This window comes from Nocardia asteroides (assembly GCF_021183625.1).
Classification (GTDB): domain Bacteria; phylum Actinomycetota; class Actinomycetes; order Mycobacteriales; family Mycobacteriaceae; genus Nocardia; species Nocardia asteroides_A.
On the sequence record NZ_CP089214.1, the window covers coordinates 4,063,511 to 4,176,317 of the forward strand.

96 protein-coding genes, 5 tRNA genes, 1 other RNA gene and 1 pseudogene (2 of these 103 cut by a window edge) are annotated in these 112,807 nt (G+C 71.1%); 55 read left to right on the plus strand and 48 right to left on the minus strand.

Annotated elements, in window-relative coordinates:
- Together pks13 and LTT61_RS19255 are read left to right on the plus strand one after the other, a co-directional pair.
- Positions 1-3,066 carry the 3' portion of a polyketide synthase Pks13 gene (gene pks13, locus LTT61_RS19250; RefSeq protein WP_233015481.1) on the plus strand. Its footprint begins 2,355 nt before the window's first position, so the window shows 3,066 of its 5,421 coding nt (coding positions 2,356-5,421); its start codon lies off the left edge, out of view; the stop codon is at positions 3,064-3,066.
- Positions 3,066-4,610: an acyl-CoA carboxylase subunit beta gene (locus LTT61_RS19255; protein WP_233015482.1), complete on the plus strand. Its 1,545-nt coding sequence runs from the start codon at positions 3,066-3,068 to the stop codon at positions 4,608-4,610. Before pks13 ends, LTT61_RS19255 begins: the two co-directional genes overlap by 1 nt.
- A 52-nt stretch (positions 4,611-4,662) precedes the next feature.
- Here the strand turns inward: LTT61_RS19255 and LTT61_RS19260 are convergent, their stop codons facing one another.
- The gene (locus LTT61_RS19260; protein WP_233015483.1) at positions 4,663-5,160 is read right to left on the minus strand and encodes a peptidylprolyl isomerase; all 498 of its coding nucleotides are present in this window, start codon (positions 5,158-5,160) and stop codon (positions 4,663-4,665) included.
- Positions 5,161-5,353: 193 nt separating this feature from the next.
- On the opposite strand from LTT61_RS19260, the gene LTT61_RS19265 reads away from it, so the two are divergent.
- The 5 genes from LTT61_RS19265 to LTT61_RS19285 all read left to right on the plus strand — a co-directional run bounded on the left by LTT61_RS19265 (position 5,354) and on the right by LTT61_RS19285 (position 11,291).
- Entirely contained in the window at positions 5,354-6,652 is a 1,299-nt protein-coding gene (locus tag LTT61_RS19265; protein WP_233015484.1) for a hypothetical protein, read from the plus strand.
- The gene (locus LTT61_RS19270) at positions 6,649-7,098 is read left to right on the plus strand and encodes a hypothetical protein (protein ID WP_233015485.1); all 450 of its coding nucleotides are present in this window, start codon (positions 6,649-6,651) and stop codon (positions 7,096-7,098) included. The genes LTT61_RS19265 and LTT61_RS19270 overlap by 4 nt, the downstream gene beginning before the upstream one ends.
- A 78-nt stretch (positions 7,099-7,176) precedes the next feature.
- Positions 7,177-7,494 (plus strand): WXG100 family type VII secretion target, encoded by a 318-nt coding sequence (locus tag LTT61_RS19275; protein WP_233015486.1) that lies wholly within the window; start codon positions 7,177-7,179, stop codon positions 7,492-7,494.
- Complete coding sequence (locus LTT61_RS19280) at positions 7,494-7,793, plus strand: WXG100 family type VII secretion target (RefSeq protein ID WP_233015487.1); 300 nt, start codon at positions 7,494-7,496, stop codon at positions 7,791-7,793. Before LTT61_RS19275 ends, LTT61_RS19280 begins: the two co-directional genes overlap by 1 nt.
- Positions 7,794-7,988: 195 nt before the next feature.
- Entirely contained in the window at positions 7,989-11,291 is a 3,303-nt protein-coding gene (locus LTT61_RS19285) for an arabinosyltransferase domain-containing protein (protein ID WP_420094667.1), read from the plus strand.
- Positions 11,292-11,439: 148 nt separating this feature from the next.
- Here LTT61_RS19285 and LTT61_RS19290 read toward each other — a convergent pair whose 3' ends face one another.
- The 5 genes from LTT61_RS19290 to LTT61_RS19310 all read right to left on the minus strand — a co-directional run bounded on the left by LTT61_RS19290 (position 11,440) and on the right by LTT61_RS19310 (position 19,410).
- Positions 11,440-11,601, minus strand: coding sequence for a hypothetical protein (locus tag LTT61_RS19290; RefSeq protein WP_169811444.1), 162 nt, complete (start codon positions 11,599-11,601; stop codon positions 11,440-11,442).
- 164 nt (positions 11,602-11,765) lie between these two features.
- Positions 11,766-15,032, minus strand: coding sequence for an arabinosyltransferase domain-containing protein (locus LTT61_RS19295; RefSeq protein ID WP_233015488.1), 3,267 nt, complete (start codon positions 15,030-15,032; stop codon positions 11,766-11,768).
- A 124-nt stretch (positions 15,033-15,156) separates the two neighbouring features.
- Complete coding sequence (locus LTT61_RS19300; RefSeq protein WP_233021087.1) at positions 15,157-17,124, minus strand: galactan 5-O-arabinofuranosyltransferase; 1,968 nt, start codon at positions 17,122-17,124, stop codon at positions 15,157-15,159.
- Between the two features lie 55 nt (positions 17,125-17,179).
- Positions 17,180-17,959, minus strand: coding sequence for a decaprenylphospho-beta-D-erythro-pentofuranosid-2-ulose 2-reductase (locus LTT61_RS19305; protein WP_233015489.1), 780 nt, complete (start codon positions 17,957-17,959; stop codon positions 17,180-17,182).
- On the minus strand, positions 17,956-19,410 hold the full coding sequence (locus tag LTT61_RS19310; protein WP_233015490.1) for an FAD-binding oxidoreductase: 1,455 nt from the start codon (positions 19,408-19,410) through the stop codon (positions 17,956-17,958). Before LTT61_RS19310 ends, LTT61_RS19305 begins: the two co-directional genes overlap by 4 nt.
- Before the next feature lie 80 nt (positions 19,411-19,490).
- Between LTT61_RS19310 and LTT61_RS19315 the strand changes: the two genes are divergently transcribed.
- A complete protein-coding gene (locus LTT61_RS19315; RefSeq protein ID WP_269821763.1) occupies positions 19,491-19,946 on the plus strand; it encodes a GtrA family protein in 456 nt (151 codons plus the stop codon).
- Here LTT61_RS19315 and LTT61_RS19320 read toward each other — a convergent pair.
- From LTT61_RS19320 to LTT61_RS19330, 3 genes are all read right to left on the minus strand, one after another.
- Entirely contained in the window at positions 19,933-20,550 is a 618-nt protein-coding gene (locus LTT61_RS19320) for a pyridoxamine 5'-phosphate oxidase family protein (RefSeq protein ID WP_233015491.1), read from the minus strand. The genes LTT61_RS19315 and LTT61_RS19320 overlap by 14 nt on opposite strands.
- 183 nt (positions 20,551-20,733) lie before the next feature.
- Positions 20,734-22,908 (minus strand): molybdopterin oxidoreductase family protein, encoded by a 2,175-nt coding sequence (locus tag LTT61_RS19325; protein WP_233015492.1) that lies wholly within the window; start codon positions 22,906-22,908, stop codon positions 20,734-20,736.
- A 147-nt stretch (positions 22,909-23,055) separates the two neighbouring features.
- Positions 23,056-23,538, minus strand: coding sequence for a hypothetical protein (locus tag LTT61_RS19330; protein ID WP_233015493.1), 483 nt, complete (start codon positions 23,536-23,538; stop codon positions 23,056-23,058).
- A gap of 207 nt (positions 23,539-23,745) precedes the next feature.
- Between LTT61_RS19330 and LTT61_RS19335 the strand changes: the two genes are divergently transcribed.
- On the plus strand, positions 23,746-24,414 hold the full coding sequence (locus LTT61_RS19335) for a DUF4282 domain-containing protein (protein ID WP_233015494.1): 669 nt from the start codon (positions 23,746-23,748) through the stop codon (positions 24,412-24,414).
- A 222-nt stretch (positions 24,415-24,636) separates the two neighbouring features.
- Positions 24,637-25,539 carry a helix-turn-helix domain-containing protein gene (locus LTT61_RS19340; RefSeq protein WP_233021089.1) on the plus strand — a complete coding sequence of 301 codons (903 nt, stop codon included), beginning with the start codon at positions 24,637-24,639 and terminating at the stop codon, positions 25,537-25,539.
- A gap of 9 nt (positions 25,540-25,548) precedes the next feature.
- Here LTT61_RS19340 and LTT61_RS19345 read toward each other — a convergent pair whose 3' ends face one another.
- Positions 25,549-25,908 carry a MarR family winged helix-turn-helix transcriptional regulator gene (locus LTT61_RS19345; protein ID WP_233015495.1) on the minus strand — a complete coding sequence of 120 codons (360 nt, stop codon included), beginning with the start codon at positions 25,906-25,908 and terminating at the stop codon, positions 25,549-25,551.
- 86 nt (positions 25,909-25,994) lie between these two features.
- On the opposite strand from LTT61_RS19345, the gene LTT61_RS19350 reads away from it, so the two are divergent.
- Positions 25,995-27,446, plus strand: a complete 1,452-nt coding sequence (locus LTT61_RS19350; protein ID WP_233015496.1) for an MFS transporter — start codon at positions 25,995-25,997, stop codon at positions 27,444-27,446.
- Between the two features lie 45 nt (positions 27,447-27,491).
- Here LTT61_RS19350 and LTT61_RS19355 read toward each other — a convergent pair whose 3' ends face one another.
- Both LTT61_RS19355 and rfbA read right to left on the minus strand, forming a co-directional pair.
- Positions 27,492-28,046 (minus strand): dTDP-4-dehydrorhamnose 3,5-epimerase family protein, encoded by a 555-nt coding sequence (locus tag LTT61_RS19355; RefSeq protein ID WP_233021090.1) that lies wholly within the window; start codon positions 28,044-28,046, stop codon positions 27,492-27,494.
- A gap of 2 nt (positions 28,047-28,048) precedes the next feature.
- Complete coding sequence (rfbA, locus tag LTT61_RS19360) at positions 28,049-28,921, minus strand: glucose-1-phosphate thymidylyltransferase RfbA (RefSeq protein WP_233015497.1); 873 nt, start codon at positions 28,919-28,921, stop codon at positions 28,049-28,051.
- A 188-nt stretch (positions 28,922-29,109) separates the two neighbouring features.
- On the opposite strand from rfbA, the gene LTT61_RS19365 reads away from it, so the two are divergent.
- Positions 29,110-30,102, plus strand: coding sequence for an alpha/beta hydrolase (locus LTT61_RS19365; RefSeq protein WP_233015498.1), 993 nt, complete (start codon positions 29,110-29,112; stop codon positions 30,100-30,102).
- A gap of 123 nt (positions 30,103-30,225) precedes the next feature.
- Here LTT61_RS19365 and LTT61_RS19370 read toward each other — a convergent pair whose 3' ends face one another.
- Positions 30,226-30,936 (minus strand): hypothetical protein, encoded by a 711-nt coding sequence (locus LTT61_RS19370; protein WP_233015499.1) that lies wholly within the window; start codon positions 30,934-30,936, stop codon positions 30,226-30,228.
- Between the two features lie 314 nt (positions 30,937-31,250).
- On the opposite strand from LTT61_RS19370, the gene rfbB reads away from it, so the two are divergent.
- Entirely contained in the window at positions 31,251-32,258 is a 1,008-nt protein-coding gene (rfbB, locus tag LTT61_RS19375) for a dTDP-glucose 4,6-dehydratase (protein ID WP_233015500.1), read from the plus strand.
- Position 32,259: 1 nt separating this feature from the next.
- On the opposite strand, the gene LTT61_RS19380 is transcribed toward rfbB, so the two are convergent.
- Positions 32,260-33,888: a DUF2142 domain-containing protein gene (locus LTT61_RS19380; protein WP_233015501.1), complete on the minus strand. Its 1,629-nt coding sequence runs from the start codon at positions 33,886-33,888 to the stop codon at positions 32,260-32,262.
- Positions 33,885-34,835 (minus strand): glycosyltransferase, encoded by a 951-nt coding sequence (locus LTT61_RS19385; protein ID WP_233015502.1) that lies wholly within the window; start codon positions 34,833-34,835, stop codon positions 33,885-33,887. Before LTT61_RS19385 ends, LTT61_RS19380 begins: the two co-directional genes overlap by 4 nt.
- 98 nt (positions 34,836-34,933) lie before the next feature.
- Between LTT61_RS19385 and LTT61_RS19390 the strand changes: the two genes are divergently transcribed.
- Both LTT61_RS19390 and LTT61_RS19395 read left to right on the plus strand, forming a co-directional pair.
- Positions 34,934-35,476 carry a GtrA family protein gene (locus LTT61_RS19390; protein WP_233015503.1) on the plus strand — a complete coding sequence of 181 codons (543 nt, stop codon included), beginning with the start codon at positions 34,934-34,936 and terminating at the stop codon, positions 35,474-35,476.
- Positions 35,477-35,564: 88 nt separating this feature from the next.
- Positions 35,565-37,466, plus strand: a complete 1,902-nt coding sequence (locus LTT61_RS19395) for a glycosyltransferase (protein ID WP_233015504.1) — start codon at positions 35,565-35,567, stop codon at positions 37,464-37,466.
- 46 nt (positions 37,467-37,512) lie between these two features.
- On the opposite strand, the gene LTT61_RS19400 is transcribed toward LTT61_RS19395, so the two are convergent.
- From LTT61_RS19400 to LTT61_RS19430, 7 genes are all read right to left on the minus strand, one after another.
- Positions 37,513-38,364: an SDR family oxidoreductase gene (locus LTT61_RS19400; RefSeq protein ID WP_233015505.1), complete on the minus strand. Its 852-nt coding sequence runs from the start codon at positions 38,362-38,364 to the stop codon at positions 37,513-37,515.
- Positions 38,365-38,482: 118 nt separating this feature from the next.
- Entirely contained in the window at positions 38,483-39,127 is a 645-nt protein-coding gene (locus LTT61_RS19405; protein ID WP_233015506.1) for a hypothetical protein, read from the minus strand.
- A gap of 182 nt (positions 39,128-39,309) precedes the next feature.
- Complete coding sequence (rsgA, locus tag LTT61_RS19410) at positions 39,310-40,356, minus strand: ribosome small subunit-dependent GTPase A (RefSeq protein ID WP_233015507.1); 1,047 nt, start codon at positions 40,354-40,356, stop codon at positions 39,310-39,312.
- A gap of 182 nt (positions 40,357-40,538) precedes the next feature.
- Positions 40,539-41,564, minus strand: coding sequence for a glycosyltransferase (locus LTT61_RS19415; protein ID WP_233015508.1), 1,026 nt, complete (start codon positions 41,562-41,564; stop codon positions 40,539-40,541).
- Between the two features lie 71 nt (positions 41,565-41,635).
- Positions 41,636-42,463, minus strand: a complete 828-nt coding sequence (locus LTT61_RS19420) for an ABC transporter ATP-binding protein (protein ID WP_233015509.1) — start codon at positions 42,461-42,463, stop codon at positions 41,636-41,638.
- 7 nt (positions 42,464-42,470) lie between these two features.
- Positions 42,471-43,298, minus strand: coding sequence for an ABC transporter permease (locus LTT61_RS19425; RefSeq protein ID WP_233021091.1), 828 nt, complete (start codon positions 43,296-43,298; stop codon positions 42,471-42,473).
- Positions 43,299-43,533: 235 nt separating this feature from the next.
- A complete protein-coding gene (locus LTT61_RS19430; protein ID WP_233015510.1) occupies positions 43,534-44,115 on the minus strand; it encodes a bacterial proteasome activator family protein in 582 nt (193 codons plus the stop codon).
- A 229-nt stretch (positions 44,116-44,344) separates the two neighbouring features.
- Between LTT61_RS19430 and LTT61_RS19435 the strand changes: the two genes are divergently transcribed.
- The gene (locus LTT61_RS19435; RefSeq protein ID WP_233015511.1) at positions 44,345-45,547 is read left to right on the plus strand and encodes a cysteine desulfurase-like protein; all 1,203 of its coding nucleotides are present in this window, start codon (positions 44,345-44,347) and stop codon (positions 45,545-45,547) included.
- Here LTT61_RS19435 and LTT61_RS19440 read toward each other — a convergent pair whose 3' ends face one another.
- A complete protein-coding gene (locus LTT61_RS19440) occupies positions 45,548-46,522 on the minus strand; it encodes an NAD(P)H-quinone oxidoreductase (RefSeq protein WP_233015512.1) in 975 nt (324 codons plus the stop codon). It lies immediately after the preceding gene.
- 103 nt (positions 46,523-46,625) lie between these two features.
- On the opposite strand from LTT61_RS19440, the gene LTT61_RS19445 reads away from it, so the two are divergent.
- The 3 genes from LTT61_RS19445 (at position 46,626) to LTT61_RS19455 (ending at position 49,176) form a co-directional block, all read left to right on the plus strand.
- The gene (locus tag LTT61_RS19445; protein ID WP_233015513.1) at positions 46,626-47,801 is read left to right on the plus strand and encodes an alpha-hydroxy-acid oxidizing protein; all 1,176 of its coding nucleotides are present in this window, start codon (positions 46,626-46,628) and stop codon (positions 47,799-47,801) included.
- Between the two features lie 29 nt (positions 47,802-47,830).
- Positions 47,831-47,918: transfer RNA gene (locus tag LTT61_RS19450), tRNA-Ser, on the plus strand.
- An 82-nt stretch (positions 47,919-48,000) separates the two neighbouring features.
- Positions 48,001-49,176, plus strand: a complete 1,176-nt coding sequence (locus LTT61_RS19455) for a Fic family protein (protein WP_233015514.1) — start codon at positions 48,001-48,003, stop codon at positions 49,174-49,176.
- Here the strand turns inward: LTT61_RS19455 and LTT61_RS19460 are convergent, their stop codons facing one another.
- Positions 49,177-50,292 (minus strand): nitric oxide synthase oxygenase, encoded by a 1,116-nt coding sequence (locus LTT61_RS19460; RefSeq protein WP_233015515.1) that lies wholly within the window; start codon positions 50,290-50,292, stop codon positions 49,177-49,179. It abuts the gene before it with no gap.
- A 165-nt stretch (positions 50,293-50,457) separates the two neighbouring features.
- Between LTT61_RS19460 and LTT61_RS19465 the strand changes: the two genes are divergently transcribed.
- A complete protein-coding gene (locus LTT61_RS19465; RefSeq protein ID WP_233015516.1) occupies positions 50,458-51,489 on the plus strand; it encodes an alpha/beta hydrolase in 1,032 nt (343 codons plus the stop codon).
- Here the strand turns inward: LTT61_RS19465 and hisC are convergent.
- A complete protein-coding gene (gene hisC, locus LTT61_RS19470) occupies positions 51,486-52,565 on the minus strand; it encodes a histidinol-phosphate transaminase (RefSeq protein ID WP_233015517.1) in 1,080 nt (359 codons plus the stop codon). The two genes, LTT61_RS19465 and hisC, sit on opposite strands and share 4 nt — an antisense overlap.
- Before the next feature lie 148 nt (positions 52,566-52,713).
- Here hisC and LTT61_RS19475 point away from each other — a divergent pair, with 148 nt between their 5' ends.
- The 3 genes from LTT61_RS19475 (at position 52,714) to LTT61_RS19485 (ending at position 53,720) form a co-directional block, all read left to right on the plus strand.
- On the plus strand, positions 52,714-53,433 hold the full coding sequence (locus LTT61_RS19475) for a dienelactone hydrolase family protein (RefSeq protein WP_233015518.1): 720 nt from the start codon (positions 52,714-52,716) through the stop codon (positions 53,431-53,433).
- 88 nt (positions 53,434-53,521) lie between these two features.
- Positions 53,522-53,611: transfer RNA gene (locus LTT61_RS19480), tRNA-Ser, on the plus strand.
- 36 nt (positions 53,612-53,647) lie between these two features.
- Positions 53,648-53,720: transfer RNA gene (locus LTT61_RS19485), tRNA-Arg, on the plus strand.
- Positions 53,721-53,890: 170 nt separating this feature from the next.
- On the opposite strand, the gene LTT61_RS19490 is transcribed toward LTT61_RS19485, so the two are convergent.
- Entirely contained in the window at positions 53,891-54,202 is a 312-nt protein-coding gene (locus LTT61_RS19490) for a helix-turn-helix transcriptional regulator (protein WP_233015519.1), read from the minus strand.
- A gap of 517 nt (positions 54,203-54,719) precedes the next feature.
- Here LTT61_RS19490 and LTT61_RS19495 point away from each other — a divergent pair.
- The 3 genes from LTT61_RS19495 to LTT61_RS19505 are packed head-to-tail and all read left to right on the plus strand — an operon-like array spanning position 54,720 to position 57,573.
- Entirely contained in the window at positions 54,720-55,373 is a 654-nt protein-coding gene (locus tag LTT61_RS19495) for a response regulator transcription factor (protein ID WP_233015520.1), read from the plus strand.
- Positions 55,370-56,554, plus strand: a complete 1,185-nt coding sequence (locus LTT61_RS19500; protein ID WP_233015521.1) for an ATP-binding protein — start codon at positions 55,370-55,372, stop codon at positions 56,552-56,554. The genes LTT61_RS19495 and LTT61_RS19500 overlap by 4 nt, the downstream gene beginning before the upstream one ends.
- Positions 56,551-57,573, plus strand: coding sequence for a hypothetical protein (locus tag LTT61_RS19505; protein ID WP_233015522.1), 1,023 nt, complete (start codon positions 56,551-56,553; stop codon positions 57,571-57,573). Before LTT61_RS19500 ends, LTT61_RS19505 begins: the two co-directional genes overlap by 4 nt.
- Positions 57,574-57,684: 111 nt before the next feature.
- On the opposite strand, the gene LTT61_RS19510 is transcribed toward LTT61_RS19505, so the two are convergent.
- The 4 genes from LTT61_RS19510 to LTT61_RS19525 form a co-directional block, all read right to left on the minus strand.
- The gene (locus LTT61_RS19510) at positions 57,685-58,407 is read right to left on the minus strand and encodes a maleylpyruvate isomerase family mycothiol-dependent enzyme (RefSeq protein ID WP_233015523.1); all 723 of its coding nucleotides are present in this window, start codon (positions 58,405-58,407) and stop codon (positions 57,685-57,687) included.
- 10 nt (positions 58,408-58,417) lie between these two features.
- The gene (locus LTT61_RS19515; RefSeq protein ID WP_233015524.1) at positions 58,418-59,074 is read right to left on the minus strand and encodes a DUF998 domain-containing protein; all 657 of its coding nucleotides are present in this window, start codon (positions 59,072-59,074) and stop codon (positions 58,418-58,420) included.
- 230 nt (positions 59,075-59,304) lie between these two features.
- A complete protein-coding gene (locus tag LTT61_RS19520) occupies positions 59,305-59,709 on the minus strand; it encodes a very short patch repair endonuclease (protein ID WP_233015525.1) in 405 nt (134 codons plus the stop codon).
- Entirely contained in the window at positions 59,706-60,839 is a 1,134-nt protein-coding gene (locus LTT61_RS19525; protein ID WP_233021092.1) for a DNA cytosine methyltransferase, read from the minus strand. The genes LTT61_RS19520 and LTT61_RS19525 overlap by 4 nt, the downstream gene beginning before the upstream one ends.
- 337 nt (positions 60,840-61,176) lie before the next feature.
- Here LTT61_RS19525 and LTT61_RS19530 point away from each other — a divergent pair, with 337 nt between their 5' ends.
- From LTT61_RS19530 to LTT61_RS19540, 3 genes are read left to right on the plus strand one after another with little or no spacing between them, the layout of a single operon-like run.
- Positions 61,177-62,976: an ABC transporter ATP-binding protein gene (locus LTT61_RS19530; RefSeq protein ID WP_269821764.1), complete on the plus strand. Its 1,800-nt coding sequence runs from the start codon at positions 61,177-61,179 to the stop codon at positions 62,974-62,976.
- On the plus strand, positions 62,976-64,826 hold the full coding sequence (locus LTT61_RS19535) for an ABC transporter ATP-binding protein (protein WP_233015526.1): 1,851 nt from the start codon (positions 62,976-62,978) through the stop codon (positions 64,824-64,826). Before LTT61_RS19530 ends, LTT61_RS19535 begins: the two co-directional genes overlap by 1 nt.
- Before the next feature lie 36 nt (positions 64,827-64,862).
- Positions 64,863-65,468 carry a putative glycolipid-binding domain-containing protein gene (locus tag LTT61_RS19540; protein ID WP_269821765.1) on the plus strand — a complete coding sequence of 202 codons (606 nt, stop codon included), beginning with the start codon at positions 64,863-64,865 and terminating at the stop codon, positions 65,466-65,468.
- Between the two features lie 153 nt (positions 65,469-65,621).
- Here the strand turns inward: LTT61_RS19540 and LTT61_RS19545 are convergent, their stop codons facing one another.
- Positions 65,622-66,548 carry a prephenate dehydrogenase gene (locus LTT61_RS19545; RefSeq protein ID WP_233015528.1) on the minus strand — a complete coding sequence of 309 codons (927 nt, stop codon included), beginning with the start codon at positions 66,546-66,548 and terminating at the stop codon, positions 65,622-65,624.
- 59 nt (positions 66,549-66,607) lie between these two features.
- Here LTT61_RS19545 and LTT61_RS19550 point away from each other — a divergent pair, with 59 nt between their 5' ends.
- The 3 genes from LTT61_RS19550 to LTT61_RS19560 all read left to right on the plus strand — a co-directional run bounded on the left by LTT61_RS19550 (position 66,608) and on the right by LTT61_RS19560 (position 67,743).
- Positions 66,608-67,147, plus strand: a complete 540-nt coding sequence (locus tag LTT61_RS19550; RefSeq protein WP_233015529.1) for a tRNA adenosine deaminase-associated protein — start codon at positions 66,608-66,610, stop codon at positions 67,145-67,147.
- Between the two features lie 28 nt (positions 67,148-67,175).
- Positions 67,176-67,607, plus strand: coding sequence for a nucleoside deaminase (locus LTT61_RS19555; RefSeq protein WP_233021094.1), 432 nt, complete (start codon positions 67,176-67,178; stop codon positions 67,605-67,607).
- A 45-nt stretch (positions 67,608-67,652) separates the two neighbouring features.
- Positions 67,653-67,743, plus strand: a tRNA-Ser gene (locus LTT61_RS19560).
- Between the two features lie 59 nt (positions 67,744-67,802).
- Here the strand turns inward: LTT61_RS19560 and LTT61_RS19565 are convergent.
- Positions 67,803-68,489 (minus strand): hypothetical protein, encoded by a 687-nt coding sequence (locus tag LTT61_RS19565; protein ID WP_233015530.1) that lies wholly within the window; start codon positions 68,487-68,489, stop codon positions 67,803-67,805.
- A gap of 95 nt (positions 68,490-68,584) precedes the next feature.
- Here LTT61_RS19565 and LTT61_RS19570 point away from each other — a divergent pair, with 95 nt between their 5' ends.
- Together LTT61_RS19570 and LTT61_RS19575 are read left to right on the plus strand one after the other, a co-directional pair.
- Positions 68,585-68,965: a hypothetical protein gene (locus tag LTT61_RS19570; RefSeq protein ID WP_233015531.1), complete on the plus strand. Its 381-nt coding sequence runs from the start codon at positions 68,585-68,587 to the stop codon at positions 68,963-68,965.
- A gap of 188 nt (positions 68,966-69,153) precedes the next feature.
- Complete coding sequence (locus LTT61_RS19575) at positions 69,154-69,354, plus strand: hypothetical protein (RefSeq protein ID WP_233015532.1); 201 nt, start codon at positions 69,154-69,156, stop codon at positions 69,352-69,354.
- A 212-nt stretch (positions 69,355-69,566) separates the two neighbouring features.
- Here LTT61_RS19575 and LTT61_RS19580 read toward each other — a convergent pair whose 3' ends face one another.
- Positions 69,567-71,864, minus strand: a complete 2,298-nt coding sequence (locus tag LTT61_RS19580) for an MMPL family transporter (RefSeq protein WP_233015533.1) — start codon at positions 71,862-71,864, stop codon at positions 69,567-69,569.
- Between the two features lie 214 nt (positions 71,865-72,078).
- Between LTT61_RS19580 and LTT61_RS19585 the strand changes: the two genes are divergently transcribed.
- The 5 genes from LTT61_RS19585 (at position 72,079) to tgt (ending at position 78,267) form a co-directional block, all read left to right on the plus strand.
- Positions 72,079-72,672, plus strand: coding sequence for a TetR/AcrR family transcriptional regulator (locus tag LTT61_RS19585; RefSeq protein WP_233015534.1), 594 nt, complete (start codon positions 72,079-72,081; stop codon positions 72,670-72,672).
- 101 nt (positions 72,673-72,773) lie between these two features.
- The gene (locus LTT61_RS19590; protein WP_233015535.1) at positions 72,774-73,232 is read left to right on the plus strand and encodes an RrF2 family transcriptional regulator; all 459 of its coding nucleotides are present in this window, start codon (positions 72,774-72,776) and stop codon (positions 73,230-73,232) included.
- Positions 73,233-73,278: 46 nt separating this feature from the next.
- Positions 73,279-75,012, plus strand: a complete 1,734-nt coding sequence (locus LTT61_RS19595; protein WP_233015536.1) for an ABC transporter ATP-binding protein — start codon at positions 73,279-73,281, stop codon at positions 75,010-75,012.
- 79 nt (positions 75,013-75,091) lie between these two features.
- Positions 75,092-76,999: an ABC transporter ATP-binding protein gene (locus tag LTT61_RS19600; protein ID WP_233021095.1), complete on the plus strand. Its 1,908-nt coding sequence runs from the start codon at positions 75,092-75,094 to the stop codon at positions 76,997-76,999.
- A gap of 26 nt (positions 77,000-77,025) precedes the next feature.
- Positions 77,026-78,267 (plus strand): tRNA guanosine(34) transglycosylase Tgt, encoded by a 1,242-nt coding sequence (gene tgt, locus LTT61_RS19605; protein ID WP_233015537.1) that lies wholly within the window; start codon positions 77,026-77,028, stop codon positions 78,265-78,267.
- 13 nt (positions 78,268-78,280) lie between these two features.
- On the opposite strand, the gene LTT61_RS19610 is transcribed toward tgt, so the two are convergent.
- Positions 78,281-79,060: a queuosine precursor transporter gene (locus LTT61_RS19610; protein ID WP_233015538.1), complete on the minus strand. Its 780-nt coding sequence runs from the start codon at positions 79,058-79,060 to the stop codon at positions 78,281-78,283.
- Positions 79,061-79,089: 29 nt separating this feature from the next.
- Here LTT61_RS19610 and LTT61_RS19615 point away from each other — a divergent pair, with 29 nt between their 5' ends.
- Positions 79,090-79,677, plus strand: coding sequence for a DUF4190 domain-containing protein (locus tag LTT61_RS19615; protein WP_233015539.1), 588 nt, complete (start codon positions 79,090-79,092; stop codon positions 79,675-79,677).
- Between the two features lie 66 nt (positions 79,678-79,743).
- On the opposite strand, the gene LTT61_RS19620 is transcribed toward LTT61_RS19615, so the two are convergent.
- The 3 genes from LTT61_RS19620 to LTT61_RS19630 are packed head-to-tail and all read right to left on the minus strand — an operon-like array spanning position 79,744 to position 81,990.
- Positions 79,744-80,463, minus strand: coding sequence for an RDD family protein (locus tag LTT61_RS19620; protein WP_233015540.1), 720 nt, complete (start codon positions 80,461-80,463; stop codon positions 79,744-79,746).
- A gap of 46 nt (positions 80,464-80,509) precedes the next feature.
- The gene (gene gluQRS / locus LTT61_RS19625) at positions 80,510-81,511 is read right to left on the minus strand and encodes a tRNA glutamyl-Q(34) synthetase GluQRS (protein ID WP_233015541.1); all 1,002 of its coding nucleotides are present in this window, start codon (positions 81,509-81,511) and stop codon (positions 80,510-80,512) included.
- Complete coding sequence (locus tag LTT61_RS19630; RefSeq protein WP_233015542.1) at positions 81,508-81,990, minus strand: DUF309 domain-containing protein; 483 nt, start codon at positions 81,988-81,990, stop codon at positions 81,508-81,510. The genes gluQRS and LTT61_RS19630 overlap by 4 nt, the downstream gene beginning before the upstream one ends.
- 437 nt (positions 81,991-82,427) lie before the next feature.
- On the opposite strand from LTT61_RS19630, the gene LTT61_RS19635 reads away from it, so the two are divergent.
- Both LTT61_RS19635 and LTT61_RS19640 read left to right on the plus strand, forming a co-directional pair.
- Positions 82,428-82,613, plus strand: a complete 186-nt coding sequence (locus LTT61_RS19635; protein ID WP_420094821.1) for a DUF397 domain-containing protein — start codon at positions 82,428-82,430, stop codon at positions 82,611-82,613.
- A 119-nt stretch (positions 82,614-82,732) separates the two neighbouring features.
- Entirely contained in the window at positions 82,733-84,082 is a 1,350-nt protein-coding gene (locus LTT61_RS19640; protein ID WP_233015544.1) for a wax ester/triacylglycerol synthase family O-acyltransferase, read from the plus strand.
- A 182-nt stretch (positions 84,083-84,264) separates the two neighbouring features.
- On the opposite strand, the gene LTT61_RS19645 is transcribed toward LTT61_RS19640, so the two are convergent.
- From LTT61_RS19645 to LTT61_RS19655, 3 genes are all read right to left on the minus strand, one after another.
- Positions 84,265-84,738, minus strand: coding sequence for a GNAT family N-acetyltransferase (locus tag LTT61_RS19645; RefSeq protein WP_233015545.1), 474 nt, complete (start codon positions 84,736-84,738; stop codon positions 84,265-84,267).
- Positions 84,739-84,781: 43 nt separating this feature from the next.
- On the minus strand, positions 84,782-85,096 hold the full coding sequence (locus LTT61_RS19650; RefSeq protein WP_233015546.1) for a hypothetical protein: 315 nt from the start codon (positions 85,094-85,096) through the stop codon (positions 84,782-84,784).
- A 157-nt stretch (positions 85,097-85,253) separates the two neighbouring features.
- Positions 85,254-85,338: transfer RNA gene (locus tag LTT61_RS19655), tRNA-Ser, on the minus strand.
- An 83-nt stretch (positions 85,339-85,421) separates the two neighbouring features.
- Here LTT61_RS19655 and ffs point away from each other — a divergent pair.
- Both ffs and LTT61_RS19665 read left to right on the plus strand, forming a co-directional pair.
- Positions 85,422-85,516, plus strand: an RNA gene (ffs, locus tag LTT61_RS19660) — signal recognition particle sRNA small type.
- A 133-nt stretch (positions 85,517-85,649) separates the two neighbouring features.
- Positions 85,650-86,939: an aminotransferase class I/II-fold pyridoxal phosphate-dependent enzyme gene (locus LTT61_RS19665; RefSeq protein ID WP_233015547.1), complete on the plus strand. Its 1,290-nt coding sequence runs from the start codon at positions 85,650-85,652 to the stop codon at positions 86,937-86,939.
- Between the two features lie 43 nt (positions 86,940-86,982).
- Here the strand turns inward: LTT61_RS19665 and LTT61_RS19670 are convergent, their stop codons facing one another.
- A complete protein-coding gene (locus LTT61_RS19670; RefSeq protein ID WP_233021096.1) occupies positions 86,983-87,795 on the minus strand; it encodes a methyltransferase domain-containing protein in 813 nt (270 codons plus the stop codon).
- Between the two features lie 180 nt (positions 87,796-87,975).
- Between LTT61_RS19670 and LTT61_RS19675 the strand changes: the two are divergent.
- From LTT61_RS19675 to LTT61_RS19685, 3 genes and pseudogenes are all read left to right on the plus strand, one after another.
- Positions 87,976-88,548, plus strand: a pseudogene (locus LTT61_RS19675) (HhH-GPD-type base excision DNA repair protein); the annotation flags it as partial.
- A 359-nt stretch (positions 88,549-88,907) separates the two neighbouring features.
- Positions 88,908-89,621 carry a hypothetical protein gene (locus tag LTT61_RS19680; protein WP_233015548.1) on the plus strand — a complete coding sequence of 238 codons (714 nt, stop codon included), beginning with the start codon at positions 88,908-88,910 and terminating at the stop codon, positions 89,619-89,621.
- Between the two features lie 466 nt (positions 89,622-90,087).
- Positions 90,088-91,389, plus strand: a complete 1,302-nt coding sequence (locus LTT61_RS19685; protein ID WP_233021097.1) for an ROK family transcriptional regulator — start codon at positions 90,088-90,090, stop codon at positions 91,387-91,389.
- A 16-nt stretch (positions 91,390-91,405) separates the two neighbouring features.
- On the opposite strand, the gene LTT61_RS19690 is transcribed toward LTT61_RS19685, so the two are convergent.
- On the minus strand, positions 91,406-93,019 hold the full coding sequence (locus LTT61_RS19690; RefSeq protein ID WP_233015549.1) for a DUF2207 family protein: 1,614 nt from the start codon (positions 93,017-93,019) through the stop codon (positions 91,406-91,408).
- A 104-nt stretch (positions 93,020-93,123) separates the two neighbouring features.
- Here LTT61_RS19690 and LTT61_RS19695 point away from each other — a divergent pair, with 104 nt between their 5' ends.
- Positions 93,124-94,413: a neutral zinc metallopeptidase gene (locus tag LTT61_RS19695; RefSeq protein WP_233015550.1), complete on the plus strand. Its 1,290-nt coding sequence runs from the start codon at positions 93,124-93,126 to the stop codon at positions 94,411-94,413.
- Between the two features lie 6 nt (positions 94,414-94,419).
- Here the strand turns inward: LTT61_RS19695 and LTT61_RS19700 are convergent, their stop codons facing one another.
- Positions 94,420-95,235 (minus strand): hypothetical protein, encoded by an 816-nt coding sequence (locus LTT61_RS19700; protein ID WP_233015551.1) that lies wholly within the window; start codon positions 95,233-95,235, stop codon positions 94,420-94,422.
- 401 nt (positions 95,236-95,636) lie between these two features.
- On the opposite strand from LTT61_RS19700, the gene LTT61_RS19705 reads away from it, so the two are divergent.
- The 5 genes from LTT61_RS19705 to LTT61_RS19725 all read left to right on the plus strand — a co-directional run bounded on the left by LTT61_RS19705 (position 95,637) and on the right by LTT61_RS19725 (position 106,894).
- Complete coding sequence (locus LTT61_RS19705) at positions 95,637-98,387, plus strand: DNA polymerase III subunit gamma and tau (protein WP_269821766.1); 2,751 nt, start codon at positions 95,637-95,639, stop codon at positions 98,385-98,387.
- A 252-nt stretch (positions 98,388-98,639) separates the two neighbouring features.
- A complete protein-coding gene (locus LTT61_RS19710; RefSeq protein WP_233015553.1) occupies positions 98,640-99,851 on the plus strand; it encodes an acetyl-CoA C-acetyltransferase in 1,212 nt (403 codons plus the stop codon).
- A gap of 36 nt (positions 99,852-99,887) precedes the next feature.
- Entirely contained in the window at positions 99,888-102,038 is a 2,151-nt protein-coding gene (locus LTT61_RS19715) for a 3-hydroxyacyl-CoA dehydrogenase NAD-binding domain-containing protein (protein ID WP_269821767.1), read from the plus strand.
- Positions 102,039-102,292: 254 nt separating this feature from the next.
- Entirely contained in the window at positions 102,293-103,303 is a 1,011-nt protein-coding gene (locus LTT61_RS19720; RefSeq protein WP_233015554.1) for an esterase-like activity of phytase family protein, read from the plus strand.
- Positions 103,304-103,420: 117 nt separating this feature from the next.
- Complete coding sequence (locus LTT61_RS19725; protein WP_233015555.1) at positions 103,421-106,894, plus strand: serine/threonine-protein kinase; 3,474 nt, start codon at positions 103,421-103,423, stop codon at positions 106,892-106,894.
- A 178-nt stretch (positions 106,895-107,072) separates the two neighbouring features.
- Here the strand turns inward: LTT61_RS19725 and LTT61_RS19730 are convergent, their stop codons facing one another.
- Both LTT61_RS19730 and LTT61_RS19735 read right to left on the minus strand, forming a co-directional pair.
- Entirely contained in the window at positions 107,073-108,389 is a 1,317-nt protein-coding gene (locus tag LTT61_RS19730) for a class I SAM-dependent methyltransferase (protein WP_233015556.1), read from the minus strand.
- A complete protein-coding gene (locus tag LTT61_RS19735; RefSeq protein WP_233021099.1) occupies positions 108,386-109,819 on the minus strand; it encodes an FAD-binding oxidoreductase in 1,434 nt (477 codons plus the stop codon). The genes LTT61_RS19730 and LTT61_RS19735 overlap by 4 nt, the downstream gene beginning before the upstream one ends.
- Before the next feature lie 259 nt (positions 109,820-110,078).
- On the opposite strand from LTT61_RS19735, the gene LTT61_RS19740 reads away from it, so the two are divergent.
- Entirely contained in the window at positions 110,079-110,513 is a 435-nt protein-coding gene (locus LTT61_RS19740) for an SRPBCC family protein (RefSeq protein WP_233015557.1), read from the plus strand.
- 29 nt (positions 110,514-110,542) lie between these two features.
- On the opposite strand, the gene LTT61_RS19745 is transcribed toward LTT61_RS19740, so the two are convergent.
- The 3 genes from LTT61_RS19745 to LTT61_RS19755 are packed head-to-tail and all read right to left on the minus strand — an operon-like array spanning position 110,543 to position 112,333.
- Positions 110,543-110,884, minus strand: coding sequence for a VOC family protein (locus LTT61_RS19745; protein WP_233015558.1), 342 nt, complete (start codon positions 110,882-110,884; stop codon positions 110,543-110,545).
- A 13-nt stretch (positions 110,885-110,897) separates the two neighbouring features.
- Positions 110,898-111,728, minus strand: a complete 831-nt coding sequence (locus LTT61_RS19750) for a MerR family transcriptional regulator (RefSeq protein WP_233015559.1) — start codon at positions 111,726-111,728, stop codon at positions 110,898-110,900.
- A gap of 41 nt (positions 111,729-111,769) precedes the next feature.
- A complete protein-coding gene (locus tag LTT61_RS19755) occupies positions 111,770-112,333 on the minus strand; it encodes a hypothetical protein (protein WP_233015560.1) in 564 nt (187 codons plus the stop codon).
- Between the two features lie 189 nt (positions 112,334-112,522).
- Between LTT61_RS19755 and LTT61_RS19760 the strand changes: the two genes are divergently transcribed.
- Positions 112,523-112,807, plus strand: the 5' portion of a protein-coding gene (locus LTT61_RS19760; RefSeq protein WP_233015561.1) for a YbaB/EbfC family nucleoid-associated protein. Its footprint extends 48 nt past the window's final position; only the first 285 of its 333 coding nucleotides appear in the window; it begins with the start codon at positions 112,523-112,525; its stop codon lies off the right edge, out of view.

Consider the following 112,807-nt stretch of genomic DNA (forward strand, 5'->3'; position numbering starts at 1 on the left):
GCCATCTTCCGCCGGACCGTCGACGAGGTCGACGAGCTGGTGCAGGACGAGGCGGGGTACTCGATCCGGGAGATGCTCCTCGACGACGGCCAGGACTACGACGTCGGCACCTCGCAGGTCGGCATCTTCACCATCCAGATCGGGCTCGCCGCGCTGCTGCGCGCGCACGGCGCCGAGCCGGCCGCCGTGGTCGGGCACTCCATGGGTGAGGTGGCAGGCGCCTACATCGCGGGTGGTCTCGCGCTGGAGGACGCGGTGCGCGTGATCTGCGCCCGCTCCCGCCTGATGGGCGAGGGCGAGGCCATGATCACCGACGACGACGTGCGCAACATGGCGCTCGTCGAGCTGAGCGCCGCCGACGTCGCCGACCTGCTGCGCGACTACCCGGACGTCGAGGTCGCGGTGTACGCCGCGCCGACGAACACCGTGGTCGGTGGCCCGCAGGCGCAGGTCGCCGCGATCGTGGCGAAGGTCGAGGAGGCGGGCAAGTTCGCCAGGGTGCTGCCCACCCGCGGCGCGGGCCACACCTCGCAGATGGACCCGCTGCTCGGCGAGCTCGCCGCCGAACTCGCCGGGCTGGAGCCGACCGCGCTGCGTGCCGGGCTCTACTCCACCGTGCACAAGGAGCAGTTCTTCCGGGCCGGGAGCGACCCGGTGCACGACGAGGACTACTGGGTGAAGAATATGCGGCACAGCGTGTACTTCACCAACGCCGTCAAGCTCGCCGTCGACGCCGGGCACAGCACCTTCCTCGAGCTGGCGCCGAACTCGGTCGCGCTCATGCAGGTGCTCGGCACCACCTTCGCGGCCGGGCTGCACGACGCCCAGCTGATCCCGACGCTCAAGCGCAAGGAAGACGAGTCGGCGGGCGTGCTCGGCGCCTTCGCCCAGCTCTACGTGCACGGGCACCGGGTCAACCTCGCGACGCTGCTGCCCGCGGGCGGCTTCGGCGACATCCCGCGCACCTCGTTCCTGCGCAAGCAGTACTGGCCGAAGGCCGCCATCCGGGTCTCCGGCTCGGCCGGGATGCCCGGCGCGCACGTCGCGCTGCCGGACGGCAGGCACGTCTGGGAGGTGCCCGCGGGCGCCGTCACCGACGCCGCCGCGCTGGTCACCGCCGCGGCCGCGCAGGTGCTCGCCGATCCGGCGCTCGGCGCCGCGCAGGCGCACGGCGCGCTGCCCGGCTCGGGGTCGCTGACCACCACGCTCACCCCGCACCCCGGCGGCGCCTCGGTGCAGGTACACGCGAAGGAGGGCAGCGGGTTCCGGCTGGTGCTGGACGCCGTCGTCACCTCCGGGCTGCCGCTGCCCGCGAACACGCTCGCGCCCGCGCCCGCCGCCGCGCCCGATCTCGAGGTGGTCGAGAGCTTCGGCGACCGCTGGGACCCGAGCGGGGCGCAACCGCTGGAGGACCGGCTCGCCACCATCGTGGCGGAGTCCATGGGGTACGCGGTCGAGGACCTGCCCATGGAGATCCCGCTCATGGAGCTCGGGCTCGACTCGCTCATGGCGATGCGGATCAAGAACCGGGTGGAGTACGAGTTCGACATCCCGCAGCTGCAGCTGGCCGCGGTGCGCGACGCCAGCCTGCACGAGGTCGGCAAGGTGCTGCACTACGCCATCGAGCACCGCGAGGAGGTGCAGGCGATCGCCGACCGGCAGGCCGCAGGCGAGGGTGAGCTCGAGGTCGGCGGCGATTTCGTCGCCGCCGCGCGGGCCGCGCTGGAGGCGGGGGAGGATCCGCTCGCCGCGGTGCCCCCGCCCGCGCAGACCGCGCCGACCGAGATGCCGCCGGTGACGGCCTCCGCCGCGGACACGGCCGCACGCGCGGCCGACGCCGCGGACGCCGCGGAGCAGGCGGGCTCCACCCCGGCGGCTGCCGCCGCCGAAGCCGCACCGAGTCCGGCTGCCGAGCCGAAGCAGGCCGCCGCGCCTGCCCCGGCGCAGGCGAACAAGCCCGCCGACCCGGGCTCCGACGAGGAAGGCGTGCCTCCGCGCGACGCCGCCGAGCGGCTCACCTACGCCACCTGGGCCCTGGTCACCGGCAAGTCCCCCGGCGGCATCTTCGACACCCTGCCGATTCTCGACGAGGACACCGCCGAGAAGCTGGCCACCCGGCTCACCGAGCGGGTCAAGGCCGAGGTCACGGTGGACGACGTACTCGACTGCGAGAGCATCGAGCAGCTCGCCGATGTGGTGCGGAACCTGCAGGACACCGGCGCCGACGTGGACGGCTTCATCCGTCCGCTGCGCACCAGGACCGAGGGCTCGGCCGCGGTGCCGGTCTTCGTCTTCCACCCCTCCGGCGGCAACACCCTGGTCTACGAGCCGCTGCTCAGGCGGCTGCCCGCGGAGACGCCGATGTACGGCTTCGAGCGGGTCGAGGGCAACATCGAGGAGCGGGCCCGGCAGTACCTGCCCGAGCTGCGCAAGATCCAGGGCAACGGCCCCTACGTGCTGTACGGCTGGTCCCTCGGCGCGGTCTTCGCGCTGCAGGTGGCCAGGTTGCTGCGCGACGAGGGCGCCGACGTCCGGCTGGTCGGGCTGATCGACCTGGCCATCCCGGCCGAGCCGGAGGACAACAGCCCGGACGAGCGGGTGCGCCGCATCCAGCGCTACCAGGAGTTCGCCCGCAAGACCTACGGCGTCGACGGCGACCTGCCGGAGGAGCAGCTGCGCGAGCTGGCCAGTGCCTCGGACGACGAGCAGTACACGATCGTCAGCCAGCTCATCAAGCTGAGCGGCGCCAAGATCCCCGGCGGCGTGCTCGAGCACCAGCGCACCTCCTGGGTCGAGGGCAGGCACCTGGCGGGCATGCAGCCGATCCGGTACGACGGCGACGTCGTGCTCTACCTCGCCGACCGCTACCACGACGGCATGATCGAGCTGGAGCCGCGCTACGCCGAGCGCAAGCCGAACGGCGGCTGGGGCGAGTACCTCTCCAGCCTCGACGTCATCGAGATCCCCGGCGATCACCTGCAGATCATCGACGAGCCGCGGGTCGGCCGGATCGGCGCCGACCTCAGCGCCCGGCTCGACGTCATCGAGAAGTCGAAAGGGGACTAGTGACCACTACCGCCGAGAAACTCGCCGACCTGCGCAAGCGATTGGAGCTGGCGCAGGAGCCGGCGGGTGAAGCGGGGGTGGCCAAGCGCGCGAAGAAGGGGATTCCGAGCGCGCGGGATCGAATCGGCATGCTGGTCGATCCGGGCACCTTCGTGGAAATCGGCGCGCTGGTGCGCAAGCCGGGCGATCCGGACGCGCTCTACGGCGACGGCGTCGTCACCGGGCACGGCCTGGTCGACGGCAGGCCGGTGGCGGTGTTCTCGCACGACCAGACGGTGTACGGCGGGTCGGTCGGGGAGATGTTCGGCCGCAAGGTCACCCACCTCATGGAGTACGCCGCCAAGGTCGGCTGCCCGGTGGTCGGCATCAACGACTCCGGCGGGGCCAGGGTGCAGGAGGCGGTGACCTCGCTGGCCTGGTACGCCGAGCTCGGCCGCAGGCAGGAGCCGCTCTCCGGGCTGGTGCCGCAGGTCTCCATGATTCTCGGCAAGTGCGCGGGCGGCGCGGTGTACGCGCCGATCAACACCGACGTCGTGGTCGCCACCGAGGAGGCGTACATGTTCGTCACCGGGCCGAAGGTGATCCGCGAGGTCACCGGCGAGGATGTCAGCCTGGAGGAGCTCGGCGGCGCGCACAGCCAGGCCGAGTACGGCAATATCCACCACGTCGCCGAGGACGAGCCGGCCGCCTTCGAGTGGGTGCGCCGCTACCTCGGCTTCCTGCCGACCAGCTGCACCGAGCGGCCGCCGGTGGTGAACCCGGGGCTGGAGCCGGAGGTCACCGCCGGTGACCGCGAGCTGGACGCGATCATGCCCGATTCCGACAACGCCGGCTACGACATGTACGACATCCTGCTGCGCATCTTCGACGACGGCGACTTCCACGAGTTCGGCGCCTCGGCCGGGCGCAACGTCATCACCGGCTTCGCCAGGGTGGACGGCCGCAGCGTCGGCGTGGTGGCGAACCAGCCGATGGTCTACGCGGGCGCGCTTGACGCCCGCGCCTCGGACAAGGCCGCGCACTTCGTCCGGATCTGCGACGCCTACGGCCTGCCGCTGGTCTTCGTCGTCGACACCCCCGGCTTCCTGCCCGGCGTCGAGCAGGAGAAGATCGGCGTGATCAAGCGCGGTGGCCGCTTCCTCTTCTCCTTCGTCGAGGCCAGCGTGCCCAAGGTGACCGTGGTGATCCGCAAGGCGTACGGCGGCGGCTACGCCGTGATGGGCTGCAAGCAGCTCGGCGCCGACGTCAACCTGGCCTGGCCGACCGCGCGGATCGCCGTCATGGGCGCCGAGAGCGCCGTCAGCCTGATCGGCGGCAAGCAGATCGCCGCGGCTCCCGAGGAGCAGCGCGCCGCGATCCGGCAGCAGATGATCGACTTCTACAACGCCACCATGGCGACGCCGTGGGTGGCGGCCGAGCGCGGCTACGTCGACGCCGTGATCGAGCCGTCGGCGACCCGGCTGGAGCTGCGCAAGGCGCTGAAACTGCTGGCGGACAAGAAGGTCGCGCCCAGCCCGCGCAAGCACCACCTGCTCCCGCTCTGACACGATCGGCCCGCCACCGGGATTCCGGGGCGGGCCGATTCGGGTAGCTCGATCAGACGAGGGTGGCCTTCTGGATGACCACGTCCGTCTTCGGCACGTCCTGGTGCGGGCCCGCGCTGCCGGTGGCGACGCCCGCGATCGCGTCTACCACCTCGGTGCCCTCGACGACCTTGCCGAACACCGCGTAGCCCCAGCCCTGGCCCGCGGGCGCGGAGTGGTTCAGGAAGTCGTTGTCCGACACGTTCACGAAGAACTGCGCGGTGGCCGAGTGCGGATCGTTGGTGCGCGCCATGGCGACGGTGTACTTGAGGTTCTTCAGCCCGTTGCCCGCCTCGTTCTGGATCGGGGCCTGGGTCGGCTTCTGCTGCAGACCCGGCTCGAACCCGCCGCCCTGGATCATGAAGCCCGGGATGACGCGGTGGAAAATGGTGCCGTCGTAGTGCCCGGCCTTCACGTACTCGACGAAGTTGCGCGCACTCTCCGGCGCCTTGGCCTCGTCCAGCTCCAGCACGATGGGCCCGTGGTTGGTCTCGAGATTCACCTTGGTCATACCCCCAGCTTTCCATCTCCGCGCCCCCGCACGTGTATCAGGGGCCGTCATCTTTCCGGTGTCGCGCGGTAGCATCGGCGGCTGGGGGACGACGGCGCTTCTTGCCGACCGGGTCTGTTGCATCCGGACGGTGCTGAACGGCCGAGAGTTACTCGGTCGATGCGGCAGCGGCGGGCGCTGAGACGAGGGGGGAATGGACGGCGAGCCGGAAGTCTTCTACGAATGCAGTAACCGATGCCTTCGTACCGCCCAGCTGCTGGCAGGGCACTTCGAGAATCTGACAGCCATCGTGGCCGCATCGACGCGTGCCGCCGGCTCCGACCGGGTGGGACGGGAGTGGGGCGGGAGGCACGATGCCGCTGCTGACGAGCTCTTCGCTTTTGTCTACCGGTCGGTGATTCCCGCGCTCGACCACTACGCGGCGCTCCTCGTTGTCGTCGGCTACAACCAGGCGTTCGCCGACTATCAGGCGGTTCATCCGCCCAAACCGGCGGCGCCGGTGCGACCGGAGTTGCCTGCCGAGCGAGGCCTGACCCCGCCCGGCTCGATGAACACCGGCATCGGCGACGGTTACGGCGTCATCGACAACGGCGTCGGCTTCGCAGATCTGGTGGGCCCGCTGGTGAGCGACGCCGATAAGGAAGAACTGGAGACGCTCTGCAGAGCGTGGCGAGATACGGGCGACGTCGTCTTCACCGACGACCTCTTCACGGCATCGTCCCTGGTACGCGAGGTGGATTCCGACGATGCTCGCGCCGCCGGCGACGACATCGACGACCTCGTAGCGGTGATCCGGAGCTGTAGTCGTCGCGTCGCCCAGCTCGCGGAATTCTGCGCGGAGCATTCGAAGGACGTCGTCGCGTACCGCGAGGGTCGGCTGCCCCGCTTGATCCTGGCGAATGCCGCTGCGCTCGGCGGGGTCGAACTGTTCACACATCGGACGATGTTGGAAGTACGATTCCGCCCTGGAATCTCAGCTGCCGCGGCAACCGCCTTCTCGAATCTCGCGGTCGACGACGTTCACGCATGGGGAGCGGAACGCCGTATCGCGATCGAGCGCTTCTCGGCCGAGGATCTCGGCGAATCGGGACGGATCACGGACGACATCAACTCTCGCCCGGTCGCGGAACTGGCGGAGAGCGATTCGGGTAGTTCCGCCGGGTCGGCAGACGAGGAGGGCGCCAAGGGCCCGCCGATGCATATCGACAAGCGACAGTTCGGTAAGAAGATCGGCAAACATGCCGAGGATTTCGGGCTCGACCCGCGAGATCCCACGGTCCGGGTCTGGCTACGCCAGCACTTCGAAGAGGTCAGGAGCACGCCCGATGAGGTGCGCAGCGGCCCGTACTACCCGGATTCCGGAGGCGGCGGTGACTACTGGTTCTACCGTAAGGGGAACGACTTGCTGATAACCAAGGGCGACGGCGAATTCGTCACGTGCTACCCCATGACGGGCCCGAACTCGTGGTTCGAATCCGCGGTTCCCCAATGAGTACCGGTGCGGGCGTGCTCGGTCCGCTTCTGGTCGGCAAGGTTGTCACCGCGTTGCGGCGTATCCACTACGTCTTCGAGGGGGCCGTCGATGAGCAGGAAGGCGCGATCGAGTTCACCTTGGCGGATGGTGACGTGTTCTTGTTCGACTCCGGCAGCGACGGCTCGGAACTTCGAGTGAAGCGCGAGCGCTGGGTCGATCCGTTCGAGAGCCCGTTGTCGCCCGAGAATGTCGAGTATGTGGCGGAATACGGGAAGTACACCGCTTTCGACGTCAGTTCGTCGGCCCCCTATGCGCGGATGATCGGGGCTCCGATCGAAAGAGCGGAGGAGGTGCTTCTGCCCGACGGCCGGGTCGCCGGGATGGTTCTGACGATCGGCGGATCGGTCGTGCGCTTCGAAACCCTCGCCGACGAGATGCGGGTGGAGATCGCGTCCGCTCCGTGAGGTATCTCGTCTCGAGGCCGGCCTCTCCGGAGTGTCGCGCGGTAGTATCGCCCCGGGACCGGCGAATTGGGGGGATCGATGGCCGACCATGACGGGTTCGCTGTGGTGCCGGAAGAGGTTGCCGCCGTCGGCCGCTTCGCCTACCGGATCGCGACCGAGCTCCGTGACGGTGCGAATTCGCTGGACCGCGAGGTATCTATGCTGATGAACTCCTGGCGGGGTGCGGCGGCTCAGTCCTACGAAGCCGGTTGGGGTGACATGCACGCCGGTGCGGTCCGGGTGTGGGAGGAACTCCTGCAACTGGCCGAGAAGCTCGGCGTCACGGCCGAGAACTACCGGGCACAGGAAGACGAATCCGGGGCATGCATGAATCTGCTGAACCTGGATGTGCCGTGATGGCCGGTGGATACTCGGTCGATCCGGAGCAACTCCGGAATCTCACAGCGAAGCTGCATGGCTACCAGGACTTCCTCTCCGGCCACCTCGCAGAATTGGAGCAGCGGGTCCAAGGGCTCTCGGCCGGCTGGTCCGGCGTCGCCGCCGACGCGTACACGGAGGCGCACCACGATTGGGCCACGGCATTGGACGACATTCGCGACGGCTTGAGCGCACTCGAACAGACGGCAGCTCGTGCGGCCGAAAGCTATACGACCGCGGTGGCCACAAATCTGAAGATGGTGGGGCGGAAACGCTGAGATGGAGGGTCGCCGCGGGCGTGAACCTCCGCGATTACGCCGCCGACATGGCGGAAGCCTCCCGCCACATACCTGCCCTGGCCCGCGAGTACCGGTGCTGATTCATCCCCAGCCCGCGCCCCCTGTGGACAACCCCGGCATTCAGGGGGCGAGCGCGCGCCCGCGCCGACACGCGGGCGGTTAGCATTGCCAACCGTGCCCGACCCCGCTACCGCTGTGTTGACGAAGCCCCCCGCCGCGCCCCAGGTCGCGCCGCAGGACTACCGCATTGCGCGCCTGATCGCGCTGATCGCCGGTGTGCTCGGTGCGCTGCTGGCGCTGGCGACGCCGTTCCTGCCGGTGACGCAGACGACGGCGGCGCTGCAGTGGCCGCAGGGCGGGGCGGTGGAGAGCGTGCAGGCGCCGCTGATGTCGCAGGTGCCGCTGGAGCTGCGGGCAACGATTCCGTGCTCCGCGGTGGAGCAGCTGCCGCCGCAGGGCGGGATGTTGCTGGCCACGGCGCCGCCGCAGGGGACGGGGGCCGCGCTGGAGTCGCTCTTCGTGCGGGTCTCGGAGACCGCGGTCGACGTGATCGACCGCAACGCGGTGGTCGCGACGGCGGAGCGCGCCCGCATGGGCGAGTGCGGCACCATCGTGATCGGCTCGGATATCGACGCCACCACGGCGGTGTTCGACGGGCTGCTCACGCCGGAGGGCAAGCCGGTGGGGGGCACGCTCACCGGTGACCTGCGCCCGCAGGTGGTCGGCGTCTTCACCGACCTGCGCGGCGACGTCCCGGCGGGGCTCTCCTTCGACATGGACGTCGACACCAGGTTCAGCACCAGCCCCACCTGGATCAAGCTGAGCGCGATGATCGGCGCGGTGCTGCTCACGCTGCTCGCGCTCGGCGCGCTGGCCAGGCTGGACGGCAGCGACGGCCGCGGCCACCGCCGCTTCCTGCCGCGCAACTGGCTGAAGCCGACCCTCGCCGACGGCGCCGTGATCGGCACCCTCGTGGTCTGGCACTTCATCGGCGCCAACACCTCCGACGACGGCTACATCCTGAGCATGGTGCGGGTGGCCCCGGACGCCGGGTACATGGCCAACTACTTCCGCTGGTTCGGCGTCCCCGAGGCGCCGTTCGGCTGGTACTACTACGTCATCCAGGTCTTCTCCGAGATCTCGACGGCAAGCCCGTGGGTCCGGGTGCCCGCGCTGCTCTGCGCGGTCCTCTGCTGGATGGTGATCAGCCGCGAGGTGGTGCCCCGCCTCGGCCGCGGTGTGCGGACCAGCCGGGTCGCGCTGTGGACCGGCGGCCTGGTCTTCCTCGCCTTCTGGCTGCCGTTCGACAACGGCCTGCGCTCGGAGCCGATCGTCGCGCTCGGCGCGCTGCTCACCTGGGTCTCGATCGAGCGCGCGGTGGCCACCGGCAGGCTGCTGCCCGCCGCCATCGCGATCCTCATCGCCGCCTTCACCCTCGCCGCCGCGCCGACCGGGCTCATGTGCGTGGCCGCGCTGCTCGCCGGCATCCGCCCGATGGTCCGGATCGCGGTGCGCTCCAGGCGCAGGCTCGGCGGCAGCCTGGCCGCGACCGCCGCGCTGCTCGCGCCGATAGCGGCCGCCGGGCTGCTCGTGCTCACCGTCGTCTACAGCGACCAGACCTTCGCCGGCATCCAGGAGGCGAACCGGGTGCGCCAGGCCACCGGCCCGAACCTGGCCTGGTACGAGGACTACCTGCGCTACTACTACCTGTTCGTGGAGACGGTGGACGGCTCGCTCTCCCGCCGCTTCGCCTTCCTGGTGATGCTGCTCTGCCTCTTCACCACGATGCTGGTGCTGCTGCGCAGGCGCCGGGTGCCCGGCATCGCGGCGGCGCCGACCTGGCGGCTCATGGGCATCGTCTTCGGGACGATCTTCTTCATGATGTTCAACCCGACCAAGTGGACGCACCACTTCGGCGCGTACGCGGGGATCGCGGGCTCGCTGGCGGCGGTCACCGCGGTCGCGGTGTCGGCATCGGCGCTGCGGGCGCGGAAGAACCGGGCGATCTTCCTGGCCGGGCTGCTGTTCGTGCTGGCGATCTCGTTCTCCGGGATCAACGGCTACTGGTACGTCTCCAGCTTCGGCGTCCCGTGGTTCGACAAGCGGATCTCGCTCTCCGGCTTCCAGTCCAACACGCTCATGCTTGTGCTCTTCGGCGCCGCGCTGGCGCTGGTGGCCTGGCTCTCGCTGCGCGAGGGGTACGCCAAGCCGCCGAGTTCGCCGCGCTCCGCGCGCGGGCAGCGGGTCCGCCGGTTCGCCGCGATCCCGCTCACCGTCGTCGCCGCGCTCATGGTGCTGATCGAGGTGGGGTCGCTGGCGAAGGGCGCGGTCTCGCAGTACCCGGGGTACTCGCTGGCCCGTGGCAATATCGACGCGCTGAGCGGCGATACCTGCGGCCTTGCCAACGACGTGCTGGTCGAGCCGGACCCGAACGGCGGCAGGCTGGAGCCGATCACCGACCCGGCGAACCCGGCCACCGACCCGCTGGCGGGCGCGAACCCGGTCGGCTTCGACCCGAACGGCGTGCCGGACGACCTCTCCGCGGACAGCGTCGAGGTCAAGCCGGGCACCGGCAACACCTCCACCCAGTCGGTCGGCGCCGCCTTCGCCGAGGGCGAGAGCGCGGGCACCGGCGGCGGCCAGGGCGCGCTCGGCGTCAACGGCAGCACCGTCGCGCTGCCCTACGGCCTCGACCCGGCGAGCACCCCGGTGCTCGGCAGCTACCAGGAGGGCGTGCAGCAGCCGGCCAACCTGACCTCCAGCTGGTACCAGCTGGCGCCGCGCTCGGCGGAGCGCCCGCTGGTCGTGATCACCGCGGCCGGCCGGATCCTCTCCTACGACGACACCGGCGCCATGAAGTACGGCCAGTCGCTCACCGTCGACTACGGCAAGCGGCAGCCGGACGGCACCGTGGCGCAGCTCGGCACCTACCTGCCGCGCGACATCGGCCCGTTCCCGTCCTGGCGCAACCTGCGGGTGCCGCTGGACGAGATCGCGCCGGAGGCCGACGCGGTGCGCATCGTGGCCAACGACCCGATCCTGATCGGCGACCAGTGGCTGGCCTTCACCCCGCCGCGGATGCCGGAGCTGCGCTCGCTGAACGGTTACCTCGGCCGCGAACAGCCGATTCTGCTCGACTGGGCGGTCGGGCTGCAGTTCCCCTGCCAGCGACCGTTCGACCACGAGTACGGCGTCGCCGAGGTGCCGAACTACCGCATCCTGCCGGACCGGCCGCTGGCGATCAGCTCGACGAACACCTGGCAGGCCCAGGAGTTCGGCGGCCCGCTCGGCTTCTCGCAGATGCTGGCCCGCTCCACCACGGTGCCCACCTACCTGGAGAACGACTGGGCCCGCGACTGGGGTTCGCTGGAGCGCTACGACCAGTACCGCTCGGCGGTCCCGGCGCAGCTGCGGACCGGCACCGTGAGCCGGTCCGGGCTCTGGACCCCGGGCCCGCTGCGGGTGTTCGCGCAGTAGCACCCGCGGTATTCGGCGGCCGCCCCGCGCGGCCGCCGACGGGGTAGGTACCGACACGACGAAGGCCGTCGGGCGGCGCTGGTTCAGCGCCTCCCCGACGGCCTTCGTCGGTTCGCTCGGAGTGCCGGGGCAACCGGGCGCGCAGTGGCTAGACCTTGGTCAACCGCCGCCCCAATTCCCTGCGGAGTACTTCCTGGGGAGGGAGCTTGGACAGCATCCGCAGCACGGCGGGGCGCAGTTCGCGCTGCTCCTCCTCGTTCAGCAATCCGACGAGGTCGCGCAGCTCCATGTCATCGAATTCCGTGGTCATACGGGTCAGGGTACGTATCCATTCGGAAGTTCGCCGGGCAATCCGACGCGCGGCTGCGAAGATGCGAAACCCTGCCCGGCGACCTGCCAGGACGGTAGCGGGAGTGTCACCGGAGCCTTCGCACCCTGTGTGGAACGTTCGCTCCGGCAACGGTTTTGCCCCCGCTACCGCACCCGGATCGGTGCCTCCGCCGCGAGCCCCGACCGGGTCACCTCGGTGACCGAGACCGTCGCGGGCACCGCGGCCGGGTCGAGCGGGGTGAAGCGCTCGAGCGCACCCCAGTCCCGGCCCCAGTCGTTGTCGAGGTAGGTCGGCACGGTCTGCGCGTCCAGCAGCAGCCCGGTCCAGCCGAGCGGGCCGCCGCCGATATCGTCCTGCCAGGCATTGGAGGCGTCCGAGCCGACCCGGTCCGGCAGGATGCGCCAGCGCGGCACCTCCGCGACCCCGTGCGCGTGGTCGAACGGCCGCTGGCACGGGAACGCCAGCCCGACGTGCCAGTCGAGCAGCACCGGGTCGGCCGTGCCGACGACGCTGCTCAGCGTCGCGAGCTCGGGCAGCCGGGGCGGGGTGACGGCGAGCCACTGCTTCGGGGTGATGTCGTTGTCCACCGCGACCAGCCGCACCGCGTTCGCCTCCATCGGGATCCCGTCCAGCGGCACCCGCAGGTTCCGCCAGGACGGCGACGGCCCGATGTCGAGCGGAAGCACCGAGCCGAGCGGGCGCACCGAATCGCCGTCGCGCACCCCGTACTCCAGCTTCAGGTCGGAGCCGTAGGTGGCGATGCCGTCGGCGTCGACCGAGCGGATCCGGCCCGCCGCGGTGATCACAAGCGTCCGGTAGGCGGGGTCGTGGCGCATGCTGTCGCCGAGGTTCAGGCCGTACCACTCGGTGGTCAGCGACGCCTGCTGCTGCACGCCGTCCTGGAAACTGCCGAGCACCGGGGTGCGAGCGGGGTCGAGGCCGAAGGGCAGCGCCACGGTGCTGCCGTTGATCCCGGTCCGGTCGGAGACGCCGCCGCCGGTGCCCGCCCCGGTCGTGTTGGTCGTCTTGTTCTCGGCGCCGCCGTCCACCGAGTTGGCGCCGCCGCTCGAGGTCTCCTCGGCATCCGCGGTGAGGTCGGCCGCGACGCCGTCCGGGGTGAAGCCGGTGTTCTTCGCGGCGAGGCCGTCGGCGGCGCTGCCGGTGATCGGGAGCAGCACCGAATCGGGAGTGTCGGTCTCGACAAGCACCTCGTCGGCGAGCGCGCAGGGCTGCCCGGCCAGTGCGCGGGCATTGGAGAGCGCGATGCTGTAGGCGGGCGCCTGCCCGGCCGCGCCCTTGAGCAGCGAGGCCACCTCGAAGAGCACGAGCAGCGCCGCCGCGACGGTGAGCGGCGCCGCGGCGAGCCGGTCGAACCGGCCGGGCGCGCCCGCCGGGCGGAACGGGGCGCGGTAGTGCGCCCATGCCGCGACCAGCAGCGCGACCCCGGCCAGCCCGAGGAACAGCGTCGAGAGCCCCGTGCCTGCCACCAGCGGCGCCTTGTCCCACCACGGAACGCCGTAGCTGGAGACGTACCACCAGCCGTTCGAGCCGGTGAAGGTGATGGCGAGCACGAAGAGCACCGCCGCCGCGAAGAGCGCGCGGTTGCGCGTCTGTTTGATGCCGTTCACGCCGACCGCGACGGCGGCGAGCGCGGCCAGCGAGGCGGCCAGCCCGGCGTAGACGCCGAAGTGGTGCGTCCACTTGGTCGGGGTGAACATCATGAGCAGCAGCGCGCCGAAGACGATGCCGAGAATCCGCACCGACGGCCCGCGCGCGGTGCCGGGGATGCCGTTCTTGCGCAGCACCTGCAGCACGCAGACCAGCAGGCAGAGCAGCATGAGCAGGACCCCGAAGCGGCGCGCGAGCGAGCCGTCCGGGGCGAGCATGAGCAGCGAGTCCCAGCGGGTGCGCTCGTCGAACCAGGCCACGTTCGGCCCGACCTCGGTGCGCACCCGGGTGGCCTCGCGCACCGTCGCCAGCGTCTGGTCGGCGAAGACCACCACCAGCACGGCGGTGCCTGCGGCCAGGATCGGCGCGCCGTAGGCGAGGTAGCGCAGCGCGGTGCCGGCCCGGCCGACCGGGTTCGAGCCGCGCACCTTGCGGACCAGCACCACCAGCGCGGGGCGGGAACCGGCGAGCAGCGCGGCCAGGCAGATCAGCCCGGTCGGCCCGGCGGCCAGCGAGAAGGCGGCGATCAGCACGCCCAGCGCGGCCGGGAGGAGCCTGCCGGTGGCGATGGCGCGCTCGATCGAGCACCAGGTGAGCAGCGCGCCCGCGGCGATCAGCGGCTCCGGGCGCAGGCCGTTGTCGTAGGGCAGCCAGAAGGCGAGGAAGACCAGCCCGGCGGTCCACAGCGCGACGCGGTCGCGGCGCACCCGCGCGCCGAGCCGGGGCAGCACCTCGCGGCTGATCACCAGCCAGCAGACGATGCCGGCCAGCAGCGCGGGCAGCCGCATCCACGGGCTGGAGGTGGAGATCTGGGCCATCCAGGCCAGCACCTCGTAGGACCAGCCGAACGGCGCCTCCGGCACCCCGAACCAGCGGTAGTAGTTCGCCAGGTACCCGGAGTGCTCCGAGACCCGGGCCATGTTCAGGATGTAGCCGTCGTCGGAGGTGTTGGCGCCGATCACGTGCCAGAGCGCCAGCGTGCCGAGCACCGCGACGTCGGCGAGGGTGCACCGCCACCAGTGCGCGGGCAGCACGCGGCGGGCCCTTCGGCCGTCGGCGGTGTCCAGGAAGTGCAGCGCGACCAGCGCGATCAGGGTGGCGAGTACGGCCAGCACCATGACCGTCAGCTTGAGCGGGGACGGGCTGGAGGTGAAGCGCGAGTCGAGCTCGGCGTGCAGGGTCGCGCCGCCGAGCTGCTGCTCGCCCAGGTCGGTGAAGACGCCCACCAGCTGCGGGCGGATGTCGCGGGTGACGGTGTTGCGGAACGCGGTTCCGTCCGCCCGCGTCGCGCCGGTGAACTCGACGGTCGCGGCTTTGTCGTCCACCGTCGCGGTGATCGCGGTGCAGCCCTGGATCTCGGCCACCGGCGCCGCGAGCATGGGGACGTCGCGCAGCAGCACGGAGAGGGTGTCGTCGCGGACGGTCACGGTGAGGCCCTTGGCGCTCGCGTCCGGCGAAGCGGGGGGAATCGTGGAGAGCAGGGTCGTGCCCTGCTCCGGTGCGGCTGTCCCGGTCGCGTCGAGCAGTGCGCAGGGGAGCGTGGCGTCCAGGCGCAGCGGGACGTAGGAGATCAGCGGCGCCTCCACCGAGGCGGCCCCCGCCTGCGGCCAGTCCAGCGCCGTCGCCTCCTGGCGCACCGGCAGCAACGGTGTGAGCAGGGCGAGTACGAACCCGAGCAGCCCGGAGACGAGGGCGATCAGGCGGTATCGGGTGAACGCAGCGGTGGGTCGGTCCGGTCGCACGGTCGTTGATGCTATAGACCGCTCGCGGCGGCACCGAGGGCGCGCACGTCCCAGCCCCGCGCGTCGGCTGCCGACACCGGCTCCGCGCCGACGGGCAGTGCGGTGCCGCCGTCCGCCGAAAACCTCAGCGCGCGACGGTGACCAGCGTGAACGGTCCGATATCGGTGACCGTGAAGGCCGGGTCGGCGAAGAGCTCGGCGGGGAAACTCACCGTGTAGCGGCGCACGTTCGGGTCGTTCGGGTAGACGTCGGCGGCCAGCCGCAGGGTGTAACCGTCGCCGCCGCGCCGGAAGAGGAAGGCGTCCGGCGCGCGCCACGGCGCGGCGTCGAGCGCGGCCAGCAGCTCGGCGGGGGTCTCCAGCTCGCTCCAGCGCTCGATGGCGGCGGCGCGGCCGCCGAAATCGGCGAGCGGGTTGGCGTAGTGCGAGGTCAGCCCCTGGAAGCCGAAGTACGGGTAGTAGGCGAGGAAGCTGGTGTCCGCGGTGAGCAGCACGGTGTCGGCGGGGGCGCGGCCGGTCCGCGCGCGCAGCGCCTCGTCGATCTGCCGGTAGTGCGTGACCGCGGAGGGGTCGCGCTTGTCGGCGCGGTTGCCGTCGCCGTCGGTGTCGGTGTAGGCGGTGGTGATCTCGGCGGCGAGCACGTGCGGGATCTGCTGCGCGAAGGCGAACGCACCGGCCAGCCCCACCGCGACGGCGACCGCGCGGAACCGCTCCGGCTCGTTCAGTGCCTGGTAGACGGCGCGCGCGCCCTCGAAGAAGCCGAACGTCCCGGCCGCCGCGAGCAGCACGAGCAGGATCGGCTCCAGCCGGAAGGAGAGCAGGGTGGTGCCCGCCGCGGTGGCCAGCATGGAGAGCAGCGTCCACAGGTACACCGCGACGACGCCGATGCCGAGCGCCTGCGCCCGCCGGGACGAACCGATCCGGACCACCAGCCAGACCAGGCCGAGCAGGCAGAGCGCGCCGCGCAGCGAGAACTCGGCCATGGGCAGCGGGAGTTCGGCCCCGGCCTCCGGGAGGTAGTGGAAGGCGCCGCCGCCGAGCGCGACCTTCCCGGTCACCGACTCCAGCAGGTACGGGGTCCAGACCAGCAGCGCGACCAGCACGGAGATCCCCGCGATCACCGCCAGGCGGGCGAGCGGCGGCACCGCCGCCCGCCACGCCGACGCCCCCGAGACGTCGGCGGGCTCCGCACTCGCGGGACTTCCGGCGAACTTCGCGGCACCGCGCGCCGAAGCGGGCCGCGCGCGCAAACCCTCGCGCCCCGCCCGGCGAGCCCGCACCGCGAAGTACGCCGCGATCAACCCCATGAGCCCCACCGCGAACGCCGCCAGCGCCGCGTACAGCGTGTAGAACGTCGCGCACAGCCCGAGGAACAGCCCGGTGCCGAGCACCGCGCCCCACCCGCCTGCCGACGCCCCGCGCGGCCCCGGCCGGTGCAGCGCGCCCCAGGCGAGCACCAGCGCGGGCGCGATCAGCACGACGAGCACGGCGCTGTACGCCTCCGGCGCGGCATAGGCGAGCGTGAGCGCGACCGTCGCCGCCGTCACCGCGACCGCCAGATCAGCCCGGATCAGCTCACTCCAGAGCACCAGCGCCAGCACCGACGCCACCGCGAGCGCCACGATGGCGTACGGCTTGAAGACCTCCCACCCGTCCATGCCGAGCAGGTTCGCGACCCGCCCGCCCAGCCAGAACCACCCGGCCGGGTAGAACGGCGGCAGGTCGGCGTAGGTCATGTCGCGCAGCGCGGCGCTGTCGGTGAGCCGGGTCAGGTACTCGGTGCGGAACTCCTGGTCCACCGAGATCCCGAAGAGGTACAGCTTCGTCGCGGCCAGCGGCATCCCGAGCGTGACGGTGACGAAGGTCGAGATCCCGGCCCAGGAGAGCAGCCTCGCGAGCCACGGCAGCCGGTGCCGCCGGAGCAGCACGACCGCGGCGACCAGCAGCACCGCCGCGCCCACCTGCCCCACCGTGCTGAGCGCCCGCGTGACATTCGAGGAATTGAACGCGGGCCACTCCACCAGCGAGAACGCCACCAGCTGCACCGCGGCCACGGCGGCGGCCACCACCGCGGCGAGCAGCGCGTTGCCCATCCCCCTGGCGGCGCGGCGGGACAGGATCGCCAGGGGGCCGGTGCTGGTCAAGTGACTAGATGGGCAGCTTGCGGAAGATCGGCCGCGGGACGTGCCGCAGCACCGACATCACGTAGCGGAAGGTGCCCGGCGCCCAGATGAGCTCCTTGCCCTTCTCCGACGCGGCCACCGCGAGCGCGGCCACCTGCTCCTTGTCCACGGTGAACGGCGCCTCCTTGGCCCCGGTCTCCGCCCAGTGGTTCACGGTGGTCGTCGTCCGCACCTGCCCGGGCCGGATGACGAGCACGCGCGGGCCGTGCGGCCGCAGCGCCTCGCCGAGGCCGAGGTAGAAGCCGTCGAGCCCGGCCTTGGTCGAGCCGTAGACGAAGTTCGAGCGGCGCACCCGCTCGCCGGCGGCCGAGGACATGGCGATGATCCGCCCGAACCCCTGCGCCTTCATCTTCTCGCCGAGCAGCACGCCGACCGAGACCGCCGCGGTGTAGTTGATGCCGGCGATCTGCACCGCCTTGCGCTGGTTCTGCCACAGCTCCTCGGCATTGCCGAGCAGCCCGAACGCCACGATCGCCACGTCGACGTCGCCGCCGTCCCACGCCGCGTCGATCACCTTGGGGTGGCTGTCGGTGTCGAGGGCGTCGAAGTCGACCAGGTCGACCCGGGTCGCGCCCGCGGCCTTCAGCTGGGCCACCGCGCTGTCGCGCAGCGGGTCGTTCGGCAGCGCGGCCAGCACGATCCGGGCCTGCCCCTTCTTCAGGTACTCCGCGCAGATCGCGAGCCCGATCTCGGAGGTTCCGCCGAGCAGCAGGATGGTCTGCGGGTTGCCAACGGCATTGATCACTGGAGCTCCAGCCTTCTCGCCATGTCCGACATGAAAACGCCTGTGGGATCGACGCTCCGGCGGACCGCGATCCACTCGTCGATCCGGGGGTACATCCGGTGGAAGGTCTCCGCGGCGGTCCGCGAATCCTTCGCCGTGTAGAGCCTGCCGCCGAACTCGAGGACGCGGCGGTCGAGCGAGGTGACGAAGTCGTTGAGCCCGGCCGAGATCGGGAAGTCGACGCAGATGTTCCAGCCCGGCATCGGGAAGCTCAGCGGCGCCCGGTTGCCGGGGCCGAAGAGCTTGAACACGTTCAGGAACGAGTAGAAACCCGACTTCTGGATGTCGACGATGATCCGCTTGAACTCGTCCACCGACTCCGGCGGCACCACGAACTGGTACTGCAGGAAGCCGTTCGAGCCGTAGCCGCGGTTCCACTCCCCGAGCATGTCGAGCGGGTGGTAGAACTGCGTCAGGTTCTGCACCTTGCCCCGGTAGCTGCCCGATTTGCGGTACCAGAGCTCGCCGATCGGGGTGAAGGTGTACTTGTTCGCCAGCCCGTTCGGGAACACGTCGGGCAGCGTGAGGAAGGTCTTCCCGTTGAACTTCAGCGGGTCCTTCTGCAGCTTCTTCGGCAGCTGGTCCAGCTTGGCCAGGTTGCCCCGCGAGATCGCGGCGCGGCCGAGCTTGGGCTCCGGGCTGATCGCGTCGAACCAGGCCGAGCTGTACTCGTACCGATCCTCCGAGCCGTCGCTGTGGAACGCGATGGTCTCGTCCAGCGTGGCGGTGACATCGCCGTCGGCGATGAAGTAGGCCGTCTCGGTCGGCGTCATCTCGATGCTCGCGCGCAGGATGATGCCGGTCAGCCCGCTGCCGCCGATGGTGGCCCAGAAGAGCTCGGGGTTCTTCTCCGGCGACACCGTGTGCACGGTGCCGTCGGCGGTGAGCAGCTCCATCGAGCGCACGTGGTTGCCGAAGCTGCCCGCGCTGTGGTGGTTCTTGCCGTGGATATCGGAGCCGATGGCGCCGCCGATCGTCACCTGCCTGGTGCCGGGCAGCACCGGGACCCAGAGGCCGAAGGGAAGCGCGGCCTTCATCAGCTGGTCAAGGTTCACGCCCGCGTCGACGTCGACCAGCCGGGAATCGCGGTCGATCCGGTGGATCTTGTTCAGCGCGGTCATGTCGACGACGAGCCCGCCCGCGTTCTGCGCGTTGTCGCCGTAGGAGCGGCCGAGGCCGCGCGCGATGACGCCGCGGCGCAGGTGCGCGGGCTTGCCGTCGTTGTCCTCGGCGACCAGCGCCACGGCCTTGGCGATCACCTCGGGATCGCCCGTGGAGAGCACTTCGGAGGAGGTGGGTGCGGTGCGACCCCACCCGGTCAGCGAGCGGGTGCGCGTCGGCAGTGCGACGGCGTCACCGGGGCTGCCGGTACCGGTGGACGGTGTGGTGGCGGTCGGAGCGTTCGTGGACATCGGCATAGAGGCTACAGGTAGCCCGCGGGGGGCCCGCTGCGTCTGTCGTACTCCCCGGTATCGAGGGTTAGGCTCTCCCCGTGTCAGCCGAACCGCACCTCCCGCTGCCCGCCGAGCTGCCCCTGGTCGACGAGCCGGGCGGCACCGATGTGGACCTGAAAACGCAGATGATCCGGTTCGTGCTCACCGGTGCGCTCTCGGCGGTGGTGGACTTCGGGCTCTACGTCCTGCTCTACAAGGCGGCCGGGCTGCCGCTGGACGCCGCCAAGGCGATCGGCTTCATCGCAGGCACCACCACCGCCTACCTGATCAACCGCCGCTGGACCTTCCAGGCCCCGCCAAGCCGCCTCCGCTTCCTCGCGGTTGTCCTGCTCTACGCCGTCACCTTCGCGGTGCAGGTGGGAATCAACTCGCTGATCAACCGCTGGCTCGACGACACCGCGGTCACCCTGCTCCTGGCGTTCGTCGTCGCCCAGGGCACCGCGACCGTGATCAACTTCGTGGTGCAGCGGGCGGTCATCTTCAAGATCCGCTGAGCGCGCTCCGGCTCGCCTTGGCGCCGAAGTAGTCGCCGCCCTTGGCCCTGACGTTGTCGGTGCCCCAGTCGCGCAGCTCCCGGTCCGCCGGGACGAGGTGCGGGATGTGCTTGCGGCAGTGGATGTAGGCCTCCTCGACGTCGACCACCACCCAGCGCTCGGCCGCCCGGCCCCGGTGCTGCGCGGGCAGGTCCGGCACTCGCGGCCGCAGCACGCCGTCCTCGACGATGTGTGCGCTGCCATTGATGTGCAGCCCGATCAGATCGTGCACGAAATCCAGCAGCATGATGCCGACGTGCGGGTTCTCCAGGATATTGCCGAGGCTCGCCATGACGCCGTTGCCGCGATATTCGGGATAGGCGACGGTGCGCTCGTCCACCACGTGCAGGAATCCCGGGACCCCCGCGCGGAAGCTGGAATCACATTCGCCTTTTCGGTCGGCGGTCGCGATGAACGCCATATCCATCTTCGCGATGAACCCGATCATGGCCGGGTTCAGGTGATCCAGCACCTGCTCGTCGTAGAAGCGCTCGGCGCGGGCGGTGCTGCCGTACTGCTCCTGAAGGTCGCGCTCCCCGTCGCTGCCGTGTCGAGAACCAGGCATGGCGCCCCCTCCGGTCGTCGAACGAAAACGTCGACCAGTTTAGGGAGATGCCCACCCGGTGCTCACCGGAATGCGAGGTATGTATCCGCAGAAATGCTCGTACACAAGGGTTTTCCGAGAATTTGCGGGCACCGGGCAGGCGAATTCAGTTTTTTCTGGTGAACCGGTTGGTATTCGCCGGTGTCACGCGGGGGTGAGGGAAACCGGGACCCCGTTGAAGACGGCATTGCCGGACGGCACGTCCAGCACCGAGTCGTCGGTGAGGATGTTCGCGTTCACCCCGGCGTGCTCGCGCGCCACCCCCTGGTCGCTGCCGCCGTGGCCCCAGCCGTGCGGCAGGCTCACCACCCCGGGCATGATCGCCTCGGTCGGCTCCAGCGGCACCGTCACGGCGCCCGCCGCCGACTGCACCACCGCGTGCTCGCCGAGCCCGAGCCGGGCCACGTCGTCCGGGTGGATGTGCAGGGTGCAGCGGTTGGTGCCGCTGACCAGCCGGGGCAGGTTGTGCATCCAGCTGTTGTTGGAGCGCAGGTGCCTGCGGCCGATCAGCACCACGTCCGGTGCGGCCGCGGTGAGCGCGGCGCGCAGCCGCTCGGTGTCGGCGAGCAGCTCCGGCGGCGCCAGCTCCACCCGCTTCGACGCGGTGCGCAGGATGCCGGGCAGCCGCGGCTGCAACGGGCCGAGGTCGATGCCGTGTTCCTGCTCGAGCAGCGTGTTCAGCTCCAGCACCCCGCCGTTCCATGCCCCGTACGGACCGAGCCGGAGCATGAGGTCGATTCGCTGCTCGGTGCTGGTCAGCCCCTGTAGCTCCGGCCTGCGCTCGGCCAGCCCGGCCCGGCCGAGCATGCCCGCGATCACGAACTCGTCCAGCGCGGCCAGCGCCTCCGGCCCGTGCGGCTGCCCGGAGACCGCCGCGGCCAGCCTGGCGAGCACCTCGGACTCCGACGGCCGGTCGCCGAGCGGCACCAGCGGCCGTGAGTACCTGGTGTAGTTGCGCACCGCGAACTGCAGCAGCGCGAAGTCGTAGTGCGGCGACTGCAGGGTGCGCGGCGGCGGCAGGATGACATCGGCGTGCCTGGTGGTCTCGTTCACGTAGCGGTCGACGCTCACCATGAACTCCAGCCCGGCGAAGGCGGCGTCCAGCCGCGGCCCGTTCGGCGCGGAGAGCACCGGGTTGCCCGCGACCGTCACCAGCGCGCGGATCTGCCCGGCACCGGGGGTGCTGATCTCGTCGGCCAGCGTCGCCACCGGGATCTCGCCCATGGCCTCGGGCAGCTCGCGCACCCGGCTGCGCCAGCGGCCGGGGCGGAACGGCTTGCTGCGCACGATGCCGAGCGCGGCGCCGGTGGCGAACATGGCGCCGCCGGGGGAGTCGAGGTTGCCGGTGAGCACGTTGAGCACGTCGACCAGCCACTGGGTGAGCGTGCCGAACTCGGCGGTGCAGGTGCCGATCCGCGCGTAGACCACGGCGTTCGGCGCACCGGCGAGCTCCCTGGCGAGCCGGACCACGGTCTCGGCCGGGATGCCGGTGCGGCGCTGCACCGCGGCCGGGGTGAACTCCGCGGCCGCCGCGCGCACCTCGTCCAGCCCGTTGACCGGCACCGTGACCTCGACGAGCTCCTCGGCGAAGAGCGTCCGCACGATGCCGAAGAGCAGGTAGGCGTCGCTGCCCGGACGGATGAAGAGGTGCTCGTCGGCGATCTCCGCGGTCCTGGTGCGCCGCGGGTCGACCACGACCAGCCTGCCGCCGCGCTCCCGCAGCGCCTCGAGCCTGCCGGGGAAATCCGGTGCGGTGCAGACGGAGCCGTTCGACTCCAGCGGGTTCGCGCCGAGCATCAGCAGGTAGCCGGTGCGGTCCAGGTCGGGCACCGCGACCGCGAGCGGGTCGCCGAAGAGCAGCCCGCTGGCCAGCTGCTTCGGCATCTGGTCGGCGGTGCTGGCGGAGAAGAGGTTCTTGGTGCCGAGCGCCCGGATCAGCGCGGGCGCGTAGAGCGCGCCCGCGACGGTGTGCGCGTTGGGGTTGCCGAGGTAGACCGCGGTGGCCTGGTTGCCGTGCGCGGCGGCGATGGCCGGGACGCGCTCGGCGATCAGGGCGAAGGCCTCGTCCCAGGTCGCGGTGCGCCGGACGCCGGTGGCCCGGTCCAGGATCAGCGGCTCGGTGACCCGGTCCGGATCCTCGTCGAGCTGCCCGAGGCTGGCGCCCTTCGGGCAGAGGAATCCCCTGCTGAACGGATCCTCCCGATCACCCCGGACCGCGACCACGTGGTCGTCCTGGTCGAGCGTGATCTGCAGGCCGCACACCGCCTCGCAGAGCGGGCAGGTGCGCAGCAGGTTTCTGGTGTTCGAGCTCGCGGCCATACCCCCATCATCGTCCATGGTGAGAGGAACGACGGGAATTTCTATCAATACCGACGCGAACGACCGGTGCCCGCGGTGCCGAGGTGGGGAGTTCCTCGGCGGTGCGGACACCGGTCGTGGTCGGTGGCGGGCGTTACCCCGCTTCGCTCAGCAGGCGACGCTGGTGAGCTGCGCGCGCCGGTTGGCGAGCGCGGCGCGGACGGCGGCGCCGATGGCGACCACCGGCGGGACCCAGCGGGCCTCGCCCGGCGCGACGCCCCAGGAGGCGGAGCCGGCGGAGAGCTGGGTGGGCGGCAGCGGGATGCCCGCGCCGTCGGTGTGCACGACCGCGCCGGCCGAGCGCAGCGCCTCCAGCGCCATCTCGGCCTTGGCGACGCCGGTGACCAGGTGGATCTCGCGACGCTCGGCGCCGGGAATCTCGATCACGGGGCCGGTGAGGTTGTTGGCGCGGAGGAAACGACGGACTTCCGCGGCGAGCTCGCCGGCGACCTCGATGCCCGCGACCGCCTCATCGGCGATCAGGCAGAGGCCGTTGGCCGTTTCGGCAACCGTCCATCCACGCTGGGTGTAGTCCTGCGCGGCGGCGGTCATCGCGGCCGCCGAGACGGTAGTCGGAAACGTGGTACGCACTGTCTTTCTCCATTCCCCGGTCAGAGTCAGGTCCTGCATTCACGAGTGGTATCGGTGCGCGGTGTCCTCGGCGTTACGCGGTTCGCCGAAAAATTACGAACTGTCAGGTTCGTCTCATTCCCGACCGGGATCGCCGATGTCTGGTAGTGCGCTCGACGCCCTTCGATGCCGGTAGCCCGAGCGATGATATACGGGGAGGATTCGGGGATGAGCAACGACTCCGACAGCACGCGGGTGCCGTCCGGCGAACCCCCGCTCAGCGCGGGATCGGACAGCACGGAAGCGGTTCCGCCGCCGGGCGAGCCGCCGGCCGCCGGCGGCCACGGCCCCGCCGACCCGGACCCGGGCCCGGACGCGGGCTCGCGCTGGGTGCTCTGGCGGGAGGCGGCGGCCCGCCGCTTCGCGCGCTCGGCCGCGGGCGAGCGGCCGCGCGCCGCGCTGGAGCGCCGCGATCCGTTCGAGAGCACGGCGGCGCTGCGCGCGTGGGTGGCCGACGCGGTGCGCGGGCTGCTCGACATCCGGTTCCGGCGCGAGGTCACGCTCACCCTGCTCCCGCTGGCCTACCTGCTCGGGCTGGTCTTCGCCTGCGCGGTGCCGATCGCGCTGACCGTCTCGCTGTGGCAGCTCTCCGCGGTGCTCGGGGTGCTGGCCGCGCTGGTCGCGGTGCCGCTCGGGCTGACCATCGCGGCGGCGGTCCGGCTGGTGCTGGAGTTCCTGGTGAACGCGGCCCGGCTGGCGGGGCGGGTCGAGCACATCAGTGATCTCGCCGACGACCTCTTCCAGGTGCTCTCCGATGTCGCGGAGCCGGTGAACCAGCTCTCCGAAGATGTTCGCGCCGTGCAGTTCTGGCGCTTCCGGCGCGGCTCACGGAAATGAGTACACCGATGTCCTTCGATCGATCGACAGAACCGGGTCGGCTGTTCCAAGTGATCGTCATTGCCCGACTTACTGTGAAACAATGCCGTCCGAGTGCCCAGGATTCGTAACCGGGCGTTCGTGATCGATCAACCCGCGCTCCGGTGCGGTCGTCGGCCCGAGGGGTGAGGCCGGTCGCCCGCCGCTGCGACGGGCACAGTTGTACACAGGGGGGACGTGACGATGAACGCACGCCGGGTGACCGCCGGAGCAGGCGAACCGGGGGGAGTGACCGGTTCCACGCTGCCGCGCCGCCAGCTCGGCCGTCAGCTGCGTGACCTGCGCAATCGCGCCGGGATGACGACCAGGGCGGCCGCACGGCACCTGGAGTGGTCGGAGGCGAAGATCTGGCGGATCGAGACCGGCCAGACCTCGCTGCGCGGGCTGGACGTCGAGGCCATGTGCAAGGTCTACGCGGCGCCGGCCGAGCTGGTGGAGCCGCTCACCGTGCTGGCGCGGCAGACCAAGGCGCGCGGCTGGTGGGCCGGGTACAGCGATGCCATTCCGGAGGGGTTCGAGGTGTACCTCGGCCTGGAGGAGGCGGCCTCGGCGCTGCGCAGCTACGAGGTGGACACCGTGCCGGGGCTGCTGCAGACCGAGGCATACACCCGCGCGCTGCTCGCCGGCGCGCGCCCCGGGCTCGCCGCGGAGCAGACCGAGCGCAGGCTGCGGTTGCGGGCGGTGCGCCAGGAGCAGCTCACCCGGTCGGCGGCGCCGCTGCGGCTGGACGTGCTGATCGCCGAGCCGATGCTGTGGCGCAGGCTGGGCGGCAGCGAGGTGGCCGGAGCGCAGCTGGACCGGCTGCGCGAGCTGGCCGACCTGCCCAACATCCGGATCCGCGTGGTCCCCGCCGATTCCGGCTACCACCCGGGCATGGAGTCCGGCCGCTTCGTGGTGCTTGAGTTCGACCCCGGCGCCACCGCGGCCTACCCGGAGCCGCCGGTGGTGTACGTCGAGGGCTTCACCGGCCCGCTCTTCGTGGACAAGGAGCAGGAGGTCGCGCGGTACCGCGCCGCCTTCGCCGGGATCGAGGCGGTGGCGGTCGACGCCCGCCGCGGCATCGAGGACGCCCGAAACGCGCTGTGAAAGCCGCTGTCAGAACAGCATTTCGGCGAGTACGGCGCGGTGTGCGGGCCTGGCCGCGTCGTACACCGCGCGGCCCTTCTCGGTGAGGCAGACCGTGACGGCGCGCCGGTCGTCGGCGCACATGCTGCGGGCGACCAGGCCGTCGCGCTCCAGCCGGGCGACCGTGCGGGAGAGCGCGCTCTGGCTCAGATGGCTGTCCTCGGCGAGCTCGCTCATCCGGTAGTCGCCGCAGGCCGCGTCGACCAGCCGGTCCAGCGTCTCGAACTCGCTCAGCCCGATGTGGTGCGGCTGCAGCGCCTTCTCCATGGCGCAGCTCACCGCGGCGTGCCGATCGAGGAGCCGCCGCCACTCACCGAGCAGGTTCGACATGGCCCCATATTAGTGTCCACGGCAACCTCATGCAACGACATTTAATGCGTTGGAATCTAATGCGTGTGCATGTAATGTTCCGGCCTATGACTTCCCCGGCAACGCATCGCGCCGTCTCCGCGGCGACCGATCCGGCCCGCTGGTCGGCACGGCTCTGGGCCATGCTGATCACGCTCTGCGTCGTGCTGTTCCTCGACGGTCTCGATGTCTCCATGATCGGCGTCGCACTCCCATCGATCGGCGCCGAACTCGATCTCTCGACGGCAACGCTGCAGTGGCTGGTCAGCGGCTACGTGCTCGGCTACGGCGGGCTGCTGCTGCTCGGCGGGCGCACCGCCGACCTGCTCGGCAGGCGCCGGGTCTTCCTGATCGCGCTCGCGGTCTTCGCGGTCGCCTCGCTGGCGGGCGGGCTGGTGAGCTCCGGCCCGCTGCTCATCCTGACCCGGTTCGTGAAGGGGCTGGCCGCGGCATTCACCGCGCCGACCGGGCTCTCCATCATCACCACCAACTTCCCGGAGGGCCCAGCGCGCAACCGGGCGCTCTCCATCTACACCGTCTTCGGCGCGGGCGGCTACTCCTGCGGCCTGCTCTTCGGCGGGCTGATGACCGGCATCGGCTGGCGCTGGACCTTCCTGCTCCCGGTCCCGGTGGCGCTGGCCGCGCTGGCCGCCGCCCTGGTGCTGGTCCCGAAGGACCGCCCGGCGGACGAGGGCGGGCTCGATCTGCTCGGCGCGCTCTTCTCCACCTCGGCGATGCTGCTCCTGGTCTACACCGTGGTCACCGCGCCCGAGGTGGGCTGGGCGACCCCGCGCACGCTCGGCTCGTTCGTCGCCGTCGCCGTGCTCTTCGTGGCCTTCGTCGCCGTCGAGCGGCGGGTGCGGCACCCGCTGGTGCGGCTCGGCATCCTGCGCAAGCGCACCCTGGTCCGGGCCAGCCTGGCCGTGATCGCGCTCGCCGGTTCGTATTTCAGCTGGCAGTTCATCGTCACGCTGTACCTGCAGGACGCGCTCGGCTGGTCGCCGCTCACGCTGGCGCTCGCGCTGCTCCCGGTCGGGCTCATGGTGACGCTCTCGGCGGTCTTCTCCGATCGGCTGGTCGACCGGGTCGGCACCGCGCCGGTGATCGCGGTGACGCTCACCGTGATGACCATCGGCTACCTGCTGTTCCTCCGCATCGATACCGCCCCCTCGTACCTCACCGTGCTGCTGCCTGCCGTGCTGCTCATCGGCGTCGGCTGGATCGGCTTCCCGGCCATCAACATCCAGGCCACCGCCGGGATCGATGACGACGAGCAGGGGCTCGCGGCGGGCGTGCTGCAGACCTCCATGCAGGTCGGCGCGGCGATCGTGCTCGCGGTGACGACGGCGCTCATCGCCGCCGGGCCGCACGACGACAGCCCGGCCGCGATGCTCGCGGCGTACCGGCCTGGGCTGGAGTTCGCCGCCGCGGTCACCGCGGTCGGCGCGGCGATTTCGCTGGCCGCGCTGGTGCGGCGGCGCGGGCGGCCGGTCGAGCCCGCCCTCGAGCCCGCGGGCTGAGCCCGCCTACCCGACCGGGTGCCACTGCACGCGGGTGGCGCCCGGTCAGCGGGGGATGAAGGGCGGCGCCGCCTCGTCTTTGGGCGAGCGGACCAGGGTGAGCGGCTGTCCGTCCCGGCCGACGCGCGGCCAGTCGATGCCGAGCGCGGGGTCGAGCGCGTCGATCTCGTGGTCGAACTCCGGGCTGTACTCCAGCGAGCAGAGGTAGGTCACCGTCGACTCGTCGGCGAGCGACAGGATGGCGTGGCCGAGCCCCTCGGCGAGGAAGACCGAGCGCCGGTCGACGTCGTCGAGCAGGACGCTGTCCCACCGCCCGTAGGTCGGCGAGCCGGGCCGCAGGTCGACCACCACGTCCAGGAAGGCCCCGCGCACGCAGGTGACGTACTTGGCCTGGCCCGGCGGATCCTCGGTGTAGTGGATGCCGCGCAGCACCCCGGCCGCGGAGACCGAGCAGTTCACCTGCTTCAGATCGAGCGGCCGCCCGGTGGCCTTCTCGAACTCCGACGCCTTGAACTGCTCGAGGAAGACGCCGCGCTCGTCGCGGAACTGCCGCGGCGTCAGCACCCAGGCGCCCGGGACCTCCAGCTCCCTGATCTCCATGCTCACCAGTCCCGTCCGCGCTCGAGCAGGTCGAGCAGGTAGCCGCCGTACCCCGACTTGACCAGCCGCTCCGCCGCGGCGCGCAGCCGGTCGTCATCGATATACCCCATTCGCCACGCCACCTCCTCCGGCACGCCGATCTTCAGCCCCTGCCGCTCCTCGATGGTGCGCACGTAGTTCGCCGCGTCGAGCAGCGAATCGAAGGTGCCGGTGTCCAGCCAGGCGGTGCCGCGGGCGAGCACGTCCACCCGCAGTTTGCCCTGCTCCAGGTAGGCGCGGTTGATGTCGGAGATCTCGTACTCGCCGCGCGCGGAGGGCCGCAGCGAGCGGGCGATCTCCACCACGTCGTTGTCGTAGAAGTAGAGCCCGGGGATGGCGTAGTTGGAGCGCGGCGCCTTCGGCTTCTCCTCGATCGAGACCGCCCTGCCCTCGGTGAACTCGACGACGCCGTAGGCGGTCGGGTCGGAGACCCAGTAGGCGAAGACCGCGCCGCCGTCCAGCCCGTGGAAGCGGTTCAGCCCGGTGCCGAGCCCGGGGCCGTGAAAGATGTTGTCGCCGAGCACGAGTGCCGCGCAGTCGGTGCCGATGTGGTCGGCGCCGAGGACGAAAGCCCTGGCCAGGCCGTCGGGTTCGGGCTGGACCACGTAGTCGATGGCGATGCCGAAGGCGCTGCCGTCGCCGAGCAGCCTGCGGAAGGCAGCCGCCTCCTCGGGGGTGGTGATCACCAGGATGTCGGTGATCCCGGCCAGCATCAGGGTGGAGAGCGGGTAGTAGATCATCGGCTTGTCGTAGACCGGGACGAGCTGCTTGCTCACCCCGCGCGTGATCGGGTGCAGGCGCGAGCCGGTGCCGCCCGCCAGGATGATTCCGCGCATGGCCCCAGAGTCTGCCAGCTCGCGGGGGCGCCGAAACGGGGAGGTTCCAGCCCGACCGCGAAATGGTCACGACGGGTTGGCCGAACAGGTCGGCCGGGGCATGGTTGTTGCACGGATCACACTTGTCGTGATCTTCTGGAGTGGGACGTCAGCGAGGACGCCCGCCCGTGGGTGAGGTAGGTACCGCCATGACCGCGATCAGTGACGAATTCACGGGCAGGGTGATGAACCCCCGCGGGCCGAGCCCGGCCGCCCGCCTGCTGCTCGCCACCTGCTCCGGCGTGCTCCGCCCGGTGCTGCGGCAGCTGCCGATCAACCGGCACACCATCCCCGTCGCCGCGGCCGCGGTGGACGGCCTCTCCCGGCTGCGCCGCGAGCCGCGCGGGGTCGAGCGCGAGCAGGTGCGGTTGCGCGGCTTCGGCCTGGAGATCCTGCGCCCGGCGGGCGGCTCCCGCGCGCTGCGCCACGGTGCGGTGCTCTACCTGCACGGCGGCGGCTTCGCGGTGTGCGGGCTGCGCACGCACCGGCCGATCGCCGCCAGCCTGGCCCGGCGCACCGGGCTGCCCGTGGTGAACGTCGACTACCGGCAGCTACCCGGCAAATCCATCCTGCAGTCGGTCGAGGACTGCCTGACCGCGTACCGCTGGCTGCTCGGGCACGGCGCCGACCCGTCCCGGATCGTGATCGCGGGCGATTCGGCGGGCGGCTACCTGACCTTCGCCACCGCGCTGAAGGCACTGGAGGAGGGGTTGCCCGCGCCCGCGGGGCTGATCGGGCTCTCCCCGCTGCTCGACCTGGACCACGTGGCCAAGCGCGGTTACGTCAATGTCTCCAGGGACGCCTACATCCCGCTCTCCGCGCTGGCCGCGGTGGTGCGGCTGGGCGCGGAGATCGACGGCGTGCTCGACCCGATCCTCTCGCCGGTCAACGGCAACCTGGCGGATCTGCCGCCGGTACTGCTGGTCGCCGCGGAGGACGAGGTGCTGCGCTATGACAGCGAGCTGATGGCGGCCAGGCTCGCCGCCGCGGGCGTGCCGCACAGCCTGGAGCTGTGGCGCGGCCAGGTGCACGCCTTCATGAGCATCTTCCCGAGCCTGCCGGAGGGCAGGGCCGCGCTCGGCCGGGTCGCCCGCTTCGTGCGGGACCGGGTCGAGCACCAGGAGCGAGCTCGGACGGCCTGACTCGATCGGCCGGACGAGTTCTGGACCTTGCCCCGCACCCGGTGCGGGGCAAGGTCCACCCGGAAACGACGGAGCCCCGCCCGGACCTGGTCCGAGCGGGGTTCCGTTGTTCGAGCGCCGGAATTACTTGGCCGGGGCGTTGAACGGCTGGTTCAGGGTGCTCCAGTACTGGATGGCCGCGCCGATCGCCACCGGGGCGGTGATCAGGATCTGGCCGACCAGGGTGCCGAGCGCGCCGACGGCCAGGATGCCCGCGACGCAGCCAACGGCGGCGGCCGGGATGAACGGGCCGAACAGGCCGACGATGGTCGCGGAGGCGACGGTGGCGCCGGCGATGCCGCCGAGCACGCAGCCGAGCGCGCCGCCGGAGAGGCCGCCGACCAGGGTGCCGACGGTGGCGCCGACGGAGATGGTGTCCTTCAGCCGGTTGAACGCCGCGAGCTCACGGTCGTACTCGTTCTTCCAGGGCGCCTTGTCCTCGTAGGGCAGCGCGACCGGCTTGTAGACGGCCTTCTCCAGGTCGAGCTGCGGGGTCAGGGTCGCGTCGTTGCCGGAGATCTCGGCCGCGATCGGGAACTCGAACTCGTCGAGCCGGAAGCTCAGCGGGGTGCCGGCCAGCACGGTGCCATCGGCGGCGACGACCTTGAAGACGCCGTCCTCGGCGACCAGCTTGCCGGAGTCGGTGGAGATGAAGGTGGCGGTCTCGGTGGCGTGCGCGGTGAAGTTCACCGCGTCGGCCGGTGCTTCCGCGGGCGCCGCGTTCACGGTGCCCGAGGTGACGCCGATCGCGGCGATCAGCAGAGCCGACGTCGCGGCGAATTTCTTGATGAACATGTGTTGTGAACCTCATCGAGCGGTCGGATGGAGGGGACCCGTTGATCGAAGGCCAGGTCAGCTAACGCGTGGTGAATGCGCTGTGACCGGGTGTTCAAATTCCGTTCACCAAGCAGACCTGGTGGTCCGTGGGTTTTCCGAAATCAAGACGCTGAACTGGTGTTTCGGCGTGATTAAAACCCTGCTACATCGTTCTTTCCGGTCGGATTGTGATGCAGATCACCTGTGCCGCAGAATGATTGACGAGGCGAATCGGACTTTTCGGCGGCGGCCGGGATTCCGGGATGGCCCCGCCCCGGCGGTAGAGTCGCGGAATGCGCTTGCTCGTCACCGGCGGAGCCGGGTTCATCGGTGCGAACTTCGTCCGGCAGACCGTGGCCGAGCGCCCCGACGTTCGGGTGACGGTGCTCGACGCGCTCACCTACGCGGGCAATCGGGAATCGCTGGATTCGGTCGCCGACCGAATCGAATTCGTGAAGGGCGATATCGCCGACACCGCGCTGGTCGACGAACTGACCGCGGAAACCGACGCGGTGGTGCACTTCGCCGCGGAATCGCACAACGACAATTCACTGGCCGACCCGTGGCCGTTCGTGCAGACGAACATCGTGGGAACTTTCGCGCTGCTGCAAGCGGTGCGCAGGCACGGCGTGCGATTCCACCACGTCTCCACCGACGAGGTGTTCGGCGACCTGAGCTCGGACGATCCGCCGTTCTCCGAGCTGACGCCGTACAACCCGTCCAGCCCGTACTCCGCGACAAAGGCTTCGAGCGACCTGCTCGTCCGGGCCTGGGCGCGCTCTTTCGGCGTGCGCGCGACGCTGTCGAACTGCAGTAACAACTACGGCCCCTATCAGCACGTGGAGAAGTTCATCCCGCGGCAGATCACGAATCTCATCGACGGGCAGCGGCCGCGGCTGTACGGCGCCGGGCACCAGATCCGGGATTGGATTCACGTCGACGACCACAACCACGCGGTCTGGGCCGTCCTGGAACGTGGCGCGGCGGGCCGGAGTTATCTGATCGGGGCGGACGGGGAAACCGACAACCTGACCGTCATCCGAATGTTGCTCGCGGAATTCGGCCGCTCCCCGGACGATTTCGACCATGTGACCGACCGGCCGGGGCACGACCAGCGCTACGCCATCGACGCGACCCGGCTGCGCACCGAACTCGGCTGGACCCCGCGGTACGAGAATTTCCGCGACGGGCTGGCCGCGACCGTGCGCTGGTATCGGGAGAACGAGGCGTGGTGGCGGCCGTACAAGGAGCACACCGAGGACGCGTACCGGAAAGCGGGCGAGCGGGTGCTCCCGCTGTAACTCAGCCCCAGACCAGCACGTGGTACTTGACCGCGGCGGCGATCAGCGCGACCGCGGTGGCGCCGACGATGGTCAGCGCGGCGCCCCGGCCCGGCGCGGTGCCGTCCGGCAGCGCCAGCCGCCAGGGCAGCCAGCGCAGCAGCACCGCGAAGGTGAGCACCGCGAGCGGCACGAAGTACCTGCCCTGCACGCCGTCGATGATGAAGTAGTCCACCGGCGTGAACGACATGTAGAGCGTCACGTAGATCATCGCCACATTGGCGAGCAGCACCAGCGCCACGATCAGCGTGCGGCGGAAGGTCGCCGCCTCCGGGCGCAGCCGGTCGCCGATCCCGATGCCGATCACGAAGGCGAGCAGGCAGGCCAGGATGGAGAGCGCGGGCACGTCGATGTAGGCGAAGCCGAGCTCACCGAAGAACTGGGTGAACCAGCGCTGGTCCCGGCGCGAGATGCTCTCGCCGAACACCTCGACGAAGGTGATCGGGTCGGTGAGGATGCCCTTCAGCTGGTCGTCCGGGCGGACGGTGCCCCACTGGGCCTCCGGGCGCATGAGGCTCATGCCGTCGCCGGTCGGGGCGGCCACCTTCATCCAGACCGCGAAGAGCAGCCCGCCCGCCGCGGCGAAGGCCACGTGGGTGAACCGCCAGACGCCGCGGAAGCCGAGCCGGTCGCCGGGGATCACCACGACGAGCAGGGCGAGCAGGATGTAGGCGGGTTTGCAGAGCGGCAGCGCCAGGGTGGCGGCCAGTAGCGCGGCGGTCTCCTGGCGGCGCAGGCCGTCGCCGAGGAAGAGCGCCTTGACCAGGAGTGCCGAGATTCCGAAGGCGAGCGCGTTGGTCAGGGTGTCGGCGGTGACGGTGCCCGCCTGGAAGATCGCGATCGGGAGCACCGCGACGGCGAAGGCGAGCCACTGGATGCGGTGGGCGCGCAGGGACCACAGCGCGAAGCCGGTGATCGCCAGGTAGGCGGCCAACCCCGCGAGCCTGGTCACCAGGGTGGTCGCGCCGACGTTCAGGTCGAGTGTTTCGGCCGCGCGCAGTGCGATGGCGTTCGGGAGGTACGGGACGGGGGAGTACGCCGCGGTGTTGGTGAACCAGACCTGGTCCAGCTCCGCGCTGACGGGGGCGGACTTGTACCGGTCGTAGGCGGCCGGGTCGGCGGCCATCGGGTTCTGTTCGTCGCCGTTGGTGGTGTAGTCGGTGAGCGCGTAGCCCATCAGGTCGGTGATGGATTTCGGGACGTCGCCGCCGTAGGCGATGCCGCGGGTGTCCTCGATCTCCTGGGGGAGGAGGCCGCCGTGGGCTACCTGGTACGCGCGGCTGAACTGGGTGATTTCGTCGTGGCCCCAGAACGGCGGGGTTATCACGGCGAAGACCGCGCCGAACAGTCCGGCGAGGATCAGGAACGCCGTCGTCGCCGGGCCCAGCTTGTGGATGATCCGGTTCGCGATGCCCGTGCGGGGCTGCGCGTCCGCTTCTCGCCCGGCCTCCGGCCGCTCGACTGGTTTGTCCTCGGTGGAATCGAGTGCGTTCGATTCGGCGGCCTTCGTGGTGGAGCGCTCGGCGGCGCTCGCCGAGCCCGGCTCGTCGCCGGAGGGGGTGGGCTGGGTGCCGGTGGCCGACGCCGTCACCGGCGGGGTCCGTCGTCGGTGACGGCGCTGTAGCGCAGGTAGACGAGGCGTGCGGCCTCGTGGCGGGAGCGGCGGATGCCGTCCAGGATGAGGCCGGCGGTCCAGGCCAGGCTGCCGAGCAGCAGCAGGGTGAAGGCGAGGAAGAGGGTGGGGAAGCGCGGCACCTCGCCGATGTCGTAGTAGGTGATCGCTATCGGGATGGTGAGCACCAGCGCGATCAGCCAGGCCAGGGTGCCGAAGAGCCCGTAGAAGGCGACCGGCCGCTCGTGCCGCGCCAGCCCGGCGATCAGCTTCAGGATCTTGAACCCGTCGTGGTACGTGCGCAGCTTGGACTCGCTGCCCGCCGGGCGATCCCGGAACCCGACCGGCACCGCCGTGCGCGGCACCCGCAGGTGCAGCGAGTGCACCGTCAGCTCGGTCTCGATCTCGAACTCGCGGGAGACCGCGGGGAAGCTCTTCACGAAGCGCCGGGAGAAGACCCGGTACCCGCTCAGCATGTCCTCGACGTTCTCCCCGAACACCTTGCCGACCACGCCGTTCAGCACCTTGTTGCCGGTCTCGTGGCCGGCCCGGTACGCGTTGCCCGACTCGTCCTGGCGGCGCACCCCGAGCACGTGGTCGTAGGGCCCGTCGAGCAGCGTCTTGATCATGAGCGGCGCGGCCGACGCGTCGTAGGTGTCGTCGCCGTCGATCATGAGGTAGACGTCGGCCTCGATGTCGGCGAAGGCGCGGCGCACCACATTGCCCTTGCCCTTGACGTTCTCCCTGCGCACGATCGCACCCGCTTCCCGCGCGCGCTCGGAGGTCGCGTCGGTACTCAGGTTGTCGTAGACGTAGACCACGATCCCGGGGACGGCGGCCTGCAGGTCGGCGACGACCTTGGCGACCGAAGCCTCTTCGTTGTGGCACGGGACCACGGCGGCAATGCGAAGCTCGGAGGGGTCCACCCGGGTCAATCCTCGATCTCGGTGGGTTCGAACAGGGAACACGGGGAGGGTACAGGGCCGGGCGCGGCTGCCGCGTGCCCGGTGTACCGTCGGCGAGCGTGTCGTCCCGCGAGTCCGCCGAAACCGTTCCCGCACCGCTGAGCCGCCGCCTGCTGACCGCGCTGCGGCAGGGGAGCGCTTTCCTCGTCGTCGGGCTGATCGGCTTCGCGGTGGACGCCGGGACGTACAACCTGCTGGTGTTCTGGGGCGGCGAGGGCGTGCTCCACCACGCGCCGCTGCCCGCGAAGATCATCGCGATCGTGGTGGCGACGGTGGTCACCTACTTCGGCAACAAGTGGTGGACGTTCGCGCACAAGCAGGGCGGTAGCGCGGCGCGGGAGTACCTGCTCTACGCGTTCTTCAACGTCATCGCGATCGGGCTGCAGCTCGGCTGCCTGGCCTTCTCCCGCTATGTGCTGGATCTCTCCTCGCCGCTCGCGGACAACATCTCCGGCACCCTGCTCGGCCAGATCGTCGCGGTGCTCTTCCGCTACTGGGCCTACGACACCTTCGTCTTCACCGGTCCGCGGGCCGACCTGGAGCACGACATCGACGACGCGCTCGCCGACCGTGCTGGGCAAGCGCCCGGTTCGCCGCGTTGATATCCTCGGGCCCGCCGCGAAGGTATCCAGGGACGAAGGTGGATGCACAGCCCGTCCCGTCGGCACGACACTGAATTTCGAGGACTTCATGGATCAGTCGGCTACGCAGGCCGTTACCGAAACGAACGACCGAGCTGTCGCCGAGGCGGCGCCCACCGCGCTGCGCTCCGATCACCGGGCTCCGGACCGCCTGGTGCTGCAGCGGGGGATCTTCACCGGGCCGTCGGCGAAGATCAACGACGAGCTGTACGCCGTCGTCACCAGGGGGCGCGCCCAGCGCGACCGCCTCTCGCTGCACCTGGACAGGGGCGCGACGGTGCACACCAACACCTACTTCGGCCGGTTCGCGGCGGCCTACTGGCAGCGCTGGACCACGGTCACCGAGGTGCAGGTCACGCTGGTGCTCGACGTCGCCGCGGGCGCGAGGCTGCGGCTGGTGGCCTCGGACATCGCCGGGCACCGCCGGATCGTCGACTCCATCGAGGTCGCCGCGAGCGGCCCGGTGACGCTCGGCGCCACGCTCGACCAGTACGTCGACGGCGGCGCGCTCTGGGTCGAGGCGGACGCCGTCGGCGGCGCGCTCGGCATCACCGAGCTCACCTGGTCGGCCGCTGCCCCGGAGCGGATGCGCCCGGTCGCCATCGCCATCTGCACCTTCAACCGGGCCGCCGACTGCGCCGAGACGGTCGCCGCGCTCGCCTCCGACCCGGCGGTGCTCGCCGCGATCGACGCGGTGTACGTGGTCGACCAGGGCACCGACCTGGTCGAGGAGCGGCCGCGGTTCCGCGAGGTGCAGCCGGTGCTCGGCGAGAAACTGCGCTACATCCGCCAGCCCAACCTGGGCGGGGCGGGCGGCTTCACCCGCGGGCTGTACGAGGTCTCCGCGGTGAACGAGCACGCCGACGTCATCCTGATGGACGACGACATCCTCTGCGAGCCGGAGACGGTGCTGCGGCTCAACGCCTTCGCCAACCTCACGGTGGAGCCGACGCTGGTCGGCGCGCAGATGCTCTTCCTGCTCAACCCGGACTACCTGAACGTCGGGGCCGAGGAGGTGCACCTGGACCGGCTCATGCACGGGCAGAAGGTGTCCAAGGCGCTGCGCAACACCAGCATGCTGAAGAAGAACCAGGAGCGCCGGGTCGACGCGGGCTACAACGCCTGGTGGACCTGTTTGATCCCGGCCGAGGTGGTCGCGAAGATCGGGCTGCCGCTGCCGATGTTCTTCCAGTGGGACGACGTCGAGTACGGCGTGCGCGCGCGGGAGCACGGTTTCGTCACCGTGACCCTGCCGAACGCCGCGGTCTGGCACGCCGACTTCTACTGGAAGGACTACGACGACTGGGCGCGCTACTTCAGCACCCGCAACTCGCTCATCGTCGGCGCGCTGCACACCGACCTCGACGGTAAGAAGATCAGCAAGCAGCTCTTCCGCAATATCGCCGAGCACCTGGTCGCCATGCAGTACGGCCTGGTGCACACCACCCTGCAGGGCATCGAGGACTTCCTGCGTGGCCCGAAGATTCTGCGGGACGGCGGAATCGAGGCCCTGGCCCAGGCCCGCGGCCAGCGCGGCGACTACCCGGAGACGGTCAAGCACCCGGCAGCGACCCCGCCGGTGCCGTCCACGCACATCGCCGTCCAGCGCGCATCCGGCGAGCCGAGCCGGGCGCTGCTGGTGCTGATCAAGCGGGCGATCGGCCAGTGGACCGGGCGCACCCGCCCCGGCCTGGCCGGGATCACCCGCGAGGACGCGTACTGGTGGCACGTCTCGCTCTTCGACCATGTCGTGGTGACCGACGCCTCGCAGTCCGGGGTGCGAATCCGGCAGCGCGACAAGGCCCGGGCCCGCGCCCTGCTGCTCCGCGCGCTCAAGGTGCTGCGCAGGCTGCGCCGCGAGCTGCCCGCGCTGCAGGAGCAGTACCGGGCCGCCGCGCCGGAGCTCACCAGCCGGGAGAACTGGGAAAGGCTCTACGGCATCCGGCCGTGATTCCCGCACGGGGTGCCTCCGGCCGAGGGGCACCCCGTGCGACCGGTCAGAGGAACAGGTCCGTGGTGAGCGGGCCGTCGCCGGGCACCACCCGGTACTTCTCCAGATCGGTGATGCCGTGCGCGGCGAGCACCTCGTCGTCCAGGAAGAAGTTGCCGGTGGTCTCCTTCGCCGGCGAGGTCAGCACCAGGTACGCGGCGTCGGCGTAGATGTCGGGGGTGCGCGAGGTGGCGACCATCTCCTCGCCGCCGAGCAGGTTGCGCACCGCCGCGGTCGCGATCGTGGTGCGCGGCCACAGCGAGTTCACCGCGATGCCCGCGTCCTTCAGCTCCTCGGCGAGGCCGAGCGTGGTGAGCGACATGCCGTACTTGGCGATGGTGTAGCCGAGCGAGCCGCCCGCCCACCTGGGGTCCAGGTTCAGCGGGGGCGAGAGCGTCAGGATGTGCGGGTTGCGCCCGGCGGCCGCGGATTCGCGCAGCGCGGCGATGCTCAGTTTCGAGAGCAGGAAGCTGCCGCGGCAGTTGATGTCCTGCATGAGGTCGTACTTCTTCATCGAGATCGCCTCGGTGGGCGAGAGGTCGATGGCGGAGGCGTTGTTGACCACGATGTCGATGCCGCCGAAGCGCTCGACGGTCTGCCGCACCGCCTCGGCGACCTGCTCGTCCTCGCGCACGTCGCCGACGAACGGGAGCACCGTGCCGCCCGCCTCCGTCAGCTCGGCCGCCGCGGTGTGGATGGTGCCGGGCAGCTTGGGGTGCGGCTTGTCGGTCTTGGCGATGAGGGTGATGTTCGCGCCGTCGGCGGCGGCCCGCTTCGCGATCTCCAGCCCGATGCCGCGGCTGCCGCCGGACATGATCACCGTCTTGTTCGCGAGGGGCTTGGAAGCCTGATCCGTCATCGACTGCTCCTGTCGTGGGCGGGATGTGCCTGGACCAGGGTAGCGCGGTTATGCAATCAGTTGCATAGGGGGTGCCGAGAAAGGGCGTCCGCCGCCGGCGGACGCCCTGGTCACGGGCTCAGGCGCTCGCGACTCCGACCAGAACGATCAGGTTGAGCAGGAAGATGAGCGCGACGAAGCCCCACGTGATGTAGAGGAAGACGAGGCCGGGGGCCTTCTGCGGGACCGGGCCGATCGCGCCGTTCAGCAGGATCACCACCGGGGCCTTGTAGTACACCCGGGTGCCCTGGCCCGGCTGGACCGGGACCGATGCCGTCGCCGGGCCCATGTCGAACAGCCACGGCGTGCTCACCCGCACGTGGTGCTGGCCGGGGCCGACCGGGATGTGGTTCGGGCCCCACCTGGTCACCGGCACCTGGTGGCCGTTCACCTGGATCTTCGGCTTGGTGATGGCGAGCAGGAACGCGAACGGGGAGTACGAAGCGTCGACCGTCAGCCCCGGTGGGTCCGGTTGCGGCGGAAGTGCCTGCGGAGCGGGGTACCCGACCTGCCCGCCCTGCTGCGGGTAGCCCTGCGGCCCGGGGTACCCGCCCTGTTGCGGATAGCCGGGCGCACTCGGCTGTCCCGCCGGGTATCCGCCCGGCTGCGGGTACCCCGGCGAGCTCTGCTGCCCCGCGGGCGCCCAGCCCTGCTGGACCCCGGGGGACCCACCTGCCTGTGGGATCGCGGGCGAACTCGCCTGCCCGGCCGGCGCCCACCCCACCTGCGGAAGCTGCGGCGAACTCTGCCCGGTGGGCGCCCACCCGGGCCCTCCGCCCTGCGGATTCCCCGGCGAACCGAACGATTGCGGGACGGGACCGGATGGTGGGTACCCCCCGGGCTGAGCCATGTGCGCCTCCTGATGGACCGAATGTGCGAGCCGACCCTACAGCGCCGAAACGAGCCTTACTTTCCGGAGCCTCGCTGCCGATACATCCGCCGCTGCTGCTTGTGCACTTCCTTCCAGGCGCGTTCCCGCTCGGCCGCGAGCCGCTTGTCCGTCCGCGCCGCCATGTAGGCGTTCTCCCGCAGCAGCTTCCGGTAGCTGGCCAGCCGACGTTCGGTCAGCGCACCGGAGTCGAGCGCCGCCCGCACCGCGCAACCGGGCTCGCTCTCGTGCCCGCAGTCGCCGAACCGGCATGCGCGCGCCAGGTTCTCGACATCGCTGAAGGTCTTCTCCAGCCCCTCGGCGGCGTCGAACAACCCGATCCCGCGCAACCCGGGGGTGTCGATCAGCGTGCCCCCGTGCGGCAGCGGCCGCAGCTCCCGGTGCACGGTCGTGTGCCTGCCCTTGCCGTCGCTCGACCGCACCGCCCCGGTCGCGAACGCCTCCTCGCCGAGCAGCGCGTTGGCCAGCGTGGATTTGCCCGCCCCGGACGGCCCGAGCAGCACGACGGTGCCGTCCAGCACGGCGGTGAGCACCTCCAGCCCGGCCCCGCTGGTAGCGCTCACCGCGAGCACCGTCGCGCCGGGCGCGACCGCGCGCACGGCGTCGAGCGGAACATCCTCCGCCGCATCGGCTTTGGTGAGCACCACGACGGGCTGCGCGCCGCTCTCCCAGGCCAGCGCGAGCAGCCGCTCGATCCGCCCGAGGTCGACGTCGCCGTCGGCGGGCACGCAGATCAGCACGGTGTCCACATTGGCCGCGAGCACCTGCCCGGCGGACCGCCCGGACGCCGACGAGCGGCTGATCGCCCCGCGCCGGGGAAGCAGCGCGGTCACCGCGAGCGGCAGCAGTCCGGTGGAGGCTTCGAGCAGTACCCAGTCGCCGGTGCAGAGCCCGGAGATCTCGGAATCGGCTCGGGGCAGGGTGGCCCTGGCGAGCCCGGCGGGTGTCGCGACATCGCATTCGCCGCGATCGGTCCGGATCACCCGGCCGGGCACGGCGCCGTCGGGCACGGTGTAACCAGTGGTGTTCCAGCCATAGGGAATCAACAGGTCGTAATCGACCATGGTGAGGGAAGTCCTTCGAGTGGGCGCCGAGCCCGACCCGGACTCAGCGAAGAATGAGTGAGGTGCGCGCGTGGCCGTACCCGGCCACGACGGCAAAGGCCGTGATCACAGCGCACACCTCCATTCCTCGCTCGTTCGGTTGCCACCTACCCTCGCAGCCCGCCGCGGCGGGCGCAACCGAATTAATCCGGCTTGCCGAAATGCTCGTTGCGCCCGAGCGAGCGCAGCCGGAACCACTCCTTCAACCCAGCCGGGTCCCGCCGCGTCACCAGGAAGAACCAGGAGAAGCGGATCCACTCCTGCGGCAGCAGCTTCCGCATGCCCGGCTGGGACATGAGGTAGCCGCGGTTGCGGTAGGTGAAGTACCGCTTCACCGGGTCGTCCGGGTACTGGGTGTGCATCCGCCCGCCCAGGATCGGCTTGAACTCCTCCGCGCCGTTCGGGTGCAGGTACGCCGTCTGCAGGCAGGTGCCGAAGGGCAGCCCGGAGCGGACCAGCCTGCGGTGCACCTCCACCTCGTCGCCGCGCACGAAGAGCCGCAGGTCCGGCACGCCGATCAGGTCGACCGCCTGGGCCGAGACGAGCGCGCCGTTGAAGAGCGAGGCGATGCCGGGCAGGAAGTCGTCGTCGCCGAGCTCCGAGCGCAGCCGCCGCCACACCACGCCGCGGCGCAGCGGGAAGGCCAGCCGGTCCGGGTCGTCGATATCGCAGACCACCGGCGAGACCTCGGCGAGGCCGTGTTTGCCCGCGCAGGCCAGCAGGGTGGAGAGTACCGCCGGGCCCTCGGGCCTGCCGTCGTCGTCGGCCAGCCACACCCAGTCGGCGCCGAGCGTGAGCGCGTGCAGGATGCCGAGCGCGAAGCCGCCCGCGCCGCCGAGGTTGTGCCGCGACCCGAGGTAGGTCGCCTCCAGCGGCTGCTGCGCGACCAGCTCGGCGACCTCGTCCTCGTTGCCGTTGTCGACCACGATCAGGTGGTCGACCGGGCGGGACTGCGAGCCGACCGCCTTCAGCGACTCGGCGAGCAGCTCGCGCCGCTTGTGCGTGACGACGACGGCGATGATCCGCACGTCGGGCCCGGTGCCCGGCGGCACGAACTCCTCGAGCTCCTCGACACCATCCGGTGCTTCACCCGTGCTGTGCTTCTTCGGCACGAGCGAAGGCCCTGCCTGGCCACGCTCCGCTCCCGCCTTCGGGCCTGACTCGCTCATGCTGTGTCCTCCGGGCATGGACGAGGGCCCTGCGTGGCCACGCTCCGCTCCCGCCTTCGGGCCTGACTCGCTCATGCCTGGTTGGGCTCCAGTTCTTTGCCGCCGTCGACCGCCAGCTCCCGCAAGACCTGCGCCACGTGATTCCCCGCGTCCGGACCCTCGTAGGCCCGCACGACTTCCTCGATTCCCCCGTGCTGCCGGATACGCCCGTGGTCGATCCACAGCGCCGAATCGCACAGCTGCGCGAGGAATTCGTTGGAATGGCTCGCGAACACCAGAATTCCGGAGCGCGACACCAATTCCTGCAGCCGCTTGCGCGCCTTCTTCATGAATTCCGCGTCCACCGCGCCGATGCCCTCGTCGAGCAGCAGGATCTCCGGGTCGATGGAGGTCACCACGCCCATGGCGAGCCGCACCCGCATACCGGTGGAGTAGGTGCGCAGCGGCATCGAGAGATATTCGCCGAGCTCGGTGAAATCGGCGATCTCGTCGATCTTCGCCATCATCTGCTTGCGCGTCTGGCCGAGGAAGAGGCCGCGGATGACGATGTTCTCGTAGCCGGAGATCTCCGGGTCCATGCCGACGCCGAGATCGAAGACCGGGGCCACCCGGCCGCGGATCCGGGCGCTGCCGCGGGAGGGCTCGTAGATCCCGGAGAGCAGCCGCAGCAGCGTGGACTTGCCCGCGCCGTTGTGCCCGACCAGCCCGATCCGGTCGCCCTCCTTGAGCGAGAGCGTGATGTCGCGCAGCGCCTCCACCACGACGACGTCGGACTGGTTGCGCCCGATCGCGCCGCCCGCCTTGCCGAGGAACGCCTTCTTCAGCGACCGCGACTTGGCGTCGAAGATCGGGAACTCGACCCACGCCTGATGGGTTTCGATACTCACACGGTCGGTCATCGGGCTCCTATACCCAGTACGGGACGCGCGAACGGAACTGCTTCATCGCCAGGATCGCCACCACCCAGCCGACCAGCGTGATCACCCCGACGATCACCCAGTGCCGGAGCGCCTGCGGCTCCCCGAGCAGCGGCGCGCGCACGATCTCCAGGTAGTGGAAGGTAGGCACCAGCTCGACCAGCCTGGCCCGGTCGCTGCCAGCCCCCATCTGGTTCTCCAGCGTTGAGGTGGTCCACATGACCGGGGTCAGCACGAAGAGCATGAGCGTGGTGCTGCCGAGGATCGGTGCGATGTCCCGGTACCTGGTGCTGAAGATGCCGAAGAAGATCGACACCCACATGCAGTTCAGGAAGAGCAGCAGGATGGCGGGGATGGCGAGCAGGCTGGCCCAGCTCACGTCCTCCCAGACGCTGAACGCCACCAGCATCACCAGGTAGATCACCATGTTGTGGGCGAAGAAGAGCAGCTGCCGCCAGACCATCCGGTAGATGTGCACGCTCAGCGGCGCCGGCAGCTGTTTGATCAGCCCCTCGTTGGCGATGAAGACGTCGGCGCCCTCCAGGATGCTGGCGTTGATCACGTTCCAGACGATGAGCCCGACCGTCACGTACGGCAGGAACTCGCGCAGCGGCTGGTCGAGCAGCATCGAGTAGAGGACGCCCATGGCCGTCGCCTGCAGCCCGGTGGCGATGGTGATCCAGAACGGGCCGAGCACCGAGCGGCGGTAGCGCTGCTTGATGTCCTGCCAGCCGAGCGAGAGCCAGAGCTCGCGCTGCGAGAAGCCGGTGGCGAAGTCGCCGAAGGCGCGCGCGAAGGTCTGGGAGTCGGACTTCATCGGCGGTGCGGAGAGCAGGTCGTTCGGCGCGGGCGCGGTACTATCCTTCTCCGCCTGCGCGACGGTGTCCTCTGGCACGGAGGTATCCACCGTCGAGGCGGTATTCTCCCGGTCCGAGTCGGGGCGAGCAGCAGCTGCGGGCACGGTGCCAGACCTTACCCCGGCGCGCCCGCGCGCCGGGATGCCGCCGGGTGCATCGCCGCCCGTTCCCGGCAGGTGCTGATCGGTCTGTTTCTCAGAGATACTGACCGGCACCCCCGGTGGCCTGGGTGTGCGGCCCGCCGCCGCGCGGGTCGGCGACCGCGAGGCCGGGGGGAAGCGCGCCCTGGCGCATCTGCTCCAGTTGCGCCCGCGCCGCCATCTGCTGGGCGAAGAGCGCGGTCTGGATGCCGTGGAACAGCCCCTCCAGCCAGCCGACCAGCTGCGCCTGCGCGATCCGCAGCTCGGCGTCGGTGGGAACGGTGTCGTCGGTGAAGGGCAGCGTCAGCCGCTCCAGCTCGTCCCGCAGCTCGGGGGCGAGCCCCTGCTCCAGCTCGCGCACCGAGGACTTGTGGATCTCCTTCAGCCGGTTGCGGCTGGCATCGTCCAGCGGGGCGGCGCGCACCTCCTCCAGCAACTGCTTGATCATGGTGCCGATCCGCATCACCTTGGCGGGCTGCTCGACCATGTCCGCGAGCGATTCGCCCGCCTCTTCCTTCTGGTCCCTGTCGTCGGATTCCTGGCCGCCGGTGGCGCCTGCCTCGACGGGAATGCTCAGCGGCTGCCCGTCCGGACCGATCACGACGACGGAATTCGGGGTTTCGTCCGATGGCGTCATGTGTTCCATCATGTCGTGTGCCCGGCGAGGTGACCACCTGACCTGTACCCACCTCCGGTTACGGCCCGGCGTTCTATCCTGTTCGGGTCGCGAACAACGGATTGCTGCGGAAAGTCGATTGTCATGCCGAGTCGATTGCCATGCTGATTCCCAGGTCGCCCTACTCCTCGGTACGGGAGTGGCGCAACGTGGTTACCCAGCCTCGGTCGGTGCCCCTAGAGTGGCCGACATGACTTACGACGTCGCGAGGGTGCGGGGCCTCATTCCGTCCCTGGGCGACGGCTGGATTCACCTCGATCCCCAGATCGGCATGCTGGTGCCGGATTCGGTGTCGCGCGCGGTGTCGACCGGTTTTCGGACGTCTTCCTTCTCCCATACCGGCAGGCATCCGGCGGCCGCGCGCAGCGCCGGAATTCTGGAGGCGGCTCGGGTCGCGGTGGCCGATCTGGTCGGCGGCGACCCGGCAGGCGTCGTGCTCGGCCCGGACCGCGCGGCGCTACTCGCCTGGCTGGCCGAATCGCTCAGCTCGCGGCTCGGGCTCGGCACCGGCATCGTGCTCTCCCGCCTCGACGACGAGGCGAACGTCGCGCCCTGGCTGCGCATCGCCAACCGCTACGGCGCGCACGTGCGCTGGGCCGAGGTGGAGATCGAGACCTGCGAGATGCCCGCCTGGCAGTTCGAGGAGCTGATCGGCCCGACCGCGCGGCTGGTCGCGCTCACCGCCGCCTCGCCGATCGTCGGCTCGGCGCCGTCGGTGCGGGTCGCCGCCGACCGGGTGCACGAGGTCGGCGGGCTGCTGGTCGCCGATGCCTTCGGCGCCGCGCCCTACGCGCTGATCGATATCGAGGAGCTGAACGCCGACGTGGTCGCGCTGAGCGCGCCGTCCTGGGGCGGGCCGCAGGTCGGCGCGCTGGTCTTCCGCGACCCCGCGTTCCTGGACCGGATCCCGTCCATGTCGCTCAACCCCTACGCCAAGGGCGCCGAGCGGCTCGAGGTCGGCGGCCACCCGTACGCGCTGCTCGCCGGGCTGACCACCTCGATCGACTTCCTCGCCGGGCTGGACGAGCGTGCCCGCGGCACCCGCCGCGAGCGGCTGGAAATCTCCATCACCTCGCTGCAGGACTACCACGACCAGCTCTTCGAGCACCTGATGGAGGTGCTGGATCGGATCACCGGGCTCACCGTGATCGGCCGGGCCTCCACCCGCATCCCCACGGTGAGCTTCACCGTCGCCGGGATGCAGGCGGAGAAGGTCGCCGCCAAGCTGGCCGACGCCAGGATCGGCACCGTGAGCGGGATCCACGGCGGCAGCAGGCTGCTCGACGCGCTCGGCGTGAACGACGAGGGCGGCGCGGTAACCGTCGGGCTCGCCCCGTACACCACCCGCTTCGAGATCGACCAGCTCGGCCGGGCACTCTCCGCGCTGGAGTGATCAGCCGACCCTGAGCAGCACCTTCCCGACCGTGCCCGAGCCGTCGAGCAGCCGGTGCGCCTCGGCCGGATCGCGCACCTCGGCGTGGATCACCGGGACGATCGCGCCCGCGGCCACCAGCGGCCAGACCCGCTCCCGCACCCCCGCGATCACCTCGGCCTTGCTGCCCGGCCCCGTGGCGGGCCTGCCGCGCAGGTTGGTGGCGTGGATGGTGCCCCACTTGCGCAGCAGCGCACCGAGATTCAGCTCCGCCCGCACGCCGCCCTGCATGCCGATCACCACCAGGTGGCCGTGCGGGGCCAGCGCCTCGATATTGCGGGGCAGGTAGGCCGCGCCCATATTGTCCAGGATGACGTCGGCGCCGCCGTGCTCTCGCAGCACCTCCACGAAGTCCTGGTTCTGGTAGTCGATCGCGATATCGGCGCCCAGCTCGACGCAGCGCGCGAGCTTCTCCGCCGACCCCGCGGTCACCGCCACCCGCGCCCCCAGCTGCTTCGCCAGCTGAATGGCGTGCGTGCCGATCCCGCTACCGCCACCGTGCACGAGCAGCAGCTGCCCCGCGCGCAGCCCCGCGGTGCTGACCAGGTTCGAGTACACGGTGGCCGCGACCTCGGGCAACCCGGCCGCGGCGGCCAGATCCAGCCCCTCCGGCACCGGGAGCAGCTGGCCCGATGGCACCGCGACCCGCTCGGCGTAGCCGCCGCCGGAGAGCAGCGCGCAGACCCGGTCGCCGACCGACCAGTCCCGCACGCCGTCGCCGAGCTCCGCGATCACCCCCGAGCACTCCAGCCCGAGCGTCTCGCTCGCCCCCGGCGGCGGCGGGTAGTTGCCCTGACGTTGCAGCAGGTCGGCCCGGTTCACCCCGGCCGCCGCCACCTCGATCAGCACCTCACCGTTGGCGGGGGTGACGTCGGGCGTCTCGCCCCAGGCCAGCACCTCGGGGCCACCGAATCCGGTCAATCGCACAGCGCGCACGGTTCCATCCTGCCCGCTCGGTGCCGGATCATGCCGCCGACCCGCGTTCGCCGATCGGCGCGGGGGGCTGCGCGAAGCACGACGACGGACTAGCGTTCCCCGCGTGAGCAGCTTCGTCGACTTCCAGAACGAGATCTACCTGGGCGGACTCGGCGGGCTGCGCCCGGATCTGCCGATGACGGCGGCCGGGCTGGCGGAGCGGGCGCGGCGCGAACTGTCGCCGGAGGCGTACGCCTACGTCGCGGGCAGCGCCTCCGCCGAGCGCACCGCCGCCGCCAACGAGGCGGCCTTCGACCACTACCGGATCCTGCCCCGGATGCTGCGCGGCACCACCGCCCCCGGCGCCCGCGACCTCTCCGTCGAGGTGCTCGGCACCCGGCTGGCCGCGCCGGTGCTCACCGCCCCCGTGGGCGTGCTGGAGTTGCTGCGCGAACGCGGCGAGGTGCTTGTCGCCGAGGCGACGAAGGAACTCGGGCTCGGCATGGTGCTCTCCACCGCCTCCTCCAGCACCATCGAGGAGGTCGGCGCCGCCGCGGGCGACTGGTGGTACCAGCTCTACTGGCCCGCCGACGACGAACTCGCCCGCTCCTTCGTCACCCGCGCCGAGGCCGCGGGCGCCAAGGCCGTCATCGTCACCGCCGACACCCCCGCGCTCGGCTGGCGCCCGCGCGACCTCGAGCAGGCGCACCTGCCCTTCCTGCTCGGCAAGGGCATCGCCAACTACCTCTCCGACCCGGTCTTCCGCGCCAAGCTCGCCACCCCGCCGGAGGAGTCCGACGACGCCATGCGGATGGCCATCCTGACCTGGGTCGGGCTCTTCGGCAACCACGCCCTGCGCCCCGCCGACCTCGCCAAACTGCGCGAATGGACCGATCTCCCGATCGCCGTCAAGGGGCTGCTGCACCCCGCCGACGCCCGCCAGGTGGTCAACGCGGGCGCCGACGCGGTGATCGTCAGCAACCACGGCGGCCGCCAGGTGGACGGCGCCATCGCCGCCCTCGACGCGCTCCCCGCCGTCGTCGCCGCCATCGGCGACCGCGCCGACGTCCTCTTCGACTCCGGCATCCGCACCGGCTCCGACGCGCTGATCGCCCTCGCCCTCGGCGCCAAGGCCGTCCTCTACGGCCGCCCCTGGGCCTACGGCCTCGGCCTGGCCGGCCGCGACGGCGTCCGGCACGCCCTCCGCGTACTACTCGCCGACTTCGACTCCGCCCTCGGCCTTTCCGGCTCCGCCGGCGTCACCGGCCTCGACCGCTCGCTGCTCTCCATCGTCCGCTGAGCGGGTCGTCCGTTACCATCGACAGCACTGGAGACGTGGCAGAGCGGCCGAATGCACTCGCCTTGAAAGCGAGCGTCGCGAGAGCGACCGGGGGTTCAAATCCCTCCGTCTCCGCCAGGAGCGGCCCGAATTCACGGATCTGCGTACAACCCTGAATAGTCACCGAGGGTTTTCAGGGCTAGGGCGCTAAGCTTGAATCGTGGATCTCGATGCGATGCGTGGGAGCCCGATCGGGCAGCTTGTACCGACCTCCGGATTCGATCGGCGTTTCGCCGAGCGCTTCACCTGCTCGGCGTACCTACCTGATCCGCTGCCACGGTCGCTACAGTTATCGACGCAGACCTGGTCGCTGGTGGTCGACGCGACCGCCGCGATGGCACGGGCGGACGAAGCCGCAGCCAAGTTGCCCAACCCATCTCTGCTGGTGCGCCCGACGACCCGGCGCGAAGCCGTGAGCACCTCCGCCATCGAGGGCACGTATGCGGCGCTCACCGATGTGCTGGAGGCGGATTTTCTGGAGCTGAACCAGCTCTCGGAGAGCGTCGGTGAGGTGCAGAACTACGTGCGCGCCGCCGAGCTGGCCTACCAGTGGGTCGCGGACGGTCGGCCGATCACCGTGCGCCTGCTCGAGGATCTGCAGGCCGTGCTCGTCCGCGGCACCCACAGTGACGGACGGGACGCGGGCAGCGTTCGTACGACCCAGGTTTTCATCGGGGTCGGACGGGGGCGCGTCGAGAATGCGCGCTTCGTTCCGCCGCCACCGGGTGACCTGCTCCGCGATGGTCTCGCCGCGTGGGAACGGTGGGTGCGGGAGCCGTCGGAGCTGCCCGCCATCGTCCGGATCGCCCTCGCGCACTATCAATTCGAGGCGCTGCACCCGTTCACGGACGGCAACGGCCGGCTCGGCCGGCTGGTCGCGCTCCTGCAACTGGTGGTGAGCGGTGAACTGCGTTCGCCGGTGCTCAATCTCTCGGCCTGGCTCGAAACCAATCGCGCCGAATATCAGAATGGCCTGCTCGACGTCTCGCTGACCGGTCGCTGGGACCCGTGGGTCGCATTCCTGTCCGCCGCGATTCACGCCGAAGCACTGGAGACTTCGGCGCGGGCCGAACGCCTGTCCAGGCTCCGCGAGCAGTTTCAGGACAGGGTCAGGCACCTGCGGCGCGGTAGTGCCGCCGTCGCGATCGCGCAGGACCTGATCGGATACCCGATGCTGACCGCCAGGCTCGCCGCTGAGCTGCACGGGGTCTCGTACCAGACCGCGAACGAGGGCATCAAGAAGCTGGTGGAGTTGGGGGTGCTGCGCCAACGCGCGGAGGGGCGTTACGACCGGATCTTCGTCTGTGATCCCGTTCTGCGTGCCCTCGAGGCGTGACTACGCTCTCGCGACGAAATTCGGACGCAACTCCGGCTCGGGCTCGTCGAAGTAGCGGTGGAATGTCGGCACCAACCCCGACGAGAGCGGCGGGTTGATCCAGGACCAGTCGGTGGGGCAGCGGCGACCGGCGGACGCCTCCTTCTCGACATGCTCACAGAACTGCTTCGCCACCGTGTGATGATCCACCATCGCCACTCGCTCGGTCCGGAAGCTGTGCAGCACGGCGCGATTCAGCTCGATCAGGGCCCGATCGCGCCACATCGTGCGCGGGTGCGAGGTATCCAAGCCGAGGTGCGCGGCGACCGCGGGGAGCATGTCGTAGCGCTCGGGATCGGCGAGGTTGCGGGCGCCGATCTCGTACCCGACGTACCACCCGTTGAAGGGGGCGAAGGGGTAGGTGACGCCGCCGATCTCCAGGTCCATGTTGGAGACGGCGGGCAGCGCGTGCCACTTCAGGTCGAGCTCGGCGAACCAGGGGAGCTCGGGGTGCTCGATGCGCACCTCGCGGACCAGCTCGGCCGGGATGTCGAAGCGGGCGAGCGGCTCGTCGGGGGTGCTGACGATCAGGGGTAGCACGTCGAATCGGGTGCCTGCCCCGTGCCAGCCCAATCGCAGTGCCAGGTCGGTGATCTCGACGCTGCCGGGGTCGCCGATGATGCTCCCGTCCGGCCGGCGATACCCGGCGTACCGGATGAGCTGCGAGTTCAGAATCCGGTACTCCGCACCGTCCGGGCGGCGCGGGGGTCCGACGGTGATGGTGGATTGAATGGCCCCGTTGTTGGTGGCCTCGCGCAGGTGCCGAAAGCAGGCATCGGCCAGCTCGCGGGCGGTGCGCGCCTGCCTGGCGTCGATGAGTTTCAAGGAGCGCCAATGCTTCCGGCCGACGCAGCGCGCGTGGTTGCGCCAGGCGAGCCGGGCGCCGATCAGCACCTCTTCCGGCGTCTGTGTGTAACTCCCGTTGAAGCGCAGCTCGAGCGCGGCGCCGACGCCGCGTTCCGAGGTGAGGTGCGCCAGTTCGGGGAGGCGGAAGAATTCGAGGCATTCGCGCAGCCGGCGCGGCAGGTCGGAGCAGACCGGCGATTCGGGCGGCGACAGGGGTAACGCTGAACTCACAGTTGTCTCCGGCGGTCGGAACTGACTGAGATCGAGCACAAGCGCCACCACCATAAGCGGGGCCGGGCGGGATCGCGGGATGGTACCGGTCCGTCCGTACCCCTAACGATGCCGACACGCTATGAGTGACCGGTCGGTCTTGCGTGCTCTGGCAGGATTGTCGTTATGCGTGGTTCTGTCCTGCGGCGAGGTTGCGCCTGCGCCGTTGTCACCCTGGCGCTCTCGACCGGCGCGGCGGTGGCGCAGGCCGCGCCGGACTCCGGCTCCGCCGCGACACCCGCGCCCGCCGAGCAGGCAGGCACCGCGCTGCCGACCACCCCGGCGATCCGCCGGATCGAGGCGGTGGACGACCGCAGGGTCCGCGTCTTCCTCGACTCACCCGCCATGGAGCGCGAGGTCGAGGTGATCGTGCTGCTCCCGCGCGATCGCTCGCAGCCGCGCCCCACCGTCTACATGCTGGACGGCCGCAGCGCCGAGCCGGACACCAACAACTGGCTGGAGAAGGGCCGCGCCGCGGAGTTCTACGAGGACAAGCCGGTGAACGTGGTCTTCACCGTCGGCGGTCCGGCCAGCTTCTACACCGACTGGCAGCAGCCGGACCCGGTCCTCGGGCTGAACCGGTGGGAAACCTTCCTCACCGAGGAGTTGCCGCCCGCGATCGACGCCGGGTTCGCCGGGAACGGCCTGAACGCGGTCGCCGGCGTCTCCATGGGCGCCGAGGCGGCCATGATGCTGGCGATCCGGCACCCCGAGCTGTACCGGTCGGTGGCCGGGTACAGCGGGTGCTTCAGCATGGGCACCGATCTCGGGCAGGCCGAGGCGCGCGCGGTGATCGCGACCTACGGCGGCGACCCGGACAACATGTTCGGCCCGTCCGACCACCCGGATTGGCTGCAGCACGACGTGGTGCTGAACGCGGCGGCGCTGCGCGGCAAGGCGATCTACCTCTCCGCGGGCAGCGGGGTACCCGGCATCTACGACGGCCCGGACAACCCCGACTACCCCGGCAACATGGGCCTCGGCGGCCTGCTGGAGGCAGGCACCGGCAACTGCACCCGCCGGCTCACCGCGCGCTTCCAGGACCTCGGCATCGCCGTGACGACGCACCTGCGCGCCACCGGCACGCACTCCTGGCCCTACTGGGCCGACGAACTCGCGATTTCCTGGCCGACCGTCGCGGCCGGCCTCGAGCTCTAGCCGGCGAAGCGTTCGCGCACCGCGGGGTCGGTGGCGAAACGCAGGAATTGGTCGTTCTCGTGCGGATCGCCGGTGGTCACCCGGACCCCGTCCACGCCGTACGGCCGCACCAGCACCCCGGCCGCGGCCGCCGCCTCGGCGAACGCCGTGTTCCGCTCGCCCAGCGCCAGCCAGACGAAGTTCGCCTCGCTCGGCGGCACCGGGTACCCGGCGGCGACCAGGGCGTCGCGCACCCGGTCGCGCTCGGCGATCAGCGCCCCGGTGCGGTCGAGCAGCTCGGGGCGGGCCTCCAGCGAGGCGATGGCGGCCGCCTGCGCCACCCGGTTCACGCTGAACGGGATATGCACCTTCATCAGCGCGGTGATCACCGCCGGGTCGCCGACGGCGTAGCCGACGCGCAGCCCGGCCAGCCCGTACGCCTTGGAGAAGGTGCGCAGCACGACGACGTTCGGCCGGTCACGGGCGATCTCGACGCCGTTCGGGTGGTCCTGCGGGGTCAGCCGGAGGTACTCGAAGTAGGCCTCGTCCAGCACGACGAGCACGTGCGCGGGAATCGCGTCGAGGAAGCGCTCGAGCGCGGCCCTGCCGTGCGCGGTGCCGGTGGGGTTGTTCGGGTTGCAGACGAAGATCAGCCGGGTCTGCTCGGTGACCGCCGCCGCCATGGCGTCCAGGTCGTGGGTGAGCTCCGGGGTGAGCGGCACGGTCACCGCGGTGGCATTGCCGACCTGGGTGACGATCGGGTACGCCTCGAACGAGCGCCACGCGAAGACCACCTCGTCGGCGGGGGAGGAGCAGGCGATCTGCACCAGCTCCTGGCAGAGCGCGACGCTGCCGCAGCCCGCCGCCACCCGCTCCACCGCAACCCCGAGGAACGCGGCAAGCGCGGTGCGCAGCCCGACGGCGTGGTTGTCCGGGTAGCGATTCGCCAGCTCGGCCGCCTCGGCGATCGCCTTCGCCGCCGCGGGCAGCGGACCGAACGTGGTCTCGTTGCTGGCCAGCTTGGTCGCTCCCGGGTGGTCCCGGCCGGGGACGTAGGCGGGGATGGTGGCGAGGTCGGGGCGGATGTGCGCGGTCACCCTGCCAGCCTAGGCGGCCGACTCCGGCGGTTGATATCCCGCACGCGACCGACGGCCGAATCGCCGAGCAACCGGAAAAATCGGGCGCGTCCGCCGCTCCGACGTGGAAATTCTCGCAGATACCGGCAGGTACGCCTACCCTTGATTCATGCCGGGCACCTATGACGACATCGCCCCGCTACGCCGTGGCGACGGGGCGGATGGCGACCACACGACCGAGAGCGGCAGCGCCGTCGACCGCGTCCCCATCACCGTGCTCGAACCCGAGGGCAACGCCAGGGGCGGCATCGTGCTGCTGCACGAATCCCGCGAACGCGGCCCCGGCCTGCGCGACCTCATGACCGCGCTCGCCGCCGAGGGCTGGACCGTCGTCGCCCCCGACCTCTTCCACCGCGTCACCGGCGAGCCGGAGCACGAGGTCTTCGGCGACGAACTCTTCGACGACTTCGACGCCTGCTTCGACTGGCTCACCGCGCACGGCGTCTTCCCGGACTGCGTCGGCGTCCTCGGCTTCGACACCGCGGGCACCGCCGCCTTCCTGGTCGCCACCAACCGCCCCATCGGCGCCGCCGTGAGCGTCGCCGCACGCGGCCTCACCGAACCGCTCTCGGCCGAAGCCGAGGCGCTCGTGCCTGCCGCGTCGCGCCTCCAGGCCCCCTGGCTCGGCCTCTTCGGCGCCGACGACCCCGCCGACCACGTCGAGCGGCTCCGCGACGCCGGCGCCGCCGCCTCCGTCGCCACCCTCGTGGTCACCTACCCCGACGCCCAGCACCGCGCCGACCGCCGCGCCGATGGCGAGGACGACGACCCCGTCCGCGTCGACGCCCAGACCAGAATCTTCGACTGGTTCGACAGTAATCTGCGCTGACCAGCCGTTTTGGTATGCCGAGGTCGGCTGCTGTAATCTTTCTGCTCGGTGGTCCGAAAGGGCCGGTGCCCTCGAAGAGAAGGCTCCAGGAGGCGTGCCAGAGCGGCCGAATGGGACTCACTGCTAATGAGTTGTCCCTTCACGGGGACCGGAGGTTCAAATCCTCTCGCCTCCGCCAAGCCCGGGTAACCGGGTGTACAACTGAACAGGCTATGCGCCCGTAGCTCAATGGATAGAGCATCTGACTACGGATCAGAAGGTTAGGGGTTCGAGTCCCTTCGGGCGCACAATATTCACCCCGCTACCAGCTTCGATGGTAGCGGGGTGAATTGCGTCTCAGGGTTCGAGAACCCGATCGGTTTCGCCGGTAGCCTTCCGGGGCGGTGGCCGCTCGGGCACGGAACAGCCCCCGGGAGCGGACTCCCGGGGGCTGTGAAAACCGTTGCTCATACGCTGATTACAGATCCTCGAGCAGGATCAGGCCGTCCTGCAGCGCCCGGGCGAGCAGCGCGGCCTTGGTCTGCGCGGGCCGCCCGATGGCCTGGTACTTGTCACGGATGCGGTTCAGGTGGGTGTTCACCGTCCCCATGGTGATGTAGAGCTCCTTGCAGGTCGCCGTCTTGGAGTCGTTGGCGAACCAGTGCAGCATCACCTCGATCTCGCGCGGGCTCAGCTTGGGCTGGGGCCGCTGCGGCAGTGCGGCGTTACCGGGGTGACGGCCGAGGGTGAAAACGGACAGAGCGCCCAGCGGCGCGGTGGCTGCAGTCATGACGTCGTTCCTTATAAAGAGTGCTCGTGCTCATCGGTGAGATTGTCGGACCCCGACTTTCCGACGTTACTCAGTGTCGCAGGATGAATGGTTCGCCGCGAGATACCAGAACTGGTACCACCGTTGCCGGACTGAATGAAACGTGTTCCGCCACCTCGGTGCAATTTGCCCGTAAACCTTGGTACCACTTTCAAGTATCGGCAAAAGCCCAGGTAGTACCACGATTACCGACCCGTCGGTATTAATGGGGCGATCATGGAGTGAATGTCGGGGAATTGCCGAGCCTCACCTTACCGGCGCGTACCGGGGATCGTTCGGGGGATGATCCGCATGCGCTTCCGGATTAACTTCCGGGGGAATTGTGGCGGCGAATACGAGGACAAGCTTATGTCCGTTCGGGCGCACTTTACGCCGTGTCCCCGCCCGACACGCTGAGCGTGTCGCGGAGCGCGCCCGGAAACCGTGCGGCGCCGCCCGCGCTCGGCGACAATGGCCGCTCGGGGAGGAGGGGTTCACCATGTGGCGGATCGGTGTGGTGGAGGACCACGAGAGCCAGATCATCGGGCTGAAGGCGATTCTGGCCGGGACGGACGATCTGCGGCTAGTCGCGCAGGGCGCGACGGTCGCCGAGATGCTCACCGGCGCGGGCGATCTCGACCTGGTCGTGCTCGACCTGCGGCTCGGCGACGGCTCGATGCCGGAGGACAATGTGGCGCGGCTGCGCGCGGCGGGCGTCGAGTGCCTGGTGGTGAGCGCGGCGGAGGAGCCGTACCTGGTGCAGTCGGCGGCGCGCGCGGGAGTGCTCGGCGTGCTGCGGAAGTCGGCGAAGGTCGATGAGCTCGTCGAGGCGGTCCGATGCGCCGCGCGCGGGCTGCAGTGGACGACCATGGACTGGGCCGCCGCCATCGACCTGGACGACGAGTTCGTCGCGGTGAAGCTCAGCCCGCGCGAGCGGGAGGTGCTGCGGCTCTACGCGATGGGCGAGTCGGCGCAGCGGGTGGCGAGCGCGATGGGGCTCGCGCTGAACACGGTGAACAAGTACGTGCAGAACATTCGCGAGCGGTACGCGGAGGCGGGGTTGAACGCGAACACCAAGGTCGAGCTGTACCAGCGGGCGCTGGAGGAGGGCATCGTGCCCTACCCGCGCCGGTTCTGGGGGCGCCGCCGATGAGCGCCGCGCTGCTCACCGAGACCGATTCCGCCGCGGAGCGGGTGCTGCGCATCTTCGCCCGCTTCGTCGCCGCGGGGTACGTCTTCTACCTGGGGTTACTGCTGCCCGACATCGTGCGCGGCACGCAGGTCACCGCCTGGTGGTGGACGCCGATCGCGTTGGTCGCCGTGTACGGCACCGGGTTCGCGCTCGGGATCGCGAGTTTCGGCGGCTCCGAGCGGCGGCTGCGGCTGCTGGCGAGCGCGGCCGCCGCCGGGTACCTGATCGCGGTGCTGCTCTGGTGGCCCGCCTGGAACGGCGGCCAGCTGGCGGAGTTGCGCGGGATGTGGTTCTCGCAGTTCAACGGGTTGGCCAGCCTCGCGGCGGCGGCCGCCTGGCGGCCCAGGTCGGCGGTGGCGCACCTGGTGGTCGGGGCGGTGGCGGTGCAGACCATCAACCATCTCGTCCGGTCGGGGCAGAGCGAGCTGCTGCCGGAGATCGCCTGGAGCATCGGGTTCTGCCTGCTCCCGGTCTCGGCGGGGATCATGGCGGTGCGCACCGGGCGCATCCTCGACGAGACCAGGGCCGAGACCTACGCGGCCGCGGCAGGCGCCGCCTCGGCCAGGGCGCGGACGGTGGAGCGGGCCCGGTTCGACGCGCTCACCCACGACGGGGTGATGTCGACCCTGCTCTCCGCGGCCCGACAGCCGATGAACCGGCTGCTCAGCACCCAGGCCGCCACCACGATGGCCAAGCTGGACACCTTCCGCTCCGGCGGCGATCCGGCCACCGAATTCGATGTGCCGGAGCTGGTCTCGCACATCCGGGTCGCGGTGAACGAGGTGAACGACCGGGTCGGGGTGGAGGCGGTGGTCGCGGGTGACGCCGCCGCGGCCCGCTTCCCGGCGGCCGCGGCGCGGACCGTTGGCGTCGGCATGGCCGAGGCGCTGCGCAACAGCTACCGGCACGCCGGGGCGGAGGCCGAGCGCTGGGTGGTGCTGCACGTCGCCGATGACGGCTTCCGCGCCACGGTCGGCGACACCGGGCGCGGCTTCGAGCTGGCGGCGGTGCCCGCCAACCGGCTCGGGATCGCGGTGAGCATCGTCCGGCAGATGAACGAGCTGCCCGGCGGCACCGCCGCGATCGAGACCGCGCCCGGCGCGGGCACCCGGGTGCACCTCTCCTGGAGCCGGGACGCATGAGTGCGCGCGACACCAAGGACATTCGCGACCTGCTCGGCATGCACACCACCGGCGCGCGGGTGATGGTCGGCGCGTACGTGCTGCTCATCTCGGTGGTCACCGTCGCGACCTGGCCGGGGATGCGCACGGTCTGGCCGACGGTGCTCAGCCTGGTCGTGCTCGCCGTCGCCACCGTCGCGCTGATCGCGGTGCCCGGTGATCCGCTGCCGATGGTGGCGACCGTGGCCATGACGCTGGCCGGGCCGTTCGCCTGCGCGGTCACCCTGGTCGTGGTCCCGGTGCCGATGCTGACGCCGCTGCAGGCGTGGACGCACGGCGGGGCGACCACGGTCTACTGCTTCATGTGCGTGCGCGGGCGCTCGGGGTTCGCGTGGCTCGGCATTCTCGGGGTGACGCTGGTCTACATGGCGTGGACGGGGCTCACCGGGCAGGGCGCGGTGGCCGGCTTCGGGCTGGTGGCGATCGAGATCGGGCCGCTCGGGATGGCGACGGTGCTCTCGTACACGCTGCGGCCGAACGCTCAGCTCACCTTCGAGCTGCGCGACGCGGCGCGGGATCGGTACGCGGAGGAATCCGCTGCCGCCGCCGCTCTCCAAGAGCGCGACCACCAGGTGAACCGGCTGGACCGGCTGACCCGGCCGCTGCTCACCCGGATCGCCGCGGGCACCCCGCTCACCGAGCGGGAACGGCTGGACTGCGAACTGCTCGAGGCGCACCTGCGAGACAGTCTCCGGGCCCCTGGGCTCAGTGACGCGCACACCACCGCGCGGGTGCGGGCGGCGCGGACCCGCGGGGTCGAGGTGGTGCTGATCGATGACCGGGGGATGGTGGAGTCGGCGCCGGAGGTGGGGGAGCGGGTGCGCGAGGCGGTGGTCGCGGCGCTGGACGGGACCGCGGACGGGTCGGTGCGGATCCGGATCCTGCCGCCGGGGCGGCCGACGCTCGCCTCGATTCTGGTGCGGGCCGGTGCGGATGTTCGGCGTACGGAGTACGACCACGCCGGGCTTCCGGCCGGGTGAGGTCGGTGGGTGCCGGGCCGCCCGCCGAGCGCGACCCGATCAGCGCCGGACGGAGTTCCGTACCCGACCAGGTGCGAGTTGTCGCGCCGCTGAGGCGTGCGCGAAGGTCGTTCAGCGCCAGGACGGCAGCTCTGGAAGATCACCGGTGAGGCCGTTCGTCCCGCGGCCGAGCAGCCAGGCGAGCAGGGCGTGGGCGGGACCGGTGATCAGGGTGCCGGGGGCGCCCGCGCCGATGGTCGCGCCGAAACCGATGTCGTCCGAGCGCACCTCGAAGGCGAGCCGGTCGCCCGCGTTCATGGCGTGCGTGGCGACCACCTCGGGCAGTAGCCGGGCGACGAAATCGGCGGGCCAGTCGGCGGAGGTGTAGCCGAAGGCCAGGTCGACGTGGTGGATCTCGACCTCCTGCAGCCGCATCCAGCCGATCGCGGCACCGGCGAACTCGCGGCCCTGGCGGTTGCGCACCAGCGTGGTCCACGCGGTCGGTGGGAGCTCCGCGGCCGCATCGGCCCAGCGCGCGGCGGCGGCCTCGTTGTCCGGGTACTGCTCGGCGATCGGGCGGGCGGCGCCCGCGGCGATCTCGGCGTCGCGGGTGGTGGGGTCCGGGTACTGCGGGGTCTCGATGCCGGTTCGGGCCCAGGTCAGCAGGTTCACCAGGCTGTCGGCGTTGCGGGCGACGTGGGTGAGCAGGTGGCCGCGGGTCCAGCCGGGGAGCAGCGATGGCTCGGCCAGGTCGGCATCGGTGAGCTCGCGCGCGCTGTCCAGAAAGCGCCGGGTGGCGGCCGCTACGGCGGCCAGATCCTCGGGTACCGGCGGTGGGGCGGCGGCGTCGGTCACCCCGTCGACCCTACCGCCGCGGCGACGACGCCCGCCCGACCTCCAGCGCGAGGGCGAGCAGCCACAGCGACATGGCCGTCACCTGGACGCGCTGCGCGATGCCGAGCGCGTAATCACCGGAGAGGTTGTCCGCCACCAGCATCCACACCGTCGCCGCCGCGCCGACGGCCAACGCCGACGCGCCGAACTCGCGCAGTGCGGGCCCGTAGCGGTACCGGAAGGCGGCGAGGGTGAATGCGAAGGCGGCGACGGCGATCCCGGTGACGGCGAGGGTGCTGGTCAGGGCATGCGGCTGGTGCAGCTGTGGGAAGAGGCCGCTGTCCCCGCAGTCGACGCAGTCGCGCAGCGGCACCCGCGCGTCGGCCACCGTCGCCGCGCCGAAGCAGAGCAGCGCGACCCAGCCGGTCACCGTCAGCGGCCTGCGCGGGAAGCGGGCCAGCGCCACCGCCGCGGCCAGCGCGGCGAGGATGCCGGCCACGGTGTCGGCGGTGGAGAAGACCCAGCGGTAGGGCTTGCCCTCGGCGTCGAGTTCGCTGAGGAAGGCGTGCACGGGGTCGGCGTGCAGCGGCAGTGCGAACTGGAGCACCCAGGCGGAATAGCTCAGGCCCGCCACGGCCAGGGCGATCGCGACGAACCAGGTGGCGGGGCCGCGATCCGAAGTGAGCATAGATTCGATTGTTACTCGTGTGACCGCCGGACCGAGCGCACACCGATCCCGAAGGGGGCACACAGGCTGGTGTCAGGTTCGGCGGGCAGGCTGGTCAGCGAGACGAGGAGGTGAACCGATGATCGCAATCGCGACGGCGGTGGCCGGCTGCGCGGTGATGATGGCCATGGCAGTCTCCGACTACCTGGCGCAGCAGGCGCCGAGCACGGTGGTCCGCGCCAGGCGCTGAGTCAGCGGACGGCGGCCTGGACGCGGTCGGCGGCGGCCGCCGGGTCCTCGTGCTCCCAGATCCGGACGACCTGCCAGCCCGCGGCCGTCAGCTCCGCGTCGGTGGCGCGGTCGCGGGCGACATTGCCCGCGAGTTTCGCCGCCCACCACTCGGCATTGTTCTTCGGGTCGGTGGCGTGCCGCGGGCAGCGGTGCCAGAAGCAGCCGTCCACGTAGACGGCGACGCGGCGGCGCGGGAAGACCACGTCGGCGCGGCGGCGCTGGCCGCGCAGCGGGGCCCGGTCCACGAAGTAGCGCAGGCCGCGGCGGTGCAGCTCGCGGCGCAGCGCCAGTTCCGGCTTGGTGTGCGCGCGGCGCTGGCGGGACATGCGCGCGCTGGTCGCCGCGTCGGTGGTGGGGCGAGTCATGCCGCCCAGCCGCCCATGCGGTCCAGGTGCGTCTCGACGTCGTCGAGGAAACCGGGCGGGAAGCGGAGCGTGCCCATGCCGGTGCGGCGCAGGAAACCCGCGGTGGCGCGGGCGGAGAGCAGCCGGGAGCCGGTCAGGTAGTCGGCGAGCCCCTCGTAGGGCTCGTGCACCGGCCAGGTGGAGACCGGGGCGCGGTAGGCGCGGCCCGCCCGGCCCCACGCGGCGCTCGGCCACGGCTGGCCGGGGGCCAGCTCGGGGCCGTCGGGGCAGGGATCGGCGGTGCTGTCGAGGCGGCTACCGACCCACTCGGCCATCCGGACGCTCACGGCGTTGCCGACCAGTTTCCAGCGGTGGCCCTGGCGGAAGCCGGGGACGGTCAGGGCCGGTTCGGTCCAGCCCGCGGCGAAGCCCTGCAGCCGTTCGCCGTCCTCGATGCCGGGGGTGACGATCTCGCCGGCGGGCAGCCGGACGGCGGGCGGGCTGGCGATGCCGAGCGCCGAGCCACCCTTGAGCGTCGGGACCGCGTTCACCGCCCAGCCGAGGCCGCGCACGCCCTCGGTCCAGTAGAAGCCGCACGGGTCGAGCGCGGGGTCGCCCTGGTCCAGCGGGCCCGCGTCCTCGGCGAGCAGGACCCGGCGCGGGTCCTCGGTGCGCGAGGCCAGCAGCAGGACCCGCTGCCTGCGCTGCGGGAGGCCGAAGGCGCGGGCGTCGACCACGCGGTAGGCCCAGGTGTAGCCGAGCTCGTCCAGCGCGCCGGTGATGTGCCGCATGGCGGCGCCGCGGCCCAGTTGCAGCATGAACGGGACATTCTCCAGCAGTAGCCAGCGGGGGCCGCGGCGGCGGCGGACCAGGCGGAAGATCTCGTCGACCAGGCCGGAGCGGGTGCCGGAGATGCCTGCCGTGCGGCCCGCCTGGGAGAGGTCCTGGCAGGGGAAACCGGCGGAGACCAGCTCAGTTCCCTGGGGGAGGGAGCGCAGGCGGGTGACGTCGGGGTGGACGGGGACGTCCGGGAAGCGGGCTTCGAGCACCGCCCGAGCGCCGGGATCGATCTCGCAAAGCAACTCGGTTCGCCACCCGGAGGCGGACAGCCCCAGCTCGAGTCCGCCGATTCCGGCGAAGAGCCCCACCATCCGCATGGACATATATATTGCCTGTGTTGGATTGGCCCGGCTGCGCCGGGCGTGTTCGCCGCCCTTCGGGGTCCCGCCGTTCAGCGCTCGAGTCTCGCGCCTTCGGCGCATGCGCTTTCGAGCGCTGAACGGCGGGACGGGCGGCGAACGGGGCTCGTAAGGCTCGCCCGGTCGGGGGGTGCGTGGGGGCAGGGCTGGTGTGGCGGAAATTCGGTTGGCGGGGGCGGGGTGTGGTGCCACTCTGGAAGGCCGGAGCCTGTGCCCGTCTTTCATCCGCCCACCCCGCCGCGTCGGCGGCTGCCGTGGTGCGCACTATCGAGGGGGAACCTTGTCCGTCGTGCTCGATCCCACCGCCGAGCGAATATCCGCGCCGCCCGCCCCGGTGAAACCCCGGGGCCGGACGGCGGCGCTGCGCCGGTTCCTGCCGTACCTGCGGCCGCACCGCACCAAGATCGCGGCGGCGACGGCGCTCGCCATCCTCGCCATGCTGACCGAGATCGTGATCCCGCTGCTGATCGCCCGGATCATCGACGGGCCGATCGCGGGCGGCCACTACGGCTCGGCGGTTCCGCTGATCGGGGTGGTGCTCGCGCTCGGGCTGCTGCAGGCGCTCGGCACCTGGGGCAGGCGCCGGATGGTGGCGCGGCCCGCGGCCGAGTTCGAGGTCGCCATGCGCGCGAAGATCTTCGGCAAGCTGCAGCGGCTCGCCATCGGCAACCACGACTCCTGGGAGTCCGGCCAGCTGCTCTCCCGCGCGGTGGACGACCTCGCCACGCTGCGCCGCTTCGTCGGCTTCGCCGGGCCGTTCCTGATCCTGCACATGGTGGTCGTGCCGATCGGGCTGCTCGTGCTGTGGATCCTGATCCCGCCGCTCGGCGCCGCCTTCACCGTGCTCGCCATCCCGATCGTCGCCGTCTGCTACCGCTTCGTGCAGCGCTACGAGGTGGCGTCGCGGCGCTCGCAGGACCAGAGCGGCGACCTGGCCACCATCGCGGAGGAGTCGGCGCAGGGCATCCGGGTGCTCAAGGCGTTCGGGCGCGGGCCGTTCCTGGCCGCGCGGTTCGTGCGGCAGGCGCGGGAGCTGCGCGGCACCGAGATGGTGAAGGTGCGGCTGGACGCCACGCTGTGGTCGACCATGGTCGGGCTGCCGCAGCTCGCCATCGTCTTCGCGCTCGGCTACGGCGGCTACGCGGTGGTGCACGGCCAGATGTCGCTCGGCACGCTGGTCGCGGGCATCACGCTCGCCACCTTCCTGCAGTGGCCGATCATCTGGACCGGCTTCCTGCTCTCCGAGCTCAACGACGCGAGTACCGCATCGGACCGGTACTGGGAGATCCAGGACATCCCGCTGCTCATCACCGACCCGCCCGACCCCGACCCGCTGCCCGCCGCGGTCCGCGGCGACCTGCGGCTCGAGCACGTGCGGTTCGCCTTCCCCGGCACCCGGACCGAGGTGCTGCGCGACGTCACGCTGCACGTGCGCCCCGGCGAGACGGTCGCGCTGGTCGGCGCCATCGGCAGCGGCAAGACCGCGCTGCTCAACCTGATCCCGCGGCTCTACGACGTCACCGGCGGCAGCCTCACCGTCGACGGCGTCGAGGTCTCCCGGCTGCGCCTCGGCGACCTGCGCACCGTGGTCACCGCCGCCTTCGAGGAGCCGGTGCTCTTCTCCGCGAGCGTCAGGGAGAACGTGGCGCTCGGCGAGCCGGAGGCCACCGACGCCGACGTGCGGGCCGCGCTGGAGATCGCCCAGGCCACCGAATTCGTCGAGCAGCTCCCGTGGGGGCTGGACACCAGGATCGGCGAACAGGGGCTCAGCCTCTCCGGCGGGCAGCGGCAGCGGCTGGCGCTGGCCAGGGCGGTGCTCGGCGCCCGCGCCGGGGGCAGCGCGGGCCGGGTGCTCGTGCTCGACGACCCGCTCTCCGCGCTCGACGTGGACACCGAGGAGCGGGTGCAGGCGCGGCTGCGCAGCGTGCTGGCCGGGGCGACCACGCTGCTGGTGGCGCACCGGCCCTCCACCGCGGCGCTGGCCGATCGGGTCGCGCTGCTCGCGGACGGTCGCATCGTCGCCGAGGGCAAACACGACCGGTTGCTGCGCACCAGCACCCGCTACCGCGAACTGATGGGAGGTGCGTGATGACCGCAACCACCGACGACCGGAAGGACACCGACCCCGCCGACTGGCGCGGGATCGCCAACGAGGACCGCGAGGTCACCCAGACCGGCAACCTGGTGCTCGCCGCCCGCTCGCGCAGGCTGCTGCTCGACCTGGTGCGGCCGTACCGGGCCCGGGCCGCGATCGTGCTGCTGCTCATCGTGGTGGACAACGCGCTCAAGGTCTCCGGACCGCTCTTCATCGCCTACGGCCTGGACAGCGGGCTGGCCGCGGGCGGGCGCGGCGACTGGCGGCCGCTCACCCGCACCGTCGCGGGCTTCGCCGCGGTGACCCTGCTCAGCATGCTGACCACGCTGGTCTTCCTGCGGATCTCCGGCACGCTCAGCCAGAGCGTGCTCTTCGACCTGCGCGGGCGGCTCTTCGCGCACGTGCAGCGGCTGAGCGTCGAATTCCACGAGAAGTACACCTCGGGCAAGGTCATCTCCCGGCTCACCGGCGATATCGAGACGCTGCAGGAGCTGCTGGAGGGCGCGCTGAACCAGGCGCTCAGCGCCATGCTCTCGGTGGTCACCATCGCCGCGCTGCTCATCTACCTGGACGCCGGGCTCGCGGTGATCGTGCTGATCGGCTTCGTGCCGCTGGCGCTGGTCACCCGCTGGGCGCAGCGCAGGCAGCGGCGGGGGTACCGGCGCACGCGGGTGGCGATCGCGCGGGTGGTGGTGCACTTCGTGGAGACCATGGGCGGCATCCGCGCGGTGCAGGCGTTCCGCCGGGAGGGCCGCAACCACGCGGTGCTCGCGGCCGAGGACAGCGAGTTCCGCGAGGCCAATGTCGCGGCCGCCTTCGGCATGAGCGACTACACCGGCCTGACCAGGCTGCTCGGCAACCTCACCACCGTGATCGTGCTCTCGGTCGGCGCCTGGCAGGTGATCGAGGGCAACCTCGCGATCGGCGTGCTCGCCGCCTACCTGCTCTACCTCAACGAGTTCTACGGCCCGCTGGACGAGCTGGCGCAGGTGTTCAACGCCTACCAGTCGGCGGCGGCCGCGCTGGAGAAGATCTCCGGCGTGCTCGAGGAGGAGCCGTCGGTGCCGGAGCCGCGCGACCCCGTTCCGCTGGCGAACCCGGCGGGCGCGCTGCGGATGGACGCGGTGTGGTTCGACTACGCCGGGAAGCAGGGGAGCCCGCCGGTGCTGCCCGAGTTCGATCTGGAGATCCCGGCCGGACAGGTGATCGCGCTGGTCGGGGCCACCGGGGCGGGGAAGTCGACGCTGGTCAAGCTGCTCACCCGGTTCTACGACCCGAGCGGGGGGACGATCAGCCTCGACGGCGTCGACCTGCGCCGGATCGCCGATGTCGAGCTGCGCCGGGCCGTGGTGATGGTCACCCAGGAGGCGTACCTCTTCGCCGGGTCGATCGCGGACAACATCCGGCTCGGGCGGCCGGAGGCGACCGACGCCGAGGTCGCCGCCGCCGCCTCGGCGGTCGGGCTGGACCGGTTCCTCGCGACGCTGCCGGACGGGCTCGGCACCGACGTGCGCAAGCGCGGCGGCAGGCTCTCCGCCGGGCAGCGGCAGCTGGTGGCGTTCGCCCGGGTCTTCCTCGCCGATCCCGCCGTCATCGTGCTGGACGAGGCCACCTCCAACCTGGACATCCCGAGCGAGCGGCTGGTGCAGGAGGCGCTGGAGCGGGTGCTGCGCGACCGCACCGCGGTGATCATCGCGCACCGGCTCTCCACGGTGTCGATCGCGGACCGGGTGCTGGTGCTTGAGGCCGGTCGGATCGTGGAGGACGGGGCCCCGGCGACGCTCATCGCGGGCGCCGGACGGTTCGCCGGGTTGCATGCGGCGTGGCGGGAGACGCTGGTGTGATGCGGCCGACAGCCCCGCGTCGCTTACCGTAGAAGGGTGACGAACCCAGTCCAAGGACCCGAAAGCCAACCGGAGGAATCCCGGTGGCCGGCGATTCTCACGTGGGTTGCCCACAACGGGAAGCGCATGGAGTCCGTGCGCGTGACGCTCAACGGGAACCGGATCCGCGCCGCGGGCCGCATGATCGGCGCCGCCTGCGACGACCACCCGGCCTTCAGCGCCTCCTACGACCTGGTCACCGATGAGAACGGCGCCACCAAGCGGCTCTCGCTGCGCACCACGACCAATGCGGGCGAGCGGCACGCCTCGCTGGCGCGGGACAACGAGAACTACTGGCTCATCGACGCGGGCGGCAGCCACGTGCGGGCCACCTTCGCCGGCGCGCTCGACGTCGACGTGGTGCTCAGCCCGTTCTTCAACACGCTGCCGATTCGCCGTTTCGGACTGCAGCACGCGGTGGAGGAGGTGCAGGTGCCGGTCGTCTACGTCCGGCTGCCCGACCTGCTGGTGCAGGAGGCGAACCTGGTCTACAGCAGCACCGCCGACGGGATCAGCGTGCTCTCGCCGGTGTCGAGTGCCACCGTCACGGTGGACCAGGACGGGTTCCTGCTGGACTACCCGGGGCTCGCGCGGCGGGTCTGAGTTCGGCCCGGCCGGTACCCGAGGTTCGCGCGCGGGGTCCGAGGGGCGGCCCGGAGGAGTTCGTCGCGCGCGGAGGACAGCGGTGCGTCACCCGTGGGTCGTGTGCCTTGCGGCTGCCCGTGCATCGCGCTCGCGGGCGAGTCGGCAGGCGTCTCAGCCGAGTGCGGTGACAACAGCCCCGCGGCGACCCGCCGCACGCAGCGCTTCCAGCCACCCGGGGGCGCCGGGGACCACGTCGGCGATGGTCTCCGGGCGCTGCTCCTCGTAGCGGCGCCTGGCGGCGTGCCCCGTCTCGGCGAGCGCGGCGAGCGAGCCGTCCTCCAGGGTGCGGCGCGCCTCCGTGAGCACGGCCAGCGTCTCGTCCAGTACCGCCCGCAGCGCCTCGGCGTTCGGCTCGCAGATGGCGCGGACCAGGTCCGGCGCGGTCCCCGCCACCCGGGTTCCGTCCCGGAACGAACCGGCCGCGAGCCCGAGCGCGAGCGCCCCGCCCGCGGCCCCGGCCTGCGCCAGCGCCTCGGCCAGCACATGCGGAAGATGCGAGATGCGCGCGACGGCGGCATCGTGCTCGGCGGCGGTCACCGGCACCACCCCTGCCCCGCAGTCCAGCGCGAGCCGCGCCACCCGCCGCCACACCACCGGGTCGGTGCCGTCGTCGACGGTGACCGCCCACGCCGCGCCGCGGAAGAGCGCGGCATCCGTGGCCGCCCAGCCGGACTCGGCGGTGCCGGCCATGGGATGCCCGCCGACGAACCGGTCCGCGAGCCCGTGCGCCCGCACCGCCGCGGCCACCGGCGCCTTGACACTCACCACATCGGTCAGCGCGCAGCCGGGGGCGTGCGCCGCGACCTGGGCGAGCACCGCGTCCAGCGCGGGCATCGGCACCGCGAGCACCACCAGCGCATCGGCCGCGGCTGCCCGGCGCAGCACGGCGGGGAGGTCGGTGCCGACATCGAAGCCGTCCGCCCGCGCGGGGATCTCGGAGCGGTTGTAGCCGAAGGCTTCCCAGCCCGCGGCGGCCGCCGCGCGCAGTAGCGAACCGCCGATCAACCCGGCGCCGAGCACACACAGGGACGCTGTCATCGGTTCGGAGTTCTCCTACGACTTCAACAATTGAGCTCGGGCAGACTACCGTTGCGGCCATGGCAGCACAGCGCTCGGGCACGAACGGAGCGGCGTCGGACGATTACGACGACGTCGAAGGGTTCGCCGTGGCAGTTGTACGTGAAGAGGGTAAATGGCGGTGTAGCCCGCTGAGCAACGCCGCGCTCGGTGATCTCGTCGCCGCCGAGACCGAGCTGAAGGCTTTGCGCAGCTCCGGCGCGGTCTTCGGGCTGCTCGACGTGGACGACGAATTCTTCGTCGTGGTGCGGCCCGCGCCGAGCGGCACCCGGCTGCTCGTCTCCGACGCCACCGCCGCCATCGAGTACGACATCGCCGCCGACGTGCTGGAGGCGCTCAACCTCGAGGTCCCCGACATCGACCCGGACGAGGTCGACGACGTGGAGCCGTGGGAGGAGGGCGATCTCGGCGTGCTCGCCGACCTCGGGCTGCCCGAGCCGGTGCTCAGCGTGATCCTGGCCGAGACCGACCTGTACCCGGACGAGCAGCTCGGCATGATCGCCCAGCGGCTCGGCTTCGCCGACGAGTTCGCCGCGGTGCTCGACAAACTGCCGCACTGAGGTGAACGGCGCCGCCGACGCCGCGCTCATGCGGGCCGCGCTGGACGCGGCAGGCGCGGCCGGTGCGCGCGACGTCCCCATCGGCGCCGTCGTCTTCGCCGCCGACGGCAGCGAACTGGCCCGCGCCGCCAACGCCCGCGAGGAGCTCGGCGACCCCACCGCGCACGCCGAGCTGCTCGCCCTGCGCCGGGCCGCCGCGGTGCACGGCGACGGCTGGCGCCTCGGCGGCACCACCCTCGTCGTCACCGTCGAACCCTGCACCATGTGCGCGGGCGCGCTGGTACTGGCCCGAGTGGCCCGCGTCGTCTTCGGGGCATGGGAGCCGAAGACCGGCGCCGTCGGCTCGCTCTGGGACGTGGTGCGCGACCGCAGACTCAACCACCGCCCCGAGGTGCGCGGCGGCGTCCTCGAGGCCGAATGCGCCGCCCTCCTCGATCAGTTCTTCCGCGAACACCGCTGACCAGCCGTTTCGGCGTTCCCGAGCCGTCCGTGTATGGTTGTCGGCGGTGGCGTGTCCGAGCGGCCTAAGGAGCACGCCTCGAAAGCGTGTGAGGGGTAACCCCCCTCCGAGGGTTCAAATCCCTCCGCCACCGCCACAGCCCCTTGTCTGACATGTGCAGGTAAGGGGCTTTTTCCTGCGTGGATCCCGCTTTCGTCAGTGGTGGCAATCGACGCAGGTGATCAGTGTGTCGGCAGGCAGCCGGGCGAATTGCTCATCGACGAATCGGTTCCACTCCGCCGCCCGCTGATCGCTCACATCCGCCCGGAGGCCGCGATCTCCACGCTCGTGCCAGAGGCCGTCGATCACGAGGGCGGTGGGGCGCCAGGTGCTGCGCATCAGGAACTGCACGCGGGTGAACCCCTCCGCCTGGATGGACAGCACTGCGTTCCGCCGGTCGCGGGAGCTTGCCTCCCACTCATCCCACTCCCGCTCGGCCGCCGCGAGCGCACGGTGCCGCATGGCATCGAGGTCGATATCGCCGAGCAGCGCCTGGGCGGCGTGCAGGCGGTCGGACCGGAGGAGCAGCGACCACGGTTCCCGGTCGCTCAGGGTCCAGTAATCCCACCGGGCTTTCCAGTTCTCGGTGCTCCAGTAGTACCAGCCGCGCTCGTCGCGGCCGACGCCGTCGGGCCCGAGCAGGTCGCCCACGTCCCGCCGGATGTGGGCGGCCACGTCGTCGGGGTCGAGCCCCTCCTTCGGGTGCTCCCGGTAGTACCTCTGGGTGGCTGCGATCTCGGCGGCGGGCACGTAAGCGCGGTACGGCGCGAGGCGCGTCTGCTCCCCGTACAACGCCAATTGCCGCTCTACGTGCGGACCGACGACCATCACCAGGAAATGCACTGCCCCACCTCGTCGAATCTGTCGGGCAGTGAGCGTATCGCCGCCTTCTGGATCGACCGGTGACCGGGCGGCGTCGCTGGTACAGGATGGGCGGCATGGCGCAGGGAGACGTAGGCAGTGCGGTCCGCGTGGGAGAGCGGGCCGCAGCTCGGTTGGCGAGGCTGAGGTGCTGTGCGATCGAGCCGGGGCTGTCCGATTCCGAGTTCGAGCGGATCGAGTCGAGCTACGGGTTCGAATTCGCGGACGACCACCGAGCGTTCCTCGCCGCCGGTCTGCCGGTGCGAGGCATCGGCGCGGAAGCGGGCGCCGGAAGAGATCCGTGGCCGAATTGGCGGGACGGCAGCGAGGCCGACCTGCGCGCCCGGCTCGATCGGCCGATCGCCGCCGCACTGGCCGAGGTGGCAGCGATCTGGACTCGTGGGTCCGCTGCGAGTTCACCGGCTTCCGGCAGCCCATCGACTGGGAACCGGAAGTGATCGCGCCGTTCTGGCGTGGCTTCGTGTAGCGCACGTTCATCCCCCTTACGCTGACAGCACCGGACATTGCCCCCGCCGCCGGATAGAACGCCGGACAGTGGGTATCCGCGCCGATAGATCTTGCGGGAAGGAAAGCGAAGCATTATGCGCCGCACGACCATCCGCACTGAACGATGCGCGAGAGAAACATGAGAATCGGAAGTGTTCTTGTCCTGGTCTGGCTGATCATCGGCATCATCGCCGCTGCTCAGCGCGATTACTTCGACAGTGGCCCGGTGAACTGCGCCGGATTCAGCACGATCGCGGTCACCGTGATCGCCGGACCGCTGAACTACCTGGGAGTGAACCCCAAGGTCGATGACTGCAATGTGCCGCAGCCGAGCCCGTAGCGGGCCGGCGCTACCCGCGAGGTAGCCGCGAGACGAGGCCCGGGTGTGGCGGCATCCGGGTTTCTCGGGGAAGACAGCGCCCGGCAGGTGGAGAGCTCCTTCGGCCTCCACTCGCCGGGCGCTGTCGTGTGCGCGGGGCCGGGCGGACGAGATCGAACACAGCGGCCCCGCACCCGGGAACGGGTGCGGGGCCGCGGCGAATCGAAGGCCGGTCAGGAGACCGTGGCGGGCTCCTTCTGCTCCGCCTCGGTGCGCGGCTCGCGCAGCGCGGCCAGCTTGGCGCCCTCGACATCGATGTCCGGCAGGATCCGGTCCAGCCAGGCAGGCATCCACCAGGCCCACTTGCCGAGCAGGGCGAGCAGCGACGGGATCACGATCATCCGGACGATGAAGGCGTCGAACAGCACGCCCGCGGCCAGCGCGAAGCCCATCGACTTCGCCACCACGTTCGTCTCCAGCAGGAAGGAGCCGAAGACCGAGATCATGATGATCGCGGCGGCGATCACCACCCTGGCGCCGTGGTGGTAGCCGCTGATCATGGCCTCGACCGGCGACTTGCCGTGCACGTACTCCTCGCGCATGCGGGTCACCAGGAAGACCTGGTAGTCCATGGCGAGGCCGAAGACGAGGCCGATGAGCATGATCGGCAGGAAGCTGATGATCGGCCCCGGATCCTCGATCAGCCCGAGCGCGCCGTCCTGGAAGATCAGCACGGTCGCGCCGAAGGTGGCTGCCATGGAGAGCAGGAAGCCGAGCGCGGCGGTGAGCGGTACCAGGATCGAGCGGAACACCAGGATGAGCAGCACGAAGGCGGCGCCCGCGACGATCGCCAGGTACGGCACGATCTTGCTCAGCAGCACGTGGTCGATGTCGGCGTAGATGGCGGTGGAGCCGGTGATGCCGTACTCCATGCCGTACTCGCTCTTCAGCTCGGCCTCGGCGTCCCTGGCCTCGGCGACCAGATCCTTGGTGGCCTGGTCGTTCGGGCCCGCCTTCGGCACGCCGTCGATCAGCGCGCCGAGGCCGTCCTCGCTGCGCTGCGGCGCGGTCACGTAGTCCATGCCCGCGTAGGAGCCGAGCCGCTCCTCCAGCGCGGCGAGCGCGGCATCGCGCCGCTCGACCGGGACGTTCTCCAGGTCGACGGCGATATTGAGAATGCCGTTGCTGCCCTCGCCGAAGCCCTCGGTGCGCAGCTCGTATGCCTTCCGCACGGTGGTGTCGCGCGGCATGCTGTCCTCACCGGGCAGGCCGAGCTGCAGCCCGGCCGCGGGGGCGGCGAGCGCGCCGAGCAGCACCACGCTGAGCAGCAGCGTCACCGCGGGCGCCCGGGCGATCACCCGGGCGATCCTGGTGCCGACGGTGACCACCGTCTCGTCCTCGGTGTCGTGCTTGGCGACGAACGGGAGCCTCGGCTTGAAGAGGAAGCGACCGAAGGCGCCGAGCAGCGCCGGCATCAGCGTGATGGCGGTGAGCACGGCGAAGGCCGCGGCGATGGCGCCGCCGAGCCCCATGAAGGTCAGGAAGCTGACGCCGACGATGCTCAGCCCGGCCAGCGCGATGATCACGGTCAATCCGGCGAAGACCACCGCGGAGCCCGCGGTGCCGAGCGCGGTCCCGGCCGCGTCCTCCGGTGAATCGCCGACGCCGATCTCGTGTTTGTACCTGGAGACGATGAAGAGCGCGTAGTCGATGGAGAGCGCGATGCCGATCATCGAGGCGAGGAAGACGGTGAAGCTCGGCATGTCGATGAAGTTGGTGCCGACCATGATCAGCGACGTCGCGGCGCCCAGCCCGACCAGCGCGGTGAGGATCGGGACGAAGGCGGCCACGATCGCGCCGAAGGCCACGATCATCACCACCAGCGCCACGGCCATGCCGATCAGCTCGGACTTGCCGCTCGGCGCCTCCGTCTCCTGCGCGATGCTCCCGCTCAGCTCGATGGTCAGCCCGGCGTTGCGCGCGTCGCCGCCGACGTCGTAGGCGGCCGTGCGGTCGTCGGGGGTGACGTCGGCGAACTCGGCGATGCCGAAGGGGACGCTGAGGATGGCGACCGAATCCGGACTCTCCTGGTTGAGCACGTTCAGCGGCGCCGAGCTGCACTTCGACGGGTCCCGGTCGGCGAGGCAGCCCAGCTTCTCGGCGGCCTCGATCGGGTCGACCAGCGGCTTGGCGTGGTCGACGATCGGGAGCTCGTTCAGCTTGGCGATGAACGCCTCCACCGCGGCCCGGTTCGCCGGGTCGGTGAGCTTCTGGCCCGCGGGCGCGCCGATCACGTAGGTGCCGGTGACGGCGTCGAAGTCGAAGGCGGCCGAGGCGCCGGGGAAGTGCTTGTCCAGAATCTCGGTGGCCCGCTCCGATGGCAGGCCGGGCATGCTGAAATCGTCGGTCATCGGCTTGCTCAGAGCGCCACCGGCCGCGGCGAGCAGCACGAGCAGGATGAGCCAGACCGGAAGCACTATCCATTTATGGCGGAAAGCGAACTTTCCCCACCGGTAGAGAAGTACGGACACGAGGATATCTCCTGACGATGTCTGGGCGCGCTGAGTCGAGCGGTGTGCAAAGCACCGGTGTAGACAGCACCCGCGGGGCCACCCGGCCCTCGCCTCCACAAAACGCTCTCTGCCTACCGTGCGGTAGGTAGAATAACCGCCGGTCGGCGACCGCGACAACACCGCCGCCGCGGGGTACGTGCTCCGTGTACCCAGGCAGGAAAGGACCGAACACATGCCGAGCCGCAGCCCGGCCGCCGCCATATCCGCAGGTGGCAGTACCAAAGACGCGATTCGCGATGCCGCGCTCGAGCTCTTCTCGGCCAAGGGCTTCGAGCAGACGAGCCTGCGCGAGGTAGCCGATGTGGTGGGAATCACCAAGGCATCCCTCTACTATCACTACGCCTCGAAGCAGGATCTGCTAGGCGCGATCATCGATCCGATCATCGAGCACATGCGCTCGATGGGCGCCAAGGTCGATGGCATCGCCTGGTCCGGCGCGAACGTGCGCACCGTGCTGCGCGACTATCTGCGCGGGATCGTCCAGCACCGGCACGCGGGCGCGCTGCTGCTGCGCGACACCGTCGCCATCATCAACGCGCTCCACGATCGCTACCCGGACTGGATCGACAGCAGCGAGCGGATCCGGCTGTGGCTGGCTGGCCCCGCGCCGACCGACGAATCCACGCTGCGCGCCGCCGCGGCGCTGGAGGTGATCACGGTGGCGCTGGTGAGCGCGGAGTACGTCCCCGGCGCCCCCGAGGAGCTGGTGGAGCGGCTCCTGCTGGACTGCGCGGTGACGGTGCTCGGTGGCATCGCCGATCGGTGAGACGTTCCGGCGCGGGCGGATTCGGCCCGCGCAGCGCGTAGATTCTCCGGTGTCCACCGTGATACCGGGAGTACGACGATGCCGAATCCAGGAGCTTAGCCGTGCACATCACCGCGAGGGTCGACTACGCGGTACGAACGCTGCTCGAGATCGCGCGCGGCCAGGCGGCGGGGTCGGTGAAGGCGGATGCCATCGCCACCGCGCAGCAGATCCCGCCGAAGGTGCTGGAGACGGTGCTCGGCGAGCTGCGCCGCGGTGACCTGGTGACCAGCCGCCGCGGCCCGGACGGCGGATACCGGCTGGCCCGCCCGGCCGCCGAGATCTCGGTGGCCGACGTCATCCGCGCGGTGGAGAGCCCGCTCGCCTCGGTGCGCGGGCAGCGGCCGGAGAACGTGAAGTACGCGGGCGTGGCCGAGCCGCTGCGGCAGGTGTGGATCGCGTTGCGCGTCAACATCAGATCGGTGCTGGAGAACGTCTCCATCGCCGATATCGCGGCCGACGAACTGCCCGGCTTCGTGGTTTCGCTGACAGCTGATCCCGGGGCCTGGGCCCGGCGGTGAAAAGTTCGCGACGGCGTACCCGGCACCCGGTAATCTCCACAACATCATGTTGATCGGACTGCTTCGCACCCGTCTCCACCCCTACCGCAGGCAGCTCGCCGCGGTGGTGGTGCTTCAGCTGATCTCGGTCATCGCCATGCTCTACCTGCCGAGCCTGAACGCGGATCTGATCGACGGCGGCGTCACCAAGGGCGACATCGGCTACATCTGGACCACCGGGCTGTGGATGCTGGCCGTCTCCGGGGTGCAGATCCTGGCCTCCGCGACCTCGGTGTACTTCGCGGCGCAGGCGGCCATGGGCGCGGGGCGCGACATGCGCGGCGCGCTGGTGCACCGGGTCGGCACCTTCAGCGCGCGCGAGGTCGGCCAGTTCGGCGCCCCCTCGCTGATCACCAGGAACACCAACGACGTGCAGCAGGTGCAGCTGCTCGTCGTGATGTCGGCGACCATCCTGGTGATGGCGCCGATCATGTGCGTCGGCGGCATCGTCATGGCGCTGCGCGAGGATCTCGGGCTCTCCTGGCTGCTGCTCATCGCGGTGCCCGCGCTCGGCATCTCGATGGGCGTGATCGTGGCCTTCATGGTGCCCGGGTTCCGGCAGATGCAGGACCGCATCGACCAGGTGAACCGGGTGCTGCGCGAGCAGATCACCGGGATCAGGGTGGTCCGCGCCTTCGTCAGGGAGCGGCAGGAGACCGCGCGCTTCGAGGTCGCCAACGACCTGCTCACCGCGGCCTCGCTGCGGGTCGGGCGGCTGATGGCGCTGATGTTCCCGACGGTCATGCTGATCAGCAATGTGACCGCGGTCGGGGTGATCTGGTTCGGTGGGCACGCGGTGGATTCCGGCGCCATGCAGATCGGCTCGCTGACCGCGCTGCTCTCCTACATCATGCAGATCCTGATGGCGGTCATGATGGCCTCGTTCCTGGCCATGATGGCGCCGCGGGCCGCGGTCTCGGCCGATCGCATCGGCGCGGTGCTCGGCACCGAGTCGTCGGTGCGGGAGCCGGAGACGGCGGTGCCGTTCCGGGGCGACCCGGCCACCGTCGAGCTGCGCGATGCCGAGTTCGCCTTTCCCGGCGCGGAGAAGCCGGTGCTGTGCCGGGTGCGGTTCCGGGTCGGGCCCGGCACGACCACCGCCGTCGTCGGCTCCACCGGTTCGGGCAAGACCACGCTGGTCAACCTGATCCCGCGGCTCATCGACGTCACCGCGGGCGCGGTGCTGGTCGGCGGCACCGACGTCAGGGAGCTGGACCTCAGCGAGCTGCGCGAGCGGATCGGGCTGGTGCCGCAGAAGGCGTACCTGTTCTCCGGGACGGTCGCGGAGAACCTGCGCTACGGCAAGCCGGACGCCACCGACGACGAGCTCTGGCACGCCCTGGAGGTGGCCCAGGCGGCCGATTTCGTGCGCGAGATGCCGCAGGGGCTGGCGACGCCGATCGCGCAGGGCGGCACGACTGTCTCCGGCGGGCAGCGGCAGCGGCTCGCCATCGCGCGGGCGCTGGTGCGCAGGCCGAAGGTCTACCTCTTCGACGACTCGTTCTCCGCGCTGGACGTCGCCACCGACGCCAGGCTGCGCGCGGCGCTGCGCCCGGAGACCGCCGACGCGGCGGTGCTCATCGTGGCCCAGCGGGTGACGACGATCAGGGACGCCGACCAGATCGTGGTGCTCGAGGACGGCGAGATGGCCGGGATCGGCAGCCACGAGGAGCTGCTCCGGGACTGCCCGGAGTACCGGGAGATCGTGGAGAGCCAGCTCTCCGCACAGGAGGCGCGGTGAGAGACAATCGCGCACGCGCTCGCTGCGCCGACCGGGTGCGGGTGTCCCGCATGACACAGGAGGCGCGGTGACCAGGCCGATGCCGGTGCCGGGGGCGCCGGAGAGCAAGGCGAAGTCGTTCAAGCCGTCGCTGAAGCGGTTGCTCGGCCGGTTGCGGCCGCACCGGATGCTGGTCGGCGTCATCGTGACGCTGGTGACCGTGTCGGTGGTGCTGAACACGCTCGGGCCGTACATCCTCGGCAAGGCCACCAACCTGATCTTCGACGGCGTCGTCGGCAAGAACCTGCCGTTCCCGCCCGGCACCACGCGGGACGAGGCGATCGCCGGGGTCAGGGCGAGCGGCCAGGGCACCTTCGCCGACATGCTCGGCGCGATGAACGCGGTGCCCGGCGTCGGCGTCGACTTCGACGCCGTCGGCCGCATCCTGGTGCTGGTGCTGGCGCTCTACATCGGCGCGGCGATCTTCGGCTGGCTGCAGGCCTTCCTGCTCAACCTGGTGATCAACCGGACCGTCAAGCAGCTGCGCGCCGACGTGGAGGACAAGATCCACCGGCTCCCGCTGCGCTACTTCGACTCCACGCCGCGCGGCGACCTGCTGAGCCGGGTCACCAACGACGTCGACAACGTCTCGATGAGCCTGCAGCAGACCATGAGCCAGCTGCTCACCTCGGTCTTCTCGGTGCTCGGCATCCTGATCGTGATGTTCTGGATCTCGCCGCTGCTCGCGGTGATCGCGCTGCTCACCGTGCCGGCCGCGGTCGTGGTGACGGCGCAGATCGCGAAGCGCTCCAAGCCGCACTTCGTGGACCAGTGGAAGTACACCGGCATCGTGAACGCCCAGGTCGAGGAGGCCTACACCGGCCACGAGATCGTCACCGCCTTCGGCCGGGTCGCCGAGGTGGGCGCGGAGTTCGACAAGCGCAACGAGCAGCTCTACCAGTCCAGCTTCAAGGCGCAGTTCATCTCCGGGCTGATCATGCCGGCGATCATGTTCCTCGGGAACATCAACTTCGTGCTCGTCGCGCTGGTCGGCGGGTTGCGGGTGGCGACGGGCAACCTCTCGCTCGGCGACGTGCAGGCCTTCATCCAGTACTCGCGCCAGTTCAGCCAGCCGCTCACGCAGATCGGCGCCATGGCGAACCTGCTGCAGTCCGGGGTTGCCTCGGCGGAGCGGATCTTCGAGATCCTGGACGCCGGGGAGCAGGGCAAGGATCCGGTGGAGTTCGCCGGGCGGGGCGAGGGCCGGGGCCGGGTCGAGTTCGAGCACGTGTCGTTCCGGTACGACCCGGAGACGCCGGTGCTGGACGACCTCTCGCTCGTGGCCGAGCCCGGCCACGTGGTCGCCATCGTCGGCCCGACCGGCGCGGGCAAGACCACGCTGGTCAACCTGCTCATGCGCTTCTACGAGCTCGACTCCGGCGTCATCCGGATCGACGGCGACGACATCACCGCCATGACCCGCGACGCGCTGCGCGCCCGGATGGGCATGGTGCTGCAGGACACCTGGCTCTTCCGCGGCACCATCAGGGAGAACATCGCCTACGGCAACGAGCACGCCACCGAGGCGGAGATCCTCGCCGCCGCGCGCGACGCCTACGTCGACCGCTTCGTGCACGCGCTGCCCGAGGGGTACGACACCGTGATCGACGAGGAGGGGTCGGGGGTGAGCGCGGGCGAGAAGCAGCTCATCACCATCGCGCGGGCCTTCCTGGCCAAGCCGTCCATCCTGATCCTGGACGAGGCGACCAGCTCGGTCGACACCCGCACCGAGCTGCTGGTGCAGCAGGCCACCGCGGCGCTGCGCCGGGACCGCACCAGCTTCGTGATCGCGCACCGGCTCTCCACCATCAGGGACGCCGACCTGATCGTGGTGATGGAGAAGGGCTCCATCGTCGAGCAGGGAACGCACCACGAGCTGCTGGAGCGCCGCGGCGCCTACTACCGGCTCTACAACGCCCAGTTCGCGGCGGCCACCGCACAGGTGTGACCGGGGCGCCTGCGAGGATGGGCGGCGTGGCTGCCGACTTCTCGTTCCGCATCGATGCCAGGCTGCCTGGGCGGCACGGGCGCGCCGGGGTGATCTCGACCCCGCACGGCGAGATCGCCACCCCCGCCTTCGTCCCGGTCGGCACCAAGGCGACGGTCAAGGCGGTGCTGCCGGAGACCGTGGCCGAGCTTGGCGCGCAGGCGGTGCTGGCCAACGCCTACCACCTCTACCTGCAGCCCGGCCCCGACATCGTGGACGAGGCGGGCGGGCTCGGCGCCTTCATGAACTGGCCGGGCCCGACCTTCACCGACAGCGGCGGGTTCCAGGTGATGTCGCTCGGCGCCGGGTTCAAGAAGGTGCTCGCCATGGAGGCGGTCACCGTGCGGAGCGACGACGTCATCGCGCCCGGAAAGGAGCGGCTCGCCACCGTCGACGAGGACGGCGTCACCTTCCGCTCGCACCTGGACGGCTCGGCGCACCGGTTCACCCCCGAGATCTCGATGGGGATCCAGCACCAGCTCGGCGCCGACATCATGTTCGCCTTCGACGAGCTGACAACGCTGCTGAACACCCGCCGCTACCAGGAGGAGGCGCTGGCCCGCACGCACCGCTGGGCGCAGCGCTGCCTCGACGAGCACGAGAAGCTCACCGCGCGGCGCGCGCACCGGCCCTACCAGGCGCTCTTCGGCGTGATCCAGGGCGCGCAGTACGAGGACCTGCGGCGCAAGGCGTGCCGCGAGCTGGCCGCGCTGCGCGGCGCGGAGGGGTCGGGGTTCGACGGGTACGGCATCGGCGGCGCGCTGGAGAAGGCGCAGCTGGGCGCGATCGTCGGCTGGTGCTGCGACGAGCTGCCGGAGGAGCGGCCGCGGCACATGCTCGGCATCAGCGAGCCGGAGGATCTCTTCGCCGCGGTGGAGAACGGCGCCGACACCTTCGACTGCGTGAACCCGTCCCGGGTCGCGCGCAATGCCGCCGTCTACCACCCGGACGGCCGCTACAACATCAACACCAGCCGGTTCCGCCGGGATTTCACCCCGATCGACGACGAGTGCGACTGCTACACCTGCGCGCACTACACCCGGGCGTACCTGCACCACCTGTTCAAGGCCAAGGAGATGCTCGCCTCCACGCTCTGCACGGTGCACAACGAGCGCTTCACCGTGCGGCTGCTCGACCGGATCCGGGCCGGCATCCTCGCGGGCGACTACGACGAGTTCCGCGCGGAGACGCTCGGCCGGTGGGGCACCGGGAGGGCGGCCACGAACTGAGCCGCCCCTCGGCTCACTCCGCGATGGCGGGGCCGGGGCGCGGCCCGTAGTCCTCGTGCTGCTTCAGCCAGGCGATCACCCGGTAGGTGATCGGCAGGACGAGCACCTCGCACAGCGTCTTCCAGAGGAAGCCGACCACCAGGTAGTTCAGGAACTGCTGCCAGGTGTCGATGCCGATGGCACCGGCCGCGATGGCGCAGAAGAGCAGGGTGTCGGCGAACTCGCCGACGATGGTGGAGCCGATCAACCGGGCCCACAGGTACTTCTCCTTGGTGCGTTCCTTGATCAGCACCAGCGTCGCGGAGTTCAGCAGCTGCCCGACCAGGTAGCCGGCCAGCCCGGCGAGCACCAGCCGCGGCGTCGTGCCGATGACGGTGCGGAACGCCTCCTGGTTCTCGTAGAAGCCCGCGGCGGGCAGCCGGATCGCGATGGCGAAGCAGGCGACGGTGATCAGCAGCGCGGTGAAGCCGTAGAGCACGGCGCGCCTGGTCGCGCGGAAGCCGTACACCTCGCTGAGCACGTCGCCGAGGATGTAGGCGAGCGGGAAGAGGAAGAAGGCGCCGTCGGTCGCGATCGGCAGGATCTGCACCGGTCCGAGCATCAGCGAAGAGCCGGCGAAGAACTCCACGCCCTTGGTGGCGCAGACGTTGGAGATGATCAGGGTGGTGGCGAAGAGCGCCACGATCGGGGTGTAGTAGCCCCGTGCCGCCTGGGCGAATGCCGCATGGCGGGGCACGGGGCGCCCAGACCCGTCGTGGTCGTCTAGCTTGGTGGAATCGGTCACGTGCCTCATCAAACCAGGTCGTGGAATACGCTGTAGCCATGACGAATCCCGGCGATTCCGACGAGTGGTGGAAGCAGTACGGCGGCCAGGGCGTGTCGCCCGACTCCGGCGCGCAGAGCTCGGCGCCGCAGTACCCGACCTCCGACCAGCCCGGATACCCGTCGGCGCCGCAGCAGCCCGAGCAGCAGTACGGCCAGCAGCAGTACGGCCAGCCGCCGCAGTACGGGCAGCCGCAGAGCCAGCCGCAGCAGAGCCAGCCGCAGCAGCCCTACCCGGGCCAGTCGTACCCGAGCTTTCCGCAGCAACCCGCCGCGCAGCCGTACGGCCAGCCGCAGCCGAACTACGGCAACCAGGGTTACGCGCCCGGCTACCAGCCCTACGGCTACCAGCAGAACCAGGGCACCAACGGGCTCGCCATCGCCTCGCTGATCGTCTCGCTGGTCGGGCTCTGCACCTGCCTCGGCTCGATCGTCGGCATCGTCCTCGGCATCATGGCGCTGAACCAGATCAAGGAGCGCAACGGCCAGGACGGCCGCAACATGGCGCTGGCGGGCATCTGGATCGGCGTCGGCGGCATCGTGCTGACCATCGTGTACTTCGTGATCGTGCTGGTCGGGTCGGCCTGACCAGGGAAACGCGCGAGGGGCGCCCCCACCGGTGGTGGGGGCGCCCCTCGTTTCGTTCGGCTGTGGCTACTGCCCGGTCTTGACGACCTGGGTGCCGCCGGCGAACTTGTCGTGCCAGCCCTGCCGGTTCGGGTCGTTCGAGATGGTCACCATGATGTAGATGACCAGGCCGAGCGAGATCAGGCCGCCGACGCAGGGGATCACGTTGGCGAGCATGAACAGGTTGCGCTTCGCCGAGGTCTGCGGGTCGATCTTGGCCGCGCCGCCGGGGGCGAGCACCTTGAGGCCGAAGATCTTCTTGCCGAGCGTGGCGCCCTGCGAGGTCTCCAGCGCGACGAAGTAGGCGATGCCCGCGAGCGAAATCAGCAGGCCGGCGATGAACTGCCCGACGAAGTTGTCGTAGCCGATGAGCGCCGCGACGATGGCGACCGGGATGCCGACGATCAGGTTGTCGATGATCCGGGCCACGATGCGGATGCCGAGGTCACCCGGCTGGCCGGGGCCGGTGTAGCCGGGCTGCTGGCCGTACTGCTGACCGGTCTGCGGGTACTGCTGCTGCTGGCCGTACGGGTCCTGCCCGTACTGCGGCTGCTGCCCGTACTGCGGCTGCTGGCCGTACTGGGGCGGCTGCTGGCCGTACGGATCCTGCCCGTACTGGGGCTGCTGGGGCTGCTGCTGGCCGTACTGCTGGCCGCCGCCCTGCTGGGGGTATTGCTGGCCGCCGCCCTGCGGGTACTGCTGCCCGCCCTGCGGATACTGGTTGGGGTCGTACCCACCGCTCGTCATATGTATGTCCTCGTCCGTGATCAGTCGATCGGGTCGAGTGCGTACGTTACGGACATTCCTTCGCTGGCGACAACCTATTCGGGTCCAGTGTCCAGGGATCGCGCGGCAACCGCGCGGGATCGAATCGGGCCAGCGCAGCGGCCGGAGTGCGCCCGGCGAGGCCGAGCGATCCGGCCAGCAGCGCGAAAACCCGCTCCGCGGAATCGCCGAGCGCACGGCGATCGGCGAGCGTCACCGCCCCGTCGCGCTTGGCCAGCCGCTGCCCCGCCGCGTTGAGGACGAGCGGAACGTGTGCGTAGCGCGGCACCGGAACGCCGAGCAGGGTGGCGAGATACGCCTGTCGCGGCGCCGAGGAGAGCAGGTCGTCGCCGCGCACCACCTGGTCGATGCCCTGCGCGGCGTCGTCGAGCACCACCGCGAGGTTGTAGGCGGGGACGCCGTCGCCGCGCAGCAGCACCACGTCGTCCACCGCCCCGCGGTAGCGGCCGTGCAGCTCGTCGACGATCTCGAACTCGGCGACCTCGGCGCGCAGCCGCACCGCGGCCGGTCGCCCCGCGGCCAGGAACTCGGCGCGCTGGTCAGGGGTCAGTGCGCGGCAGGTGCCGGGGTAGGCGCCCTGCGGCGCGTGCGGCGCGGTCACCGCCTGCTGGATCTCCCTGCGGGTGCAGAAGCATTCGTAGGTGCGGCCCACGGCGGTGAGCCGCGCGACGGCGGCGCGGTAGCGCGGCAGCCGCTCCGACTGCCTGATCACCGCGCCGTCCCAGTCGAGGCCGATGGCGCGCAGATCCGCGAGCTGGCGCTCCGCGGCGCCGGGGCGGACCCGGTCCAGGTCCTCCATGCGCAGCAGGAAGCGGCGTCCGGTGGAGCGGGCGAAGAGCCAGGCCAGGATGGCGGTGCGGAGGTTGCCGAGGTGCAGGTCGCCGGAGGGGCTCGGCGCGTAGCGCCCGGCGCCGGGTTCGGGCGCGCTCGCCGCGGGTGCTGCGCCGGATTGGGGTGCTGCGCCGGATTGGGGCGCGCCCGTCGGGAGCGCTGGGCCGGGTGTGCTCATCGGCCGCGCAGTGCCGGGCGCAGGTCGTCCGGGCCGATCGTCGCGCCCGCCGCGAGCAGATCGAGCAGCGCGCGGGCGTACTCGATCAGCCCGGCGCGGTCGACCCCGTGGTCTCCGCCCGGCTCCGGGGCGTACAGCTCGAGCCGCCCGGCGGCGCGGAGCAGCAACGTGCGCGCGCCCTTGGCATTGCCGCGCTGGATGTGGGTCAACCCCACCGCGAGCTGGGCCAGCCCCTGCCAGAGCAGCCCCTCCGCGGAGGGGCCGTTCTTCCAGGCCGCCTCCAGCACCTCGTGCGCGTTGAAGGCGAGGCCGTCGTCGAGCAACTCCTGCGCGTAGCCGAGCGTGCGCTCCGGCGGGAGCTCCAGGTCGTCCGGGATCCGCGGCACCCCGACGCTCCCCGGCGGCAGCGGCCGGCCGAAGCTGTCGCGAGGTCTGGCGTTGCGCGCCCTGCCCTCGGCATCTCGTTCGCGGTCGTGCATCCGTCCATCATCCACGGTGCGCCCGGTTGCCCGGTTCGGCCACCCGACGAGATTAAAAATGAACGATCACGAACAAATCACGCCGTGTTGGAATGTAGACTTCAAGCGTTGCCTGGTAATGGTGCGAGGCACCCGGCAATGGTTGCGCAACATCCCGAACTGCACCTTTCGGCGCAGGAACGCAGTCGAATAGGTAAGAGGTGAGCAATTTTTCGGCGGACCTGCTACTGTCTAGCACGGGGCCGGCCCTGATCGAGGTGGTTCTCACCTAGGCGACCAGTGCACTCGCGACGCACTGGGATGTTCGACACCATCAACTAATTGACGTACCAGGGTTTTCGCATGCGCGAAGCCCGGTGCCGTGAACGAACTCAGGAATTATCGTTCTCGACGCAGCAAAGGAGACTAGTGCCGTGGAGGTTGATACAACCGGCGCTGTGTGGCGGAAGAGTAGTTACAGTGGGCCCGACGGGAACTGTGTGGAAGTCGCATTCCTGATCGACGGCAACGTAGCGGTCCGGGACAGCAAGGCCGATGGGCATGGCCCGGTACTGGCGTTCGCCCGGGGCGATTGGAACACGTTCCTATCCGGGCTACCCGGTGCGGAATTCCGCCGCCGCTGAACCGGTCGGATTCTCGAGCGGAATGGATGGCCCCGAGCCGGCGGGCTCGGGGCCTTCGCGCGCCCCGAGGCCGATAGCCCGCGCTGGCACTCCGTACCGGCACCGGTAACCTCTCCCCGGTGGAATCGCTGGCGGCGCAGGACGCGACGATGTACTGGCTCTCGGCGCGCGGCCCCACCGATCTCTTCCTGCTCTACTGTTTCACCGATACCGGGCGCCCCGGCGCGGAACTGCGCGAATTCATCGTCCGCCGCAGCGCGCGCATCCCGGGACTCTCGGTTCGCCTCCGGCGGACCCCCGCCGACCTGAACCAGCCGTTCTGGACGCCCTCACAATTCCATTCAGAACAATTCCGGCAACATGAGATTCCCGATCCCGATTGGCACGGGGTGTCGCGTGCGCTCGGGGCCCTGCTCGGCAGCCGGGTCGAGGCCGCGGAGTTTCCGTGGCGGCTGCACGTCTTCCGCGGGGTACGCGGTGTCCCTGGAACGGGTGCCACCGGCGAATCCGCGCTCGTCGCGGTGCTACAGGTGTCGCACGCGCTGGCCGACGGCCGCGGCGCGGCTCGGCTCGCGCGGCAACTCTTCGGGGCCGAGGAGCCGGTCGCCGCTGCACGTGCGGATGTGCGCGCGGCCGGAGCGCTGCGTGCGCTGACCGGGGTGGGGCTCTACCCCTGGCGGGTGGCGGCGACGGTGCTGCGCGGCATCGGAGCGGCCAGGGCGGGGCGGGAGCTGGCGGCCCGCACGGCCGCGGGGGAGATCCCGCCGCCCGGCCCCCGCTATCCGCCCGGACCGTTGAACCCCGCCGCGCTGCCCGCCGGACACGTCGCGCGGGTGCTCGTGCTGCCCGCAGGCGAACTGCGCGCGCCGGACCGCACCGTCACCGCGCTGGCGCTGACCGTCGTCTCGGTGGCGCTCGCCCGGTACCTCGCCGAGCGCGGGCACGAGGTGCGGCGGCTCGGGGCGCAGGTGCCGGTCGCGATACCGGCGGGGGCGGGCGGGCGGAACAATTTCCGCGGCGTCGGCGTCGAGCTGCACCCGGGGGTGCCGGAGTTGCGGGCGCGCTCGGCGCTGATCGCCGCGGAGCTCGCCGCGCGGCGCACCAGGGCGGTGCACCCGCTGCTCCTGGCGCAGGATCGGGTGACGGCGGTGCTGCCTGCCGCGGTGCTGCGCCGGGATATCGAGCGCTACCCGGCGGCTGTGGTGCCGAGCGAGATCACCGGGCACACCGTCGTCTCCAGCGTGCACCGCGGTCCGGCCGACCTCCGCTTCGGCGGGGGAGCGGTGCGCTGGACCGCCGGGTTTCCCGCGCTGGGGAGCGTCATGCACCTGACGCACGGCGTGACCGGCCTCGGTGCCACCGTCACGCTCTCGGTGCACGCCGACCCGGCGGTGCTACCCGACCCTGATCGATACGTGGAGCTCCTGGCCGCGGCGGTGGCCGAAGTCGGCGCCGCGCACCGGGGTTGATCAGCGCGGCTGCCGGGTCGCCGCGCATGTCGGCGCGGGATTGATCAGCGTGGCTGCCGGGCGATGGCCGCGCATGTCAGCGCGCGGTTGATCAGCGCGGCTGCCGGGTCGCCGCGCATGTCAGCGCGGGGTTGATCGGCACGGCTGCCGGGTGGTGGTTGCGCATGTGAGCGCGGGGGCGATCAGCGGAGGCGCCAGGTGCCGTGCACGTCCGTACCGTCGACCCGGACGCTCGCGCCGTCCATCAGCGCACGCGCGGCGGCGTTCTCCGGGGTCGTCGTAGCGACCATGCGCCGCGCCCCGGCGCGCAGCGCCTCGGCCCGCAGCAGCGCGACCACCGCGCGGCCGACCCCGCGACCGCGCGCGCCGCGGCCGAGCCAGATGCCGGTCTCGAATTCACCGGCGCCGGTCGGCCGCAGCCGGGCCGCGCCGACCACCGCCGCCTGCTCCAGGACGACGAAGGTCAGCTCGACCGGCTCGGCGGCAAGTCCGCGCGCCCGGTGGAAGGCGAGGAAGGCGGCGCGGCGCTCCGCTGTCCACCCGGGTTGACCCGCTACCGGCGGCATGACCTCGAGCGGGTCGGCGTGGGCGACCGCGGCGGCGAGCAGCGCGGGCAGCGTGGCCTCGGTCAGCGGGTGCAGCGCGATATCCGGCACGCGGGCCAGCCTGGCCGACCCGGCGCCGGCGCGGCAACCGGATTTACCAGACGTTCGGCACGCACGGGTTGGGCAGGCTGGAGCCCGCGGCCAGATCGCAGACACCGCTGGTGAAGATCTTGAACGGCGTGGTGACGAGCAGCACGAGGACACCGATCACATTGCCCTGCTGGATCAGGTACTGCCCGGTGCGCAGCGCGTCACCGGCGTGGTCGGCGCCGGAGGAGCCGGTGCTGTAGCTGTCGGCGGCGACCGGCGCCGGGGCGGGCTCGATCGGCTGCGCCATCGCGCCGGAGGCGGTGGCGACCAGGGCTGCCGCCGCGACCGAGGCGGCGGTGAGACGAAGGCTTGTACGCATCGTTGCGCTCCTCTGCTGGAAGAATTGTCATTAACTTAGCAGGTTATGAGCGCGCTGGAAGACTCAATCGGCGGGGAATTTGCGGTCACTTAGGCAACCGGGGGGTGACATGGAAAAGGCCCGGGCCGGGAACTGGTGTTCCCGGCCCGGGCCGCTGCGGAGGATAGGGGATTTGAACCCCTGAGGGCGTTAACCCAACCCGCGTTCCAGGCGAGCGCCATAGGCCACTAGGCGAATCCTCCGTGCAGCAGCATAGCGAACGCGGCGCCGACCACCCAAACCGCCCCGGATTGGGTCGCGGCGGGCACGGGCCGCTACACTGGCCGACGGATCCCGCGCGGCGCGCATCCTGTGAACTCCCCCAGGGCCGGAAGGCAGCAAGGGTCAACGGGCTCTGCCGGGTGCGCGGGGTCCCCTTAATCCTCTTCCCGGCGCGGCGATCCGGCCGCCCGTTCTTCATTTCCCGGCCGTGCCAACGGCACCCCACGCGGCGCCGGTCTCGAGTAACGTGAGCGGCGCTTCCACCCCCACGCTGCTTGAAAGGCTGCTCAGGATGTCCCGGCAAACGCAGATCGGTTTGATGAGCCCCGAGGAACTGGTGTCCGAGCACGAGACCCAGGCCGCAAACTACGCGAAGCTCCAGACCGAGAAGCTCACGCTGGACCTCACCCGCGGCAAGCCGGCCCCGGAGCAGCTCGACCTCTCGGCGCGGCTGCTCACCCTGCCCGGCGAGGGCGACTACCGGGACGGCTCCGGCACCGACTGCCGCAACTACGGCGGCCAGCACGGCCTGCCCGAGCTGCGCGCCATCTTCGGTGAGCTGCTCGGCATTCCGGTCGCGAACCTGATCGCGGGCAACAACGCGAGCCTGGAGATCATGCACGACGTGCTGGTCTTCGCGATGCTCTACGGCACCCCGGATTCCGAGCGGCGCTGGGCGAGCGAGCCCGTGGTGAAGTTCCTGTGTCCCAGCCCCGGGTACGACCGGCACTTCGCGATCACCGAAAGCCTCGGCGTCGAGATGATCCCGGTGCCGATCGGCCCGGATGGGCCGGACACCGCACGGATCGCCGAGCTGGTCGCGGCCGACCCGGCGATCAAGGGGCTCTGGGCGGTGCCCAACTACTCGAACCCGAGCGGCGTCGTCTTCTCCGAAGAGGTTGCGCGCGCGCTGGTCTCGATGCCGACCGCCGCGCCGGACTTCCGGCTGCTCTGGGACAACGCGTACGCGGTGCACCCGCTCACCGACACCGCGGCGCCGGTGCTCGACGTGCTCGGGCTGGCCGCGGCGGCGGGGAACCCGAACCGCCCGCTGGTCTTCGCCTCCACCTCCAAGATCACCTTCGCCGGCGCGGGGGTCAGCTTCTTCGGCGCGGCGACGCCGAATCTGGAGTGGTACCTGACCCACGCCGGGAAGAAGAGCATCGGCCCGGACAAGATCAACCAGCTGCGGCACCTGCGCTTCTTCGGCGACGCGGATGGCGTGCGGGCGCACATGCAGAAGCACAGGGAGATCCTGGAGCCCAAGTTCGCGCTGGTGCTGCGCATCCTGGAGGACCGGCTCGGCGCGTCGAAGGTGGCGTCCTGGACCGAGCCCAGGGGCGGCTACTTCATCAGCCTCGACGTGCTGGAAGGCACCGCGGCCAGGGTGATCGCGCTGGCGAAGGATGCCGGGATCGCGCTCACCGCGGCGGGTTCCGCGTTCCCGTACAAGAAGGACCCGGAGGACAGGAACATCCGGATCGCGCCGAGCTTCCCCGGGCTGTCCGAGCTGGAGCAGGCGATGGAGGGGCTGGCCACCTGCGTGCTGCTGGCCGCCACCGAGAAGCAGCTGGAGAACTGAGCCCCGGCTGGCGGCGGCGCGCGGCCGCCGCCCGCGCCGGCGGCTACCGGTCTTCCGGCTTGTGCGCGAACACCGCGAACATGGTCACCGAGAGGTGGATGTCGCCGGTCTCGGCGCCGCGGGCGAGTTCGGCGAGCAGCTCGTCCCGCTGCGCCTCGGTGATCCGGCCGCGCGCCACGGCCATGGCCGAGATCTTGGTGACCAGCGAGCCGGCCGCGGCCGCCCGCTCCTGCACCAGCGCGTGCGAGCCGATGTCGTCGATGTGCAGCCCGGCCTTGGTGAGCAGGCCGGGGAGCCTGCGCCCGGAGAGCGGGTTGGTGGTGCTGGCGAGCAGCGTCTCGATCACCTCGCGGGTGATGTCCCGCGCGCCGGGGTGCAGGATCGCGGTGCCCCAGTCCACGTCCGTCACCACCGCGCGGCCGCCCGGCCGCAGCACCCGCTCGATCTCCCGCGCCGCGCGCAGCGGAGTGGTCAGGTGCTGGAACACCCGCTCGCAGAGCACCGCGTCGAAGGAGTTGGCGCGGAACGGGACGCCGTAGGCGTCGCCGGGGTGGAACTCCGCGTGCGCGCCGAGCTCGGTGGCGCGGCGCTGCGCCGAGGCGAGCAGGTTCTGGTCCGGCTCGACGCCGATCGCGGTGCCGGTGGGGCCGACGGCGTCGGCGAAGGCGAAGACCTCCGAGCCGGTGCCGGAGCCGATGTCGACCGCGCGCTCACCGGGGGCGAGCGCGAGCGCCTCGTGCGCCCAGGTGCGCAGCCGGTGGATGCCGGGCAGGGCGGCTTGCAGGTCGCGGACGTCGACCAGCTGGTCGTGCCCTTCGCGGTCGAATCGATCCGGTCGCAGCCCGTCGGTGGTCATGGTGTGCTTCCCGTCCGTCTGTGGCGCCGTCGGCTGTGGCAGGGGCGTCGTCTGAGGCATGGGGCGAGCCTACGTGTGACGTGATGATCACGCGCGGCCGGTTTGTGAGGTGGGTCACCAGGAATTCGCTGGCCTGCGGAGTGCGATGATGGGGACGCCCGCCCCGATCGAGGAGTACCGATGAGTCGCACGCTCTGCCTGGCCCAGGAGCCGGGGGCCGACGAACTGCTCAGCGCCGATCACTTCGCCACCCTGCTCGGCATGCTGCTCGACCAGCAGTACCCGATGGAGCACGCCTTCCGCGGGCCGAAGAAGATCGCCGATCGGATGGGCGGGTTCGACATCCACCGGATCGCGGAGGCCGACCCGGCCGAGTTCGAGGAGCTCTGCGCGACGCCGCCCGCCATCCACCGGTACGGCCGGTCCATGGCGCGCCGCGCCCAGGAGCTGGCCCGCTACCTCATCGAGCACTACGACGGGCGCGCCGAGCAGCTCTGGACCGCCGGTGCGCCGGACGGCGCCGAGGTGCTGCGCAGGCTGCGCGAGCTGCCCGGATACGGGGAGCAGAAGGCGAAGATCTTCCTGGCGCTGCTCGGCAAGCAGCGCGGGGTCGAGCCCGCCGGCTGGCGCGAGGCCGCCGGGGCGTACGGCGACGAGGGGTCGCGGCGTTCGGTGGCGGATGTGACCGACGGCGAGACGTTGGCGCAGGTGCGCGAGTTCAAGAAGCAGGCGAAGGCGGCGGCCAGGGATGCCGCTGGCGCGGCGCCCGCCAAGAAGGCGGCCGCGAAAGCGCCGGTTAAGAACGCCCCCGCGAAGGTGCCGGCCAAAAGAGCCGCCGTGAAGGCGCCGGTTAAGAAGGTCGCCGTGAAGGAGCCGGTGAAGAAGGCCGCCGTGAAGAAGGCCGCCGTGAAGAAGGCCGCCGTGAAGAAGGCCGCCGTGAAGACGGCGACGACGAAGCGGACAATCGCGACCAAAAAGACGGGCGGAGCGAAGAAGGCGGCCGCCGAGTAAACGCCCTGCCATTTGGAATCGTCCTGCTTTTTTCCCTCGTCGCGTGACCCTCCCGTAACCCATGCTTTCCGGCGAAAGCTCTACGAGATGAGGGAAGCTCCATGAGGATGAGGAAGCTGGCCGTAGTCGCGGCCCTGGTCACCACGGTGACCGGCGTTGTGACCGGCACCGCGGGGGCAGCGCCGCAGGCACCCGCCGAGTCCGGCGGCGTCAATTTCACCGCGCAGGCCACCGACAGCCAGTCGATCATCTCGATCGACCAGGGCTCGCTGGTCGTCGAGGACAACGAGTTCCGTGTCAAGGCGCCGAACGGCACCGTGGTGGCCGGCACCGCGCTGAATTTCCGGATCGACGAGTTCGAGTTCCCGATCGCCGCGAATATCGCCGGGAACTCCGCCACCCTGACGCCGCTGCTCGACCTGGCGCACGCGCAGTACAAGCCGGTCGCGCTGCCCTACGAGGACAAGGCGCCGTGGAAGAACGAGTACGACCGTGAGGTCGCGGCCTGGACCAGGCTGACCAGCACCATCGCCGCGGGCGCCACCATCGGCACCCTGGTCGGCGGCCTGGTCGGCGGCGCCGCCGGCTGCGTGCTCGGCGGTATCGCGGGCGCCACCGTCGCCTCGGCCACCATCGTCGGCCTCTTCGGCCCGTTCGTCCCGGCCGCGGTGATCGGCTGCTTCGGTGGCGTGATCGCCATCGGTGCACTCGGTACGCTTGCCGGTCAGTTGCTCGTCACCGCTCCGGTGGCGATCGCCGCGGCGATCCAGTACTTCCAGACGGTCAACGCGCCGGCTCCCGCGCCCGCCAAGTAGGCGGCCCCGCGCCCCGCGCGGCCGTGCCGGAGATCCGCTCTGGCGGGGTCGCGCAACCCCACCACGAAGCCCCGCCCGGTGCCTCACCCACCGAGCGGGGCTTCGTGCTGTCCGGAGAAGGTGCGGTATCCCACCCTCCTGACGAAAACTATTCTCACCAGCCGTGATTCGGCACCGGAATGAATCCGATCGGAAGGTATTACCCGGTTTTTCCGCACCGAAAGCTTGGTGCGGCCCGTGCTCCGGTGTTACCGTCTAGTTATGCCTGCCAGCCGGACCGCCGCCCCGAAGGTCACGTACGTGACCTTCGCGCTCGGCCTTCGGCTTCCGCTGACTCGGGAACTGTGTTGTTCCCGCCGCTGCGGCTGAGCCCACACCAAGGGCTTGTGCTGCCTCGTTGCCGCACCCCGTAGGTATCCGTCCCGATCGGGACATTGCATAAGGATTCACGATGTCGTCTTCCACGATGTCCACCCGTACCGCCGAACGAACTTCGCGGTCCGCGTCGACTGCCCGCACGCGTACCCAGCGTCCCGTCGTGACCCCCGAACTGCGGGTCGCCGACAACCCCGCCGCCGCGGTGCTCCGCGCGGCGACCACCGGCCCGGTCTCCCGTGACGACGCTGCCAGGAGCACCGGCTCCAGCATCGCCACCGTGAACCGGCAGGTCTCCGCGCTGCTCGCGGCCGGCCTGCTGCGCGAGCGGCCGGACCTCACCGCCGCGGGCGCCGTCGGCCGCCCCCGGGTCCCCTTCGAGGTCGACCACGAGAAGTACCTGACCCTCGGCATCCACATCGGCGCCGCGGCCACCAAGATCGTCGCCGCCGACCTGCGCGGCCGGATCCTCGGCGGCCTCGCCATCGCCACCCCGCAGACCGGGCAGCAGTTCGCGGTGAACACCGTGGCGCGCAGCGCCCGCGCCTTCCTGCAGCGCTGGCACCGGCGCAAGCCGCTCTGGGCAGGCGTCGCCATCGGCGGCCGGGTCGACCCGCTCACCGGCGTCGTCGACCACCCCAAGCTGGATTGGCACGGCGCCGCCGTCGGCTCGGTGCTCGGCGAGGTACTCGAGCTCCCGGTCTCGGTCGCGCCGCACGTCGAGGCCATGGCCGCCTCCGAACTGCTGCTCCCCGTTCCGGATTCGGCCCGCGTCGGCGAGAAGCCGGGCCGCAAGCCGTCCGGCGACAAGGGGCCTGGCCAGGGCAGCAGCCTCTACTTCTACGTCCGCGAGACCGCGGGCATCGCCGTCACCCTCGACGGCCGGGTGCACACCCCGAGCAACGGCCCCGGCTCCATCGCGCACCTGCCCACCGGCTCGGACGTGCGGTGCAGCTGCGGCCGGACCGGCTGCCTCGAGGTCACCGTCGGTGATCGCTCGGTGCACGCGCGCGCCGTCGGGCGCGGGATCATCCCGGCGCACAACGGAACCGGCGGCACCACCATCGCCGACCTGTACCGGGCCGCGGAGGCGGGCTCCGAGCCCGCGCGCGAGCTGCTCGCCGAGCGCGCCACCATCCTCGGCCACACCGTCGCGCTCGTCCGGGACATGCTGAACCCGGACCGGGTGGTCCTCGGCGGCCAGGCCTTCACCGCCTACCGCCCGGCCGTGGCGCACGTGGCCAAGGCCTTCCAGCAGGGCAGCCAGCTGCCGCCCACCGATATCCGGATCAGCGGATTCGGCGGCAAGGTGCAGGAATTCGCCGCGGTGGTGACCTCGCTCAGCGTGCTCTACGCCGATCCGCTCGGCGCCGTCCGCCGGCTGCAGGCCTGAGGCGCGCGGCACCCGCTCAGCGGGTGCCGCCGCCGAAGAGCCGCTCCAGCGCGGTGATGAAGTAGGGGAAGTGGCTCGCGAAGCGGCGCAGGTCGCGATCGCGCTCGAAGCCACCGAACCAGTAGAGCCCGGGGTCGCCGTCGGCGGTCGGATCGAGATCGCCGAACACCCGTATCCAGTTGTCCCCGCGCCCGCCGACCACCGTGAAGGGCAGGGCCCGGGAGAACAGCAGCTCCTGCTGATCGACCGGGACGTCCCCCCGCCGGACCTGCTCAAGCCCGCGCTGCATGGCGCGGAGCTGGGCGGCGAGCTCGCGGCCGCGGTCGGTGCGCAGCGGCAGCCTGCTCGGCAGCAGCAGCGCGGCCACCCCGCCGAGCGCGATGGCGACGCCGACCAGTGCGTGCCCCGCGGTCAGCGCGAGCGCGACGGACACCGCGGCGCCGACCGCGATGAGCGCCGCGCCGAGGTAGCGCGGCAGCGCGCGGCCGCGCGGGTCGGTGAAGGTGCCGCGCGCGACGGCGTCGGCGATCAGCCCGGCGCGCAGGGCGTCCAGCGACATCCGGCCGGGGGCGCTGAGCTCGGAGAAGCGGACGGTGTCCGCCCCGGCGGGCAGCAGCGTCTCGTAGACGATCCGCTCGTAGTCGCGCAGCTGGTCGTCGGCCGGGTTCACCCGCTCGATCCGCCAGTCGGCCTCCGCGATCCGGGTGATCCGCAGGTAGCGGCGGACCGCGAGGTCGACGACGGTGGCGGCGAGGTCGACCGGGTCGGCGTGCTCGTCCAGCAGCAGCCCCGCCTCGCCGGGCAGCACGCCCTCCGGCGAGGTGAACTGCACGGTGCTGCCTTCTCGCAGCAGCGGGTCGATGACGCGGGTGCCGTCGTCGGCCACGCCGCGCCGCGCCCGCAGCACCAGCGCCGCCATGCCGGCCAGCGCGGCGAGCAGCACGCCGAAGGCGATCAGCGCGGGCGCGGAGACCGCGAACGGCGACCGGCCCGGCTCGGTGACGTCGGCATTGGCGGGCACCGTATTCGGCGGCAGCTGCAGCCGCAGGTCGATGGCGTCGCCGCGCTGCAGCCCGGTCTGCTCCAGGTAGAGCACGCCGTCCGGCTCGATGTGCACGTCCGCACAGGGCCTGGTGGCGCCGATCGGGCCGAGTTTGCAGTCGACCAGCGCCATTTGGTAACTCGGCGCGACCACCGTGGCGCTGATCGACGAGACGTCGGCGTTCAGCAGCCCGACCCAGTTGAAGACCTGGCTCTCCGGCGCGACTCCGACGGTATTGCGCACGTGGTAGCGGAAGGTCGACTCGCCCGGGTTCGCCTCGATGGTGAACCGGTCGTCGGCGAAGGTCGTCGTCCCGGTGCCCTGCGTGGCCACGTCGGTGACCTCGAAGCGGCGCTCCCTGCCGTCGCCGAGATCGAGCCGCAGCGGCAGCGACATCGTGAACTGCCCGCCGTCCGGCACCGAAATCGTCTCGACCACCTCGAGCACGCCGTCCCGGTTCAGCGTCAGATCGGCGATGATCGCGGCCCCCGGCGCCGGCTGGGCGGGGGCGAGCGGCGCGGTGGCCAGGGGTGCGGCCGCGGCCAGGAGCAGGAGTGCGGCTCGGGCGCCCCCCCGAAAACTCAGCATGGCTGGATACTCTAGACGGGTTGCTATCCTGCGTCGGCGGCTGTTGAACCTGTGAAGCGGAGGGGGACGGTGGAGTGACTCGACCTCCGCACGGTCATGGCCCGGTGTCCGGAGGTCAGGGGCCGTACGATCCCTACCGGCCGCCCCCCGGGCAGCGCCCGCCACAGGGCTATCCGCAGCAACCCGATCCGCGCAGGCCGCCCGGGTACCCCGCGGCGCCCCCCGGGCACTCCGCTTCACCGCCGGGCTACCCCGCGCAGCCCCCCGGGCACTCCGCGCCGCCGCCGGGCTACTCCGCGCCGCCGCCGGGTTATGCCGCGCCGCCGGGGCGGCCGAGTTCGCCGCAGGGGCGGTCAAATCCGTCATCGGGTTACGCGCCGCCGCAGGCGTATTCGCAGCAGCGGCCGCAGCCCTACGGCGCGCCGCAGCCCTACGGCGCGCCGCAGCCGTACGGCGCGCCCCCGCCGTACGGGAGGCCGCCCGCGCCCTACGGCCCGCCGGGGCGCCCGAACCGGCCGCGCAGGTCCGGCGGCGGCAAGATCGTCTTCACCGTGCTCGCGGTCGTGATCGCGGTGGTCGTCGGGCTGGTGCGGCTCGGCGCCGCCGCGCACACCGCCGACCAGTCCACCGGGCCGGACCCGAGCTTCGGCTACCAGCCGCCGGGCGAGACCGAGAGCGGCCCGGCCGAGACCGCCGTCAACCCGCTGCTCACCGACGCATCGGCCACCCTGCTGCCCGCCGACTGCGACTACGCGCCGTGGGGCACCGGGGTCGAGGTGGCGCGCACCTTCTTCGAGACCGCGGCTGGGTGCCTGGCGGACGCCTGGCGCCCGGTACTGACCGAGGCCGGTCTCCCGTTCTCCGACCCGGCGCTCTCGGTCACCGCCTCCACCGCGGGCGTCACCACCCCGTGCACCGGCACCACCAGCGAGTTCGCCGCGTTCTACTGCCCGGCCAACCAGACCGTCTACATGCCGATCAGCCAGCTGCAGACCGACATCTTCAAGGACAACTGGGTGGTCTACCTGTCGGTCTTCGCGCACGAGTACGGCCACCACGTGCAGGCGCTGAGCGGCATCCTGCGCAAGGCGAACAGCGACCGGGTGGACGCCGGGGTGCGCAGCACGCAGGGGCTCGAGCTCTCCCGCCGGGTCGAGCTGCAGGCCAACTGCTTCGACGGCATGTTCATCGGCAGCTCGTCGGAGGCGGGCTCGCTGAGCTCCACCCAGCTCAACGTGGCCAGGCGCGACGCCTACGGCCGCGGCGACCAGGCGGGCGACATGCGCGACCACGGCACCGCCGAGAACGGCGGCGAGTGGTTCGAGACCGGCGTCGAGCAGAACCGCACCGCCCGCTGCAACACCTTCACCGCCGCCGCGGGGCAGGTGAACTGAGCCAGGTCAGCGCCCGGCGAGCAGCCGCTGCGCCAGCGGGCCGGGCGCGGGCAGGTCGTTCGGGGTGGTCAGCCAGCCAGCGGTGACCAGCCAGAGCCGCTGCACGTGCGCGTCGGCGGTGTCGAAGAAGACCCGGCGGCCGCGGTTGTCCCGCAGGTCGTGGGCGAGCGTGTTCCACCGCGGCGAGCGGCCGTACCTGGTGCGGTGGTCGTCGGCGAAGCGCGCGACCAGGGTGCCGATCGTCTCCACCGGTTGCAGCGAGACCCGCTGCCCGTACTTGGCGGCGTGGAAGCGGCGACCCGCGCAGAGCGAGCGCGGGCTGGTGTTGTAGGCGATCCAGCCCGCCCGCTGCGCCCGCTCCAGCAGCCAGAGGTGCCGCACGGAGGTCGGCGCGACGTCGCCGACGTGCTCGCGGACCGCCGTGTGCACGGCGGGGGCGTCGAGGACGTCGCGGCGGGTGGGGCCGGTGCCGTGCCGGATCCAGTGGTCGTGGGTGAGCCGGGCCAGGATGCGGCCGAAGTCGTCGATGCCGCACTGCGCGAGCTCGCCGAGCCGTGCGGTCCGCTCGGCCTCGCCGCGCAGCTCCCGGTGCGCGATGTGGGTGCGGACCGCGGCGAGCGTCGGCACCTCGCCCTGCTCGAGCAGCTCCAGGATGGCCGCGGCGGCGGCGGGCTCGGCGGCGGCGGTGATCGGGAGCGGCTCGCGCTCCGGCGCGAACTCCGGCGGATCGATGGCCCGGCTCAGCAGGGCGACCGCGGAGCGGTCGGCGGCGAACTCGGTGCGCGCGAGCCAGGCTGCGGCGATGGTGTCACACGACGGCACGGCGATACACACTCCTCGACGAATCGGTGGCGATCGTGTCGCCGCTGGATTCCGTGGTGGCGCTGAATATTCCGGGGATCAATCCACGATAACCAGCACATTGCACGCCGTCGGCACGACAAACCTGATGCGTGCGGGCGGTAAAAGCCGGGGTAAACCAGCATCAGGTCGGCTTGGCGAGCTGTCGGGCGGTTCCCGTCGAGTGAACGGCAGCCGAACGATTGTCGGCAGCGGGTGATTGCTCCCCGATAGCCCGGTGCGGTGTGCCCTGGGTCCGGGAAAAGGGTTCGTGCAGCAGTGTGATTTACGTCACTTATTGCGCTTCGTGGCGCGCCGGAACGCTTTCCGGACAGGCGGAACGCGGCTGGCTCGCTGTCGGTGGCCGCCGGTAACCTCTGGCCGTGGCTCTGTACCGGAAGTACCGACCGGCAACATTCGCTGAGGTGGTGGGGCAGGAGCACGTCACCGAACCGCTGTGCACCGCGCTCGACACCGGCCGCATCAGCCATGCCTACCTGTTCTCCGGCCCGCGCGGCTGCGGCAAGACCTCGTCGGCGCGCATTCTGGCGCGCTCGCTGAACTGCGTGGACGGGCCGACCTCGACGCCGTGCGGAGTCTGCTCCTCCTGCGTGGCGCTCGGCCCCGGCGGGCCGGGCAACCTGGACGTGATCGAACTCGACGCCGCGAGCCACGGCGGTGTCGACGACACCCGCGAGCTGCGCGACCGCGCCTTCTACGCGCCCGCGGAGTCCAGGTACCGGGTGTTCATCGTCGACGAGGCGCACATGGTGACGACGGCGGGCTTCAACGCCCTGCTCAAGATCGTCGAGGAGCCGCCCGCGCACCTGATCTTCGTCTTCGCCACCACCGAGCCGGAGAAGGTGCTGCCCACCATCCGCTCGCGCACCCACCACTACCCGTTCCGGCTGCTTCCGCCCGCCACCATGCGCGGGCTGCTCGGGAAGATCTGCGAGCAGGAGGGGGTGCCGGTCGAGGACGCGGTGTACCCGCTGGTCATCCGGGCCGGCGGTGGTTCGCCGCGAGACAGCCTGAGCGTGCTCGACCAGCTGCTGGCCGGGGCGGGGCCGGCGGGCGTCACCTACCCGAGGGCGGTGGCGCTGCTCGGCGTCACCGACGTGGCGCTGATCGACGGGGCGATCGACGCGCTCGCGGTCTCCGACGGCGCCGCGCTCTTCGGGGTGGTCGAGCAGGTGATGGAGGCGGGGCACGACCCGCGGCGCTTCGCCGTCGACCTGCTGGAGCGGCTGCGCGACCTGATCCTGGTCCGGGCGGTGCCCGACGCCACCGAGCGCGGGCTGGTCGCGGGCCCCGACGACGTGCTGGAGCGGCTGCGCGAGCAGGCGGGGCGGATCGGCCCCGCCACCCTCACCCGGTACGCCGAACTGCTGCACGAGGGGCTCGGCGAGATGCGCGGCGCCACCGCGCCCCGGCTGCTGCTCGAGGTGGTCTGCGCGCGCATGCTGCTGCCCGCCGCCTCCGACTCCGACGCGGCGACGCTGCAGCGGTTGGAGCGGTTGGAGAAGGCCGTGGCGGGCGGGGTCTTCGCGGCGCCGAGCGGTGCGGGCGCGACCGTCGCCGTCCCGCCGGATCCGGCGCCCGTCGCCGGCGCCGATCAGCCGCAGCGGCGGCGCGGGGCCGAGGCGATGGCGTTGCTCCGGCGGGAGCGCGGGGGTGAACCGGACGGGTCGTCCGATGACGGTGCCGCGAGCGCGTCCGACGCTCCGGCGGCGAGTGATGCCGCCCAGCGGGCCGAAGAGGCGCCCGAGCTCGGCCGGCAGGAGGTGCCGGGGAGTGGATCGGACAGCAGCCGGGCCGAGTCGGCCGTTGCCGCTCCGCGCGAAGGACAGCCGGCTGCGGCCGACGGCATCGGTGCGGCTCCGACCGGCGCGAGCCCCGCTGTCCCGCCTTCGGGTGACCAGGGTCCGCTCGGCGCGGATACGGTGGCCCGGCCGGTGGTCGATGGCGAGCGGGAGATCCGCGAGGCGTCTGCCGCGGGCGCAACCGGGCCGACGGCGGACGTCGGTGAGCGTTCGTCGGAGGCTGCCGCCGGGGACGGGACCGGGTCGAAGGTCGAGGTTGGGGAGGGTTCCCCCGGGGACGTGACCGGCCCGGTGAACGGTGGTCAGGGGGCGTCGCCCGCGGCCGATGGTGGCGGGCAGGAGTCTGCCGAGCGATCCGGTGCGACCCCGCCCGTGGTCGAGCCGCAGGAAACGGCTGCCGAGGTGCCCGCGCCGAGTACGGCGGACCCCGCTCCCGCAGCCGTCGAGGCACCGGCGGACGAATCGACGACTCAACCGGACGAGTCCGGCCCGGCGCCGGGCGGCGCCGGGGACTCGGATGCCGAGATCCAGCGCGTGGTGACCGAATCCTGGCCGGAGATCCGCAGCCGGGTCCGGGAATTCGGCCCGACCCTGCAGGCACTGCTCTCCGGCGCGTCGGTGCTGCGGGTGGAGCGCGGCGTCGTGGTGTTCGCGCACCAGAGCCCGCCACTGGCGCAGCGCCTCGCCGACCCGCGCAACGTGGAGGCGGTGCGCTCCGCCATCCGCGCGGTGCTGAACCGCGAGCTGGACCTGCGCTGGGAGGCGGGCGGCGCCCCGCCGCAGCGGCAGCAGGCCCCCGCCAGGCAGCAGGGCCGCGGCGGCGAGCGCAAGCCGGAGAAGAGCGCGGCCCGCTATTCCCGCCCCAGCCAGAACAAGGAGGGGAACCGCGCGCGCCCCGAGCCGGGCGCGGAGGAACCCGACGGGGAACCAACCTGGGGCCCGACGACCCGCCCCGAACCACCCGCCCCACCGGCCCCGCCGAGCGGCCGCACCATCTCCCTCCCGGCCGGCCGCGGCACCGCCGCGCCGCCGAGCCGCACTCCGTACGACGACGTCCCGCCCCCGGACTACCCCGACCTCCCCGACGACCCGGGCCCGGACGGCGCCTACCCGCCCGACCCCACCGCGACCAGCGGAAACGGCTCCGGCTACGGCGCGGGCGCCGCCATCCCGCCGACCACGGCGGAGGAGGAGCGGGAGATGCTGGAGGCCGCCGCGGAACCGGTGGCGCCCGGCGATCGGCGCGACCCGGACGAGCTGGCGCTCGAGCTGCTCCGCAGTGAGCTGGGTGCCACACGGCTGGATGGTTGACAACCCTTGCCCTCACCACGTTAAGTTAACCGGAGTTCGCACACGCGGTAGTATGGTCGGGTGGCCGAGCTCGGTCGGGGCGCGCAAACGCGCCGATCGCTGCATGACCGGTTTTGTACAGCGTCAGGACGGTCGGTCCCAGGGCCGGTCGGCGAGGTAACCCCCGCGCCCGCACCGCTCGCGGTACGGGCACGAAGCGTCTGGACGGACGAGAGTCCGCACCGCCGCACCCCTAGGAAGGAACACCCCGATATGACCACTGAGGCCTACATTTACGAGGCCATCCGCACCCCGCGCGGCCGTAACAAGAAGGGCACGCTGACCTCGGTCAAGCCGGTTGACCTGACCGTCGGTCTGGTCCAGGAGCTGCGCAACCGCTTCCCCAACCTCGACGAGGACCGGATCTCGGACCTCATCCTCGGTGTCGTCTCCCCGGTGGGTGACCAGGGCGGCGATATCGCCCGCACCGTCGTGCTCAGCGCCAAGCTGCCCGACACCGTCGGCGGCGTGCAGATCAACCGCTTCTGCGCCTCCGGCCTGGAGGCCGTCAACATGGCGGCGCAGAAGGTGCGCTCCGGCTTCGACGACCTGGTGCTGGCCGGCGGCGTCGAGTCGATGTCCCGCGTGCCGATGGGTTCGGACGGCGGCGCCTGGGCGCTCGACCCGGCCACCAACTACGACAACTACTTCGTCCCGCAGGGCGTCTCCGCCGACCTGATCGCCAGCATCGAGGGCTTCAGCCGCGATGACGTCGACGCCTACGCGGTGCGCTCGCAGGACCTGGCCGCCAAGGCCACCACCGGCGGCTACTTCGCCAAGTCCATCGTGCCGGTGAAGGACATCAACGGCCTGATCGTGCTGGACCGGGACGAGCACATGCGCCCGGGCACCACCGTCGAGGACCTGGCCAAGCTGAACCCCTCCTTCTCGGTGGTCGGCGAGATGGGCGGCTTCGACGCGGTGGCGCTGCAGAAGTACCACTTCGTGGAGAAGATCAACCACGTGCACCACGGCGGCAACAGCTCGGGCATCGTCGACGGCTCCGCGCTGGTCCTGGTCGGCAGCGAGGAGGCGGGCAAGGCCTCCGGGCTCACCCCGCGTGCGCGCGTCGTCGCCACCGCCACCTCCGGTGCGGACGGCACCATCATGCTGACCGGCCCCACCCCGGCCGCGCACAAGGTGCTGGCCAAGGCCGGGCTGACGCTGGACGACATCGACCTGGTCGAGATCAACGAGGCGTTCGCCTCCGTGGTGCTCAAGTTCCAGAAGGACCTGAACATCCCGGACGAGAAGCTGAACGTCAACGGCGGCGCCATCGCGATGGGCCACCCGCTCGGCGCCACCGGCGCCATGATCACCGGCACCATGGTCGACGAGCTGGAGCGCCGCAACGCGCGCTACGCGCTGGTCACCCTGTGCATCGGCGGCGGCATGGGCGTCGCGACCATCATCGAGCGGGTCTGACCCCAACCGGCAGCCGGAAATAGGAGACACAGAGCTGTGAGCGAAGCCAACATGATCGGTTGGGAACGGGATTCGGACGGCATCGTCGTACTGACGATGGACGACCCGAACCAGGGCGCCAACACGATGAACGAGCTGTACAAGAAGTCGATGACGGCCACCGTCGATCGGCTGGTCGCGGAGAAGGACGACATCACCGGTGTCGTGCTGACCTCGGCGAAGAAGACGTTCTTCGCCGGCGGCGACCTGAAGAACATGATGCACGTCGGCCCGGACGACGCGCAGGCGCTCTTCGACGAGCTGGCCGAGATCAAGGGCGCCCTGCGCAAGCTGGAGACGCTCGGCAAGCCGGTCGTGGCCGCCATCAACGGCGCCGCGCTCGGCGGCGGCCTGGAGATCGCGCTCGCCACCCACCACCGGATCGCGGCCGACGTGCCCGGCTCGCAGATCGGGCTGCCCGAGGCGACGCTCGGCCTGCTGCCCGCGGGTGGCGGCATCATCCGCACCGTGCGCAAGCTCGGCCTGCAGGTCGCGCTCATGCAGGTGCTGCTGCAGGGCCAGCGCAACAAGCCGGCCAAGGCCAAGGAGATCGGCCTGGTCGACGAGCTGGTCGGCTCGGTCGACGAGCTGGTCCCGGCCGCGAAGGCGTGGATCAAGGCCAACCCCGAGGGCGGCGTGCAGCCCTGGGACGTCAAGGGCTACAAGATCCCCGGCGGCACCCCGGCCTCGCCCGCCTTCGCGGCCAACCTGCCCGCCTTCCCGGCGAACCTGCGCAAGCAGCTCAAGGGCGCCAACATGCCCGCCCCGCGCGCCATCCTCTCGGCCGCGGTCGAGGGCTCGCAGGTCGGCTTCGACGACGCCTCGCTGATCGAGTCGCGCTACTTCGTGCACCTGCTCACCGGGCCGGTCGCGAAGAACATGATCCAGGCGTTCTTCTTCGACCTGCAGACCATCAACAACGGTGGTTCGCGGCCGAAGGACGTGCCGAAGCGCGAGATCACCAAGGTCGGCGTGCTCGGCGCGGGCATGATGGGCGCGGGCATCGCGTACGTCTCCGCCAAGGCCGGGTTCGAGGTCGTGCTCAAGGACGTCACCATCGAGGCGGCCGAGCGCGGCAAGAACTACTCCGAGAAGATCGAGGCCAAGGCGCTCTCCCGGGGCCGCACCACCGAGGAGAAGTCCAAGGCGCTGCTGGCCCGGATCACGCCCACCGCCGATCCGGCCGACTTCGCGGGCGTCGACTTCGTGGTCGAGGCGGTCTTCGAGAACACCGAGCTCAAGCACAAGGTGTTCCAGGAGATCGAGGACATCGTCGCCCCCGACGCGCTGCTCGGCTCGAACACCTCCACCCTGCCGATCACCGGTCTCGCGAACGGTGTGAAGCGGCAGGAGGACTTCATCGGGATCCACTTCTTCTCGCCCGTCGACAAGATGCCGCTGGTCGAGATCATCCGCGGTGAGAAGACCTCGGACGAGGCGCTGGCCAGGGTGTTCGACTACACCCTCGCGATCAAGAAGACCCCGATCGTGGTCAACGACAGCCGCGGCTTCTTCACCTCGCGGGTGATCGGCACCTTCGTCAACGAGGCGATCGCCATGCTCACGGAGGGCATCGAGCCCGCCACCATCGAGCAGGCGGGGCTGCACGCGGGCTACCCGGCCGCGCCGCTGCAGCTGACCGACGAGCTGAACATGAAGCTCATGCAGAAGATCGCCAGGGAGACCCAGGAGGCGGCCGAGCGGGGCGACATCACCCTCGGCGCCGAGCGGCACCCGGCGCTCGACGTCATCGACTTCATGGTCGAGCAGGGCCGCCCGGGCCGGCTGGAGAAGGCCGGCTTCTTCGAGTACGACGAGGACGGCAAGCGCCTGCACATCTGGCAGGGCATCCGGGATCACTACAAGACCAGCACCGAGCTGCAGGTCCCGTTCCAGGATCTGATCGACCGGATGCTGTTCGCCGAGGCCATCGAGACCCAGAAGTGCTTCGACGAAGGGGTGCTCACCTCGACCGCCGACGCCAATATCGGCTCGATCTTCGGTATCGGCTTCCCGGCCTGGACCGGTGGCGTGCACCAGTTCATCGTCGGCTACCCGGGTGGGCAGGAGGCCTTCGTGGCCCGTGCCGACTACCTGGCCGAGAAGTACGGCCGGCGCTTCGAGGTTCCGGCCTCGCTGCGCAAGTAGCAGGCAAGCCCGACGGGCCCGTCACCGCATCGCGGTGGCGGGCCCGTCGCTTTTCCCGCTGCACGGATCCGGGAAGCGCGCACCGTGTTTCGCTGTGGTGAACGGCACGGCGTTCGGTGACCGTACGGTTTGTGGTGTTCTTCACTCCTACTCGTGAGTTCGGCTATTTTTATCGCGTGTTAGTCGGGCGGACGGGTCGGGCCGTTGCAGGTGTATTGGCAGGTGCGGCACTCGTGCTGCCGGGGGGAGCGCCGATGGCGGGGGCCGCGCCGCCCCCGGTCCGGCTCCTCGGTGAACAGGTGCTTCCCTTCGGGCTGGAGTTCGACGGGACGGCGGTGGGCGGACTCTCCGGGATCGATTTCGCCGCGCGCACCGGCGAATACGTCCTGATCAGCGACGATCGCTCGGAACGCGACCCGGCCCGGTTCTACACCGCGCGGTTCGCCGTGGACGACAGGGGCATCGGCCCGATCACGCTCACCGGGACGCACCCGCTCCAGGCCCCCGATGGCGGTGAATACAGCGCGCTCTCGGTGGATCCCGAGGAGATCCGGGTGGATCCGCGCACCGGTGACTTCGTCTGGACCCAGGAGGGCGAGCGGTTCGAAGACCTGCTCATCGACCCGGCGACCCGGATCGCGCACCCGGACGGCGGCTACGCGGGCGAGCTCCCGATCGCGGGCAACACCGCCATGCGGGTGAATGCGGGCCCGCGCCGCAATGCCGGCCTCGAGGGCGCCACCTTCGCCGCCGACGGCATGCTCTTCGTGACCGCGCTGGAGGGGCCGCTGCTGCAGGACGGTCCCGAGCCGAGCGCCGCCGCGGGCGCGTCGGTCCGGCTCACCGTGCAGGCGCGCTCGGGGCCGGTGCTCGCGCAGTACGCCTACCCGGTGGAGCCGATCTTCGCGCCCGGCGACGGCAACAACGGCGTCTCGAGCATCCTCGCCGAGAACCCGCTCGACCCCACCAAGCTGCTGGTGCTGGAGCGGGGCTACGTGCCGGGGCAGGGCAACCGGATCCGGATCTTCCGCGCCGACATCGCGGGCGCGGGCACCGTGCTGGACAAGCCGATCGGCGGCGCCAAACCGGTCGGCAAGCAACTGGTGGCCGATCTCACCCAGCTCGGCCTCGGCCACGTGGACAATATCGAGGGGATGACCTGGGGGCCGCGGCTCGCCACCGGTGAGCGCACGCTGATCCTCGTGAGCGACAACAACTTCGACGACAAGCAGAAGACGCAGGTGATCGCGCTGGCGCTGCGCTGATCGGAACCTCCGATCGGTCGTACGCCGCCGCGCCGGGCGGAAGCGCACCGGACCGGCATTCGGCGCGCTACTTTGGAAGGTGTGCGCCACGCCGTCGAGTGAGGTCGAGGTGGTCCGGTGAACCTACCCTCGCCGGAACGGGCGGCCCCCGACCGGGGACCGGCCGGATCCGAGACCAGCAGGCACCTGCCCGACCCGGGCCCGGCCGACGAGCTGGAGGAGATCGTCGCCGAGCTGGCCGGGATGGGGCTCGCCGAGGCGGCGACCATCGGCCGCGGCGGCTTCGGCGTCGTCTTCCGCTGCGTGCAGGCCGCGCTCGGCCGGGTGGTCGCGGTGAAGGTGCTCTCCTCGGATCTGGATGCCGAGAGCCGGGCCCGCTTCCTGCGCGAGGAGCAGGCCATGGGCAGGCTCTCCGGGCACCCCAACATCCTGGACATCCTGCAGGTCGACGTCACCCCGAGCGGGCTGCCGATCATCGTCATGCCGTTCTGCGTGCGCGGCTCGCTGGACGACACGCTGCGCGAGCAGGGGCCGCTCGGCTGGGCCGACACGCTGCGCGCCGGCGTCCGGCTGTCCGGCGCGATCGAGAGCGCGCACCGGGCCGGCATCCTGCACCGGGACGTGAAACCGGCGAACGTGCTGCTCAGTGCCTACGGCGAACCGCAGCTCACGGATTTCGGCATCGCCCGCATCCCGGGCGGATTCCGGACCTCGGGCAATCTCATCACCGGCTCGCCCGCCTACACCGCGCCGGAAGTGCTCGGCGGCCAGGAGCCGAGCGTGCGCTCCGACATCTACGGCCTCGGCGCCACGCTCTTCGCGGTGCTCACCGGGCACGCCGCCTTCGAAAGGCAGGCGGGGGAGAAGGTGGTGGCCCAATTCCTGCGGATCACCACCCAGCCCGTGCCCGACCTGCGCCAGCACGCCATCCCCGACGATGTCGCCGGCGTGATCGAGCGGGCCATGGCCCCCGACCCCGACGACCGCCCACACAGCGCCTACGCCTTCGGTGAGCTGCTGCGCGCGGTGCAGCGGGCGCACGGCAGGCCGCCGGACGAGATGGCGCTGCCGCTGGTCGCCGACGCCGGGTTCGGCGGGGCGGACGGCGGGGTCGGCAGCACCGGCGCGGACTCCGGCCCCGAGCCGACCCGGCGCGGTGCCCCCGGATGGGAGGGGAGGGAGCGCAGCACCGTCCCGCCCACCCCGGCCACCAAGTTCCGGCCGCCGACCCCGCTGCGCGCGCCGGTGCGCCGCGACGCGCTGCTGCACATCCTGCGCGCGGGCGGGCTGCGCAGGCTGGCGCTGATCCACGCCCCCGCCGGGTACGGCAAGAGCACGCTGGCCGCGCAGTGGCGGGCGGAGCTGCAGGAGCGCGGGATCGCCGCCGCGTGGATCGGGATCGACGCCGACGACGACGCCGCGAGCTGGTTCCTCGCGCACATGGTCGAGGCGATCCGGCGGGTGCGCCCCGATATCGGGCTCGGCCTCGGGCAGGTGCTGGAGGAGCGGCCCGCGGACGGCATCGGCTACGTCGTCGCCACCCTGATCGACGAGCTGCACTCCTCGGGCGAGCCGGTGGTCGTGCTGATCGACGACTGGCACCGGATCACCGACGAGGGCGCCCGCGGCGTGCTGGACACCCTGCTCGGCAACGGCTGCCACCACCTGCGCTTCGTCATCGCGACCAGGGATCTCGGCGCGCTGCCGCTGAGCAGGCTCCGGGTCGACGACGAACTGGTCGAGATCGACGCCGCGCGGCTGCGCTTCGGCCCCGACGAGACCGGCGCGGTGCTCGCGCACGGCGAGCCGCCGACCCTGAGCGACGCCCAGGTCGAGGCGATCGCCGCGGCCACCGACGGCTGGCCCGCCGCGGTCGCGCTGGCCGCGCTCTCGCTGCGCAACGGCGCCGATCCGGAGCGGCTGGTGCAGAGCCCCGGCGCACACGGCATCGGCGAGTACCTCACCGAGAACGTGCTCGACGCCCTCGAGCCGCGGCTGCTCGACTTCCTGATGGACGTCTCGGTGACCGAGCGGGTCAGCGGCGCGCTGGCCACCGCGCTGACCGGCGACCAGGAGGCCGAGCTGCTGCTCGCCGACGCCGAGTCCAGGGAGCTCTTCGTCACCCGCAGCAACCGCGACCCGAGCTGGTTCCGGATCCAGCCGCTCTTCGCCGAGTACCTGCGCGCCCGGCTGGACCGGGTGCGGCCCGGCCGCTCCCGCGCGCTGCACCGCAAGGCATCCCGCTGGTTCGCCGAGCATCAGCAGCTGCGCAAGTCGGTGGACCACGCGCTCGCCGCGGCCGACCTCACCATGGCGCTCGACCTGCTCGAGGGCGGCGGCATGGACCTGATCGACGGGTCGAGGCTGGCGACGCTGCTCGGCACCGTCTCCAAGCTGCCGATGCAGCAGGTGGCGTCGCGCTCCAAGCTGCTCATGGCGGTGGCGCGGGCCAATGTGAACCTGCAGCAGTCCGGCGCGGCGCGGAGCACGCTCGGGAAGCTCTCGAACCTGCTGGCGCGCGGGTCGTCGGACGATGCCGAGGTGGTCGCCCAGCGCTGCGAGGCCGCGGTGCTCGCCGCCGCGGACGACGTCGCGCGGGACCGCACCGACGGCGTGCTCGATCAGGTGGCCGACTGCCTGGACCGGGCCGCCGAGCTGCCCGCCTGGACCGTCTCCACCGCCGCCAACCTGGCGGGCTTCGTGCACTGGGCGGAGTTCGACTTCGCCGAGGCGGCGCGGGTGCAGCACCTGGCCGCCGAGTACCACGCCGGGTCGAAGGATCCGCTCGGCGCGGTCTTCGGGCTGTGCGGGGAGGGGGCGGCCGCCTACGAACTGCTCGATGTCGGCGTCGCGGACGACCGGTACCGGCGGGCCTACGAGCTGGCGCTGGACAAGTCGGGGCCGCGCTCGCACGCGGCCAGGCTGGCGGCGGCGATGCTCGGCGAGCTGCGGTACCGGCAGGGGGATCTGGAGGCGGCGGCCGAGCTGCTCGACGAGAGCCATCGGCTCGCCACCCGGATCGGGCCGGTGGAGTTCCTGGTCCCCGCCTACGTGATCGGGGCGCGGGTGAAGGCGCTGCGCGGCGATCCGGCCGCCGCGATCGCCCGGCTGGACGAGGGGGCCCGGCTGGCCGAAACCAACGACCTGGCCCGGCTCGCCGCGCACGTGCGGGCCGAGCGGCTGCGGCTCGGGTTCGCGGTGCCGGAGCCGATGGAGCCGGACGGGGCGACCTACGGGGCCGGGCGGCGGCGCGGGGCGGCGGCGTTGATCGCCGAGGCGGAGGAGGTCGCGGCGGTGCGCACCCTGTTGGCGCAGCATGCTGCGGGGGGCGAGGGTGAGCCGGCGGATCGGGCGGTGCGGCGGGCGCGGGCGTTGCGCAGCCGGACCGTGGAGCAGGCGCGGCCGCGGGCCGAGCTCGACACCACGCTGCTGCTCGCGGAGTGCCTCGCCGCCGCGGGGTGGGTCGGGGAGGCGGCGCATCTCGTGCGGCCCGTCGCCGCCACCTGCGCGGAGATCGGGTGGCCGCGGCCGCTGCTCGACACCGGGCCGGGGATCACGGCGATCCTCCGAGTGCTCGGAGCGGAAGAGTAAGAAGTATTTCCACCCCTACGGGGTAGAGCCCCTTCGGCTGCCGCCGGAGCGAGAAGCCCTCCGGCTGGCGAGGGCGGGCCACACTTCCCGGAGGACCAGGCCCCGGGGCGTTGTCCCACCCCGGGGTCGCCCACCCCCGGGGTGGGCAAGAATCCGCCCAGCCCGGAGGGTGCGGGAACTACGGGGTCCACCAGGGGCGGAGGGGAACGTTCCAGAGACCGTCGGGGCCGAGTTTGACCCCGAGCACCTGGTGCAGCTGCACCACATTGCGCTGGAACCCGAGCCGGCTCCCGGCCATGTACAACCCCCAGACCTTGGCGGTCCCCTCCCCGGCCTCGGCGACGCAGGCATCCCAGTTCTCGACCAGGTTGTCGCACCACTCGGCCAGCGTCAGCGCGTAGTGCTCGCGCAGGTTCTCCTCGTGCAGCACCTCGAGCCCGACGTTCTGGATGTCGCTGATGATCCGCCCGGAGCCGATCAGCTCGCCGTCCGGGAACACGTAGCGGTCGATGAAATCGCCCGCCTTGGTGGTCCTGGTGTTGTCGTGCCTGGTGATGCAGTGGTTCAGGAAGAGCCCGCCCTCGCGCAGCTTGCCCTGGATGAAGCGGAAGTAGCTCGGGTAGTTGTGCACCCCGATGTGCTCGGTGAGCCCGATCGAGGAGACGGCGTCGAACCCGGACTCCGGAATGTCGCGGTAGTCGCTGTGCCGCACCTCGGCGAGCTCCGAGAGCCCCTCGTCGGCGATCTTCTGCCGCGCCCACGCCGCCTGCTCGGCGGAGAGCGTCGCCCCGATCACCCGGACTCCCCGCCGGGCGGCGTAGCGCACCATTCCACCCCAGCCGCAGCCGATGTCGAGCAGCCGGTCACCCGCCTGCAGCTTCAGCTTGTCGAAGACCAGCCGGTACTTGTTCTCCTGCGCCTGCTCCAGCGTCCAGTCCGGCTCGCCGTAGGCGGCGCAGGTGTAGGTCATGGACGGGCCGAGCACGTGCTCGTAGAACGCGTTGGAGACGTCGTAGTGGTGGTGGATCGCCTCCGCGTCCCTGGTCTTGGAGTGCCGCAGCCCCTCCAGCGCCACCCGGCGCCAGCGCGGCAGCGTCTCCTGCGGCGGCGGCGGGACCGGGCGCAGCCGCTCCCAGCCCAGCGAGCGCGCGATGGTGACCAGGGTCAGCGCCGAGGGCCGGTGGAACTTCAGCGACTGGATGGCGCGCAGCACCGGGTACGGGTCACCCGGGTGCACGCCGTGCACGATCAGGTCGCCGGCGATGTAGGCCCTGGCCAGGCCGAGGTCGCCGAGCGCGTTCACCAGGTAGTTGATGCCGCGCGGATTGCGGATCTCCAGGACGAACTCGGAGTCCTCCGGGCCGGTCGCGCTGCCGTCGAACGCGGTGAATCGAACCGGCACCGGGCCGTCGATCAGCGTTTCGATGATCTCCGCGATCGTCAATTTCGTTCCGAGTTCGGCCAATACGTCGGATCGGTCTCGGAAAGTTGTCATTGTCTCTGCACCGCCTTCGCATACAGGTCCAGCAGCCGCTGGTCCGGGTCGTAACGTTTTTTCAACTCGGTGTAATGGCTGCCGCCGTAGAGCGCCGAGAATTCATCCTTGTCGTAGAAGGAATCCGAGTACAGCGATTTGTGGCCGTCGAACTCGGTGACGGTGCGCTCGATGGCGCGGTTGGCCGCGCCCTCCGGCTGTCCGGGAACGGTCGGCACCGCCGACCAGAAGCCCACGTTCACGTAGGTGCGCCCCGGCGCCAGCGGGTACAGCGGCCAGGCGCGCCCGTCCGCGGCGGCCTCGGCCCCGCTGTCGCGCAGGCGCAGCGGGCAGAGCCAGATCGGCTCGATCGGGATCTCCCGCAGGAACCACTCGACGAAGTCGGCGGTGCGCTCCACCGGAACCTCGATGTCCTGCACCACCCGCTCCTGCGGCGGGTTGCCCTTCCGCGCGCCGAGCCGGTCCGCGATCCCGTACCTGCGGTCCAGCGCGACCAGCTTCCAGTAGAAGCTGCTGCGGCGGTATTTCTTCGGCCAGAACCGGCGGATGCGCGGGTTCTGCGTGCCGAAGGCGCGGGAGCACCAGAACCAGTCGGTGTCCCAGCGCCAGAGGTAGTCGCCGATGCCGAGCCGGTCGCGCTTCGGGGCGGCGCCGTCGTGCCTGATGGACTGGTAGAAGATATCCATCCCGGTGTAATCGCTGGTCGGGCCCGGTTCGTCGGTCTGCCTGCCGAGTACCAGGTAGCTCTCGTCGGCGGTGAAGACCACGCCGTCCAGGTAGTCGACCTGCTCGCCGTCGTGCGTCCGGTCAAGCACGATCCTGGTCAGCGCGGCCTCGAGCGCGCGCAGGTCGTAAAAGCGCACGTGCCGCAGCTCGACGTAGGGGAGCACCGGCTCCAGCTCGATCTTCAGCCGGACGGTGTAGCCGAGCGTGCCGTAGGAGTTGGGGAAGCCGCGGAAGAGGTCGGCGTACTCGCCGTCGGGGCGGACGGTGCGGATCTCGCCGGAGCCGGTGAGGACATCCATCTCCAGCACCGACTCGTGCGGCAGCCCGCTGCGGAACGAGCTGGACTCGATGCCGAGCCCGGTCACGGCGCCGCCGAGGGTGATCGTCTTGAGCTGCGGCACCACCAGCGGCGCCAGCCCGTACGGCAGCGTGGCGGCGACCAGGTCCTCGTAGGTGGTCATGCCCGCGACGTCGGCGGTGCGTGCCTCCGGGTCGACCGCGATCACCGAGGTGAGGCCGGAGACATCCAGCCCGGGAGCGGAATTGCTCGCCCGCGCCCGGAACAAATTCGAGGTTTTCTTCGCCAAACGGACATTTGCATCGGGCGGAATGGCGCGATAGCTCGCGAGTAGTCGCTCGACGCCTTCCTGATGCGCGGCGAAACCGGATTCGCGTGTGGCCGGGACATGGCCGGCCTTCCTCATCGGACTCACTGCCACCCCTCGACGCTAGTACGTCGAACCGGCACCGGCCATCAAGTTCACCGTGTCGGCCGAGAAATGTCACGGGAGACGGCGAAGAGGGAACAAGCAGGTAACACGGCGGTGTTGTATCCGCCTCGACGGTGGGCGCGCATTCGTGCCGGAACACCGCATCGGGCAGGATCTCAGGCGTCCGGGCGCCTCAGCCCGGACGTTTCGGACAGCAGGGCGCCGGGGCAGGCGTCCGGAGAAGGAGTGCGAAGTGGGACAGGTCAGCGCCAGCAGTTCGATCACGGTGCCCGCGGATCCCCAGCGGGTGCTGGCGGCCGTGGCCGACTACGACACCGTCCGGCCGCGCATCCTCAGCGCGCACTACCGCGACTACCGCGTGCTCGAGGGCGGCAAGGGCACCGGCACCGTCGCCGAGTGGATCCTGCAGGCCACCGAGAAGCGGCAGCGCAGCGTGCACGCGGTCGTGACCGCGACGGATTCCACCGTGACCGAGCAGGATTCGAACTCCACCCTGGTCACCACCTGGACCGTGAGCCCCGACGGCACCGGTTCCGCGGTCACGCTGCGCACCACGTGGAACGGCGCCGGCGGGGTCAAGGGCATCTTCGAGGGCATCTTCGCCCCGCTCGGCCTGAAGAAGATCCAGGCCGAGGTGCTGGAGAACCTGAAGAACGAATTGGCGTAGGGGTCTCGCGGTACTCGATGGGCGAGCCGCTAGCGCGTCTCGCCGATATCGAACAGGTTCCCCTCGGGATCGCTCAGCGTGGTCCAGCGCGCGCCGTACTCGTCGAACTCGCCGAGCTGCTTCGCGCCGAGGGCGAGTGCCCGCTCGACCTGCGCCCGCCGCTCCGGCGTGTGCAGGTCGAGGTGCACCGAGTTCTTGCCCGGCGTCCTGTCCGGCACCTTGATGAACATGAGCGTCGGGGCGCCGCCCACGGTGGCGAAGTACTCCGAGGCCTCCGGATCGACCTTCCGGTCGAGCAGTTCGGCGTAGAAGCCGGCCAGCGCGGCGGCGTTCTCGCTGTCGATGGTGACGTGCGCGAGCTCGAGTGCCATGGTTCCTCCTGAATCAGCGGATGGGCCAGCAGATTTCGGTGCGGTAGCCGGCCGGGTCGTCGATCCGGTCCGGCCCGGCCAGGTAGATTTCGCGGATCGGCTCGGGCAGCGAGACGTCGTGCGCGGCGACGTGGCTGCCGAGCGCGCCGTAGCTGCGGTCGAAGTCCTCGAAGCCGCCCTCGTGCACGGCGACCGCGAAGCGGCCGCCGGGAAGTTCGGTGAGCAGCGGCGCGGGGTGGGTGCCGGCGGCCGCGGGCAGGGACCCGCCGGTGCCGGGCGGCACCGGGACGTACGCCGTCACCTCGCCCGCGTCCTCCGCGAACCAGGCGGCGGAGTACGTCGCCCCGCCCGGCCCGGCGGGCGGTACCCCCGCGGCCGCCAGCGTCCGGTGGAGCAGGGCGAAGGCGCTGCCGCACCAGGCCCCGATATCGGCGCGGGCCACCGCATCGGTGACGGTGAGCGCGGGGAACGCGGCCGTGCTGCGGTACTCCACCGCGAGCGCGCGCGTTCCCGGCGCGAGCAGCGCGCGCAGCGAGGCGACCACGTCGCGGGTGCGGTTCAGCTCCTCCTCCATCCGGAGCAGGTGCGCGCACAGCGCGGCGTCCCTCGTCGGCCCGTCGGCCGCCCCGAGCACCGTGCGGATCTCCTCCACCGGCATGTCCAGCGCGCGCAGGCGGCGGATCAGGTGCGCGGACGGCACCTGATCCACCGAGTAGCGGCGGTAGCCCGAGCCCGGGTCGATCGCCGCTGGCTCGAGCAGCGCGATGTCGTGGTAGTACCGCAGCGCCTTCACGCTGAGGTAGGTCAACCGGGAGAACTCCCCGATCGGGACGGTCGCTGTCATGGGTTCAGCGAACACCCTCCCGTGGCGGGAGAGTCAACCGATCACGGCGTGGCGACCACGAAGGTCAGCAGCAGCGTGTTCACCTCGTCGAGCCACCACGAGTAGCCGAACCAGACCCCGGGCGCGACCTCGCGCACCTCGTCGTGCACCTGCGGGGTCGGTGACGGCGTGTAGTCCAGCACCCAGGCCGGGCGGCCGTCGAGCAGCGCGGTGCCGCGGTAGCTGTTCGCCGGCCAGGCGGCGATGTCGAGCGCGGTGACCCGATTGGTGAGGGGGCCGCCGTCCGGGCCGGTGGCGAAGGTCTTGCCGATCCAGAACGCGGGGGTGATGTCCTGGATGTAGCCGGGGCGCACCACCCAGCCGCTGGTGACGCCGCGCGGGGCGGCGCCGGGCGGGGCCTCGTGGAACAGCAGATCCTGCTGGTCCGGCGTGCAGCGGAAGCGGAGCGCATCGATGGTCGCCGCTCGATTGCCGGAGTCCAGGACACAGCCGCCGCCGTAGTCGGCGACACCCGAGTCGGCCTGCGCGGCGCCGGTGCAGGCGAACAGCAGCGCCGACGCCGACGCGGCTATGGTGAGAACGGACTTACGGAGAAGCGGGGACATCGTCGGCTCCAGGGTCGCTACCGGTCATCGTTTGCTGTCCGAGAAAGATCGCCGCACTGTAGCCAGTGCAACATTTCTCCCGGGCCCGACCCGAGTTCCATGATAAATCCTCGCAAAACCGGCGATGTACCGGTCCCCGGCGCGGACTAGTCTGGACGCTGACATTCCCGCCCGCTGGAAGGAATTCTCGTGCAACCCGATGGCCAGTTCGACATGCAGCAGCTCCTCGCGCAAGCGCAGCAGATGCAGCAGGCGGTGATGGAGGCCCAGGCCGAGATCGCGGCCTCCGAGGTGCAGGGGCAGGCAGGCGGCGGCCTGGTGCAGGTCACCATCAAGGCATCCGGCGAGGTGGTCGCGCTGACCATCGATCCGAAGGTCGTCGACCCCGAGGACGTCGACGGGCTGCAGGACCTGGTGATCGGCGCGGTCAACGACGCGATGGCGAACGCGCAGCAGCTCGCGGCCGACCGGCTC

What these genes read in the sequence shown, in the direction of transcription:
- LTT61_RS19435 (WP_233015511.1), top strand. Translation starts at nt 44,345, where the DNA reads ATGACTTACGACGTCGCGAGGGTGCGGGGCCTCATTCCGTCCCTGGGC.
- LTT61_RS19325 (WP_233015492.1), bottom strand. Translation starts at nt 22,908, where the DNA reads ATGGCCGCGAGCTCGAACACCAGAAACCTGCTGCGCACCTGCCCGCTC.
- LTT61_RS19690 (WP_233015549.1), bottom strand. Translation starts at nt 93,019, where the DNA reads ATGCTGAGTTTTCGGGGGGGCGCCCGAGCCGCACTCCTGCTCCTGGCC.
- LTT61_RS19475 (WP_233015518.1), top strand. Translation starts at nt 52,714, where the DNA reads ATGCCGGGCACCTATGACGACATCGCCCCGCTACGCCGTGGCGACGGG.
- LTT61_RS19610 (WP_233015538.1), bottom strand. Translation starts at nt 79,060, where the DNA reads ATGAGGCACGTGACCGATTCCACCAAGCTAGACGACCACGACGGGTCT.
- LTT61_RS19750 (WP_233015559.1), bottom strand. Translation starts at nt 111,728, where the DNA reads ATGACAGCGACCGTCCCGATCGGGGAGTTCTCCCGGTTGACCTACCTC.
- LTT61_RS19275 (WP_233015486.1), top strand. Translation starts at nt 7,177, where the DNA reads ATGGCCGACCATGACGGGTTCGCTGTGGTGCCGGAAGAGGTTGCCGCC.
- LTT61_RS19665 (WP_233015547.1), top strand. Translation starts at nt 85,650, where the DNA reads ATGTCCCGGCAAACGCAGATCGGTTTGATGAGCCCCGAGGAACTGGTG.
- LTT61_RS19265 (WP_233015484.1), top strand. Translation starts at nt 5,354, where the DNA reads ATGGACGGCGAGCCGGAAGTCTTCTACGAATGCAGTAACCGATGCCTT.
- LTT61_RS19670 (WP_233021096.1), bottom strand. Translation starts at nt 87,795, where the DNA reads ATGACCACCGACGGGCTGCGACCGGATCGATTCGACCGCGAAGGGCAC.
- LTT61_RS19260 (WP_233015483.1), bottom strand. Translation starts at nt 5,160, where the DNA reads ATGACCAAGGTGAATCTCGAGACCAACCACGGGCCCATCGTGCTGGAG.
- LTT61_RS19345 (WP_233015495.1), bottom strand. Translation starts at nt 25,908, where the DNA reads ATGTCGAACCTGCTCGGTGAGTGGCGGCGGCTCCTCGATCGGCACGCC.
- LTT61_RS19395 (WP_233015504.1), top strand. Translation starts at nt 35,565, where the DNA reads ATGGATCAGTCGGCTACGCAGGCCGTTACCGAAACGAACGACCGAGCT.
- LTT61_RS19520 (WP_233015525.1), bottom strand. Translation starts at nt 59,709, where the DNA reads ATGACTCGCCCCACCACCGACGCGGCGACCAGCGCGCGCATGTCCCGC.
- LTT61_RS19355 (WP_233021090.1), bottom strand. Translation starts at nt 28,046, where the DNA reads ATGGAGATCAGGGAGCTGGAGGTCCCGGGCGCCTGGGTGCTGACGCCG.
- LTT61_RS19710 (WP_233015553.1), top strand. Translation starts at nt 98,640, where the DNA reads ATGACCACTGAGGCCTACATTTACGAGGCCATCCGCACCCCGCGCGGC.
- LTT61_RS19270 (WP_233015485.1), top strand. Translation starts at nt 6,649, where the DNA reads ATGAGTACCGGTGCGGGCGTGCTCGGTCCGCTTCTGGTCGGCAAGGTT.
- LTT61_RS19595 (WP_233015536.1), top strand. Translation starts at nt 73,279, where the DNA reads ATGTTGATCGGACTGCTTCGCACCCGTCTCCACCCCTACCGCAGGCAG.
- LTT61_RS19525 (WP_233021092.1), bottom strand. Translation starts at nt 60,839, where the DNA reads ATGGTGGGGCTCTTCGCCGGAATCGGCGGACTCGAGCTGGGGCTGTCC.
- LTT61_RS19280 (WP_233015487.1), top strand. Translation starts at nt 7,494, where the DNA reads ATGGCCGGTGGATACTCGGTCGATCCGGAGCAACTCCGGAATCTCACA.
- LTT61_RS19500 (WP_233015521.1), top strand. Translation starts at nt 55,370, where the DNA reads ATGAGCGCCGCGCTGCTCACCGAGACCGATTCCGCCGCGGAGCGGGTG.
- gluQRS (WP_233015541.1), bottom strand. Translation starts at nt 81,511, where the DNA reads ATGAGCACACCCGGCCCAGCGCTCCCGACGGGCGCGCCCCAATCCGGC.
- LTT61_RS19290 (WP_169811444.1), bottom strand. Translation starts at nt 11,601, where the DNA reads ATGACCACGGAATTCGATGACATGGAGCTGCGCGACCTCGTCGGATTG.
- LTT61_RS19505 (WP_233015522.1), top strand. Translation starts at nt 56,551, where the DNA reads ATGAGTGCGCGCGACACCAAGGACATTCGCGACCTGCTCGGCATGCAC.
- LTT61_RS19370 (WP_233015499.1), bottom strand. Translation starts at nt 30,936, where the DNA reads ATGTTCATCAAGAAATTCGCCGCGACGTCGGCTCTGCTGATCGCCGCG.
- LTT61_RS19615 (WP_233015539.1), top strand. Translation starts at nt 79,090, where the DNA reads ATGACGAATCCCGGCGATTCCGACGAGTGGTGGAAGCAGTACGGCGGC.
- LTT61_RS19350 (WP_233015496.1), top strand. Translation starts at nt 25,995, where the DNA reads ATGACTTCCCCGGCAACGCATCGCGCCGTCTCCGCGGCGACCGATCCG.
- LTT61_RS19575 (WP_233015532.1), top strand. Translation starts at nt 69,154, where the DNA reads ATGAGAATCGGAAGTGTTCTTGTCCTGGTCTGGCTGATCATCGGCATC.
- LTT61_RS19545 (WP_233015528.1), bottom strand. Translation starts at nt 66,548, where the DNA reads ATGACAGCGTCCCTGTGTGTGCTCGGCGCCGGGTTGATCGGCGGTTCG.
- LTT61_RS19585 (WP_233015534.1), top strand. Translation starts at nt 72,079, where the DNA reads ATGCCGAGCCGCAGCCCGGCCGCCGCCATATCCGCAGGTGGCAGTACC.
- LTT61_RS19320 (WP_233015491.1), bottom strand. Translation starts at nt 20,550, where the DNA reads ATGCCTGGTTCTCGACACGGCAGCGACGGGGAGCGCGACCTTCAGGAG.
- LTT61_RS19550 (WP_233015529.1), top strand. Translation starts at nt 66,608, where the DNA reads ATGGCAGCACAGCGCTCGGGCACGAACGGAGCGGCGTCGGACGATTAC.
- rfbA (WP_233015497.1), bottom strand. Translation starts at nt 28,921, where the DNA reads ATGCGCGGAATCATCCTGGCGGGCGGCACCGGCTCGCGCCTGCACCCG.
- LTT61_RS19735 (WP_233021099.1), bottom strand. Translation starts at nt 109,819, where the DNA reads ATGAGGAAGGCCGGCCATGTCCCGGCCACACGCGAATCCGGTTTCGCC.
- LTT61_RS19630 (WP_233015542.1), bottom strand. Translation starts at nt 81,990, where the DNA reads ATGCACGACCGCGAACGAGATGCCGAGGGCAGGGCGCGCAACGCCAGA.
- LTT61_RS19310 (WP_233015490.1), bottom strand. Translation starts at nt 19,410, where the DNA reads ATGTCCACGAACGCTCCGACCGCCACCACACCGTCCACCGGTACCGGC.
- LTT61_RS19490 (WP_233015519.1), bottom strand. Translation starts at nt 54,202, where the DNA reads ATGACTGCAGCCACCGCGCCGCTGGGCGCTCTGTCCGTTTTCACCCTC.
- LTT61_RS19340 (WP_233021089.1), top strand. Translation starts at nt 24,637, where the DNA reads ATGAACGCACGCCGGGTGACCGCCGGAGCAGGCGAACCGGGGGGAGTG.
- LTT61_RS19535 (WP_233015526.1), top strand. Translation starts at nt 62,976, where the DNA reads ATGACCGCAACCACCGACGACCGGAAGGACACCGACCCCGCCGACTGG.
- LTT61_RS19620 (WP_233015540.1), bottom strand. Translation starts at nt 80,463, where the DNA reads ATGACGAGCGGTGGGTACGACCCCAACCAGTATCCGCAGGGCGGGCAG.
- rsgA (WP_233015507.1), bottom strand. Translation starts at nt 40,356, where the DNA reads ATGGTCGATTACGACCTGTTGATTCCCTATGGCTGGAACACCACTGGT.
- LTT61_RS19415 (WP_233015508.1), bottom strand. Translation starts at nt 41,564, where the DNA reads ATGAGCGAGTCAGGCCCGAAGGCGGGAGCGGAGCGTGGCCAGGCAGGG.
- LTT61_RS19515 (WP_233015524.1), bottom strand. Translation starts at nt 59,074, where the DNA reads ATGCTCACTTCGGATCGCGGCCCCGCCACCTGGTTCGTCGCGATCGCC.
- rfbB (WP_233015500.1), top strand. Translation starts at nt 31,251, where the DNA reads ATGCGCTTGCTCGTCACCGGCGGAGCCGGGTTCATCGGTGCGAACTTC.
- LTT61_RS19300 (WP_233021087.1), bottom strand. Translation starts at nt 17,124, where the DNA reads ATGGGCAACGCGCTGCTCGCCGCGGTGGTGGCCGCCGCCGTGGCCGCG.
- LTT61_RS19495 (WP_233015520.1), top strand. Translation starts at nt 54,720, where the DNA reads ATGTGGCGGATCGGTGTGGTGGAGGACCACGAGAGCCAGATCATCGGG.
- LTT61_RS19365 (WP_233015498.1), top strand. Translation starts at nt 29,110, where the DNA reads ATGACCGCGATCAGTGACGAATTCACGGGCAGGGTGATGAACCCCCGC.
- LTT61_RS19730 (WP_233015556.1), bottom strand. Translation starts at nt 108,389, where the DNA reads ATGACAACTTTCCGAGACCGATCCGACGTATTGGCCGAACTCGGAACG.
- LTT61_RS19555 (WP_233021094.1), top strand. Translation starts at nt 67,176, where the DNA reads ATGCGGGCCGCGCTGGACGCGGCAGGCGCGGCCGGTGCGCGCGACGTC.
- LTT61_RS19425 (WP_233021091.1), bottom strand. Translation starts at nt 43,298, where the DNA reads ATGAAGTCCGACTCCCAGACCTTCGCGCGCGCCTTCGGCGACTTCGCC.
- LTT61_RS19600 (WP_233021095.1), top strand. Translation starts at nt 75,092, where the DNA reads ATGCCGGTGCCGGGGGCGCCGGAGAGCAAGGCGAAGTCGTTCAAGCCG.
- LTT61_RS19720 (WP_233015554.1), top strand. Translation starts at nt 102,293, where the DNA reads ATGGCGGGGGCCGCGCCGCCCCCGGTCCGGCTCCTCGGTGAACAGGTG.
- LTT61_RS19755 (WP_233015560.1), bottom strand. Translation starts at nt 112,333, where the DNA reads ATGTCCCCGCTTCTCCGTAAGTCCGTTCTCACCATAGCCGCGTCGGCG.
- LTT61_RS19465 (WP_233015516.1), top strand. Translation starts at nt 50,458, where the DNA reads ATGCGTGGTTCTGTCCTGCGGCGAGGTTGCGCCTGCGCCGTTGTCACC.
- LTT61_RS19680 (WP_233015548.1), top strand. Translation starts at nt 88,908, where the DNA reads ATGAGGATGAGGAAGCTGGCCGTAGTCGCGGCCCTGGTCACCACGGTG.
- LTT61_RS19430 (WP_233015510.1), bottom strand. Translation starts at nt 44,115, where the DNA reads ATGACGCCATCGGACGAAACCCCGAATTCCGTCGTCGTGATCGGTCCG.
- LTT61_RS19400 (WP_233015505.1), bottom strand. Translation starts at nt 38,364, where the DNA reads ATGACGGATCAGGCTTCCAAGCCCCTCGCGAACAAGACGGTGATCATG.
- LTT61_RS19650 (WP_233015546.1), bottom strand. Translation starts at nt 85,096, where the DNA reads ATGCGTACAAGCCTTCGTCTCACCGCCGCCTCGGTCGCGGCGGCAGCC.
- LTT61_RS19570 (WP_233015531.1), top strand. Translation starts at nt 68,585, where the DNA reads ATGGCGCAGGGAGACGTAGGCAGTGCGGTCCGCGTGGGAGAGCGGGCC.
- LTT61_RS19745 (WP_233015558.1), bottom strand. Translation starts at nt 110,884, where the DNA reads ATGGCACTCGAGCTCGCGCACGTCACCATCGACAGCGAGAACGCCGCC.
- LTT61_RS19420 (WP_233015509.1), bottom strand. Translation starts at nt 42,463, where the DNA reads ATGACCGACCGTGTGAGTATCGAAACCCATCAGGCGTGGGTCGAGTTC.
- LTT61_RS19685 (WP_233021097.1), top strand. Translation starts at nt 90,088, where the DNA reads ATGTCCACCCGTACCGCCGAACGAACTTCGCGGTCCGCGTCGACTGCC.
- LTT61_RS19335 (WP_233015494.1), top strand. Translation starts at nt 23,746, where the DNA reads ATGAGCAACGACTCCGACAGCACGCGGGTGCCGTCCGGCGAACCCCCG.